The sequence below is a fragment of the Halobacteriovorax sp. JY17 genome, from assembly GCF_002753895.1.
Lineage (GTDB): Bacteria > Bdellovibrionota > Bacteriovoracia > Bacteriovoracales > Bacteriovoracaceae > Halobacteriovorax.
In genome coordinates this window covers 173015-288357 of sequence record NZ_NJER01000001.1, presented here as the reverse complement: position 1 = coordinate 288357, position 115343 = coordinate 173015, and the positions used below count along the sequence as shown (strand labels likewise).

General features: G+C 36.2%; 105 protein-coding genes (2 of these 105 running past the window's edge). 50 read left to right on the top strand and 55 right to left on the bottom strand.

Annotated elements, in window-relative coordinates; all coding sequences use genetic code 11:
- Window positions 1-595, bottom strand: partial view of an ABC transporter ATP-binding protein gene (locus tag CES88_RS01330; protein WP_290729906.1) — the 5' portion only. 113 nt of this gene lie to the left of the window's left edge; 595 of the gene's 708 nt are visible here — the first part of the coding sequence; it begins with the start codon at window positions 593-595; its stop codon lies off the left edge, out of view.
- Window positions 596-988: an acyl-CoA thioesterase gene (locus CES88_RS01325; RefSeq protein ID WP_290729903.1), complete on the bottom strand. Its 393-nt coding sequence runs from the start codon at window positions 986-988 to the stop codon at window positions 596-598.
- Window positions 989-1028: 40 nt separating this feature from the next.
- On the opposite strand from CES88_RS01325, the gene CES88_RS01320 reads away from it, so the two are divergent.
- The 3 genes from CES88_RS01320 to CES88_RS01310 are packed head-to-tail and all read left to right on the top strand — an operon-like array spanning window position 1029 to window position 5874.
- Window positions 1029-4205 carry a DEAD/DEAH box helicase gene (locus CES88_RS01320; RefSeq protein ID WP_290729901.1) on the top strand — a complete coding sequence of 1059 codons (3177 nt, stop codon included), beginning with the start codon at window positions 1029-1031 and terminating at the stop codon, window positions 4203-4205.
- A 35-nt stretch (window positions 4206-4240) separates the two neighbouring features.
- Window positions 4241-5017 carry a MotA/TolQ/ExbB proton channel family protein gene (locus CES88_RS01315; protein ID WP_290729899.1) on the top strand — a complete coding sequence of 259 codons (777 nt, stop codon included), beginning with the start codon at window positions 4241-4243 and terminating at the stop codon, window positions 5015-5017.
- On the top strand, window positions 5017-5874 hold the full coding sequence (locus CES88_RS01310; RefSeq protein ID WP_290729897.1) for a vWA domain-containing protein: 858 nt from the start codon (window positions 5017-5019) through the stop codon (window positions 5872-5874). The genes CES88_RS01315 and CES88_RS01310 overlap by 1 nt, the downstream gene beginning before the upstream one ends.
- Here the strand turns inward: CES88_RS01310 and CES88_RS01305 are convergent.
- The 6 genes from CES88_RS01305 to CES88_RS01280 are packed head-to-tail and all read right to left on the bottom strand — an operon-like array spanning window position 5871 to window position 13366.
- Window positions 5871-8375 (bottom strand): FtsX-like permease family protein, encoded by a 2505-nt coding sequence (locus CES88_RS01305; protein WP_290729895.1) that lies wholly within the window; start codon window positions 8373-8375, stop codon window positions 5871-5873. The two genes, CES88_RS01310 and CES88_RS01305, sit on opposite strands and share 4 nt — an antisense overlap.
- Window positions 8365-9045 (bottom strand): ABC transporter ATP-binding protein, encoded by a 681-nt coding sequence (locus CES88_RS01300; protein WP_290729893.1) that lies wholly within the window; start codon window positions 9043-9045, stop codon window positions 8365-8367. The genes CES88_RS01305 and CES88_RS01300 overlap by 11 nt, the downstream gene beginning before the upstream one ends.
- Complete coding sequence (locus tag CES88_RS01295) at window positions 9045-9641, bottom strand: arylesterase (RefSeq protein ID WP_290729891.1); 597 nt, start codon at window positions 9639-9641, stop codon at window positions 9045-9047. The genes CES88_RS01300 and CES88_RS01295 overlap by 1 nt, the downstream gene beginning before the upstream one ends.
- Window positions 9634-11553, bottom strand: a complete 1920-nt coding sequence (locus CES88_RS01290; protein WP_290729889.1) for a DUF3488 and transglutaminase-like domain-containing protein — start codon at window positions 11551-11553, stop codon at window positions 9634-9636. The genes CES88_RS01295 and CES88_RS01290 overlap by 8 nt, the downstream gene beginning before the upstream one ends.
- Window positions 11546-12436, bottom strand: coding sequence for a DUF58 domain-containing protein (locus CES88_RS01285; RefSeq protein WP_290729887.1), 891 nt, complete (start codon window positions 12434-12436; stop codon window positions 11546-11548). Before CES88_RS01285 ends, CES88_RS01290 begins: the two co-directional genes overlap by 8 nt.
- Window positions 12437-13366: a MoxR family ATPase gene (locus CES88_RS01280; protein WP_290729886.1), complete on the bottom strand. Its 930-nt coding sequence runs from the start codon at window positions 13364-13366 to the stop codon at window positions 12437-12439.
- Between the two features lie 234 nt (window positions 13367-13600).
- On the opposite strand from CES88_RS01280, the gene CES88_RS01275 reads away from it, so the two are divergent.
- Both CES88_RS01275 and CES88_RS01270 read left to right on the top strand, forming a co-directional pair.
- Window positions 13601-14659: a transglycosylase SLT domain-containing protein gene (locus CES88_RS01275; protein WP_290729884.1), complete on the top strand. Its 1059-nt coding sequence runs from the start codon at window positions 13601-13603 to the stop codon at window positions 14657-14659.
- A 3-nt stretch (window positions 14660-14662) separates the two neighbouring features.
- Window positions 14663-15400, top strand: a complete 738-nt coding sequence (locus CES88_RS01270; protein ID WP_290729882.1) for a PilZ domain-containing protein — start codon at window positions 14663-14665, stop codon at window positions 15398-15400.
- Here CES88_RS01270 and CES88_RS01265 read toward each other — a convergent pair.
- A complete protein-coding gene (locus CES88_RS01265; RefSeq protein WP_290729880.1) occupies window positions 15384-17672 on the bottom strand; it encodes an MMPL family transporter in 2289 nt (762 codons plus the stop codon). The genes CES88_RS01270 and CES88_RS01265 overlap by 17 nt on opposite strands.
- Before the next feature lie 104 nt (window positions 17673-17776).
- Between CES88_RS01265 and CES88_RS01260 the strand changes: the two genes are divergently transcribed.
- Both CES88_RS01260 and CES88_RS01255 read left to right on the top strand, forming a co-directional pair.
- Window positions 17777-19102: an MATE family efflux transporter gene (locus CES88_RS01260; RefSeq protein WP_290729878.1), complete on the top strand. Its 1326-nt coding sequence runs from the start codon at window positions 17777-17779 to the stop codon at window positions 19100-19102.
- Window positions 19103-19198: 96 nt separating this feature from the next.
- Entirely contained in the window at window positions 19199-20242 is a 1044-nt protein-coding gene (locus CES88_RS01255) for an endonuclease (RefSeq protein ID WP_290729875.1), read from the top strand.
- A 36-nt stretch (window positions 20243-20278) separates the two neighbouring features.
- On the opposite strand, the gene CES88_RS01250 is transcribed toward CES88_RS01255, so the two are convergent.
- From CES88_RS01250 to CES88_RS01240, 3 genes are all read right to left on the bottom strand, one after another.
- Entirely contained in the window at window positions 20279-21070 is a 792-nt protein-coding gene (locus CES88_RS01250; RefSeq protein WP_290729873.1) for a thioredoxin domain-containing protein, read from the bottom strand.
- Between the two features lie 73 nt (window positions 21071-21143).
- Complete coding sequence (locus CES88_RS01245; RefSeq protein WP_290729871.1) at window positions 21144-21818, bottom strand: response regulator transcription factor; 675 nt, start codon at window positions 21816-21818, stop codon at window positions 21144-21146.
- The gene (locus CES88_RS01240; RefSeq protein ID WP_290729869.1) at window positions 21811-23415 is read right to left on the bottom strand and encodes a HAMP domain-containing sensor histidine kinase; all 1605 of its coding nucleotides are present in this window, start codon (window positions 23413-23415) and stop codon (window positions 21811-21813) included. Before CES88_RS01240 ends, CES88_RS01245 begins: the two co-directional genes overlap by 8 nt.
- Before the next feature lie 221 nt (window positions 23416-23636).
- Here CES88_RS01240 and CES88_RS01235 point away from each other — a divergent pair, with 221 nt between their 5' ends.
- Both CES88_RS01235 and CES88_RS01230 read left to right on the top strand, forming a co-directional pair.
- Window positions 23637-24407: a 3'-5' exonuclease gene (locus tag CES88_RS01235; RefSeq protein WP_290729867.1), complete on the top strand. Its 771-nt coding sequence runs from the start codon at window positions 23637-23639 to the stop codon at window positions 24405-24407.
- 2 nt (window positions 24408-24409) lie between these two features.
- Window positions 24410-24871, top strand: a complete 462-nt coding sequence (locus CES88_RS01230) for a DUF309 domain-containing protein (RefSeq protein ID WP_290729865.1) — start codon at window positions 24410-24412, stop codon at window positions 24869-24871.
- On the opposite strand, the gene CES88_RS01225 is transcribed toward CES88_RS01230, so the two are convergent.
- Complete coding sequence (locus CES88_RS01225) at window positions 24859-25290, bottom strand: group II truncated hemoglobin (RefSeq protein WP_290729863.1); 432 nt, start codon at window positions 25288-25290, stop codon at window positions 24859-24861. The two genes, CES88_RS01230 and CES88_RS01225, sit on opposite strands and share 13 nt — an antisense overlap.
- 46 nt (window positions 25291-25336) lie before the next feature.
- On the opposite strand from CES88_RS01225, the gene CES88_RS01220 reads away from it, so the two are divergent.
- Entirely contained in the window at window positions 25337-26470 is a 1134-nt protein-coding gene (locus tag CES88_RS01220; RefSeq protein ID WP_290729861.1) for a hypothetical protein, read from the top strand.
- A 55-nt stretch (window positions 26471-26525) separates the two neighbouring features.
- Here the strand turns inward: CES88_RS01220 and CES88_RS01215 are convergent, their stop codons facing one another.
- A complete protein-coding gene (locus CES88_RS01215) occupies window positions 26526-27806 on the bottom strand; it encodes a S8 family peptidase (RefSeq protein WP_290729859.1) in 1281 nt (426 codons plus the stop codon).
- A gap of 117 nt (window positions 27807-27923) precedes the next feature.
- On the opposite strand from CES88_RS01215, the gene CES88_RS01210 reads away from it, so the two are divergent.
- From CES88_RS01210 to CES88_RS01200, 3 genes are all read left to right on the top strand, one after another.
- Window positions 27924-28619: a VC0807 family protein gene (locus tag CES88_RS01210; RefSeq protein ID WP_290729857.1), complete on the top strand. Its 696-nt coding sequence runs from the start codon at window positions 27924-27926 to the stop codon at window positions 28617-28619.
- A 7-nt stretch (window positions 28620-28626) separates the two neighbouring features.
- A complete protein-coding gene (locus CES88_RS01205) occupies window positions 28627-29664 on the top strand; it encodes an aldo/keto reductase (RefSeq protein ID WP_290729855.1) in 1038 nt (345 codons plus the stop codon).
- A gap of 145 nt (window positions 29665-29809) precedes the next feature.
- A complete protein-coding gene (locus CES88_RS01200; protein ID WP_290729854.1) occupies window positions 29810-30424 on the top strand; it encodes a hypothetical protein in 615 nt (204 codons plus the stop codon).
- 42 nt (window positions 30425-30466) lie between these two features.
- Here the strand turns inward: CES88_RS01200 and CES88_RS01195 are convergent, their stop codons facing one another.
- Entirely contained in the window at window positions 30467-31480 is a 1014-nt protein-coding gene (locus CES88_RS01195) for a beta-ketoacyl-ACP synthase III (RefSeq protein ID WP_290729852.1), read from the bottom strand.
- Window positions 31481-31640: 160 nt separating this feature from the next.
- On the opposite strand from CES88_RS01195, the gene CES88_RS01190 reads away from it, so the two are divergent.
- Window positions 31641-32489, top strand: a complete 849-nt coding sequence (locus tag CES88_RS01190; RefSeq protein WP_290729850.1) for an endonuclease — start codon at window positions 31641-31643, stop codon at window positions 32487-32489.
- Window positions 32479-32955 carry a hypothetical protein gene (locus CES88_RS01185; RefSeq protein WP_290729848.1) on the top strand — a complete coding sequence of 159 codons (477 nt, stop codon included), beginning with the start codon at window positions 32479-32481 and terminating at the stop codon, window positions 32953-32955. Before CES88_RS01190 ends, CES88_RS01185 begins: the two co-directional genes overlap by 11 nt.
- 6 nt (window positions 32956-32961) lie before the next feature.
- Here CES88_RS01185 and CES88_RS01180 read toward each other — a convergent pair whose 3' ends face one another.
- Window positions 32962-33120, bottom strand: coding sequence for a hypothetical protein (locus tag CES88_RS01180; protein WP_290729846.1), 159 nt, complete (start codon window positions 33118-33120; stop codon window positions 32962-32964).
- A 258-nt stretch (window positions 33121-33378) separates the two neighbouring features.
- Between CES88_RS01180 and CES88_RS01175 the strand changes: the two genes are divergently transcribed.
- Window positions 33379-33939: a tRNA-uridine aminocarboxypropyltransferase gene (locus CES88_RS01175; protein WP_290729844.1), complete on the top strand. Its 561-nt coding sequence runs from the start codon at window positions 33379-33381 to the stop codon at window positions 33937-33939.
- Here CES88_RS01175 and CES88_RS01170 read toward each other — a convergent pair.
- Window positions 33932-34279 carry a hypothetical protein gene (locus CES88_RS01170; protein WP_290729842.1) on the bottom strand — a complete coding sequence of 116 codons (348 nt, stop codon included), beginning with the start codon at window positions 34277-34279 and terminating at the stop codon, window positions 33932-33934. The genes CES88_RS01175 and CES88_RS01170 overlap by 8 nt on opposite strands.
- A 135-nt stretch (window positions 34280-34414) precedes the next feature.
- Here CES88_RS01170 and CES88_RS01165 point away from each other — a divergent pair, with 135 nt between their 5' ends.
- On the top strand, window positions 34415-35110 hold the full coding sequence (locus CES88_RS01165) for an arginyltransferase (protein WP_290729841.1): 696 nt from the start codon (window positions 34415-34417) through the stop codon (window positions 35108-35110).
- A 2-nt stretch (window positions 35111-35112) separates the two neighbouring features.
- On the opposite strand, the gene CES88_RS01160 is transcribed toward CES88_RS01165, so the two are convergent.
- The 7 genes from CES88_RS01160 to trmFO all read right to left on the bottom strand — a co-directional run bounded on the left by CES88_RS01160 (window position 35113) and on the right by trmFO (window position 42058).
- Complete coding sequence (locus CES88_RS01160; RefSeq protein ID WP_290729839.1) at window positions 35113-36036, bottom strand: MerR family transcriptional regulator; 924 nt, start codon at window positions 36034-36036, stop codon at window positions 35113-35115.
- 61 nt (window positions 36037-36097) lie between these two features.
- Complete coding sequence (locus CES88_RS01155; protein ID WP_290729836.1) at window positions 36098-36691, bottom strand: alpha-ketoglutarate-dependent dioxygenase AlkB; 594 nt, start codon at window positions 36689-36691, stop codon at window positions 36098-36100.
- Window position 36692: 1 nt separating this feature from the next.
- Entirely contained in the window at window positions 36693-37688 is a 996-nt protein-coding gene (locus CES88_RS01150) for an amino acid ABC transporter substrate-binding protein (protein ID WP_290729833.1), read from the bottom strand.
- A 12-nt stretch (window positions 37689-37700) separates the two neighbouring features.
- Window positions 37701-38792 carry a hypothetical protein gene (locus tag CES88_RS01145; protein WP_290729830.1) on the bottom strand — a complete coding sequence of 364 codons (1092 nt, stop codon included), beginning with the start codon at window positions 38790-38792 and terminating at the stop codon, window positions 37701-37703.
- Between the two features lie 7 nt (window positions 38793-38799).
- The gene (locus CES88_RS01140) at window positions 38800-39771 is read right to left on the bottom strand and encodes an NAD-dependent epimerase/dehydratase family protein (protein WP_290729827.1); all 972 of its coding nucleotides are present in this window, start codon (window positions 39769-39771) and stop codon (window positions 38800-38802) included.
- Window positions 39772-39790: 19 nt separating this feature from the next.
- On the bottom strand, window positions 39791-40690 hold the full coding sequence (locus CES88_RS01135) for an EamA family transporter (protein WP_290729824.1): 900 nt from the start codon (window positions 40688-40690) through the stop codon (window positions 39791-39793).
- Complete coding sequence (trmFO, locus tag CES88_RS01130; RefSeq protein WP_290729821.1) at window positions 40691-42058, bottom strand: methylenetetrahydrofolate--tRNA-(uracil(54)-C(5))-methyltransferase (FADH(2)-oxidizing) TrmFO; 1368 nt, start codon at window positions 42056-42058, stop codon at window positions 40691-40693.
- A gap of 72 nt (window positions 42059-42130) precedes the next feature.
- Here trmFO and CES88_RS01125 point away from each other — a divergent pair, with 72 nt between their 5' ends.
- Window positions 42131-43867 (top strand): NAD+ synthase, encoded by a 1737-nt coding sequence (locus CES88_RS01125; RefSeq protein ID WP_290729818.1) that lies wholly within the window; start codon window positions 42131-42133, stop codon window positions 43865-43867.
- Window positions 43868-43882: 15 nt separating this feature from the next.
- Window positions 43883-44401, top strand: a complete 519-nt coding sequence (locus CES88_RS01120) for a hypothetical protein (RefSeq protein ID WP_290729815.1) — start codon at window positions 43883-43885, stop codon at window positions 44399-44401.
- 52 nt (window positions 44402-44453) lie between these two features.
- On the opposite strand, the gene CES88_RS01115 is transcribed toward CES88_RS01120, so the two are convergent.
- Together CES88_RS01115 and CES88_RS01110 are read right to left on the bottom strand one after the other, a co-directional pair.
- Window positions 44454-44825, bottom strand: coding sequence for a response regulator (locus CES88_RS01115; protein WP_290729812.1), 372 nt, complete (start codon window positions 44823-44825; stop codon window positions 44454-44456).
- A gap of 3 nt (window positions 44826-44828) precedes the next feature.
- On the bottom strand, window positions 44829-46295 hold the full coding sequence (locus CES88_RS01110; RefSeq protein ID WP_290729809.1) for a response regulator: 1467 nt from the start codon (window positions 46293-46295) through the stop codon (window positions 44829-44831).
- A gap of 184 nt (window positions 46296-46479) precedes the next feature.
- Between CES88_RS01110 and CES88_RS01105 the strand changes: the two genes are divergently transcribed.
- The 3 genes from CES88_RS01105 to CES88_RS01095 are packed head-to-tail and all read left to right on the top strand — an operon-like array spanning window position 46480 to window position 48172.
- On the top strand, window positions 46480-46788 hold the full coding sequence (locus tag CES88_RS01105; protein WP_290729806.1) for an Hpt domain-containing protein: 309 nt from the start codon (window positions 46480-46482) through the stop codon (window positions 46786-46788).
- The gene (locus tag CES88_RS01100) at window positions 46789-47469 is read left to right on the top strand and encodes a response regulator (RefSeq protein ID WP_290729802.1); all 681 of its coding nucleotides are present in this window, start codon (window positions 46789-46791) and stop codon (window positions 47467-47469) included.
- A 1-nt stretch (window position 47470) separates the two neighbouring features.
- The gene (locus CES88_RS01095; protein ID WP_290729799.1) at window positions 47471-48172 is read left to right on the top strand and encodes a response regulator; all 702 of its coding nucleotides are present in this window, start codon (window positions 47471-47473) and stop codon (window positions 48170-48172) included.
- Here CES88_RS01095 and CES88_RS01090 read toward each other — a convergent pair.
- Complete coding sequence (locus tag CES88_RS01090) at window positions 48169-48540, bottom strand: response regulator (protein WP_290729796.1); 372 nt, start codon at window positions 48538-48540, stop codon at window positions 48169-48171. The two genes, CES88_RS01095 and CES88_RS01090, sit on opposite strands and share 4 nt — an antisense overlap.
- A gap of 13 nt (window positions 48541-48553) precedes the next feature.
- Window positions 48554-49690, bottom strand: a complete 1137-nt coding sequence (locus tag CES88_RS01085; RefSeq protein ID WP_290729794.1) for an ankyrin repeat domain-containing protein — start codon at window positions 49688-49690, stop codon at window positions 48554-48556.
- Between the two features lie 157 nt (window positions 49691-49847).
- Between CES88_RS01085 and CES88_RS01080 the strand changes: the two genes are divergently transcribed.
- The gene (locus CES88_RS01080; RefSeq protein WP_290729792.1) at window positions 49848-52019 is read left to right on the top strand and encodes an amino acid permease; all 2172 of its coding nucleotides are present in this window, start codon (window positions 49848-49850) and stop codon (window positions 52017-52019) included.
- Window positions 52020-52021: 2 nt separating this feature from the next.
- Here the strand turns inward: CES88_RS01080 and CES88_RS01075 are convergent, their stop codons facing one another.
- Genes CES88_RS01075 through CES88_RS01065 form a run of 3 tightly spaced genes read right to left on the bottom strand, consistent with a single transcriptional unit; the run spans window position 52022 to window position 56637 of the window.
- Window positions 52022-53101 (bottom strand): hypothetical protein, encoded by a 1080-nt coding sequence (locus tag CES88_RS01075; RefSeq protein ID WP_290729789.1) that lies wholly within the window; start codon window positions 53099-53101, stop codon window positions 52022-52024.
- Entirely contained in the window at window positions 53102-54118 is a 1017-nt protein-coding gene (locus tag CES88_RS01070; RefSeq protein ID WP_290729786.1) for a GGDEF domain-containing protein, read from the bottom strand.
- Window positions 54115-56637, bottom strand: a complete 2523-nt coding sequence (locus CES88_RS01065; protein ID WP_290729784.1) for a hypothetical protein — start codon at window positions 56635-56637, stop codon at window positions 54115-54117. The genes CES88_RS01070 and CES88_RS01065 overlap by 4 nt, the downstream gene beginning before the upstream one ends.
- 177 nt (window positions 56638-56814) lie before the next feature.
- Between CES88_RS01065 and CES88_RS01060 the strand changes: the two genes are divergently transcribed.
- From CES88_RS01060 to CES88_RS01050, 3 genes are read left to right on the top strand one after another with little or no spacing between them, the layout of a single operon-like run.
- Window positions 56815-57855, top strand: coding sequence for a L,D-transpeptidase family protein (locus tag CES88_RS01060; RefSeq protein WP_290729780.1), 1041 nt, complete (start codon window positions 56815-56817; stop codon window positions 57853-57855).
- Between the two features lie 2 nt (window positions 57856-57857).
- Entirely contained in the window at window positions 57858-58583 is a 726-nt protein-coding gene (locus CES88_RS01055) for a hypothetical protein (protein ID WP_290729777.1), read from the top strand.
- 2 nt (window positions 58584-58585) lie between these two features.
- On the top strand, window positions 58586-58936 hold the full coding sequence (locus CES88_RS01050; protein ID WP_290729774.1) for a polymer-forming cytoskeletal protein: 351 nt from the start codon (window positions 58586-58588) through the stop codon (window positions 58934-58936).
- A gap of 29 nt (window positions 58937-58965) precedes the next feature.
- Here the strand turns inward: CES88_RS01050 and CES88_RS01045 are convergent, their stop codons facing one another.
- A complete protein-coding gene (locus CES88_RS01045) occupies window positions 58966-60345 on the bottom strand; it encodes a pitrilysin family protein (RefSeq protein ID WP_290729771.1) in 1380 nt (459 codons plus the stop codon).
- Window positions 60345-61727 carry a pitrilysin family protein gene (locus CES88_RS01040; protein ID WP_290729768.1) on the bottom strand — a complete coding sequence of 461 codons (1383 nt, stop codon included), beginning with the start codon at window positions 61725-61727 and terminating at the stop codon, window positions 60345-60347. The genes CES88_RS01045 and CES88_RS01040 overlap by 1 nt, the downstream gene beginning before the upstream one ends.
- Before the next feature lie 94 nt (window positions 61728-61821).
- Between CES88_RS01040 and CES88_RS01035 the strand changes: the two genes are divergently transcribed.
- Complete coding sequence (locus tag CES88_RS01035; protein WP_290729765.1) at window positions 61822-62637, top strand: MBL fold metallo-hydrolase; 816 nt, start codon at window positions 61822-61824, stop codon at window positions 62635-62637.
- A 94-nt stretch (window positions 62638-62731) separates the two neighbouring features.
- On the top strand, window positions 62732-63838 hold the full coding sequence (ald, locus tag CES88_RS01030) for an alanine dehydrogenase (protein ID WP_290729762.1): 1107 nt from the start codon (window positions 62732-62734) through the stop codon (window positions 63836-63838).
- Between the two features lie 27 nt (window positions 63839-63865).
- Here the strand turns inward: ald and CES88_RS01025 are convergent, their stop codons facing one another.
- Window positions 63866-64258: a hypothetical protein gene (locus tag CES88_RS01025; protein ID WP_290729759.1), complete on the bottom strand. Its 393-nt coding sequence runs from the start codon at window positions 64256-64258 to the stop codon at window positions 63866-63868.
- Window positions 64240-66810, bottom strand: a complete 2571-nt coding sequence (locus tag CES88_RS01020; protein WP_290729756.1) for a transglycosylase SLT domain-containing protein — start codon at window positions 66808-66810, stop codon at window positions 64240-64242. Before CES88_RS01020 ends, CES88_RS01025 begins: the two co-directional genes overlap by 19 nt.
- A 123-nt stretch (window positions 66811-66933) precedes the next feature.
- On the opposite strand from CES88_RS01020, the gene CES88_RS01015 reads away from it, so the two are divergent.
- Window positions 66934-68736 (top strand): phospholipase D-like domain-containing protein, encoded by a 1803-nt coding sequence (locus CES88_RS01015; protein WP_290729754.1) that lies wholly within the window; start codon window positions 66934-66936, stop codon window positions 68734-68736.
- Entirely contained in the window at window positions 68736-69785 is a 1050-nt protein-coding gene (locus tag CES88_RS01010) for a hypothetical protein (RefSeq protein ID WP_290729750.1), read from the top strand. Before CES88_RS01015 ends, CES88_RS01010 begins: the two co-directional genes overlap by 1 nt.
- On the opposite strand, the gene CES88_RS01005 is transcribed toward CES88_RS01010, so the two are convergent.
- Complete coding sequence (locus CES88_RS01005) at window positions 69772-70686, bottom strand: serine protease (protein ID WP_290729747.1); 915 nt, start codon at window positions 70684-70686, stop codon at window positions 69772-69774. The two genes, CES88_RS01010 and CES88_RS01005, sit on opposite strands and share 14 nt — an antisense overlap.
- 177 nt (window positions 70687-70863) lie before the next feature.
- On the opposite strand from CES88_RS01005, the gene CES88_RS01000 reads away from it, so the two are divergent.
- The gene (locus tag CES88_RS01000; RefSeq protein WP_290729744.1) at window positions 70864-71334 is read left to right on the top strand and encodes a flagellar basal body-associated FliL family protein; all 471 of its coding nucleotides are present in this window, start codon (window positions 70864-70866) and stop codon (window positions 71332-71334) included.
- A gap of 40 nt (window positions 71335-71374) precedes the next feature.
- On the opposite strand, the gene CES88_RS00995 is transcribed toward CES88_RS01000, so the two are convergent.
- The 7 genes from CES88_RS00995 to CES88_RS00965 all read right to left on the bottom strand — a co-directional run bounded on the left by CES88_RS00995 (window position 71375) and on the right by CES88_RS00965 (window position 76455).
- A complete protein-coding gene (locus CES88_RS00995; protein WP_290729742.1) occupies window positions 71375-71557 on the bottom strand; it encodes a hypothetical protein in 183 nt (60 codons plus the stop codon).
- 72 nt (window positions 71558-71629) lie between these two features.
- On the bottom strand, window positions 71630-72361 hold the full coding sequence (locus CES88_RS00990; protein ID WP_290729738.1) for a rhomboid family intramembrane serine protease: 732 nt from the start codon (window positions 72359-72361) through the stop codon (window positions 71630-71632).
- 2 nt (window positions 72362-72363) lie between these two features.
- A complete protein-coding gene (gene mce, locus CES88_RS00985) occupies window positions 72364-72780 on the bottom strand; it encodes a methylmalonyl-CoA epimerase (RefSeq protein ID WP_290729735.1) in 417 nt (138 codons plus the stop codon).
- A 1-nt stretch (window position 72781) separates the two neighbouring features.
- Window positions 72782-73102, bottom strand: coding sequence for a hypothetical protein (locus tag CES88_RS00980; RefSeq protein ID WP_290729732.1), 321 nt, complete (start codon window positions 73100-73102; stop codon window positions 72782-72784).
- 32 nt (window positions 73103-73134) lie between these two features.
- Complete coding sequence (locus CES88_RS00975) at window positions 73135-75042, bottom strand: hypothetical protein (protein WP_290729727.1); 1908 nt, start codon at window positions 75040-75042, stop codon at window positions 73135-73137.
- A gap of 247 nt (window positions 75043-75289) precedes the next feature.
- Window positions 75290-75913: a hypothetical protein gene (locus tag CES88_RS00970; protein ID WP_290729724.1), complete on the bottom strand. Its 624-nt coding sequence runs from the start codon at window positions 75911-75913 to the stop codon at window positions 75290-75292.
- The gene (locus tag CES88_RS00965) at window positions 75907-76455 is read right to left on the bottom strand and encodes an asparaginase domain-containing protein (RefSeq protein ID WP_290729721.1); all 549 of its coding nucleotides are present in this window, start codon (window positions 76453-76455) and stop codon (window positions 75907-75909) included. The genes CES88_RS00970 and CES88_RS00965 overlap by 7 nt, the downstream gene beginning before the upstream one ends.
- Before the next feature lie 178 nt (window positions 76456-76633).
- Here CES88_RS00965 and htpG point away from each other — a divergent pair, with 178 nt between their 5' ends.
- Window positions 76634-78571 (top strand): molecular chaperone HtpG, encoded by a 1938-nt coding sequence (htpG, locus tag CES88_RS00960; protein ID WP_290729718.1) that lies wholly within the window; start codon window positions 76634-76636, stop codon window positions 78569-78571.
- Between the two features lie 69 nt (window positions 78572-78640).
- On the opposite strand, the gene CES88_RS00955 is transcribed toward htpG, so the two are convergent.
- Window positions 78641-78979 (bottom strand): hypothetical protein, encoded by a 339-nt coding sequence (locus tag CES88_RS00955; protein WP_290729716.1) that lies wholly within the window; start codon window positions 78977-78979, stop codon window positions 78641-78643.
- Window positions 78980-79298: 319 nt separating this feature from the next.
- Between CES88_RS00955 and CES88_RS00950 the strand changes: the two genes are divergently transcribed.
- A complete protein-coding gene (locus tag CES88_RS00950; RefSeq protein ID WP_290729713.1) occupies window positions 79299-80174 on the top strand; it encodes a hypothetical protein in 876 nt (291 codons plus the stop codon).
- A gap of 79 nt (window positions 80175-80253) precedes the next feature.
- Here CES88_RS00950 and CES88_RS00945 read toward each other — a convergent pair whose 3' ends face one another.
- From CES88_RS00945 to CES88_RS00935, 3 genes are all read right to left on the bottom strand, one after another.
- A complete protein-coding gene (locus CES88_RS00945; protein WP_290729710.1) occupies window positions 80254-80760 on the bottom strand; it encodes a TraR/DksA family transcriptional regulator in 507 nt (168 codons plus the stop codon).
- A gap of 247 nt (window positions 80761-81007) precedes the next feature.
- Window positions 81008-82780: a CRTAC1 family protein gene (locus CES88_RS00940; protein ID WP_290729707.1), complete on the bottom strand. Its 1773-nt coding sequence runs from the start codon at window positions 82778-82780 to the stop codon at window positions 81008-81010.
- 2 nt (window positions 82781-82782) lie between these two features.
- Window positions 82783-84579 carry an acyl-CoA dehydrogenase family protein gene (locus CES88_RS00935; RefSeq protein WP_290729703.1) on the bottom strand — a complete coding sequence of 599 codons (1797 nt, stop codon included), beginning with the start codon at window positions 84577-84579 and terminating at the stop codon, window positions 82783-82785.
- A 217-nt stretch (window positions 84580-84796) separates the two neighbouring features.
- Between CES88_RS00935 and CES88_RS00930 the strand changes: the two genes are divergently transcribed.
- From CES88_RS00930 to CES88_RS00870, 13 genes are all read left to right on the top strand, one after another.
- A complete protein-coding gene (locus tag CES88_RS00930) occupies window positions 84797-86413 on the top strand; it encodes a hypothetical protein (protein ID WP_290729701.1) in 1617 nt (538 codons plus the stop codon).
- Between the two features lie 20 nt (window positions 86414-86433).
- Entirely contained in the window at window positions 86434-88776 is a 2343-nt protein-coding gene (gene gspD, locus CES88_RS00925; RefSeq protein ID WP_290729697.1) for a type II secretion system secretin GspD, read from the top strand.
- A 9-nt stretch (window positions 88777-88785) separates the two neighbouring features.
- Window positions 88786-90522, top strand: a complete 1737-nt coding sequence (locus CES88_RS00920) for an ATPase, T2SS/T4P/T4SS family (RefSeq protein WP_290729694.1) — start codon at window positions 88786-88788, stop codon at window positions 90520-90522.
- Window positions 90523-90533: 11 nt separating this feature from the next.
- Window positions 90534-91748: a type II secretion system inner membrane protein GspF gene (gene gspF, locus CES88_RS00915; protein WP_290729691.1), complete on the top strand. Its 1215-nt coding sequence runs from the start codon at window positions 90534-90536 to the stop codon at window positions 91746-91748.
- A 22-nt stretch (window positions 91749-91770) separates the two neighbouring features.
- Complete coding sequence (gspG, locus tag CES88_RS00910) at window positions 91771-92223, top strand: type II secretion system major pseudopilin GspG (protein WP_290729689.1); 453 nt, start codon at window positions 91771-91773, stop codon at window positions 92221-92223.
- Window positions 92224-92232: 9 nt separating this feature from the next.
- Entirely contained in the window at window positions 92233-92907 is a 675-nt protein-coding gene (locus CES88_RS00905; RefSeq protein WP_290729686.1) for a type II secretion system protein, read from the top strand.
- Window positions 92892-93398: a prepilin-type N-terminal cleavage/methylation domain-containing protein gene (locus CES88_RS00900; RefSeq protein ID WP_290729683.1), complete on the top strand. Its 507-nt coding sequence runs from the start codon at window positions 92892-92894 to the stop codon at window positions 93396-93398. Before CES88_RS00905 ends, CES88_RS00900 begins: the two co-directional genes overlap by 16 nt.
- Window positions 93395-94309, top strand: coding sequence for a prepilin-type N-terminal cleavage/methylation domain-containing protein (locus CES88_RS00895; protein WP_290729680.1), 915 nt, complete (start codon window positions 93395-93397; stop codon window positions 94307-94309). Before CES88_RS00900 ends, CES88_RS00895 begins: the two co-directional genes overlap by 4 nt.
- Complete coding sequence (locus CES88_RS00890) at window positions 94306-95670, top strand: type II secretion system protein GspK (RefSeq protein ID WP_290729677.1); 1365 nt, start codon at window positions 94306-94308, stop codon at window positions 95668-95670. Before CES88_RS00895 ends, CES88_RS00890 begins: the two co-directional genes overlap by 4 nt.
- Before the next feature lie 87 nt (window positions 95671-95757).
- Window positions 95758-97332 (top strand): pilus assembly protein PilM, encoded by a 1575-nt coding sequence (pilM, locus tag CES88_RS00885; RefSeq protein ID WP_290729674.1) that lies wholly within the window; start codon window positions 95758-95760, stop codon window positions 97330-97332.
- Window positions 97333-97950, top strand: coding sequence for a hypothetical protein (locus CES88_RS00880; RefSeq protein ID WP_290729670.1), 618 nt, complete (start codon window positions 97333-97335; stop codon window positions 97948-97950).
- Window positions 97950-98882: a hypothetical protein gene (locus tag CES88_RS00875; protein WP_290729668.1), complete on the top strand. Its 933-nt coding sequence runs from the start codon at window positions 97950-97952 to the stop codon at window positions 98880-98882. The genes CES88_RS00880 and CES88_RS00875 overlap by 1 nt, the downstream gene beginning before the upstream one ends.
- A gap of 54 nt (window positions 98883-98936) precedes the next feature.
- Window positions 98937-99887: a polyprenyl synthetase family protein gene (locus CES88_RS00870; RefSeq protein ID WP_290729665.1), complete on the top strand. Its 951-nt coding sequence runs from the start codon at window positions 98937-98939 to the stop codon at window positions 99885-99887.
- Here CES88_RS00870 and CES88_RS00865 read toward each other — a convergent pair.
- The 4 genes from CES88_RS00865 to CES88_RS00850 all read right to left on the bottom strand — a co-directional run bounded on the left by CES88_RS00865 (window position 99846) and on the right by CES88_RS00850 (window position 104536).
- Window positions 99846-100280, bottom strand: coding sequence for a MerR family transcriptional regulator (locus tag CES88_RS00865; RefSeq protein WP_290729662.1), 435 nt, complete (start codon window positions 100278-100280; stop codon window positions 99846-99848). The genes CES88_RS00870 and CES88_RS00865 overlap by 42 nt on opposite strands.
- Before the next feature lie 44 nt (window positions 100281-100324).
- The gene (locus tag CES88_RS00860; RefSeq protein ID WP_365992288.1) at window positions 100325-100738 is read right to left on the bottom strand and encodes an integration host factor subunit alpha; all 414 of its coding nucleotides are present in this window, start codon (window positions 100736-100738) and stop codon (window positions 100325-100327) included.
- Between the two features lie 232 nt (window positions 100739-100970).
- Entirely contained in the window at window positions 100971-102419 is a 1449-nt protein-coding gene (locus CES88_RS00855) for a DNA gyrase subunit A (protein WP_290729659.1), read from the bottom strand.
- Window positions 102420-102433: 14 nt separating this feature from the next.
- Window positions 102434-104536: a toprim domain-containing protein gene (locus tag CES88_RS00850; protein ID WP_290729656.1), complete on the bottom strand. Its 2103-nt coding sequence runs from the start codon at window positions 104534-104536 to the stop codon at window positions 102434-102436.
- Between the two features lie 84 nt (window positions 104537-104620).
- Between CES88_RS00850 and CES88_RS00845 the strand changes: the two genes are divergently transcribed.
- Window positions 104621-105253, top strand: coding sequence for a hypothetical protein (locus tag CES88_RS00845; protein WP_290729653.1), 633 nt, complete (start codon window positions 104621-104623; stop codon window positions 105251-105253).
- Window positions 105254-105341: 88 nt separating this feature from the next.
- Window positions 105342-105779, top strand: coding sequence for a GNAT family N-acetyltransferase (locus CES88_RS00840; protein WP_290729651.1), 438 nt, complete (start codon window positions 105342-105344; stop codon window positions 105777-105779).
- Here the strand turns inward: CES88_RS00840 and CES88_RS00835 are convergent.
- A complete protein-coding gene (locus tag CES88_RS00835; protein ID WP_290729648.1) occupies window positions 105776-106201 on the bottom strand; it encodes a hypothetical protein in 426 nt (141 codons plus the stop codon). The two genes, CES88_RS00840 and CES88_RS00835, sit on opposite strands and share 4 nt — an antisense overlap.
- Before the next feature lie 30 nt (window positions 106202-106231).
- On the opposite strand from CES88_RS00835, the gene argS reads away from it, so the two are divergent.
- Entirely contained in the window at window positions 106232-107989 is a 1758-nt protein-coding gene (gene argS / locus CES88_RS00830) for an arginine--tRNA ligase (RefSeq protein WP_290729646.1), read from the top strand.
- Between the two features lie 8 nt (window positions 107990-107997).
- Here argS and CES88_RS00825 read toward each other — a convergent pair whose 3' ends face one another.
- Window positions 107998-113526, bottom strand: a complete 5529-nt coding sequence (locus CES88_RS00825) for a hypothetical protein (RefSeq protein WP_290729643.1) — start codon at window positions 113524-113526, stop codon at window positions 107998-108000.
- Window positions 113527-113633: 107 nt separating this feature from the next.
- Window positions 113634-114521 carry a rhomboid family intramembrane serine protease gene (locus tag CES88_RS00820; RefSeq protein ID WP_290729639.1) on the bottom strand — a complete coding sequence of 296 codons (888 nt, stop codon included), beginning with the start codon at window positions 114519-114521 and terminating at the stop codon, window positions 113634-113636.
- Window positions 114522-114717: 196 nt separating this feature from the next.
- Here CES88_RS00820 and CES88_RS00815 point away from each other — a divergent pair, with 196 nt between their 5' ends.
- Window positions 114718-114966, top strand: coding sequence for a hypothetical protein (locus CES88_RS00815; protein WP_290729636.1), 249 nt, complete (start codon window positions 114718-114720; stop codon window positions 114964-114966).
- On the opposite strand, the gene CES88_RS00810 is transcribed toward CES88_RS00815, so the two are convergent.
- Window positions 114963-115343 carry the final stretch of a sterol desaturase family protein gene (locus CES88_RS00810; protein WP_290729633.1) on the bottom strand. It continues 399 nt past the right edge of the window, so the window shows 381 of its 780 coding nt (coding positions 400-780); its start codon lies beyond the right edge, outside the window; it ends in the stop codon at window positions 114963-114965. The two genes, CES88_RS00815 and CES88_RS00810, sit on opposite strands and share 4 nt — an antisense overlap.

Here is a 115343-nt window from a genome sequence, read left to right as displayed (position 1 = left end):
CACAGATTTTTTCCATTTCTGAGAGGATATGAGAGTTGATGAAAACAGTTTTTTCATCATCCTTTGCAAGTCCAGCAATAATATCCTTAAGCTCTTTTATTGCCATTGGATCAAGCCCTGAAAAAGGTTCATCCAGAATAATTAATTGATTGTCTGCAACTAATAGAGTCGCAATCCCAGTTCTTTGCATCTGCCCTTTAGAGATTTCATCTAATTTCTTCATTGCAAGGTCGTTTATTCCTACTTTATCTAAAGCAGAGAGAGTACGCTCTCGTAAATCACTTCCACTAAAGCCGTTCATTTTTCCAAAGAATTCCACGCAACCATAGACAGTGTAGTAGTGATGAAAAGAAAATTTCTCAGGTAAGTAGCCCACTCCTTCACGACTTTTAGGATCACTTACTTCCCTATCTGCTAAGAGAATTTTTCCCTCAGATAAATTCACAAGTCCTAAGAGAGCTTTTACAAAAGTCGTCTTCCCTGCTCCATTTGGTCCAAGCAAAGCAAAGACCTCGCCTCTTTTTACATTTAAGCTCACATTCTTAAGAGCAATATGACTTCCATATTTCTTTGAAATATTTTCTGCAATAATCATTTATGAATTCCTTAATTTATCAATTGCCGTCGGCTTTCCACGTTCATCAATTCTCACGTAAGTAAATTGTCCTTCAGTAACCTTCGTTCGTATATCTTGGAATCTCTTTACAACGAAAACTTCAATTTTAATTGTAAGCGAAGTATTTCCCTGTTTAATAAGTTCCGAGTAGCAACAAACTATATCCCCAACATGAACTGGAGAATGGAAAACCATAGAATCGACGGCCACTGTGACGACTCTTCCGCCGCAATGCTTCATAGCAAAGATACTTCCTGCAATATCCATTTGGGACATTAGCCAACCACCAAAGATATCTCCATTTGGATTTGTATCTGCCGGCATTGCTAGTGTTCTTAATGATAATTCGCCCATCGCTGTATTATTTGACATAAATTCCTCGTCGTAAAAGTTAGGACAGTTTCTAGTTAATATGGTATCAAATCTTGTGAGTTTTTCTAATAAATGTGCCTATTACTTCAACAATAATCAAAAAAAAATTGGTGAATCACTCCTGTCTAGCAAATTAGTACGTATTTCTCACTCACAGGCCAATGAAATCAAGGCCTATACTCTCGGGGAGAAGATTCATAATATCTCCCTTGAATGGATACAGTTTAAGTCCTATCAGGCCACCAAGGCCAGTTGTGATTGCAATGAATTTCAAATAACCGAGGCTTGCCCTCATCTATGGGCAACTATTCTCGCAGCAAATAGTGAGCTCTTCCCAGAGCTTGGACAAAGCCTTCAAAAAGTCGAGTTTATTAGCTCTTTTACTGATACTAATATTGATCCTTTTAAAAGACACGGCTCTGATATTCTCCACAAATTAGATGAAGCCTTTGAGAAACAGAGACTAGACTTTGAGACAAAGTATTCACTGGAAGAAGAAAAGGAAAAGTCATTAGGCTTTAAGATTTTTGAAAAATATCCAATGCAAGAGGGTTTCCTTAGAATTGAATTCACAGTTGATGGAAGAATTGTTCAAGTAACAGATAAGCTCATTGATACGCTTACAAGTTCCGATAGAGGGCTTGTTGAAATTTTCAGACGTATGACCACAATTCACTCTAAGACATATTGGCAGAGAAAAAATATTCGTGGAAAGAATTCATTCTTTGAAATTCCTATAGAAAGTATAGACTACCTACTTCCTCTTGTGAGCAAGTCTTCTCTAGTTGATTCAGGTGACAGAAAGCTTAACTTTAATATTAAAGAAAGCTTAGTTGCTCACAGTAAACTCGATGATTCAACTGATTGGAATTTTGTTCCTTTCTTTAACCTAAACGGAGAAGTTCTAGAAATAGGAGAAGTAACAATCATCTCTGGAATTGACCTCGCTATTTTCAAAGGCTCAATTTTAAAAGTCAACTATAGAGGTTTAAAACCATTATTTACTGAATTTTTAGAGGGCAAAACCAGCTTCAAAAAAGAAGAGCTCCAAAAGAAAGATCTAAAGAGTTTTATTTCAAAGCACCCGACTCTCGCTAATCTTGAGATACCTAAGAGTATAAAAATTGACCGAGAGGAAGTAGACCCAATAATAAGAATGAACCTTGATATATCCTCAGGTCCTCTAGGTCCTATTATATGGGCACAGATCATTTGTACCTTTGAAGAGAATTGGCACTCACCACTAAGCCCTCTCCCTTTAAATCAGGTAGATCAAAGAATACTAAGAGTAAAGAATACCCTAAAAGAAGAAGAGCTTCTTGTGAGCATTGCAGAAATTTTAAATCTCAATCTTGCCAATAAAGACTTTAGTAGAAAAATTGAAATATCTGCTGATAACTTCAATGATAAGATTGAAAAACTCATAAACTTAAAAATCGAAGTCTATGCTAAGAATAAGAGAGTTTCCGTTCCAAAGAGTATGGGAATAACTTTAAAAACTGAAGATGATTGGTTTGAAGTTAAATCAAACTTAGAGTTCGATGAAGAAAGTTTTCATACACCAAAAATACTTGCCATGGCAAAAGATTCACAAGCACTTATTCCTCTAAAAAATGGAACATTAGGACTTGCTCCCCTTGATTGGCTAAGAAAACATTTAAGACTCGAACATATGAGCTATATAGCAGATGAGAAATTAATGATCGCAAAGGATCATGTTCTCTATATGGATTTATTATTTGAAGAGAAGCTTCTTAAAACTGATACTCCAAGCTATAGTATTCTCTTAGAAAAACTCAAGCACGCAAAAGAAGCTCCCCTCTTAAATATTCCTAAAACATTTACTGGAACTTTGAGAGATTATCAAAGAGAAGGTGTTCAGTGGCTAAATTTCATTGACTCTCTCTCACTCGGAGGCTGCCTTGCTGATGAAATGGGGCTTGGTAAAACAATTCAAATACTTTGTCATCTTGAAATACTAAGAATACAAGGAAGGACAAAGCATCTCATTATTGTTCCAAAATCTCTAATTCACAATTGGAGAAAAGAAGCTGCAAAATTTTGCCCCGAAATAAAAACTGTGATTTACGAGGGACAAAGAGACTCAAGAGTTAAACTTCTCGAAGAAGACTTCGATATAATGTTCTGTACTTATGGAATCACAAGGAATGACTACGAAATCTTAAAAGATACAAGGTTTGATACAATTATTCTAGATGAGGCTCAACACATAAAGAATGAGAGCTCTCTAACTTCTAAGAGCGTTCTCTTACTTAATTCTAGAAGTCGATTCATTGTAACGGGAACACCTATTGAGAATAGTTTAAGTGAACTCTTCACTCTCTTTAGGTTCTTATCCCCTAAAGTCTTTAACCAGCAAAAAATTTCTAAAGAAAATCTAACAGACGGAAATGAGAGCGTTGTTGAAAATATTTTAAAAGGTCTAAGACCGCTAATACTTAGAAGATTAAAATCTGATGTTCTAAGAGATCTTCCTGAGAAGTATGAGTCAATTCTTCCTGTCGTTCTCTCTGAAGATCAGAATAAAATCTACAATGAATTAAAAGAACATTATCGAACCAAATTGATGGATAAAGTTCAAAAGGTTGGCATTAAAAAAAGTAAAGTTCATATTTTAGAGGCGCTACTAAGACTTAGACAAGCAGCTTGCCATCCAGGACTCATCAATCCTATTTACAAGGACAGCGAAAGTTCTAAACTTGAGATTTTAATTGAAAAGCTCAAAGTTATTGCAAAGTCTGGAGAAAAAGCCCTCGTCTTTAGTCAATTCACAAAGTTTCTAAAAATTGTTCAAGAAAGACTTCAATTAGAAGGAATCGAATTCTCCTACTTAGATGGTCAGACCAATAATAGAGAAGAAGTTATAGATGAATTCAAAGAAAATCCTAAGAAGACGGCCTTTCTCATCTCACTTAAAGCGGGAGGATACGGACTTAACCTAACAGAGGCCAAATACTGTTTTCTTCTAGACCCTTGGTGGAATCCAGCAGTTGAAGGCCAAGCAATCGACAGAATTCACAGAATTGGTCAAAAAAGCGAAGTCTACGCCATAAAACTTCTCAGCGAGAATACAGTTGAAGAAAAAATCGTCGAAATGCAAAAGAGAAAGAAGAAGCTCATAGATAATCTCTTCTTCTCAAATTCAACAGTACTAAAGGATATAGATTCAAGTGATCTTGTCTTTCTCTTTTCCTAATTTCCCCCTTTTTCAAAATGCTATTCTAGATTAAAATGGAAAAGTATCTAATACTTAAGGATTTTATGAAAATTAATGAAAAGCTTATTGATTTAACGAAAGCTGCGACAATATCAATTCTCTTTACTTTCTGTATGGCCATCGGATTTCACTTCACTAGTGATAGTATCGTTCACAGATTCTTTATTCTTCTAGGAGGAGACTTTCTAGGCGGAGGCTATATTCAATGCTTCACCTATATTGCATTCTTTTGGGCCTTCTTTGAAATACGAGATCTATTAAAGAAAATTGTAAAAGAGAATAAGGCCTTTAAAGTTAAATTACTTCCAACGGAAGAAAAGCATTTAATTCTTCCGGCCGAAGTTAGTGATATTCATTTAAAAGTAACTTCACTAGATAAGAGAAAAGAGTTACTACTTTTTAAAATGATCACGAAGGCCTGTCTTAAATTTAGAGCAACAAAGTCAATTCCAGAAATGATCGAAATAATTAGTATTCAAACAGACATCAATAAAGAGCTATCAGAGTCTGATCAATCAAATATTAGATACCTTACTTGGGTTATCCCATCGATTGGTTTTGTAGGAACTGTTCTTGGAATTTCACAGGCCCTAATGATAGCGAATAGTGGTGATATGAACCTCATTACTGCAACATTAGGAGTCGCCTTCGACACAACACTTGTGAGCCTTCTCCTAAGTATTATCATCATGTGGTATTACCATAGCTTACAAAAGGAACTTGACCTACTACACGCAAAAATCAAAGACCACGTAATAGAAAATTTAATCAATAGAATTGAGATTGAATAATGGGTTCTAAGAGAGAAATTAATGCATTCAATATTTCTTTTCTAGATCTTCTCTCTGGTGCTCTGGGTGCCGTGATTATTCTCTTCGTTGCTGTCCCCAAAGCAAAACAAGAGAAAAAACTTCCAAAGCCCCCATCACAAGAAAGAGAACTTCTGGCAAAGAATCAATCCTTGAAGGCTAAAATTAAATCTCTCGAAATAAAGCTCGCCAATATTGACAAGAAAACACCTCCTGAATTAGTTGTAGAGCCTCCTAAAGAAATTGTTAAAGCTGAAGTCGTCCAAGAGGTAAAAGAGGGAATACTAGATGTTGATGTTGGATTCAAATTTAAAGGTAAGAAAATAGTTTTTCTAGTTGATGTATCTGGTTCAATGAAAACCCTCGATAAAATGGGACAAGTAAAGGCCGGACTAAAAATGCTTATTACTTCTATGCCTAGAGAATTTGAAATTGATGTCATTCAATTTCCAGGAAAGAATAAAGCAAATTACTACTCTCTTTGGAGCTATACTCAAAAGCTTGGAGAAAATCAAAAGAAAGAGGTCTATAGATTTCTTAATCAATTAAGGCCTAACGGGGCAACTCCAACTAGAAGTGTCCTAAATTACGCGATGACAAGATACTCTGATGTGACAGATATAGTTCTTCTCTCCGACGGAGCCCCTACGGGTTCAAATTCAAGTAAGTATGAAGATATTGACGACATCTTACAAGAGGTCCGAAAGAATAATTACAAGAAGATTCAAATTAATACAATCGGTGTAGGTGCCGCCTTCTCAATGAATTCTAGCACCAAGGCTTCAGTCTTTCTAAGAGAGCTTGCCAAAGAATCAGGCGGATTCTTTTATGGCTTCTAATTAATTTCACCGAAGACATCTGCCGCGTTCTTACCAAGCATATTCTTTGTCGTAAAGTAAGTGATAAATATACTTATTAGAGTCACCACGACAATAGGCAGAATAAGAAGCTTAAAATCGAAGACAAAACTAGATTGAAAGGCCACTTTAGAAATGATTCCACCTAAGAGTAAGCTCAAGATTCCTCCAAAGGCAGAAGAGAAGACTGCGATTAAAGAGGTCTCAGTGAGAACTATCCTAATAATACTAGAATCACTCAGCCCCAAAATTTTCAATAGGTTTAAGTCCCTTAATCTTAAAATTAACTGATGCCCAATAAGAGAATAGAGAACAAAAATACCAACAAAGAAAACAAGCAGAGTCATAGAACCTAAGATGAGTACCATACTCTCCATAATATTTGTAACTCTCTCAATTGCTCTCGTAATATCTACTACTGATACGTTTGGAAATTTAGAAAAGAGTTGTTGTTGAATATCTTCAATTCTCTCTTTCTTTGAACTAAGCGCCGAAACGAAAGTTTTTGGAGCATCATCTAGAACACCCTTTTGAAATTGAATGAAGAAATTCGGTCTAAAGCTTGTCCACTTAACTTCACGTAGGCCTACAATCTTCGTAGGAAGAGGGATTCCAAAAATTTCAAATTCTAGAGTATCCCCAACCTGAACTCCTAGCCTTGATGCGTACCGATGCTCAAGAGTTACTTCAGCGAACTTATCTTTATCTGGAGAATAAGTTCCCTCCGTAAGCCTTCCTTCAATTAATTTCTCTGAAATATCAAGACCATCACGGTAGCTTAAATTCACCCCTCGATTTCTCATCCTAACGGCGCGCTCTTGCTCTCTTGTCATTGAATCTTCAACAGAAGACTCAATAGATTCGCCCTTAATTTTAGAGATTCTTGATCTGATCATTGGCGCCATCACTTGGATGTCACTATCTTTTTGAGCTTTAAAGAAAGAACTTAGTCCTTCTACTTGCTCAGGCTGAATATCAAAGAGAAAGAGAGATGGTCCATCCCCTTTAAGCGGTCCTTCTAATTCAGAGAGAAGAACATTTCGAAGAGTTGGAATGAGTGTAATCATAGTCGTTGAAATCATAAGACTTGAAAAAATAAATAGTGTCGATGCTCTATATCTTGTAAGAAAACCCCACGCTAATTTAGACGTCAATTTTCCTCTGGAAGAGAGAAAGCTTAACTTCTTTAAAGCATAACTTCCTCCAACAAAGAGTATTCCAAGGGAGAGAAAGAGAAAGGAAGCAAAGATAGAACCTATTATTATCGAATGACTAATCACTATTGAAATAATATAGAAGAAAATAATCCAAGGGATATAAATTAAATGAGAAGAAACCTTACTTTCTCCCTCATCGTCGTGAGAAAAGAGAAAGTTGTAATCAATATTTAAGTACGGGTGAATAAGAGCAATCCCAATAAACATTGGACTTAAAAGACCAATAATCAGAGGTAGAACAAGAGAAGAAAAAGTGTAAGAAAGCTGTAGGTTATAACCAAGCTGTTCATTAAATAGCTTAATGATCATAGGAAGGACGATTGGTCCAAAAGAAACTGCAACAAGAGTACTTATAAGACTTAGAACCAGGAGCTGCCCAATAAGAATAAGAAAGACAGAAGACTTCTTAAGTCCAAGAAATTGAAAAATCGCAATTTCTTTTCTTCTTTTATAGAGAAAACTTCTAAAGAGGTACATCATTGCCATTGTTGCGAGAAATAACCCACTAAGACTAACAAGTCCTAGAAAATCATTTAGGTAGTTAAGAATACGACTGACCTGTTGAGATGACTTCTCAGGAGTCACTACTCTTGCACTACTATCGTTAATAGAGAGACTTAACTCCTTAAGCTGCTCTTTTGTAATTTTCTCTTTAACTTTAAAAGCATAGGAATTAGTAAAGGTACTTCCCTCTTTAATAAGCTTCGCTCTCTCAAGCCCAACAGGAGTAATATAAACTCTGGGAGCAATTCCTCCCATTTGGAAACTTTGCTGACCATCATCAATAACAACTCCTGCGACTTTAAATTTTGCATCTCCAAGAGTGATTTGATCTCCAACCGAGATTTTTAATTGCCGTAGAAGCTCCGGATAAATATAGGCTTCGCTATCGTTTGAAAATTTTAACTTCTGATCGTTTTCAAGAAGGATATGACCATAGAATGGAAACTTATTCTCCATGACTCTTACACTAGCAAGTCGTGAAAACTCTCCCGAGCCCGCCATAGAGAAGAGTCTTATATTCTTTGAGTAATCACTATATTTAATTACTGATGATATCGTCTCTAAATCAATTTCTTGTCTTGAAGAAATTGCAAGATCAGCACCTAGAATTGACTTTGACCTATTCCTTAGCTCCTCTGAAAAAGATGTTTTAAAACTCTGAATTGAAACTAATCCAATCAATCCTATCGCTAAATTTAAAATAAAAATTAGAACAAACTTCGGGGAACTCCTAAGCTCTCTATAAATAAGCTTAAGAATCATTCAAACTTCCGTCTTGTAGAATCCCCTGCTTTAAAATTAGGGATCTCTTACACCTAGCGGCCAATTGAAGCTCGTGTGTAACTAGAATAAGCCCCATATCTTCTTTTTCTACTAAATCAAATAAAAGGTTCATAATACTCGCACCAGTCTCTTCATCCAAACTTCCACTTGGTTCATCTGCCAAGATGAGCTTAGGCCGATTAGACATCGCCCTGGCTATGGCCACTCTCTGTTTTTCACCACCACTTAATTGACTCGGGAAGTGATCTCCCCTATCCGCGAGACCAACCTTACTTAAGAGATCCATTGCTATAGTCTTTGCATCTGGAGAATTAGATATTTCAAGTGGCAACATGACGTTTTCAAGAGCGCTCAAATGTTCAATTAAATGAAATTGTTGAAAAACGACCCCAATAGAGTGAGAGCGAAGTTCAGTCATTTGTTTCTGAGAAAAATGAGTTATATCTTCGTTTAAAAATTTAATGGAGCCCTTATCAACACTTTCAATTCCACTAAGTATAGATAAGAGAGTAGACTTTCCACTTCCAGATTTTCCCACAATGGCGAGAGTATCTCTAATATCTAAAGAAAGCGAGGCCCCTTTAAGAACATTTATAGTATTTGTTCCCTGAATAAAATTCTTATATAAATTATTGCATTCTAAAATCATTATAAAGACCTAAAGTAAGGTAATAAGTTTTCGGCCATCTTCTTATGTCCTAACTCATTTGGGTGGATTCCATCTGACAAATTCAGCGCTTTCTTTGCGGCGACTCCCTCAAGTAGAAATGGTATAAGTGTCACACTATATTCTTTCTTAAGTTCTACAAACATATCTCTAAACTTCTTAGTGTAGTCACGTCCGTAGTTTGGCGGCATATACATACCGGCCAAAATAACTTTCATATCTTTACTCTTTGCCATAGAAATAATCGCTGCGAGGTTCTTTTTAGAAGAAGTTAAATCTATTCCCCTTAGTCCATCATTTGCCCCAAGAGCAAGAATTAGGACTTCTGGTTTTGAACGAAGAAACCACTTAAGACGGGAGGCCCCACTGGCCGTTGTCGAACCCGAAACGCTACCATTTATAACCTCAATCTTCTTCGAGTACTTCTTTTCCAATATATCCCTGAGAAGATAAGGATAGGCCTTCTCCTTAGCAATACCATAACCTTCAGTTAGAGAGTCCCCTATAAAGAGAACCTTAGTATCTGCAAAAATAGAGCATGTAGTAATAAGAAATAAAATAATGATTCGTTTAGCCATAGATTAAAATTTTAAAGGCCAGTGGAAAGAATGACAACTCTTTAAAGATTGACTCATTGCGACTATAGCTTAGACTTTGGTAGATCATAATAAGATTTTCTAAATTCTCTGACCTCTCTTCTATAATTTCAATTAATTGAGACTCAGAGAGTGTAATAAACCTCTTCCACGAAAGAGAGTGATACTTATTAATGCAAGCAAAGATCAACAAACCTTGAATCTTCCTCTTAAAAAAGAAAGCAACTAATAAGAGACAAATTATAATGAAGTAAGGGAGATAGAATACAATAAGAGATTTAGAGTAATTAAACTTTAAAATATTCTTAAATAAGTTCTTTTGCGCCTCTAGGTCATAATTAAAAAAGAGAGTTCCCGTTTTATAGTAAATATTTTGAATAAACTGTCTCCAGTCAGACATAACACCACTTCGGCTTGAAATGAATTCTTCAATATTTCTTCCTCTGCTTTTTAACTTCTCAAATTCAAAGTAGGCATCAGCTCCGTAAAGAATTCGTTCAGGAGAAACAACATTTACAGCGTCAAATCTTGTCCAAACTTCATCTTCTCCTAAATACTCAACCCAAGAGTGAGCATCTTTCTTAGTAATGATATAGAAATCTCCTATATCATTATAAAGGCCCCCTTGATAACCTACGACAACTCTAGAGGGTACTCCAAAAAGCCTAAAGAGCGTGGCACTGGCAGAAGCATAGTGTCCACAAAATCCCACTTGCCTCTTAAATAAAAACTCATCTAAAGGGTTTTCACTCTCATAAAGTCCTGGTGACGTTGAATAAGTAAAACTCTTCCGAAAGAATTCTTTTAAAAACCTAGCGACATCCGTGGGTCTCCCCTTTAATTCTTTATTCACCTCTACAAACTTCAATGTTTCTGAATTCTTTGGAATATTTGTCTGTAGATAAGTGCTTTCAAAACCTTTTAATAACTTTGCCGGTAATTCAGGGCCAAGCCACCCTTTGTATCTGGATTTTTGATTCATTATTGGATTTGAGTAATAGAGATTTCCCTTTAGGTTAATCAGAGAACCAAGAGAGTTTAAAACAACTTTCCTAGTTCTTTCTAAAGTAAACAAATGCCCGCTAGATAAACTGTCATGAGTAACGAGATAATCATATTTCTTGTAAATTGGCTGATGGTTTCTCATCTCCGGAAGTTTCGCTTTAGACCAATTAAAGAGGTCATTCTTGGCAAGGATTTGTCCCCTCCAGTACATATCAAGCCTCTTAATTCTTCTTGAAAAACTCACATGAAAGACAAGTGCAGGGTCTTTTATTATTTCAGCAATATCGCCAGGCTTTAAGTCTTCATTAAATCCTGTTGAAGCTGTATTGGTAGCAAAGAGAAATCCTCCGAAATTATATCTTGGAAATGCAAGAAAGAGGATTATAACGATAGGTGCACCGTAAAGTGTAAATTGAATAATTTTTTTCACACTCTTCTTAAAGAGAAACTTATCAATTGAGATCTGTTGAACAATATATAAATTACAAAAACAAATAATTAGACTCATGAAAATAATAAAAAGATAGTAGAAATCTTCGACGAGTAAACTCAAAGAAAGAATCTGGAGGAATTGAATTAAAATTAAAGAGTAAATATCTCTCTTAGACTTCAACTCGAATATCTTTAGTAAAACTAGTGTAGAAAAAAGAATACTCGCAGGCTCAAAACCTCTCCATGTTCCATACTCTTTATAAATGATAAAAATAGAAATGAGTAGAAATGGAAATCTCAAATATGTAAGAAAACGAAACTTCGTCTGTTTATGAACTAGAATAACTAAGATAATTGAACCAAAGAGACTAATTGCCGAATAAGAGAAATATGGCAGAAAGAATAAGGTTAGAATGATATAAAAGACAAGGGAGATTTTCGTAAATAAATTACTCACGATTTCCTCCTAGTAAACTCAATACTCGCAAACACTTATGTAAATGCAACTGATTACCACCTCTAGAAATCACTTCATCGTCTAAGACAAAGATAGTATCCTTTGATAATTCATAATTTCTAAAAAGCTCTTCAGTAACAAGTCCTAAAACGTCAAGCGATGAACTACTTCTCACCTCTAACGTAACGACAACAGACTCATTGCCAGAAAAATTCTTTGTTAAAAGTCCCTTACCTCTTGCATATGCTTTCCAATCAATATGTTTCCAAGAATCTGTTTCACGAAAACGTCTATGATCTAAGAACTCTTCTTTCGTTTCTAAATTCTGCCTAAAAACAGTATCTGAGTGTTGAATAATATTAGTGTCACTATAGGACTCGTGCCCTGAAATACGTTTAGGATAAACGATTAAATTATTCTTCGCTTCAACATACTTCCATGCTCTAAATAACCCTAAAGGATAAGTCGTATGAATTCTAATTCTTGGAGTTTTAAACACACCGCACCTATCTCTATAAATGATAGATCTTAACCTCGAACTTTCCCTACTAATAACCGAGTATCTAACCTTCTTACTTCCATCAACTCTTGTAAATACTGCCTTTGCACTTATTACTTCTTTTGAAGAAACCTCAAAAGATATCTCACATTCTTTTCCACTCTCAATAAATTCATCTCTAAAATAGAACGTTTTCAACCGAGCTATTGAATAATTTGTATGAAAAGCGCAAACAATAACAATTGCCACAGAAAAGAAAGTTATAAAGTAAGAAAATGGGTGACCAAATGTAACGGCAATAATAAAGGCAAGAAAAATAATTATTCCAAGGATAAAGCCTAGACCTGTAGGAATAATATATGTTCGAGAAGAAGGAGATTTCATCTATCTAATTGCAACACTCTCTAAGACTTCCCTAATTTTATCCTGCGATACAGTTAGTCCGTCTCGCAAGTTTAATCTATGAGAGAGGACATAGGGAGCAACTGTCTTCACATCACTTGGAGTTACATAATCTCTCTTTTCAAAAAATGCACATGCCTTAGATGCCAGTAATAAATCACGCCCGGCCCTTAATGAGAGCTTCACACCACTAGATAAATTCGTGCGTGCATACTCTAAGAGATTTAAAACATAGTTTATAAGCTGATCTTCAATATGAATTTTTTGAATCATTTTATTAATGGATAGATACTCTTCTAAGTTAACAAATGAATGAAGTCCATTTATTTGCTCGCGTATATTTTCCCCAAGAAGAATCTTCTTTTCAAATTCACGATCAGGAAGACCTATAGTCAGACTCATAAAAAATCTATCTAATTGAGATTCAGGTAAAGGATTCGTTCCGATTTGGTCTAATGGATTTTGAGTTGCAACAACGATAAAAGGCTCTTCTAGCTGATACTCTCCACCATCAACTGTAATATACCTTTCCTCCATTGCTTGCAAGAGAGCACTCTGTGTTTTTGGAGACGCCCTATTAAGCTCATCTCCTAGAACCATTCTACTAAATATGGGACCACGATTAAAAACAAAACTAGAAGTCTGCGTATCAAATATTGATGTTCCTAGAATATCTGAAGCCAGTAGATCATTAGTAAATTGAATTCTAGAGAGATTCAATCCAAAAATATGTGAGAGTAAATAGACAAGAGTCGTCTTCCCCACTCCCGGAACATCTTCAATTAAGAGATGACCTTTAGAGAGCATACTGATGAAAGCAATTTTCAATTGTTCTTCTTTTCCTAGAAAAATTGAATTACATGTATCAAATGCATGCTGAACTTTATCATTTAAGTAAGTAGATGTTTTCACGAATTCTCCTGATACTTCTATTCTATAGAAGAAATCCAATTAGGTGTAACTTTTGGCCTATTTTCTAGGCAAAATTCTTTTATTTAGTTTGAGAAATGCCAAATTTTAGGGCCAATTCTATCACATAAGCCTCTAATAATACGAAGATGACGTTTTTGAGAGATTTACTCAGACAAATTGATATAGTGACTGAATAACCTTTCCAACTACTGACCTCCTAAAAAAGGAAGTAATTTGAAATTAATATACCTAATTCTAACATTCATGATTACAAGCTGTGCTGGCCCTTACCATCCTTTTGGTTCTAAGTACTCTATTCCACAATTGAGCCATGATATCTTTTCTGGAGATAAGGAGGAATCCCCTCTAGAAACAGATCAAAGCAGTAATATAACTTTCTCTCCTAAGTACCAAGTTCTTCATGAAAGTAGAAATTTTACAATTGATATAAAGAGAGCTTTAGGAGCTTCTTCTAAAGAGGAAAGTGTTTATTTTTTTTATAACGATAAAGATATTACGCCCCAAGTTGAAAGCATATCACTTATTCAAAAATCCAACGATAGAATTATTTATAAAATAGACAATCTAACTCTTCCTCCAATTGAGTCTCACAATTTCAGTGTGATCTACAAGAGCTCTCCACAGGCCAGTCCCATTGGACGAACTTATCCTTTTCCTAATTGCGATATTCACGACACTCCCATACTCTCAGCAGCCAAGATACGAGCAAGGGTATCAGTGAAAACGGCTTTAAAGAATATTGCAAAGAAAAGTCATTTAAACTCTGCGCTTATGGCAGGTCTTATAGAGCAGGAGTCGAGCTTTAATCCCAAGGCAGTTAGCTGGGCAAAAGCAGTTGGCCTTACACAAATTACACCTGTGGCAGAAAAGCAATTACTTGAGAGTAAAGAATATAACTCCTATCCAAAGTGGGGTCGTCTTCCTGCTTCTGTCTTAAAGAATTATATAGAAACAGGAAAAATTAATAAGACTAATGATTGGAAGTTAAACCCCAGTGATTCTATTCAAGGCGGATTTGACTACCTTGAATATATATCAAATTATTGGAAGAAGCCTCAAAATATTGAAGCACTCCCCGACTCTTTAAAAAGTAATAGTGAAGAAATCACTTCCGTTATTCTTGCTAGTTATAATTCAGGACCAAGCAGAGTAAAGAGAAATCTCTTAAAGAATGGAATGTACTGGCTTGAGGCAAACGAATTAAAAGAAGCAAGAAAGTACGTATATAAAGTAAAGAGCTATTGCCGACAATATGCTATCGACAAGGAATAAGAAATGAGAGAGCGTCCTAGACTTCTAATTATGACTTGTATTGTCCTAGTAGGAATAGTCGTATCGATTCCACTACAAATTCTTTTGCAAAGTGATGTGACTGCAATTAACTATAGTATTCTTTTAAACCAAATTACTATTTTCAATTGGTTTGTTATTCTCGCATGTTTATCTACGATGGTTCTCACTATTAATGGGCATAAGCTCCTAGGCTATTCTATCGTCCCTCTCCTTATGGCCATTCATATTAATAATTACTTTGTTTTTAAGTATGCTCTACACACTCAGTGGTATACACCAGTTGTAGCCTCTCTAATTTGCACGGCCATCGCCATACTCTTTATGTTTAATAAGAGTGTACGTTTTACAATGAAGAACCAAGAGAAGCGATGGTGGCTTATACCAAAGAGATTTCAAAAGACTCTACCTATTTGGGTTGTGCTAGATGATAACCAATGTGTTCTCGCTCATACTTTTGATCTCTCTAAAACTGGAACATTTATTTCAACAGTCAACGGAGCAAATCAAGAGTTAGAAAGAGAATTAGAATTAGGTAAAGAAGTTAAAATACTTATTGGAGATAAGGATGATGTTGAATTTCACTGCCAGGCCTCTGTTGTGAGAAAAGCAAATGCCAAAGGAAATTACCCTTCTGGCATTGGACTACACTTTAAAAGCATCTCATTCATTGAGAAGTTTCACTTGAGTAGAATTTTAAATAATCCTACTCTTGGTCTTTAAAGCAAAAAATTATTGCTGGCAGAAGTAAGAGATCACATACCAGAGCAATACTTAGAACAAGGGCGCAAAGGATTCCAAAATTTATATTAGGAGTAAGGTTTGCGAACATAAAAAGTCCAAAGCAAGAAACGAGAATAACCGTTGTCACAATTAAGGCCAGCCCCGTCGATGTAAAAACCTTTACCATAGAGTCGTAGACATTCATTCCATTTCTTCTAAGAAGATTATAGTGGCTCAAAAAATGTATCGTATCATCAACTGCGATTCCAAGAGTCACGCTAGCTACGATTGCACAGCCAATATCTATGGGCTTACTAAGTAAGGTCAAAGCTCCCGCTCCAAAAATGATAGGCAACACATTTGGAATTAAACTTAGAAGTCCGAGTCTAATATCCTTAAAGATAAAAATCATTATGCCAGTAATAAGCAGTAGCGCCATGGCAATTGAAGTAAAGAATGTGTAGACAACATAGCTATTCATTCTATGAAAGAGAATTGGCTTTCCTGTAGTCTTTACATTGAGTCCTATCTCTTTTGCTTTCTTCTCATAGTCTTCAACTCCTTTTAAAGAGTCCTTTGAAGTCTGCAGTGACCAGAGAATAGATAATCGAAGTTTTTGTTGAGCAAGATCCATTCTATTATTCAAATCCATTCCCACGGGGAGAGACATGGTATACATAAATAATTCTTGAGCAATGAGATCTTTCTTCTCAGGAATCCTAAAGAACTCTTTCTTCCCTTCATTCAATGATTGATTCATCTCTTTAACGATATTAGTTATGCTAACCGTCTTATTTACATATTCCTTCTCTTCTAACCAATCTTGAAACTCCTCTACTTTATAGAGAAATTCAGGGCTTGTTATCCCTCCAGGAACTCCAGAATCGACAATCAGTTCAGGACCTCCCACTCCACCATAGGTGTTTAAAACAAATCTATTCCCTTTAGAAATGGGGTCATCTTTTGAGAAGTATGTATAGGGGTCAGAATTAATTTCATTCATTGCGGCAAGGTAAGTAAATGTCCCAGAAATAAGACAACACCCTACAATTATAAACAGTCTATATTTTCGTACAAAGTTTAGATACGCTCTAACAGCATTTTCAGGAAGAGCTTTCGCATTCAAGCTCTCTTTCGTTTTATTCTTATTAAAAATTAATAAGAAAGGAATAGTAATTAAATAAGTGTAGAGAAAAGCAAGTGCAGTTCCAATTCCCGCAAGAACTCCCAAGTCTGCAACAGGTTTTATATCACTTGAATAAAGAGAGAAGAAACCAATCATCGTAGAAAAAGTCGTCAAGAAAATTGGCCATAAATTCTTTCGAAGAGAGTGAGTACATGAGTGAAAGCGATCCCCTGTTTTAGCAAATTCATCATAGAAGGCGGCCATTAAGTGAACAGAGTCTGCCACCGAAATGGCAATCAGAATTGAAGGAAGAACGAAAGTTAAACTATTAACTGTGTAGCCAAAAACTCCTATTAAACAAGTAGTCGACACCAAAGAGAGGATAATTACGACTGTTGGAATTAAAACACCTATAAAAGTTCTAAAGCAGAAAACGAGGTAGACAATAACAAGAAGCATAAGCAGCGGAGACATCGTAAAAAGGTCATCAAATGAAACTTTTTGAAACCTATCCGATAGCGGGGGCTGCCCCATATAGTGAAACGTAATTCCAGCCTCGTTATCATAATCCTTTGTAACTTCTTTCAAGCCTTGTGTTATTTTCGCATAATCAGGGTGCTGATCAGGATTGTGAGAAATATAGGCATATATAGAGGCGCTCTTTCCATCTTCGCTTACATAGTAACCAGGAATAACTTTATGAGCTAAGGCCTCTTCTCTTTTTTTCGTGAGATATATTGGATCATTTATTTTTTCAGAGTATAGAAATTCCTCAGTAAGAATTTCATCTTCAAATGATCTCGTCCAATAGAAGTTGGTTAAAGAATGAACCCTCATGACCTCGGGGACCTTCCACATTTTCTCAGTAAGGTCACTCAGCATATTCATGAATTTTGGGTTAAATATATCACTCTCTGATTCAATAATTAATGTTGCTGCTTCATCATTTCCAAAAGTCTTCTCAAACGTTTCTAAGGTTTTTATATTTGGATCATGGCTGGCAAACCAAACTTTAGCAGAGAAATCCATTGCCGTATTTGAAAGAAATGGAAGTCCAGATAAGAAGATAATTAAAGCAATGGTTAGACACTTATATTTATGAAGGACAGCGAAGTCGACAAGTCTATTTCTTATTTGATTATTCACTTTTTTACTCTATATTTATAGTTAGTTAAATCAATGAGATTGTTGTTTTACACAATTATCTTCTATTGATTGCATAATAACAACTCTACTGATAAACGATTTTCATGAAAAAGAGCTACTTCGCAACTATAAAAGAGATTTTCATCTTCTCTATTCCCTTAATAGCAGGACAAATTGGTCAAATGCTGTTTGGAATTGGAGATATTGTGGTTGCTGGGCGCTACTCTAATGATGTAGTGGCGGCCCTTGGGGTGGCCAACGGACTCCTTGCTCCTCTACTCATGTTTGGACTTGGAATAACTTTCGCAGTAGGCCCTCTCTCAAGTCAATTTAGAGGAAAGAAAGAAAAAGACAACTCCCTCTTTGCAAATGCACACTACTTAATGCTTGCAATAAGCGTAGTCGTTCTCTGCGCTATCGGAGGACTTATACTTGCCCTCCCAGTATTTAACTTCAACCCAAATATTTCTCCGCTGATTATGGACTATATCTTAATTGCTGGACCAAGTGTTATTCCTGCAATTCTCTTTCAAATCTCTAAGGAATATCTTCAAGCGTGGGACAAAAATATTTTCTCAAACTTTCTCATTCTCTTTTTTAATGTTGTTAATATTCTCATGAACTATATTTTTATCTTTGGTGAATTTGGCTTACCAGAAATGGGAATCAAAGGAGCTGCTCTAGCAACACTGATTTCAAGAACACTAATGTTTGTGGCATTATTCTTCTACGCCAAATCAAAGTTTGAAATAGATTGGAGTTTTAATAAAATTCTCTTTAAAAGAATTTATAAATTTGGAATTCCTATTGGACTTGGAACACTAAGTGAAGTTCTCATGTTCTCGGCGGTAACAGTTCTCATTGGGAAGATGTCTATTATTGCTTCAGCTTCTCACAATATTGTCATAAACCTCGCAAGCTGTACCTTCATGATTCCACTTGCCATCTCCAGTGCTGCATCGGTAAAAGTCGGCAAAGAATACGGGGCTGGAAATCAACAAGGAATCCTTCGCTACTCACTTTCATCAATTATTATGGTTGCAATCATTATGATTGGAACATGTATTATGTACTTATCCCTTCCAAATATTCTCGTAAGATTTGCCACTGATGATCCAGAACTTATAAGCTATAGCGCTGGACTTCTTCTCTACGTTGGACTTTTTCAAATACCAGATGGAATCCAGGTGACCCTTTGGGGAATATTAAGAGGACTAGAGGAAACTAAGCATCCGATGATACTCTCACTTATTTTTAACTGGTGTGTAGGAATTCCAATAGGCTACTGGCTAGCCACAGCTAAAGGAATGGAAGCTGCTGGACTCTGGGCCGGACTTGCCATTGGTCTAACCATAATGTCAGTAGGGTTAAGCTGCGTATTCTTCTTTAAGTTTCGACTAGTTAAGTCGTCTCTTGTTCCTATCGCCTAACTCGACTCTAACAGAATCTTGTTAGGTAACACTTACATGCTCCCTAGACTCTTTATATGAAGTGTTTTACTTTTTCAAAAAACTCTAGGGGAAGAAATGAAACAATCACTCATACTCATTTTAGCGCTCACTCTATTAGGTTCGTGCGCAGATAAACATACCTTTGACTCTCCAAATTCTGGAAACTCAGGAACTTTTAACCAAACAGGAAATCAAAATCTGAAGGAAGTCATCTTAATCACTGCTCATGATAATCCATCTGATTACTATAATGATAATATTCACGCGAAGTACTTATCCAAACTTTCAAACCCATCTTCAATTACGGCTAAAGACCTACAAAATCTAAAGTCAGAATTAAATAAGGTTCTAAAGTGGGAACACACAAGAGTTCAGGGAAAAAGAGATACTACTGACAGATGTCCAAATAATGCTCCAGAATCAGAGAGCTGCTACTCACATGACTTTGATACTTATAGAGACTATCAAAGAGCGAGAACATATCTCTACGGAAAAATTCATCTCTTTAAAAATGATGCTGGAGAATACGCTCTTGATACTCTTTACTGCCAAAAAGTTTTTACAACAAATGATCTGGCGAATCCACAGTACTCGATTGGCGTGATGAAGAGACCTGACTACAATACAATCAACGCTGAACATATTTGGCCAAGAAGTAAATTTGAAGAAGTGAAAGACTCTGACTTCTACAATTTAAAGCTTTCTGATCTTCATAACCTCTCACCTTCTTTTGTTAAGACAAATCAAGAGAGATGGAATTATCCATTTGGAAATGTAACACCAGATGCAACCATTACAAATGATTTCTCGCAGTACTGCGACACATCTGACGCTCTTGTTTTTACAAAGAATAACAAGAACTACATAGAGGCCCCTGATGAGGTAAAAGGTGATATTGCTAGAGCAATGTTCTACATGTCTGCTAGATACTTCAATTATAAGAAGCCTGAAGTTATGAATATTGATACTGAGCAAGAGAATGTTCTAAGAGAGTGGCACAAGCTAGACCCAGTAAGTGATGAAGAGAGAAAGAGAAATGATGAAGTCTTCTCTGTTCAACACAATAGAAATCCATTCGTGGATTACCCTGAACTTGTTGACCTAGTTAGCGACTTCTAATTAAATGCTATGTCCGAGTACTTCTGTATTCGGACACTATATCTTCAAGCTTCCTTTTTTTATCAACTTTGAAATTATTGAATCAAAATGCTCAACAGGATAGGCTCCTCGAATTGGAACTCCATTGAGGAGAAAACCAGGAGTCCCCTCCATTCCAAATCGAGAAGCCTCAGCAAGATCCTCTGCAATTCTAAGCTTAACAGCTTCAGAATCTAGATCTCTACTTAACCTTGTCATATCTGCCCCAAGTTTCTTGCTTAAGGACTTTAAGAACTTTTCCCCGCTCTTTAACTTACTTTGATTTGTGAATAAGGAATCATGAAAACGAACGGCCATATCCTCACTTTGAAGTCTTATCGCTTCGTAGTACTTAGATGCGGCTAATGCATTTTGATGAAAACTTAGAGGAAGATGTTTATAAATAAATTGAATTTTCCCATCGTACTTCTTTAACAATGCTTTAACAGTAGTAAACCCTCTAGAGCAATATGGACACTCAAAATCACTGTATTCAACAATCGTAATCGGAGCTCCTTTCGTTCCTCGAATAAGTTCATCTTTTCGAATAGTAGGTCTAAATGGATTATCGAGGGCCTTTTTTAGCTGAATTTCTTCATCTAATTTTCTTTGCTCTACAATTTTCTGCTGCCCTTGCTTGACGGCATTTTGAAAAGCTATAACAAATTGATCTGGATTTTTTTCAATGATACGAGTGAGTATTTCAGGCTTATCCACAAGAGTTTTCTCAAGTCTTGCTTCGAATCTCTCTTGTGTTGTACACGAGGCAAAGAGAAGGAGTGGAGTTAAAAGTATTAATTGTTTTTTCATAGTTTTCCCCTGTGGCTTAGATTTATTAAACCACAGGAAATTTTTGTTATGTCAAATTGATGTAAATTCTCAGTTAATTGTCATTAAACCTAAAGCGGTATCCAATACCTCTAACAGTTTCAATAAGCTCATCGCTTAACTTCTGTCTAATTTGAAGAACGTGAGTATCAACTGTTCGAGTTGATGGGTAATTCTCATAACCCCAAACTTTATTTAAAATTTCCTCTCTAGAGAAGGCCCTATTTGGACTCTCAGCAAGCAGAGAGAGAAAATCAAATTCCATTTTTGTAAATTCTATAACTTCGTCGTGCCAACGAATCTCACGTTCATTTTGATTAATAACAAGCTCTCCTCGTGTCATTATGCCATCATTTGAGTCGTGATCTTTCTTGTGATGATCTCTTAATTGCACACGAATTCTAGCTATCAACTCTCTTGGCTCAAATGGCTTTGTCATATAATCATTTGCACCAGCTTCAAGGCCAATAACTTTATCGATTAAATCAGTTCTAGCAGTTAGCATAATCACAGGCTTACTTACTTCTGCTTCTCTTAGCTCTTTTAAGAAATCTACTCCCTGACCATCTGGTAGCATCCAATCGAGAATAATAATTTCTTCGTCGCCCTTAAGCTCTCTCGCCATTGTAAGAGATTGGGCCCACACAACTTCGTGTCCCTCTCCTGTTAAATAACTCTGAAGAGAAGACCCTAAACTATCATCATCTTCAACTAGTAAAACTTTACTCATGATTCACCTTTTCCTTTTGAGGACGTCTCTTCTTTAAGACAACACGGAAAGTTGTAGGATTTGAAAAGAAGCTAATCTCTCCCCCCATTTCTTTAACAACTTGTTTTACAATATTTAATCCAAGCCCAGTCCCTGAACTCTTATTTCCTTTAGCAAATTCTTCTGACATTTCGTCGAAGGAATGAAACTGACATTCTCCGTTATCAATGACACAAACTTCTACAGCATCTTTAATATATTCAACTCTAACTTCAACTGGAGCCTTTCCATGAAAGAAAGCATTACCAATTAAATTCTTTAAGACAATTTGTGTCCAATAAGAATCTAAATTAAAACTCTTATCTTCCACCGGCAAATTTAAAACCATATCATCGCCGTGTTCATCAATGAAAGGAAGGGCTATTTCATAGAGAAACTCATTCATTGATCCAACTTCTTCGCAGTTTAAATGAATTAGCTTCTTCCCTTTATTTGCCTTTAAGTAGTGTCTAGATGTTTCAGTTAGTCTCTGGAGTCGATAAACTTCATTAGACATCCGAAGAAATGTTTCTTGAACTTCATCTTCCATAGAGTCATATTTCTTATTCAGCTTCTCCATAAGGAGTAGCATACTAGTAATTGGCGTTCTAAATTCATGTCCAAGCACTCTTAGAGCAAGCCGTCTCTTCTCATCCTCATGCTTTTGATTTTGCAACCTAATAATTAAGAGTCTTACAACAATCACACAAATGAGAACTAAACCAAATAAGAAAATAATCGTTCCCTTATTGGCAATAGTGAGAATATGACCGACTCTGTACTCCCAACAAAGCTGCCCATCCTGATAAAAACAACTTCTTCCAAACCTATGATTATGAAGAAAGTAAGGTGAGTCTTTTAGAAAACTTTCAAGATCGTCTCTTGAATAAAACCTATACTCTAAAATAGAAAAGAAAGAGGGGTAAGTGATTCTTGCGAGGAGGAAATCTTCAGTCAGAATTGTTCCTCTCCCTCTTGAAACTTTTCGAAGGGAATCTGTATCAAGTTTTGCTAGCATCGCAAACTTTCCACCAAGATCACCTATTGATTTAGTGATCAGCGAAAGTTCTGTAACATGAAAGTATGGAAGATTGCTTAGAACCCAATCTCGATTATTCTTATGATTCTTATTTAAGAGATAGGCCAGATAAGCATAACTCTTTCCACTCGGATGCATATAAGGGGCTTCTCTAAAGAAGCTGTCATTGATATTAGTTATTTTTCCGCAGCGGTACTCTTCCCAAACCCAAACTTTCTCAAAATTCATACGGCTTAGAAGAGACTTCAGGCCTGTAAAACACCCACGACTTGAAAAATACTGAACACTCTTATCTGAGCCAGGCTCAGGCAGAGTATAAATAGGATCGATAAGTTGAAATTGCTCTGGGGAATAATAGAGAGAATTAAAGTTAATGATTGATTTTGGTGCAACTGACTTTTGAAAATTTAATTTCAATCTAGTGATATTTTCTTCGTCTTCAGGTGTTGAAGTATAAGTCCCTTTTAAAAGTAGAGACACATAGCCTGTAGCAAAGGCCATGGAGATTGCTGTAAATATAAGGACTAAGTATAATTTCATTCTCTGTCTTAAATTATCTTATTAAGTATTTTCTTATGTCGGCTAAAGGTCAATTTTTAGTCATTATACTAGGATAAATAATCCATAATTTCAAAGTCTTATCTTGCTAAATAGCAATAATTAAACGAATAAGCCCCATCTCTTGTAAAAGACAATTGTAAAGAGGTGATACGGCCGATATAACTTCAACTCATTGTTATCATTATATATAAAGGACAGAAATGCTAATTCTTGGAATTGATTTAGAAGGAATGAATGAGAACCTCGTAGAAAATGGGGTCAATCTAGCAAAAGATAGAGTGACTGAAATCGGCGCAGTTCTTTGGGACACTGAATTCAATCAGCCAATTAAGATCTATTCTGAACTAATTCATGAAGAAGACAGGCTTCCAATTTCCGATGAAATCGAAGAACTCACAGGCATTAATGATATTATGTTAATCAAGTACGGACTCAAGGGTGAAGAAATAAAGATGGGCCTTGAAAGACTTTCCATCATTATGAAGAAAGCAGATTTCATCATGGCCCACAACGGTCCAAATTATGACATCCCAATGCTAAGAGCACTCTTTGAAAGATTTAAAGTTCCTTTTCCTGAAATGAAGTGGATTGACTCTAAAACTGATATTGAATTTCCAAAGAGAATTATTGCGAACTCTCTCTCAGCCCTAGAGCATGCTCATGGGTTTATAAATCCTTTTCCACATAGAGCGGTCACAGATGTTCTCTCTATGCTAAAGATTGCATCCCACTATGACTTTGAAAGAATCGCAGCACTTGCAAGCTCTCCGAAAGTAAGAATCATAGCGGACCTCCAAGCTCCTAATTGGAAGAATCAAAAAGATGTTGATGACTTTAATAAAGTGAAGAGTAAAGTTTCAAGAGCTAGATTCTCTTGGAACCCATCAAATAAAACTTGGTCTAAATTTGTCCATAGACTTCTTATCGAAGAAGGAAAACTTGGATACGAATTTGATTGGTTTGTTGAATAATAATGAATCGCTATATACCAGAGCGTAGCTTCCCTAGCTACGCTTTCACTCCTGGTTTAAATACACACCCAAATAAAAAAGGTGGTCACTTCTTCGGCCAACCTGAAATAGTTTCAACTCATCTAAAAAAAGAAAATCAAGACTACCTCTACTCTATTGATTTAATGAATCATCAATATTACTGGGAAGCCCATGTATACCTAGAAGCGATCTGGAATGCTCATAATAGAGTTGGTATTGAAGCAGATTTCTGCAAAGCTTTAATAAAAATGAGCGCAGGAGCTTTAAAGTATAGACTTGGTTCCAACGAAGCTTTTCTAGGACATCTAGATAGAGCGATTGAACTCTTCACACCTTTACTTGAAAAAGATCTCTTTCTTGGAATCACTCCGAAAGAGCTCATTGAAGTTTGTTATCTGTGGAAAGAAGAAAAATTTGTAGAGATAAAACTCTACCTATCTTGATTTCTCATATGTTCAGCAAAGCTTGTAAAGCTATTCCATAAGTAGCCATCAAAATCTTTATTAAGCTTTAAATCATCCATCGATTTTCTCATACACAAGAGCCACTCCTCTCTCTCCGTAGAAGAAATAGCAAATGGTAAATGCCTAGCTCTCATTCTCGGATGACCATACTTTTCAATATAGAGAGATGGACCACCGAACCAACCAGAGAGAAACATTTTGAGTTTCTGCTTAGAACCTTCCAAGCTCTTGCCGTGAAGATCTCTACAATTCTTTGCTTCGGGTAGATGATCCATGTAGTAGTAGAATTTCTCTACCAATTTATCAATCCCTTTCTCTTCCCCAATGAGTAGATAAGCAGTTATATCTTCTTCCTTGAGCTTCTTTGGAAATATATTTTGAAAAATCTTCTTAAACATGTGCCTCTTCTATCACATTGAGTAAATATTAGCTATAATTTGCCCTATGATCCTTTTGATAATAATTACTTTCTTACATATTCTCTTCTCTATTCTACTCTTTATCCAGTGGATCATTGGTGAAAAGAAGAAATCTATTGAGCTAGATTATAGCTCAACTATTCCAAAAACAACTTCCTACCACTTTGAAAAATTTGAATACACTGAAACTCAAAACTTAGAAATAAAGGCCCACATAGAAAGACTAAGAGTTAATCATATTTACTTTATCCATGGAACCTTTGTTGGAGATGATCCCTTTGATATACTCTCCTTCATAGAAAGGGCCTTTCCAAGTCTTTCGGGCACTATTATAGAGAGAGTTAAACTTCAAATTAAAAGTGGTCAAAACTTAATAGTAAGAGAACTTGGAAATTTTCATCCAAATTTAATTCTTCGATTAAAAGAGATTTGCCCAGATGGCGTAGAGTTTTCAAACTTCACTTGGTCTTCTTCTAATCATCATATCGCAAGACTTCGAGGCGCCATTCAGCTTATGAATTCTATAGCTCTTCAAACAAGAGAAGGAGAGAGAGTTCTTCTCTATGGGCACTCACACGCAGGTCAACTCTTTACACTAATGAGTCAACTCTGTTCAAAAAGCCCTCTAGGTCTACAATTAAAGTCTCTCCTTTATAAGAGCGAAATTCAGCCTAAGGAAATGGAAGAATTAATTATGGCCTGCAAGAAGAGAAGGTTTGATTTTGTAACCTTAGGAACCCCTGTAAGATATCCGTGGAATACAAGTAGTTTCCCAAAGGCAAAGCTTCTCCACTTTATAAATCATAGAGGAACGATTCCAATTGGTGGAGGACTCACAAGCTCAATCACAACTAGAAGTGGTGACTATATTCAACAGTGGGCAGTCGCTGGTAGTGATTCAAAGAGTCCTGTTAGAGATGATCAAATTCTAAATGAAGAACTCGATTTAATCTTAGGAACAGGAAGTGATGTAAAGCTTCTGCAAAGAAATATTAAATTTAAAAAGAGACTACATGATCATGGGGAACATTTCTTAGTAGATTTTAAAGACAATTCAAAGATTCCAAATTCTTTCCTTACAATCTTTGGTCATGGGGTTTATACAAAGAAGAACCCGATGTTCTGGATAATTAATCATTCGCTAGAGAAGTTAAAATAAAAAAAGGGAGCAATCGCTCCCCTTTTCTTGTGTAAATATGTGGATGTAATTTCTACTAATTTCTTTCGTTCATTAGCATTCTATAAGCATCAACTCTTCCAGAAGCTGCATAATTTGAAAGGGAGCTATTTAAAACTGTTGATTCCATTAGTCTCTCTTTTGCTTCTTTAATTGTAATCCCTGGCTCATTCGCAAGTAAAAGCCCTAGAACACCAGATACAAATGGAGTTGCCATTGAAGTCCCTGACATTTTCTTATAAGAACCATTCTTTACAGTTGAAAGAATATTCGATCCTGGAGCAAATACGTGAACACTTGTCTTACCGTAGTTTGAAAAGCTCGATCTATTTCCCTTTCCATCCATCGCTCCAACAGTAACAATACCATCAACAGCGTAAGATGCTGGGTAACTTGGTTTTGCATCATTATCTGCTCTTGAATTTCCAGCAGCTGCAACAAACATAGTTCCTGCATCATAAGCAGCTTGAATAGCCTCTTTTAATGCTTCTGACTTAGCTCCACCACCCCAAGAGTTTGAAGTAATATGTGCACCCATCTTAGTTGCGTACTCAATTGACTTGATCGCACCAATAGTTTCTCCTGAACCACTATCACTTAAGAATTTAATTCCCATAAGCTTAACATTGGCCATAACACCTTTTACACCAATTGAGTTATGTGAAGCTCCAATAACACCAGCACAATGAGTACCGTGGCTATGCCCATCTACAGGATCAGCATCATTATTTGCAAAGTCATACCCATAAATATCATCGACGTATCCGTTCCCATCATCATCAACACCTTCAATACCATTTAACTCAGCATCGTTAGTCCAAAGATTTTCTTTTAAGTCTGGGTGACGATAATCAATTCCAGTATCAATAACTGCTACGATAATATCTTTACTACCCTTAGTAATTTCCCATGCCTTTTCAGCATTAACATCTTCACCTGCTTTTCCAGGAGAAAACCAACCACCAGAATTCTTACCTGTGTTAATAAGTCCCCACTGCTGAGAATACTTAGGATCTGCGGCAACTTCAGAATTATCAACTGGGTCAACTTTAATAATCCAATTTGGCTCAACGTATTCAATCTCTGGGTTATTAGCTAGCTCAGAAATAGCTTTATTTGAAAGGTTAACATTTGTTAGCTTGGCGAAATCACCAAATGAAAGGCTTAATTTTTCAAAATTTCCAATTGATTTAAAAGATTTTTGCTCTAAAAGATTAGAACCTTTCTTAAACTTTACAATATATCCATTGAAGTCTTGAGAAGCGGCGGCAGTGCCAAATGTCAGTGCAAGAGCGCACGATAAAATAACTTTTTTCATAACATCATCCTTGATAGTTAAATAAATTTCCGTATTTATACTTTTCCAGACACAAAATCATCTGACAAGGTAAAAAAAAGTCTGTAAGATTTTGTTATCTTTAAAATAAGGAATAAGATGAACGCTGAAACTGCGCCAAAGAAGAAACAGGAAAACTCCTTTTTAAACATTGCTCTAAATGTGATTATTCCCTCAGTAATCCTTACTAAATTTAGTTCAGATCAACATTTAGGACAAGTTTATAGCTTGATACTCGCACTGAGTTTCCCTATTGGTTATGGGGCTTACGACTACTTTAAGCAAAGAAAAATTAACTTCTTCTCCGCCCTAGGACTTTTCTCAGTTATCATGACTGGCGGCATTGGACTCTTCAATCTAAATAGAGATTGGATGGTTGCAAAAGAGACAGGAATTCCACTTCTAATGGGAATAGCCGTGATAATTAGTCAGTTTACGACCAAACCACTTGTGAAAACTTTCTTAGGTCAGATGATTGATATCGATCTCATTGATAAGTCTTTCAAAGATCATGGCCATGTTGGTCTCTTTGAAAAGAATTTAAAAGTTGCTTCACTTTGTCTCGGTGGGACATTCTTTATTTCGGCCCTTTTAAATTATATACTCGCTATTAAGATCTTAGTTGGTGAGCCGGGAACAGTAGAATTCAACGAGAGCCTAGGAAAGATGACTGCTCTTAGTTTCCCAGTCATATCAGTACCAATGGTTATTATGGTGGGTCTCATTATTGGCTACTTAGTAATGACTATTAAAAAGAATACTGATTTAGAGATTGAATCTATCTTAAGACAGTAAGGAATTTATGAAATTTAAAAAACTTGGAAATACAGATATTGATGTCAGCTTAATTTGTATGGGAACTATGACTTATGGTGAACAAAATACAGAAACAGAAGCTTTTGAAATGCTCGACTATGCCTTCGATCAAGGAATTAACTTCTACGATACGGCTGAAATGTACCCAATTCCTCCAAAGCCAAGAACAGTTCATAGGACAGAAGAAATTCTAGGGAATTGGGATTTATTTAAAAAGAATAGAGACAAGATTATCATGGCCTCAAAAGTTGTTGGCCCTGGTGAATTTATGAAGCATATTAGAGGTGGTCCAAGATTAAAAAAAGAGCATATTATCAAGGCACTCGATGCTTCTCTAGAAAGACTTGGAACAGACTATATCGACCTCTACCAACTTCACTGGCCAGATAGAAATACAAATTACTTTGGAAAGAAAGATTATATTCATGATGCTAATGAAGAGATGGTTCCTTTAGAAGAAATTCTTGAAGCCCTTACTACTTTAAAAAAAGATGGAAAGATTAGAGAGATAGGTGTCTCAAATGAGACCTCTTGGGGAGTGATGAAGTATCTCTCGCTTAGTGAACAAGAAGGCCTTGCAAGAATGCAGAGTATTCAAAATCCTTATAACCTCTTAAATAGAACTTATGAAATCAATCTAGCTGAAGTTAGCCATAGAGAAAATATTGGCTTACTTGCCTACTCTCCACTAGGTTTTGGAATGCTTACTGGAAAGTATCTAGATGGTAATTCTCCAGAGGAGGCCAGAATAACGAAATGGCCTCATTACAATAGATACTCTAGTGATGAGTCTCTAGCGGCCACTAAAATGTACGCACAAATTGCAAAAGACTTTGGAATTAGCCCTACGACTTTGGCCCTTTCCTTTGTAAACTCTAGACCGTTTCTAACAAGTAATATCATTGGAGCAACTAATATGAATCAGCTCCGTGAGAATATAAGTAGTGTTAATCATCAATTAGGCTGGGAAGAACTTGATCGAATCAATCAAGTACATCGAAAATTCTCAAACCCCGCTCCCTAAAGGAGATACAATTGCCTAGTCAGTTTTTAATCTATTAAAAATTGATATTTATCCGACAAGGAAGAGAGATTTTATTTATTTTTTAGATAAATATTAGAAAATGAATTAAAATAAGTTTATTGTATGCGTAACAAGGATAGTACACATGTCAATGATTGAAAGATTTTTTAAAGATTCAAAAGCATCTCCTGAATCTGAACCAGTTTCACTAGCAAATTACTTTCACGACTTAGAAGGCAGTCCCGACTTCCCTTTCACTCTAGCACTGAAGGCCTATGATAATTTAAAAGCATCGGCAAGTAGTCAGGAAGAGCTCTTCTACTTTCTAATGGAAGATTGTATCTTCACTTCGCTCTACGCAACCTTCTATGAAGAGTTATTGATAGCTGTTAAAGAGAATAATGATGTTGCTATTCCTTTAATCGACCGTTTTGCTGATGACTCAGATGAGCGAGAGAGAATGATTGCTGAGCAAACACAACATCACTTAAGTTTCATAGAGAATAAAGGACTTTGTCCAGGTTGCCCTTGCTGTGAAAATCATCAAGATGTAGCTGAACTCATCCAATTTTGGCAAAGAGGAGATATCGACTTCTTTACTAATCTCTATATTGGAATGCAGACAATTCAATTTTCAATGGAGCATTTAATTTATGATGTGATCCCATCAACTAATAATGTAATTGATCTTTTAAACCACAAAAGTATTCTAGCATTTAGACAATATATCTTTGATTACGCAGAAGAAAAAAGTTTATAAGAAATCTAGAACCTCTTCACAAGGGAGAGGTTCTCTAATCCCTTAGTATCTCCAAAGAGCAGAACCCCAAGTAAAACCACTTCCAAAAGCAGCACTAGCAACCAGCATTCCCTCTTTTAGCTTTCCTTCTTTAATTGCGTCATGCATTCCCAGAGGAATTGTAGCGGCAGTAGTATTTCCATACTTTTGAATTGTATTGTAAATTTTCTCCTCAGGAATTTGTAACACTTCAGCAACCTTAGAATTAATTCTTAAATTTGCTTGATGAAAGAGAAAGAGATCAATATCGTTCACAGTCACTCCCATTTCCTTGCAAGATTGAGTCAGAGTTTCGGCCATACGCTTTACCGCGTGAACGAAGACTGTTTTCCCATTCATTTCAGGGAAGTGAAGACCTTCATCAATTAAACCATGGCTCATCCTATCAGGACCCACAGCAGTACCTGGAGCAGGAACCCAAAGCTCTTTTGCGTATGATCCATCTGCGTGAAGATTAGTAATCATCACGTGAGCGTCTTTATTTTTATCTTTTACTTCCGTTCTTGAAACAACAACAGCTCCGGCACCATCTCCAAAGAGTACAGAGACAGCTCTACCTTTAGGAGTCTTATCTAGTCCTTTTGAATGAACTTCTGCACCAACCACTAGAATATTCTTATGACTACCTGACTGCACAAATTTATCCGCAAGACTTAGTCCGTAGAGAAAACCAGTACACTGCTGTCTAACATCAAAAACACAAATATTGGGAATACCTAATTTTGCTTGTAAGAAACAGCCTGTTCCAGGGAAGTCGTGATCAGGACTAAGCGTTGCAAAGACAATCATATCAATATCAGATGCCTTAAGTCCCGCATCAGCAATAGCGATATTAGAAGCTTCAAGAGCTAGGTCTGAAGTCGATGTACTCTCATCCACCCAGTGTCTTTGCTCGATTCCAGTTCTTTGAATAATCCACTCATCTGAAGTATCCATCATCTTTTCTAAATCATGGTTAGTATAGATTTTTGGTGGAACAAAAGATCCAACGCCCGTAATTCTACTATTAAATGCCATAGCCATTCCTTATTTTATTTAAAAACAGAGTAACTTAATAATAACAGGACAATCGATTCGTGCAAATAGAAAGAAATGTAAGAAAATAAATAGGATAATTTCTTGGCCATAGGAAAAAGCTTTGTTAGACTTTAGAAAAGAATCATTCCAAGGATGGATAATGAATTTTAAAAGCTTATTAATTTGCTCAACCTTTCTTTTTAATCTTACCTCTTTTGCTGCGCTAAAAGACTACGATTACTACCCAAGCTCTCTCATTGAAAAAATTGAGAGCGAGAAGTTGAACTCTGATCAAATCAAAGATGAGCTCTTTAAGGTCCTAAGCTACTTTCACGTAAAAACAAATAATAAAGATCTCATTACAGAGAAGTGCCAAAAGAATCAAAAGTGCTACTCGCAAAAGAGAACCGTTAGTTACAAAGAGGCAAGAATTGAACTTTTTGGAAATCTTCACTTAAGAAAAGATAGCCGTGGTCAATACTTTGTAAAAGATCTCTACTGTGAAAATAATTATGGAAGAGCACAAGGGATTGGACCAGGAAAAATTCCATCGGCTTCTTTTATGAATTGTGAGCATACCTGGCCACAGAGTAAGTTCAACCCTAACCTAAGTAAGTCTCTCCAAAAAACCGATCTTCATCACCTCTACCCAGTAAATAATAGGGCCAATAGCTCTAGAAGTAATCATCCGTTTGCAGAAGTTAATGGAAGAGTAGTGAATAATGATTGTACGGCTTCAATGAGAGGCACTGCAATTGGAACAGGTGTAACGTCCTTTGAACCCCCAGTAAATCACAAAGGAAATGTAGCAAGAGCTATGTTCTATTTTTCCGTCAGATTTAAAATGCCAATTGATTCAATCCAAGAGAAATATCTTAGAATTTGGAATGAAGAAGACCCTGTTGACGAAGAAGAAAGAATGAGAAACCAAGCTATTTTTGAATTTCAAAAGAACAGAAATCCTTTTATAGATGAACCTGACTTAATAAATGCTATCTATGACTTTTAATAAAACCATACTCCTACTTATCACCCTCAGTCTGGTTTCGTGCTCTTCAGGAGTTACAGAACTGGCTCCTAAGAGATACTCTAGCGAAACGAATAAGAGCTTTGAAGAAATCGAAAGAGAAAATGCTCTCGAGCGCTATAGACAGCTTAGACTTGAAAATTGGGAAGATACGAAGAAGGGAAATACTCGAATAAGAAATATTAAACCTAGCAAGTATTATAGACCTGCAAAGCCAGCAAGAGTGGCCAGACCCAAACCATCAATTATACCTACGAATCCAGAGGAGCAACGTATTGAAGTTGATCAAAACCTCAAGTTCTTTTGCATGGAAAAGAGAAAAGATCCAAAATTTAATGGCACTGAAACTTGTGAGTCTTATACAGAAAATATTCTTAGTGAGTGTGAGAACTCTTACCAATGGAACGATAAGAAACTCACTAATTGCGTAAAATCTAAATTAAAATAATCTCCTCTATTTACACAGAGGAGCTTTCTTATCTTCCGTTAAAGCTGCATCAGCAATGAGAGCAATATCAGCTTCATTTTCTTCTTCTTTCACATGCCATTGTGGTTTCTTTAGTAATGAGTCACTTTCGATTTCTTCCAGTCTCATTCTTTCTTTTAAGCTCATAATCACTCCTTGTTAGAACTACTTTCTTTGTGAGTTCTCAAATTACAAAAACTTTAACTCAATCAAAGATATTTAGAATACCAGTAGTATCTCTTAAAGTCAATGTAAGAACTATTAACATATCTTATACATTGAAACTTATCTAACTGATTTTACATAGTTAGTGCTCCTCAACTTCCATTGTAAGATTTAATCAGATTCTAGACAATTAGACAAAATCGCTCTATTCATAATGGCTAACGAAAGTGAGTATTTAAGATGACTAGGGCCTATTGTAATAGATGTAAGAGAGCGCTTAGGGGGTGTATATGTAAATACGCTGTCCCTATAGTGAATAAGAATTTCATTACAATTCTGCGCCACCCATCTGAAATAAAGAATATCAAGGGTACCGCGGCCCTACTTGCCCTCTCTCTTTCTAATATTAAATTATTAGACGGTGAAATCTTCTCAAGCTCTGAAGTTTTAAAAACTGAAATGGATAATTACCTACTCTTTCCAAGCGAAACATCTCTAAAAGTAAGTGAGTCTCCAAAGAGTGAATCAAGAGCGAAGAATTTTATTTTCATTGATGGCACATGGAAGAAGGCCTATAAGATTTTACAATTGAATTCATTCTTAAAAGAAATTAATCACTTAAGTATCGAACTCAATGAAGAATCTCTCTATTCACAAATAAGAAAACAAAAATCTGGTGGTCTTAGTACTCTAGAGTCGGTCACTTATACTCTTAAAGAATTTGAAAAAGAAATTACATTAGAAGAACTTGAAGCTTCGTTTAAGAAGTTTATTGAAAACCTTAAGTCTTTATCTACCTAAGATTAATTCCTTGAATTTTATCAGTAATACTAGCGCTCTTTCTTGAACCTGGACAATTCGTTTCTTCGTAAAGAAGATTACTTCTATTAATGAAGTAATTCCCCTTCTTCTCTCCTTGATAGAGCCAATACTGACTATACCAAATTGAAACCTTTAATGTTTTATCAGTTAGACCATCAATTCTATAAATACGTCCATCCTGGCTAACGTAACTTGCATAATTAGAGTGACTCTCCTTAAAACATTGCCCTACTTCATAAGTATCTACTGGCGATTTTCTTACACAAGAAATAAAGAGAGACAAGATAAAGAAGTAAGATATAATAGAAAATGAATTCATAGATCCTCAAAGATAATTATCGCCCTACACTAACGGCTTTTTCACTCTTAAATTTTAGAAGATTATTAGGGAAAATAAGTTATTCTATTAATGTCCACAGCTTATCTATTTCAGACAAAATGAGTATAATTAAGTATGTATTTATTAAAAGAACCTGCCCTCTCTCCTCCTTCACTTTGTCCCTACATTGATGGGGAGGAGTTTACTCAAGAATACTTTTTCGCTAATAATTTAGAAAAAGAAGAATTAGATATAATTTTAGAAAATGGTTGGAGAAAATTTGGTCTTTATTTCTTTAGGCCCAAGTGCGCAAATTGTTCCAAGTGCCTCCCTCTTCGTGTTCTCACAGACAACTTTGCTTTTAGTAAAAGACAGAGAAAAATATTAAAGAAGAATTCTGATTTAGAAATTTTAAAAGAACCTCTTAGTTTTAAAGAAGAGTATTATCAAATTTATCTCCAACACTCGGAGAGATTTCAAAAGTCAAAAGATACAATTGAAAGTAGAGAGGACTTCATTGATGGGTTCTTTTCTAGGTCGTGTTCAAGTTTTATTCTAACCTACTCTTTAGAAAATAAAGTCATCGCTTGGGGAATTCTTGATGAGGGAGAGACTAGTATTAGTAGTGTCTACTTTGCTTTTAATCCCGAATATTCAAATAGAAGTCTTGGAAATTTTGGTGCACTTAAAGAAATTGAATATGCTAAATCCAATAGCTTCACTTATTACTATTTAGGTTACTATATAGCGAGTAACCCTTCTATGGCCTACAAGGCATCGTATAGGCCTCATCAGCTTTATAATTGGGCCTTAAAAAAATGGCAGAACTAAGCCTAAACTTGCCCCAATTCTTTTAGACATGTGTCTAAATGAAAGAGATCAGTAATGGATCTAAACTTTTCTTCACTAGCTAACGAAGTCTTACTTATATGCTCCGCCCCACTTACCCAGAGTTCTCTAGATTTTCCAATTTTCTTAAAGAGGTCTTCTATATATTTCTTTGAAGAGTCGCTCTTAATTGATAGAAGAACAATATTTGCTTCTAGAGAATTAGTCGCCTCAACTAATGGGGCCAAAGGAAGGTTAACTCCAAGATAGAAGAATTTTACTCCGTAGTGAGAACATAATAAAGAAAAGAGAATAATATCAAATTCATCTAACTCCCCACTAGGAGCGGCTATTGAAATTGAACTTGGATTCTTATTCTTGTTTTCATAGCTCTCATAAATAATATCTCCCACATGAAACTTCACCATAGCAAGAAGAGCGTGCTCTTGTGCCACAGAAAGTTTCTTCAATTCGACTCTGTGACGTAATTCAGAAAGTAGTGGTGATAAAATCTTAAGGGCGAGATCTCGTGAGTTTAGAGAACCTTTCAAATATCCTATCTCTTTTGAAAGAACTTCTATTTGATAATTTTGAATCGCCTCAAGTAACTTCTTTAAAGAGTTATTCACCTCAACAGACGAGCTAACTTTATACTTCACAGGCTTAATATTTTGCTTAACTCTACCAAGTTTTCCAAGCATATCTTTTAATTCAACAATATTCTTATTTGCTATCGAACCAATACTATTTCCAAGAGAACATAATTCACTTAGAACTTGCAGCTTTTCAATGTCCTCATCACTATACAAACGTCTTCCTGTACTACTTCTCGCAGGGACAACTGCTAAATATCTCTTCTCCCAAGCTCTAAGAGTGTGAGTTCCAATTCCAGATAAATTTGAGGCTATTTTTATATTATACTTACTCATTTCCTATTTCTCCAAAATAATATCTAAGTAATGTATAAGACTTGTCTACCGTAATCAAGAATTATTGGTGAACAAAACGAAATGTTAAACTAATCCTTTCTTCTTTTGATAACTTAGTCTTACTTATTTGATGCTCCCAGAGCTCTTGCGTCGGAGGAAGCATAAGTAATAGACTACGATCTTCAAGTTTTATTTGAATGGTTTCTTTAGTTAACTTATTTCTAAGAAGAAATACTCTCTCCTCACCAAAACTGCCGCAAGCAATAACTGGCGCCTCCCCAAGAGACTCTTCATCATCACTATGCCAAGACACATAATCCGAACCACCTCGGTAGAGATTTCCAAGCATTCCGTTGAATGAATAAGAAAAGTTATCTTGAATGAGTTCTCGTATCTTAAGTAAGAGTGGATTCCAATGATTATGAGGAATATGAATCCCAGAATACTCATAAGTAATTCCAGGATCACCATACCAGCAATGCAGTCTTGGAATAGGATGAATTTTTCCAAATATTTTTATCTTGTCACTATGCCAGTGAAGTTCTTTTCTTAAATCAGAAAAGTAATTTTCAGAAAAGAAATTTGGGTAGTAGAGAACTTCCCCATTATTAAAAGAAATTTCTTCTCTACCAAAATTTAAAGAGAACTGGGTCATATTACTTCATAGGAGGAGAATAGAGAAGGCCGCCTTTAGACCAAAGCTCGTTCAATCCTCTCTTAATTTTTAAGGTGCTATTCTCACCTAAGTTTCGATGAAAAATCTCATGGTAATTTCCAACCTTAGAAATCACTTCCCCTGTCCAACCACTAGAGACTCCAAGGGCTTTTTCAAAGTTAAAAGACTTACCAAAAAACCTTACAACTCTAGGGTCACGACTTTTCTTCATCAATTCTATATTTGTTGAATTGATCCCTAACTCTTCGGCCCAAATTAGAGAGTAAATAGTCCATGTGACTAAATTCTTCCAGAGCTTATCTCCTGCAATGATAGCTGGAGCAAGAGGCTCCTTTTCAATTCTCTCTTTGAGTAATCGATAGGAATTTGGGGAATGAAATTTCTGACTCTCAGAAGTGAGAGTCGTTATATCTGAAGTTACAGCGACACATCTCTTCTTTTGAAACGCCAAGAAGAGTTGGTCGTTATTGTCAAAGCGAACTTCTCTAAGACGAAGATTGTGTAATTTAAAGTAATCAATAATATTCTCTTGGCTTGTCGTATTATTCTTTACGCATATCTTCTTATTGTCTAAGTCTGCTAACTTAGATACTCCGCCCTTCTTTTCAACTAAGACTCCTTGAACATCAAAGTAAATGACTGGAGCAAATTCAATATTATTTGTAATCTCTCTTGAAAATGTTCTAGAAGTGTTGCGACTTAATAGATCGATCTTCCCTTCTTCAAGATGAGAGAACCTATTCTTTAATGAAGTTGGGAGGTATTTAACTTTTGAAGCATCATTAAAAAGAGAAACAGCGACCGCTTTACAAATATCAACGTCAAAACCACTCCACTCTCCCTTAGCATTAGGAGTGGAGAAACCAGTAAGTCCCTCACTTACTCCACAGTTTAGAAATCCTCTCTCTTTAATTGACTCTATTGTGTTTGCTCGAGTAGTTAAAGAGATTAAGAAAAAGAGTATTAAAGTTTTCATGCTGAACCTTTTCTATTGGCAGCAATCACTACCATTATGAATATGTGTATTTCCCATTAAATGATCTACTCTTCGCTTCACTTCAGATTTAAATTTTATATCGTGAAACCCTGTAGCAATATTATAGAGCTTCTTACGCTCATAAGTATGAAAGAGGTTATTCATATCTTTAACTGAGTTGATTAAGCTCTCTGCACTACCATCAGTCCATAGAATTCCATAATCTCCGAGGTAACTCTTATAGTGTTCACTCTCTTTCAAGATCGCAGGTCTCCCACTAGATAATCCTTTTAGAGCTTCTTCTGGAAAGGCATTTTCACTTACGTCAATTATGGCCCTAGCATTCCCAAGAACAGGAGCAATTTCTCCAGAGCACTTAACACCTAAGAAACGAGGATCTCCCGATCCATACTTCATATTATCTAAGTGTGAATCTTCTCCGAAGAAAATAAATTTAAAATCATATTGAATTAAAAACTCAGCTAGCTTCTCCGCACATTCTTCATTCATGCCCTGTGCGTTTATAGCAAAGTAATTAAATTCCTTTCCCTCTTTTGGAGTCAAAGGATAATCCGCAATATTAAAAGGAGGAGCAATAACACGAACAGGCCCCTCGTAGAAACTTTCTACAAAGTCTTTCACACTATTATTTGGAACCCAGATCTCATCGCTCATACAAAGTGCCGCTTTAGACCACTTTGCTATATACGATTTAAAGAGTTTCTCTCTAAGAACTTTCTTCTTTCTATTTAGATAATAGTGATCATAGAAGTAAGTTATAAGCTTTGTGTTTTCACACTTTCTAATTCCTTGAGACATACCATTTGAAATATTGATGATGAGATCTACTGAACAAGGAATAAAGAGGTTACTTGCTGCATTTGGAATAAGATATGAATTTCGAGCGAGATGTTCTCGGTCTTTAATTTTATGAGAGAGATAGGTTGAGCGAATCTTTCTAAGCTCAACTGTTCCAAGCATTGCTTTTTCTTTATGCACGAGTGTGTAGATTTCAGAGTCTTCGTAGACGAGTCCAAGAGTTTCTACAATTTCAGTATAATGATCTCTAACTAGTAAATCGTCACAACTAAGGGCTATCTTCAAATCACACCTATAATGTTTTGAAGAATTCTGTCGTTCTTCTAATTCCCTCTTCAAAGCTAATTTTTGGACTATAGTCACTTACGCTTTGAAGTTTTGTTAAATCTGGACGTCTTCTCTTAGGATCATCTTTTGGAAGATCTAAGAAAACAATTTTAGACTTACTTCCAAGGGCCTCTATTATAAATTTTGCAGTCTCTAAGATAGTGTACTCATCAGGATTTCCACAATTAAATGGTGTAGGATCATCTGAGAACATAACATTATGAATGGCATCGACTAGGTCAGTAACAAAGCAAAATGATCTTGTCTGGCTACCATCACCGTAGACAGTAATATCTTCGTTCTTCATGGCCTGATTGATAAAATTTGGAATTACCCTTCCATCATTTGCTCTCATTCTTGGTCCATACGTATTAAAGATACGTATGATACGAGTATCTAGCCCGTACTTTCTGTGAAAGCTCATAGTCATTGCCTCAGCGAATCTCTTAGATTCATCATAGCAACCTCTAGGTCCAAGGGTGTTAACGTGACCTACATAGTCTTCAGTTTGTGGGTGAATTTCTGGATCACCGTAAACTTCACTTGTAGAGGCCTCTAGAAATCTAGCTTTCTTCTCAAGGGAAAGTTCTAGCAGAGCTAGTGTTCCTTCACTATTGACTCTCATGATTTCCATTGGAATTAATCCAAAGTCAATTGGAGACGCGGGAGAAGCTAGTGAGAAGACGTAATCAATATCTATTCCCGAGAAGTCAGGAAGAGATTCATAAATATTACATTCATGAAATGTGAAGTTTTCATATTTCTCTAAGATTTCAATATTTGATTTACTACCCGTAATGAAATTATCAAGCCCTATCACTTTGGCATCAAGGTTTAGGTAGAACTCGCAAAGAGTTGATGGAACAAATCCCGCAGCGCCTGCAACAAGAATTGTTTTTCCTTTAAGAGTTGTTGGTAGTTGTACCTTTGTACTCATTCTATATCTCCGAATTTATTCAATAATGGCGTAACTGTATCACAGTTGACCCGATAAGTAATAATACCCCACCTAGAATCTGTTGAAAAGTGAGTGCCTGATTTAAGAAAATCCAATTAACTATCACTGCACAAAATGGGAAGAACATCTCTGCCAGCGCTCCCACTCTTGCGGAAACAAGTTTTAGACCTTTATAGTAGAAATACATTCCAAGAAGTCCTGAAATCACGACCATTGCAAGGATCTTACCCCAAGTAAGAGGATTTGAATCCATATGAATCTCTCCTGTAAGGAGAATGGGAATTAGACAAATAAGTCCCATGAAGAATCTTCCGGCCATAATTTCTTGCTCTTTGAATCCACAGCTCGAGAGCTTCTTTCCAAATACAGTCGAGCAGCCCCAACTAAAAACCGCTAAGAATGTCAGTCCGTAACCAATGAGAAATTTTTGATCGAGAAGACTTCTATCAAAATTAACTTCTTTTAAACCCCAAGCAATATCGTTGTATGAAATAAGTCCTCCACCAATGAGGCAAACAATTGCCCAGAGAATAAAATCCTTTCTCATCTTCTCTTTAAGAACAATAGAGGCCAAAGTAATGGCAATAATTGGTTGAAATTTTTGCAAGAGAATAACGAGTGAAGGATTAATTAGTGAGAACGCTCTCGTAAATGCAAGAGTTCCAATAGCTGAGCCTAGACCACCAATAATAAGAAAATAGAACACATAGGCAACACGCGCTTGCCAAAATACTTTTATCTTTTTTACAAAGAGAGGAATGAAGAAAAGAGTGAGAATAAGATGTTCTGTGAAAACAATTCTACTGGCTGAGACTCCCTCTCCCAAGAGAGGGTAACGAATCAGCGTGTCTATCGCCCATAGCGTACAAGCAATTAATATATAGAAAATACCCTGCATCTACTTATTCTCATCCATAAATTGATCAAAAGACTCTCTAGCGCGAGCGGAAGCTTTTGCTTTCTTTATTTTCTTTCTAAGCTTTCTATTCTTTCTCTCTTCTTTATTAAGAGCGACTGTTGGAAGAAGTCCAAAGTTAATATTTGAAGGACTTGGCTTATGAACAGTCATAATATAATTAACGAGGGCCCCAATCCCTGTATCAACAGGCCATGCAACGGCTGGCTTACCTTCAAGCTTTCTTAGAACTTGCCAGGCAACATAGAGACCCATCGAAGCGCTTTCTGTATAGCCTTCAACTCCAGTAATTTGTCCAGCAAAGTGAATTGACTCGTACTTCTTTGAACTTAAGTCAAAATTTAAAAGCTTCTTTGAATTTAGGAAACTATTTCTATGAACAGAACCTAAGTGAATGAAACTCGCTTCAGCGAAACCTGGAATTTTTCTAAAAACACGAATCTGTTCTTTATAAGTAAGCCTCGTCTGAAAACCAACAAGATTGAAAGCACTTCCAAGTAAGTTCTCTTTTCTAAGTTGAACACATGCGTATGGGAGTGTTCCATCTTCTTTTTCAAGACCAATTGGTTTCATACAAGAAAATCTCGCTGTATCTACACCACGCTCGGCCATAATATCTACAGGTAAGCAGCTCTCAAAGAATTTATAATCTTCAAACTTCTGGGCCGGCACTTTCTCGGCCTCAACAAGTTCTGCAATAAAGTCTTCATACTCTTCTTTAGTCATAGGAGCGTTCAAATAATCTGCAGACTCCCCCTCTTCTTCGCTAAGTTCTTTATGACGATCTTTATAATAGAGTTTTGAATAATCTAGTGAATCCGCATCAACGACTGGTGCAATTGCATCGTAGAAGTAGAAATCATCTTCCGTTAAGTCACTTGTTAACCACTTTTCAAGTTTCTCTGTTGTAAGAGGCCCAGTGGCAACAATTGTATAAGAACATTCAAGCTTCTCTTGAAGTTCAAGCGGATTCTCGGCCTCTACTTCAATGACTTCAATATTTTCGTGAGACTTGAGTCCCTCAGTTATTGCTTTTGAAAAATCTTCTCTATTCACAGCTAGAGCGTCACCAGCTGGAACCGCATATTCCATTCCCTTAGACAATATATAAGAACCCATTGCATTCATTTCATACTTTAAAAGTCCGTGACCTGAATCAGGGTTCATGCTCTTAAGAGAATTAGTACATACCAGTTCTGCAAAAGTCTTCATTTTTTGCGCAGGGTTAAGGGCCAATGTCTTACACTCAGCAAGGACAACTTTCACACCGTTATTAGCCAGAAAAGTCGCCGCATCTGTTCCCGCCAGACCTGCACCAATTACCAGAACTTTCTTACCTTCAAATTTCATTTTCCACTCTGCTGTTTTTTCGTCTAAAATAGGATAAATACAAAGCGAGAATTTACCTTTTAGGACACGTACATGCAAATAAACATCCACCAAACACACCACACAATTGGTGATTTTGATGCCATTTTTACATATCTAAAAAATATTACTGAGAATAATAAGAATTCCTCTGAACTTCACGTCTTTCCTGAGCTCTTCCTAACTGGCTATCCACTTCAAGACCTCTGTCTACAAAGGTCATTTATTGAGAGATATGAAGATCTACTCAAGAAAGTAAACGCACTGCAGGACAGCTCTTCACCAACTCTTCTCATCGGAGGGCTAGACTATGAAATGGATGAAGATGGAATTCCCTTTAAAATAAAGAATGTCATTTTTGAGTTTGGCCCAAAAGGGCTTAGGCCAATTTATACAAAGAAGCTTCTTCCTAATTACGATATTTTTGATGAACAGAAGTATTTCAGCGCTGGTTCTGAGAATTGTATTTATCAATTTGAAGACAAATCGTTTGGACTCTTAATCTGTGAAGATATGTGGATGAGCAGTATGCACTCTACCGATCCAGTGAAAGAATTATTTGAAGAAGTTGAAAATTCAAAAATCAAACTTGATGGAGTTATCAACCTCTCGGCCTCTCCATTCTACTTAGGAAAGGATAAGACTAGACTCATACGCTCTTCGGAAATCTCTAAACTCTTTGGCTGCCCTTTTATCTACACAAACCGCGTAGGTGGGGAAGATGAAATCTTATTTGATGGATCAAGTTTCGTAGTAAATGGAGCGAAGGTCACTCATAGAGCTAAGTTCTATCAGCAAGATATCTTGAACTATATTCTTGAGGACTTTGATGGAGAAAGAGACTTAGAAAAGGCCCTTAATGACAAAGTCAACTCTTGGGAATCTCTCTTTAAGGCCAATATTATAAGGAATGACAATGGAGACTACAGGCTTCCAGAATTATCAGATGAAGACTGTGAAGAAGTTCTCCAATCTATTCGCTTTGGAATTCAAGAATACGCTAAGAAGTCCGGGTTTAATAAATTTGATGTGGCCCTTTCTGGTGGAATAGACTCCGCTCTCGTCCTTGCCATCATGAAACTCTCCCTTCTTGAAGATCAAAACCTCGAAGCTATTTTTATGCCAGGCTTCTTCTCCGCAACAATGAGCTACGACCTTTCATTTGAAATGTGTAAGAAGATTGGAGTGAAGCTCTCAACTTTCCCAATTAAATTTGCCCATAGCTCACTTAGAAACCAATATAACGACGTCTTCAAAGATCCAATGGAAGGCCTTTGTGATGAGAATATTCAAAGTCGCCTTCGTGGAGCAATTCTCTACGCAAGATCAAATCAGAGAAACTCCATGGTGCTCAACACCTCTAATAAGTCTGAGCTGAGTGTTGGGTACTCCACTCTTTACGGAGATAGCGTAGGAGCAATTAGCCCACTCGGAGACTTATATAAAACCGAAGTCTTTGCATTATCTAAGTATATTAATAAGAAATATGGCAATATTATCCCAGAAGGAATTATTTCCAGACCTCCATCTGCTGAGCTGCGAGAAGATCAGGAAGACTCTCACTCACTTCCGGAATATGATGTGCTAGATACAATTCTAGAGGGGCTACTTTCCTACCGCTTAGGAACGAAAGATCTCATCGAAATGGGATTAGATTCCGAAGAAGTAAGTAAAGTTTTCAACCTTTATTCTCGAAGTGAATATAAGAGAAAACAATTCTGTCCAATTATAAAAATAAAAGCTAAAAGCTTTGGAACAGGATACCGAATTCCAATTTGTAAAAAGAATTAACCTTAGGAGTAACAAATGGATTTTAAAGTTCAAGATTTTATGAAGCAATTAAAGAATATCGGAAAGGATATTGAAGAAATTGTAAAAAACAACGAGCTAAAAGACGTACAAAAACAAGTTAAGAGTTTTGTAAAGAAAGCTGAAAAAGACGTAAAGAACCTTGTCGAAAAAGATGTAAACTTACTTCTTTCTAAGTTTGAAAAAGAAAAGAAGAGAATTGAAAAAGTCGTCGATAAAACTGTTCAATCAGAAGTTAAAAAGGCGAAATCTTTCGTAGACGAACAAATGAAAGAGCTTACCAAACTTCAAAAGCAAGTTGAAAAGTTTGTGTCTTCAAAAACTGGAGCTACGACAACAAAGAAGAAGAAAGCACCTGCTAAGAAGAAAGCTGCTGCAAAGAAGAAAACTGCTAAGAAGACGACTTCAGTAAAGAAGAAGGCCGTAGCGAAGAAAACAACAAAGAAAGCTGCACCTAAGAAGAAGCCTGTTGCAAAGAAGACTCAGTCTAGTAAAGCACCCGCTAAGAAAAAGTAATTTAAATTTAGTTTAGATATAAGAAGGAGAGGTTTATTACCTCTCCTTTTTTTTAGCCCGCGGCCTTAATCGAATAATCTTCGATATACTTTAAGAAATCATCTCGGAGGATAGGCTTTTCAAGATAATCATTGAAAGTGGATTTATTAATCTTTTCAACCTCATCTTTAGAGGTGTGTGCCGTCAATGCACATATAAAGAGTTCCTTACCATTATTTGAATCTCTAACCTCGCCTAGCACTTCAAAGCCGTCTTTCTGAGGCATTTGAATATCGAGAAAGAAGAGATCAAAGTTTTCTTTACTTATATAATCTAGCGCGACACTAGAGTCCGACACCATGACGAATTCATCGGAGGACTTTTTCGCATAGAGTTTTAGTAAATTTAAATTATCCACACTATCATCTAAGAGTAAAATGCGCATAATCTACCTTCCCTTATTAAATGTTAAAGTAAATGTCGTTCCCTTATTTTCCTGACTTTCTACTTCTACTTTTCCACCATGTTTTTCAACTATATCTTTCACAATACTTAATCCTAGTCCTGTACTTTTTTGTCCTTCTAATCCTATTCTTCCAACTCCCGACATCCTGGAGAAGAGTTTCTCTAAATGCTCAGGAGCAATACCTATTCCGGAATCTGAGATACTACACTTTATGGAGTCCCCTTCTTCCCATATTCTGGTCTCAACTTTACCACCAATTGGAGTAAACTTATGAGCATTAGAGTAAATATTTGAAAAGACCCGGCGGAGCATGGCCTCATTGCCAAGAATGATTGGCTTCTTCACATCAAGTGTGAGTTTATATTCAAGATCTTTCTTTGAGATCCCTTTTATCTGCTTTAGTATATATTCTATGATTCTTACAATCTCTATTTCTACTGACTCAACTTCACCGCTTAAATGAACCTCACTACAAGTGAGTAAGTCATTCACTAAAGTGAGTAAGTCTCTCGAGGCATTATTTATAATCTCAACCATTTCAGTCCCATCTTCACTTAGAGCAACATCAGACTTTAAGACGTCTGAGTATCCAATAATAGAATTAAGAGGGGTCTTTAAATCGTGTGAACAGACTGCAAGGAATTGATCTTTTAGATTACTTAGGTTCTTCAATTCTTCTATGTAAATATTTTGTGACTTTGTATTCTGAGAGCTTTCTAGCTGCAGCTTCATCTTTGAATAGAGTTCTTCTTTTAGAAATGGCTTAGAAATATAATCATTTCCTCCACTTCTATAAAACTCTAAGATCTCTTCCTTTTCAAGTGTTGAAGAGGTGAAAATAATGGGCAATTCTTTTAGCCCTAATTCATTTCTAATTTTTTGAGTGAGTTCAGCACCATTCATCTTGGGCATGAGATAATCAACAAGTAGCAAATCAGCAGTATCTTTCTTTAAAAACTCAAAACACTTCTCTCCTGAATCAAACCATTTTACAGAGGATCCCATATTTTCAACATAGGAAGAGACAATGCGCGCAGAGGTCTTGTCATCTTCGACGACTACTACTCTTGCCCCCTTCCAAAGAAGATCTGGCTCTAAGAGATTTCTAGAAATTTTAATAATTTTTGCAATATTAGTTCTCTCAACAAAATCACTTCCACCATTTGAAATAGATTCTACTCGCTGAGAAATACTATCACTCTCACCAAGAAAGAGAATTGGCGTTGCCGATAAATTGTAATCAATCACTCTAGAGCTTCGAATAAACCTTGCAATGTTGAAACCTTCTTCACAAGTAGGAAGAAGAAACAAACTCGGACACTTTGTCTCGACAAAGTTTTCCACACCCTTACGATCAGCGCAAGTATAGACACTATAGCCTTTACTGGAAAAGGTCTCCTGGATACGCTCCGTTGAAAAATTTCTGTGGTTTATTATTAGTATATTCATTGCACCCTATTCTATCGGTAAACCTAGATTAAACTAAATTAATTTTACCACATAAGAGGCTGAAAATACTTACTAGTTAAGGAATCTTTAGGAAAAATTGTTATTCGAAACACTAAGTCATGGCAAAATAGAGTGGTGCTTATCTAAATTCAGATAATTAGAATTTAAGACGTAGGAGGTGCTCGTGGAGCCATTTACAGTAGAGATAGATGATGACCTAGAAGATATAGTTCCAGGCTTTCTCGAAAATAGAAAGAATGATGTTTTAGAACTACAGAACTTCTATGAGAAACGTGAGTTCAAAGAGATTGAGCGAATTGGACATAAAGTCAGTGGTAGCTCAGGAGGCTATGGCTTCCATCAATTGGGAAAGATAGCCAAGGAAATTGAGCTTAGCGCCGGAGAAGAGAATGAGGAAAAGGTAAGAAAACTTATTACTGATTTTATAGATTACGTCGATAACGTAGAGGTAAAGTTTATAAAGGTGGATTAATTGAAAGAGACCAAGAAGTATATTCTCATAGTCGATGATGATCTAGATATTCTAGTTTTCTGTGAGAAAATTCTTTCAAATATTGGAGCCGTCGTTCTTAAGGCCACTAATACCGAAGATGCTCTCTCTAAAGTATTAGAGTATGCACCACATATGGTTTTTCTAGATATTAATCTAGAAAATGAAGCGGGCTTTGCCTTATTAGATGCTTTAAAAGAAAGAGAAATACTTAAGCACTTAAAGGTTTATATGATCTCTAGTGAAAAATCAAAAGAGTCTATTCTTCTTTCAAAGAAATATGGTGTTCAGGGATACTTAATAAAACCACTGAGTAATAATACCTTAATAAATACAGTACGAAAGTATTCTAAAGAAAAGGCCCTCCCAGAACTTACAGCGATGGATGAATACAAAGAGGCAAAAGTATTTGTTCCAGGAGAAATAATTAAATTTAATGAAATCTCCTTTGTCATAAGATCTAAAGTAAAATTTATGACTAAGGAGAAAATTGAAATTGAAAGTAATTTCTTCAATGAAATGAATGTAAAAAAAGGACATATAAAAATCTATCAGAAATCGAGAGATATTAATCCTGGAATTTATGATACCGTCATGCAGATGATTGGTCTCCCAGAGTCAATACTTCAATTAATAAGAAAGCGCCAAAAGAGAAGGGTTTAATTTGGATAAAAAGAAGATTCTCACCATTGATGACGATAAAGATATAAATGTCTTTCTAAAAGATATTTTATCGGCAGAGGAATACTTTGTGAGAACAGCTCTGACTGCTTCCGAGTTCTTTGAAGAATTTAATAAATTCACGCCCGATCTCTGTATCGTAGACTTAAATCTAGAAACATCAAAGGGCGCTGGCTATGAGATTCTACGAGCAATTAGAAAGAAGTTTGGAAATCAAATAAAAATCGTTATTGTCTCCAGAAGATTTGCAGAAGTGGACATCCAAAAAGGTCTCGACCTAGGAGCAGACGATTACATCACAAAACCTCTCGATAAAACGACAGTACAATGTAAAATAAATGCTGTTCTAGGTGATATGTATAAAGAATCGTCTTCTCTTCCCTATTTCGCAGTTCCTTCAACATCTAGAGATTCATATATTGAACTAGACCTCAATCTTGTCTCACTAGACGAAGAAGGTGTTACTTTTAAATCATTTAATTTCATTTCTAAAGGAAATAAAATTAAAATGACGGGAAAACTCTTCCAAAGTATTTCATCAGAGAAATTCGTCTATGGAACAATAGAGTCCTCAGTGAGAGAAGAAGATTCTATTAGTTATCTTATTACTGTTAAATTTGATTTTGATGACTTAGAACTTATGGCAAATGTTAGACGTGTTCTTCTTGGAATAGATAAGATCTAAGTAGTATGAGTCATCTTCTTAATGACTGATTGAAATGTTTCTTTATCAAAGGGTTTATTCATAAAGTAAGTATTTCTTTGATCTGCTTCATAGAACTCTTTTACATATTGATTATTAGCAGAAATATAGATAATTGGAATTTCAATTTTTAAGATCACTCGAAGCATATCTCCTAACTTAAATCCATTAATATGCTTTAGATTCACATCAATAATTAAAATATCTGCTTTATTTTCAGAAACATATTCCATGGCCTCAAATTCATTCTCAAATGAATGACCATGTCCTAAGTTACAATTCTCTATATACTTATTAAGTAGAGCAACCATTTCCGAAGAGTCATCAATGACGATAAATTTAAGTTCCATTAGCAATTCCTAGTTATGCACTTTCTGGGAGTAAGTAGTGCTCAAGCTTATACTTCTTGAGATAGTAGTTAACATTAAAACCATTACTATCTCTTATAAGTAGAGGTATTCCCTTTGAAAGCAGATACTTAAATAATACTTCATTCCTTTTAAACACTGCAATCATTAAATAAGTTTTCCCGTTAACTCTTCGATTTAACGGAGCTCCTGCCTCGATTAGAGTTTTTGCCATTTCTAAATTGCCTCTAAAAATGGCAAAATATAAAGGCTCTCTGCCATCATTATCTTTCACTGTGAGTTTAGCACCTTTACTTAGAAGGTATTCTACGATTTCAAGCTGATCTTTTATAACTGCAAAGTGAAGGGCCGTGTAACCTCCTCGGCACATATTATCAATCTTCTCTCCATCACGAAGAGCTTCTTTGATTTCTTCTAAATCTTCCAAGAAGACAGCAATCATTAGTCTTGTATATCCCTCATCGGTTCTCGCTAGAGGTCCTTGTGACTTTAACTCTTCTAATTCGTTTAAGTGTTTTATTTTTAAAATTTCTCTATTATTTATATGAGAATTCTCGCCAGAAATAATCGTTATATGCTCATCACTACTTTCTGAGTTTTCTCCAGAAACAATATTAACCGCCTCAGTAAGATCTTCCTTCGTCCCTCTAACTAATTCACTTCCACTATCTTCTTCTAGAAATCCATCTATATGAAAGGACTCCTCACCTATATCCTCACCTTGGCCTTTTACCAGGTGAATTTCTTCATTTGGATTAAACTTTGTCGCTCCATATTCAAAACCTTTATAACTCGATAAGAGATTTACAATTTCTTTCTTCGTAAAAGGTTTTGCCAAGCAGTCCAGAATATTAATATTCTTCTCTACAATTCTTTGGCAAAAGACATCAGTAATATGAGAACTCATGAGAAAAACGGGTCTATCTCCACTATTTTTCAGTATCCGATAACTTGTTTCATTATCTCCAATAATTATATCTAGAAAAATAAAAGCGATATCGTCGTGTTCTAAATGAATAAGAGCTTCTTCAACATTTGTTGCAAAGTGAAGCTTAAGATTTAAATCTTTAAAGTGAATCTTAAAGAGAGCATGAATGTCTAAATCATCATCAACAATGAGAATATGTTTCATAACTCTATTTTCGGCATTTTTATTTATTTAGTAAGTGATTCTTTGAAAATTCAGTTTTTCTAAAGATTCACTCACAACTTCTCCGCGACGCGCAAAATGATTTTCTGACTTATAAACTCTTTTATGTCAGAATATTAGACTAAATCAGAGAGGTATTGTGAAAGCACTTGAAAGAAAGTTAGGACTAGTTTCAGTCGTCGCGATAAGTATTAGCGCGATGCTTGGAAGTGGAATATTTGTTTTACCCAGCTTGGCCATCGCTCAGACGGGTCCATCAGTTTGGCTTGCTTACTTACTTGCTTCACTTTGCGTACTTCCAGCCTCCATGTCTAAATCTGAACTAGCCACGGCCATGCCTACTTCCGGAGGAACCTATGTCTACCTCGAGAGAACATTTGGTCCACTCGCTGGAACAGTTGCTGGTCTAGGTCTATGGCTTTCTCTACTTTTAAAAGCGGCTTTTGCTCTTGTGGGTTTTGGAGCTTACTTAACTATTCTCGCAGATGTTCCTCTAATTCCGACAGCGATTATTTCACTTCTCTTTATCACTATTTTAAATATATTCGGAGTTGGAAAAGTCAGTAGTGCATTAATGGTTGTAGTTGCTATCGCTATCACATCTTTAATTGCGCTAAGTGGTGTGAGTATTCCTATTTTCAATATGAATATGATGACTCCATTTATGACTGGTGGAGCTTCTGGACTCATGTCATCGACCGCCCTCGTCTTTGTCTCCTATGCAGGAGTCACTAAGGTTGCTGCCATTGCGGAGGAAATCAAATCACCAGAGAAAAACCTTCCAAGAGGAATATTACTCTCCCTAGCTCTTGTAACAGTCATTTACTGTGTTACAACATTTACGCTTGTTGGGAGTGTGCCAGCCTCTGAACTTATAGGAAATTATAAGCCTCTTTACACTATGGCACTCACCGTTGGTGGCAATGGTTTTGCTATCTTTATCTCAGTAATAGGTATTCTCACGATGATCTCAATGGCCAATGCTGGAATACTCGCTTCTTCCAGATTTCCTTTTGCGATGGGAAGAGACAGACTACTTCCAGGAGCCATTGGACAGCTTCACAAAAAATACCTAACTCCTGTTTGGAGTATACTTCTATCTGCAATTATTGTGGCCATGGCGATTCTCTTTATGGATGTCACAAAAATTGCCAAACTCGCCTCTGGCTTTATGCTACTCATTTATGTTTTTGAAAATATAGCAGTCATTGTTCTTAGAGAAACAAGAGTTCAATGGTACAAGCCACAATTTAAAAGCCCAATGTATCCATTCCTTCAAATTCTAGGGATTCTTAGTGGTGTAGGACTTCTCTTTGGAATGGGCTTCATCATCGTTACCGCAGTTCTAGTCATTTCTATTCCTGGAGTAGTCCTCTTTCTCGCTTATTCAAGAAAGAGAACAACTAGACGTGGAGTTGTAGGAATTCGAGGAAAGAGAACAGACCTTGTTGAAGATAGTTCAAGTCTAACTAACTTCTATGAAAGTATAGATCTTACAAAAGATGCAAAGGTTGTTGTCTCCCTTTTTGGCAATGAAAGAAGTCCTGAAACTCTCATTGAAATGGCCGCCGCCATGAGTGAAGGAGAGAACCTCGAAGTTGCTCACTTTACAGAAGTTCCAGAGCAAACTGAGCTAAAAGACCTTAATACAGAGACAGTTTATCTAAGGTCACTTAGAAGAAGAATTATCGCCATGTCTGTGGAGCAGAATATCCCTATTACTTTTGACCCTATTGCTAGCCACGACATTTCTAGAAGTGTTTTTGAAATTAGTCAAAGGCTTCATTGCCAATGGCTCTTCAAAGAATGGGGAGGAAAGAAACGTGGAAACTTTACGGTACACAATCCTGTAGGTTGGCTTCGAAATCACTTGCAATGTAATCTTGCAATCTTTAGAGATACAGGTGTTCGCTACATTCGAAAGGTTTTAGTGATTGTTAATAATAATTGTGATTACGAATTAGTCGTTGATACAGCTGATCACTTTGCGGCAATGAATAAAGCGGCACTACACCTAGTGAAAGTATTTCCAAAAGATACTTCCCCTCAAGAACTAAAATCTGCAGAAGAAAGATTATCCCTTCTAAGCCAGAGTACTAAAGTGCAATCAAAATCGAGTATTATAACTTCTAATGAAGCGGTTGAAGATATTATCCAACTAACAGCAGAGTACGATCTCTTTGTTTTTGGAGCTTCCAATCACTCTTGGCTAAAAGACCTCTTCGGAACAGATGATGATAGGCTTATTGCAGGAGCGTCTTGTTCAGTAATCTCAGTCCAGAGTTCACAAATCATTCACGAGGGTAAGTAGAATCAATTTGTGGAGATTTCAGAGGTAAATGGTCTCCACTTCCCTTGCCAAATACACAGAGACCCTTCTCGCAAAGTTGAAGTTTCTTTGTGTATATCTAACATACAATAAGAAAGACATGTTGAATCTTGGTGGAGTCCTGCATCTATTGAAGGAATTGGATTCCATGTTCCTGTGTTAAAGTAATACTTTCCTTCCGGAAACCTTCTCCACTCCTGTAAATGGGTGTGCCCCATGACAACTGTATGCAAAGTAATATTTCTCTTTAAAATACTCTTCGCCTTCTTTTCATAGCGTGGATAGATAGTTATTTGTTTTAAGATTTTAAGAGAGGTTTTGAAGTTTCTATTGTCTTTAATATAAGTATCAAAGTTACTTTCAATTAAGTATTTAATAACAATAACAGACATTTTTAAGAAAAAACCTAGATCATGAAACAAGCACCACTTGATATAGGCCCCCATCGGTCTAACTTTATCTAGGTAAGGTCTATCTTTCTTTAACTGAGGCAGTACCGAAATACAAAATAAACTTCCCCAAGGTAAATTAATGATTCTCTTCCCATTAGGACCCGTTGAGTAATATCTATCCTGGGGAACTGAGTTTATTGCTTCAAAGCGGTGTCCATGCTCAATATGAACTCCATGATCTTCAAGTACATGGCAGAAGTGGACATTACCATCGACACGCATATTTAAACGCATTTGAGGTAGTTCAAAATCCATTGAAGCATCGTGGTTACCAATCACATAACTTACTTTCTTGTTAGGAGTTGAAAGAAATAATTTCAGAGCATCAAAGAATATTGGATGTCCCTTAATAATTTTTTTTAAAGCTAGGTCCGCTCTTTTTTCATCAATAATATGCGTGAAGACCCCTTCAAAATCAATTTGAATAAGATTTAAAATATCTCCATTAAGTACTAGATGAACTTCTTTTGAATAGAATTGATCAGATGAATAGAATTCACAAAATTCATAGAATCTCTGATCTTCAAAGAAATCTTCTAAGATATTTAGTTGACCATTTTTTAGAAATTTGCCCTTACCAAGATGTAGATCGCTTAAAGATAAAATTAACATTTACTCTTCCTCAGTAAACATTTCTCCAGCACAACAAACCTTGCCTCTTCCGGATTGTTTTGCTTTGTACATCATTTTATCTGCGAAACTAATGATCTCCACTCTAGTCTTTGCATCCTCAGGATAAGTAGCAACACCAACGGAGACTGAAAGTTTAAAGGTATGAGCGCCATTCATTCCCTTCTCTTCTGTGACATAGAATTCTTCTTTAGAGATACCATTTAAAATTCTTATTCCTACTTCTTTTGCATTCTTAGCATCACACGTTGGAACGATGATGACGAATTCATCACCTCCATAGCGATAAGAAAGATCACTTTCTCTCACCACTTTGTTTAAAACTCCTGCGATATCAGAAAGAAGCTGAGTTCCAACAAGGTGCCCATGTCCATCGTTCACACTCTTAAAGTGGTCAATATCTATAAAAATCACAGAGAAAACTTCTCCTGTCTCATTATATTTATCAATACTATCATCTATGTCTTTTAAGAATTTTCTTTGGTTATATAGTCCTGTTACATCATCTACATGTACAAGAGACTTAAGTTTGTCTGCTTCACTAAATTTCTTAAACTTATTAGAAGAGTTAATGAGGTAAGTAACGAGATAGTCTAAGACTTTATCAGGTATCTCATCTTTCGACTTAAACCCTGCAAAGAACTCTTGCTCATAAGACTCTCCACAAGAAATGATATAGAAGTTCTTCTCTGATACTTTCGAGATATTCTTCCAGGTCCCTTGAATGCCTTCTTCGCTTCGTATAGTTTCTTTAAAGAGTCTTAACTCTGATTCAGTTAACGCGTCTACAAGCTTCTTAGGTCTCCATATCTGACGACATGATCTTTCATTTGGATTCTTTTTAAAAACACTAAAGACATTTAAAGAGGATGAATTAAATTCATCGATCCAAAAGCTATTTAATAATTCATAGACTTGTTTTATTGAATCAAGCTGATCACATTCAAAGATGAAATCTAGCAAATTCTTATAATATTTACTTAAATTTTCTTCGCTCAATTCTTATCCAAGTCAGTTGTATTGTCGGTTTCTAAAACTTCGAGGTCATCTTCAATCAGCTGTATAGACCCTCTTAAGGTCTTCATAATCTTGGCCAATCGTTCCTCTAGTTTTGATTTGTCTTCTCTATGTTTTTGCTCTCTAATTGAAGAATTCTCCATATTAAACTCTAATGAATCAATCTTTCTCTTTAATTCAAGAATTTTCATATCTCTTGTCTGGACTTGAGAGTCTGAATCCATAACGACTAGTTCGAGCTTACTTTCTAGCTCTTTCTCTCTTTGCTTAACTTGATTAAAGTCAATTCTCACTTTCTGATTCAAGCGGTCAAATTCCTTGTAAAGACTCTTATACTTCATTTCATAAACATCTTTCTTTTCATGACTTAGATTCATTTGATATTTCATCTCACTTACTTCATCGTGACTTCTCTTTTTAACAATCTCAAGTTCAATTTTAACTTCGTCTAATTCGGCCTTTAATCCCAAATTATCCTGAGAGAGCAATTGCTTCTCACTAGTTAAAGAATTAATACTATTCATTAGAGACTCTCTCTCCTCTCTCAATTGTCTAATCGTCCCTTGAAGTCGAAGCATTTCATCTTCGTCGTAACTTCTTGCTATATTTTCTACTTTTGGAGTATTCGTCTCTGCGTAGGAAACTTCTTCAACTTCATTTTTTAACATGTCCGCAACGACAGTTTCTCCAGTATTATCAGGACTTAAATTTGATTCAATCTCATTTGTTCCAGTTTCATCACTAAATGAGAGCTCTTCTGCCTCATCAAAACTATCATCGCTTAAGTCTTCTCCACTTTGTGCCATGAAATCACTAGTAGTGAGAGTTGAAGTACTCGCAACAATTGTTGGATTGGTATCATCGCCTAGGCTATCATCTATGTCACCAAAATCATCATCTTCAATTAAAGCACTCGTAGAGAAACCAGAAGTTTTATAATCAAACTCCTGCATCTCCTCTTCTTCATCGTCTATCACATCGTTAGCAATATTTGATAAATCAAACTCACCTGTTGAATTCTCATCAGAAGTAGAAGGGGCAACAATGGAGCTTATTGTTGATTCAATATCACTTGAGGTATCAGACCCCATTCCTGTTTCATAGGACGGATCGGTAGCTTCAACATCACTAAAATCTACGCCAGAATCTTCTTCATTTGCGCTGAAGTCTAAATCATCATTGCTTGATACTTCTATATTTTCAGATTCTGTTTCATAGGACTCATTAAGATTAAGTCCTTCATCTTCGTCGTCGTCAAATGAGAGTCCATCTTCTTCATCTATATTAGAGCTACGAGAAGAGTCTTCCCCCTCTCCTATTAAGAGATCGTCACTAGAGTCTTCATCGTCGAAACTAAGACCTGTATCTTCTTCTACCGAATTATCTGCTGCACTAAAATCTTCTTCATTTACGCTGAGATCAAGACCACCACTTGTCTCTTCAGAGAAATCAAGATCGTCAGAGTTTTCTCCCTCAGTAATATCGGTAGCCGTTTCCTCATCACTACCAAGATTAAATTCAAGACCACCTTCTATCTCATCTTCCTCTTGCGAAAAACTTAAATCGTCACTTTGATCTTCAGCTAAATTGACAGAGTCATCACTTGGACTTTCACTATCAGGAATATTAAACTCAAGTCCTACATCTTCTTCTTTATCATCCGACATTTTAACCTCTACCAAAGGATCTTTGGCACTCTCTGCCACTTCACTATGTTCTTCTCTCGCGGCATCGTCTTGTGTAGAGTCTTCCGACCCAAGATCAAAACTTATTCCATCATCATTTATTGTCTCTACTTCCTCAGAATCAAATCCCTGAGGAGTAATATTAAATTCTTCTTTTACACTCTCTAGATCAGAATGATTAACTCTTTCAAAAACAGCATCAAACTTTCTTTGAATTTCATCATTCACTACATTATCAAAATTTGTTCCATTAGACTTATGTGAATCAATAACATCGCGAACTTCTGAGGCCACCTGTAATGTACTTGCTTTAAAATCAATTTCTTCTTCGTCTTCTTCTGAATCCTCTTCCTCAACTTCTATATTATCAAGTTGCTCTAAGAGGTCTTTCTTTACTCCAACAAAAGTTAGATCAACATTAGAAGAGCCACTATCAACACTCTCCCCACTATCATTAGCAGAGCTCAGAGCAATTTCAAAATCATTAATAACACCATTTAAAACCTCTACAGCAAGAGGCTTAGCAAGATACGCATCACATGCATCTTCTGAATTTTGAAATTCTAAAATTTCTTTTAAACTCATCTTTTTACTAATTAAAACGGTATTGATTGTTTCAATACTCGCTAACTCATTACTTAGAGAAGAGCATTCTAATTCATCACAATCAAAATCTAGAAAAATAACACTTTGCTTTTCATCAGATAAATGGGTCTCTAGCTCATCGAGGCTAGCACATAGGAAAGAGTCATCGACCTCTATGGACGAGAAGAACTTTTCTACTGACTTATCTGTGGAATAAAAAATTATTTTCATGCCTAGTGTTAAATCCTTTCAATTAACATTGTTTTCATAATTATAATAACTTATCGGAGAAAAAATCTCCAACTAAAGGAAATCGTGTCCCTGTTTTGTTGTAAAATAGGGTAAAATTAGATTAAAATAGTATAACTTACTAAAAATAAGAAAAACCAACGGCTTACTAGGTGATTTATGATTAAAATAAACTTGAGTGCTATTCTCTTACTTTTCGGTTTTACAAGTTTTGCGGAGAATTCATACTATCCTGCTCAACTTTTAATGCTCGATGATGACTTTGCTCATCATGTAATTATTGCAGAGAAATCAACGCACTCTCTTTATTTATTTAAAAGTCAAAATGGAAAACCTACACTCGTCAATAAATACCCTATGGCCACTGGAAAGAAGGCCGGAGACAAACTCTTTCAAGGTGACCATAGAACACCTGAAGGAGTTTACTCGTTCACTGACTTTCTAACTCACCAAGACCTACTAGATAGACATGGAAAACAAGGTCAAATTTATGGGGTCGGTGCATTTGTTATGAACTACCCAAACCCTATTGATAAGAGAAATGGAAAAACAGGTGGAGGAATTTGGCTTCACTCCACAAATGATGAAACAAGAATTGATAAGGGCCTAGACTCAAGAGGTTGCGTTGTTGCAACAAACTCAAATCTTATTGAGCTATCTAAGTTTATTGAATTAAATAGAACTCCGATGATAGTTGTTCAAAATTTAAATTACTTAGAAAAGGCTGCATGGCTCAATCAAAGAACTTCACTTAATGATGCTCTCGAGCAATGGTTAACTGGATGGCAAACAGAAGATAAGAAACTCTACTTCAATAGCTATCACCCTACAGAATTCTTTGATAAATTCAGAGGTGGTTATAAAGACTTCAAAACCTATAAGACGGCAGTCTTTAATAATCCAGGAAAGCCTGATATTCAAATTGAACATGTCTCTATTTTTAAAGCGAAAGATTATGCTGTTATAAGCTTTAAACAAATTTATAACTCAAATACAATTAGTGATATTGGTCGTAAATCACTCTACCTTAAGCAAGATGAATTCTATAACTGGAAGATTGTAAATGAAACTTGGACAAAGAGCGGTATAAAGAAAGAAGATGAAGAGAAAGTTGCTTTCCAACCTTCTATGAGATTCTTTAAGAATAATGACCCTGCAACAATTCTTGGAGCAGACTTTGTAAAAAGAGAAAGTAATTAATTATGTCCAATAAACCTGCAAAAATGTCCTTTCTAATCTATGACGATAAGAAAGGACCAGTCTTTTTAAATACAAATAGATTTGCCCTCAAATTCACTCTCTACGTCCTTCCTATTATTACGATTATTTCAATTCTTGTAATTATTGGAGGAAGCGTCTACTTCAAGCAAATTAGAGAAATGGCAAGAAGAAAGGAACCGGCAGTTATTCGAGATTTAAAACTTGCAAATAGTGATCTCCATGAACAAGTTGAGCAACTTCTCATTCTTAATAAAGATTTTGAAAAGAAGTTATCAAGCGGTCCAACAGAAGGAGTGAAATTTACTTCTCTAGCAATGTTTAAACCTGTTGCTGGTCAAGAAGACTTGAGTACAACACCAGCACTTACTGTTGATGATACAGAGTTTGATAGAAAGGAAAATAGCCTCAGTATTAAGTTCAATATTATCAATCAAACTAAGAATAGCGTAAAGCTCTCGGGCTATATTCACATTCTGATGAGCTCAACAAGTAAGATACTTCTCTACCCTATAAAAGAAATCGCTTCTGAAGATATGCTTATTTCTTATAATCAAGGTGAGTCTTTTGCTTTTTCAAGATTGCGCCATGTTACAGCAAATTTTGACTTAACAGGTTTTGATGAACATAAAGTTCTCTTTAAAATTCTAATATTCTCTCGAACTGGTGACTTACTTTATAAGAAACTCGTCGCCAAAGACTTGAAGTAATTATGGACAATATAATATCAATTGAAGAGCAGGAATTTACTCTAATAGGAAAGAAGACAAGACTAAATGGCGTTTTTAACTTCAGCGGTCTTACTCACATTGCAGGAGATATTGAGGGTGATATCCACATCCGAGATAAATCACTTCTCACCATTGAAGAAACCTCAACTATTGAAGGCAAGATTCACTGTAAAGACCTTAAAGTCTTTGGAAAAATCAAAGGTGAAATAATCTCCTCTGGAAAAGTAGAAATCTTTCCTTCTGGAAAATTATCAGGACTTATTAAGTCACAAAACTTAGTGATTCACCCTGGAGCAATGGTAAATATTGATGGTCATACAACAGGAAGCTAGTCACAGATGAGTGTGACTAGCTAAGATATTTAAAAGAATGTCTTATAGTCTACAACTTTAACTTTCCCAAATTCTTTCAATTCTTTTGCCAAACTCTTTGGTCCAACAATTACAATCGTTTGATTTTCCCAACTAAAGAGAGAGCTTAGATTTTTTCTTACGTCCTCTTCTTTAAATGCTCTTACAACATTAGGAAAGTGATATAGGGATTCATAACTCTTATGAATATCATCAAGATGCATTAACTGCTGTAAATAAGCTGAACTCCTCTCAAAACGAAATGGGAAGCTTCCAGCGAGGGCCCCTTTCGCCTTATTAAGTTCTGCTTCATCAATACCATTATTTTTAATATCATTTAAAACATTTCTCACAACTTCTAAGAGTTCTTTAACTGTTTTAACTTTGGTAAAAGTAGAAATTACAGAACGTCCATACTGCCTCTGTCCACCAGCAAAAGCACTTGCAGTATAAGAGAGACCTCTCTTCACTCTAATCTCTCTCATGAGTTTCGAAGTAAATCCACCTCCTAAAAACTCAGAACTTAGAGAGTTCAATTCTTGATTTTCAAATTCACCTTCATTTAAAAACCTCCCTAACCTCACCTGTGCTTGGTTGGCCTTAGGCACAGTGACTAAGTAGATCTCAGGAGATTTACTTGGCTTCTTAGGCTCATAAGAGAGAACTCTCTCATAATTTTCAACAGCACCCTTCCAACCACAATCTTTTTCGATAATACTCTCAAGCCCAAGAATAGACTCTGGACCTGTAATATAAACTTTCTTTTTAACTTTTGTATTAAAATAAGAAAGCTTTCTTTTTAAGTCGTTTGTATGAATGCCATTGAGATCTTTTATTTTCCCTCCAACAGGATAACTATAAGGAGTTCCCGCAAGAGATAACTCTCTAAATGAGTTTGAAGCTACTAGAGAGTGATTATTTACAACACTTCTAGCTGCATTTCTAAGAGCTCTCTTATACTTATCCATTTCCTTACCTGTGAAGCTAGCATCTCTAAAGAGATGACAAATTTTCTTCATAGTTGGGCTCATATCTTTTGCTAAGCCTGAAACTTCAAATACCGTAGACTCATGAGTAACAAAAGCCCCCCAGCTGGCGCCAAAATACTCTAGGTTATCAGAAATATCTTTTTGAGAGTATCTTCTAGTCCCACTGTCAATAAGGTCAAACATCATAGAAGTTTCACCAAGTCTCTTTGGGTGATCAGAGAGTGAACCATCAGCAAAGTGAATCATTGCTTGATAAGTAGGAAACCTATTGTCCTCTAACCAAGTAACTTCTATTCCATTCCAATTCAACTTCTTAATTCTATCTTTTCCAAAACCAAATGAGTAACCAGGTAGTGAAAAGCTACAAATGAGGAGAAGTAATTTTAAAGTTCTTACTTTCATTATTTATTTCCTTTTGGATTCTTGTCCCACACAGAGAGGAAGATATATTCATTCTTATCAAAAATATCGTGGCAAGCTTTCTTCACTTGCTCAGTCGTTACAGATTGATAAATTTCAAGTTCCTTATTGTAGAATGAGTAGTCATTGTAAAAGTTTTCACGAAGCCCAATAAAACTCGCAACGCCACTATTAGACTGAAGTTCTCCATAGTATTGAACAAGATATTGATTCTTTGTTTTTTGAACAGTTCTCTCTGTGATGGCTTCATCACAAGACTTTCTAATATCTCTTAAAATCTGTCCTTTAAATTTGTCTAGGTTTGTTCTCTTCAAGAGCTCCCCAGAGAAGAAGAAAACCCCATTATTTTTTAGAGTATAATTTGCGACTGAAATTCTTGAAAGAAGTGGCTTCTTATTCTTTACATACTTTTGATTAAAGTAAGAACTAGACCCATCACCTAAGATAGAGCTTAAAATATCGAGAACGAAGGACTCTTCCTTTCCAATTCTCATCCCCTTATAGGCAACAGTAAACATTGGAGATGGACTTTGTCCGTAAATTTTAATTTCCTTCTTATACCTTGCTCTATGAGAATATCTCTCGTCTGAATCCATTTTCTTCTTAAACTCTTTCAAGTCCTTTGATGGCTTAATATGCCCGTACTTCTCTTTAACCATGTCGTAGACTTTATCCGCATCAACATCACCGACGATTACGACAATTGCATTATCTGGAGTATAGAATTTATCAAAGAATTTTCTCATCTCATCAATTTTTAAATTCTTTACATCTAACTCGTTTCCAATCACAGAACCACCATAAGGGGTTCCCTTAAATACAGACTGCATCATAGCTAAGAATAATTGCCCCTTAGGACTATTTTCATAACGGTACTTTCTCTCTTCTAAAACAACGGCCCTTTCTTTTTCAAAGGCCTTTGGCTCTAGGAGAACGTACTGAAGTCTATCTGCTTCCATATCAATCATCGTCTCAATTGTGTGACTTGGAAGATTCTCGTAGTAAACAGTTGAGTCAAATGTTGTATAAGCATTGGTCGATCCACCGTTGCTTTCAATGAACGTATCAAATTTATGTGGCCCATACTTCTTCGCTCCTTTAAACATCATATGTTCAAGAAAATGTGTCGCACCAGTAGTTCCCGCAGACTCATACCTTCCACCAACATCAAAGAAAGTGTAATAGGAATAAATTGGTAACTGTGGATTTTCAACGACGAGTAGTCTTAATCCATTGTCCAAAGTGAACTTCTTCACATTAAGCTTTAGATTACTTGAATCACCTAAGCTCCCTGTTTTTTGAACTCCTGAGTGAGAACAACTCATAAGGGCCAGAAGTAGTAAGAGAATAATTGTTTTATACATTGAGATTTCTCCCTATCCATTTTCAAAAGAATTGGTATAGTTAATACAGGAATATAGCTTAAACACTTGAAACTGCTATGACAACTAGAGAACGATGACACAGAAAAAGAATAAGCTCACAATTTTAGGTTCGGGAACAAGCACAGGAATTCCTATGGTTGGTTGCCAATGCCCTGTGTGCTTGTCGCCTCTAAAAGAGAATAAGAGACTGCGCACAAGTGTTTATCTAGAAACGGCCAAAGGTCGCTCTATACTTATCGATACCACTACAGATTTGAGATTTCAGCTCCTCCATAACAAAATAAATAAAATTGATTTCGCCTTTATTACCCACGATCACGCCGACCACACGCACGGAATAGACGATCTTAGACCTCTGACATTCCCCCCAAATGGAAGCTCAATTCCTATCTATACCTATAAAGACTGCGCCGCACAACTAACTGCGAAGTACCCCTACATCTTCAAGGCCCATGAAAGTAGGCCTAATATAGGAGGGGGAATCCCAAGATTAAGCTTAGAGGAAGTCCCAGAGAAGGGTGTTATGTCCATTCAGGGGGAGGAATTTGAATTTCTTATGCTCAACCACGGCTACACCCAAACGCTTGGAATCATTCATGGAAAGATGGCCTATATCATTGACTGCCACGAGCTTTCCTCGGAGCAAATTCAACTCCTAAAAGACAGGAATCTCGACCTACTTATTTTAGATTGTGTGACGAACCATGAGCATAGAACACACTTATGGCAAGAGCGCAGCTTCGACTATATTTCACAGATTGCTCCTAAAGAGTGCGGACTCATTCACATGAATCACGCTTTAGAGCACGAAAAGCTCAAACTAGACGCGCAAAATACCTTCTCTTTTCCGGTCTATCCGACCTTCGATTCCCAAGTCTTATATTATTAACATACCCCTATTTTTTGGTTTCAATAACGTTTCCAAATGATTATATTTTGGAAAAAATATATTTTACCACTCTATTTAATTTAGGAGAGAGTTGATGAAAATTGGTGTTCCAAGAGAAATTAAAAATAATGAAAACAGAGTTGGACTTGTACCTGGTGGAGTAAGACAATTAATTCACGATGGTCACGAAGTTTTCGTCGAAAATAATGCTGGTGTTGGAGTAGGAATCGAAAACGAGGAATACATTAAAGCTGGTGCAAAAATTCTTCCTACATTAGAAGACGTCTTTGCTGAATCAACAATGATTATCAAAGTAAAAGAGCCACAAGCGAGAGAGATTGCTTGTTTAAAGCCTCATCATATTCTTTATACATATTTACACCTTGCTGCTGACCCAGATCAAACAAAAGGTTTAATGGAATCAGGTTCTACTTCAATTGCCTATGAAACAATTCAACCTGATGATGGATCACTTCCACTTCTAACTCCTATGTCTGAAGTTGCAGGAAGAATGGCCACTCAAGTTGGTGCTGCTTATCTTCAAAAAGATCACGGAGGAAAAGGTATTCTTCTAGGTGGTGTTCCTGGAACAAGAAGAGCAAAAGTAACTGTTATAGGTTGTGGTATCGCTGGAACAAATGCAATTAAGATGGCAATGGGAATGGGAGCTGATGTTACAGCAATCGACCTTTCAACTAAGAGACTAGCTGAGCTTGATGACTTATTTGATAATAGAATTACGACATTATTTTCAAATATCGAAAATATTGAAAATAGCGTTATCACATCTGACCTAGTAATTGGTGCGGTTCTAATTCCTGGAGCGAAAGCACCAAAGCTAGTAACGAAAGCAATGATTTCTAAAATGGAAAAAGGATCAGTAGTAGTAGATATCGCTGTTGATCAAGGTGGTTGTATTGAAACTTGTAAGCCAACGACTCACCAAGATCCTACTTTTGAAATTGATGGAGTTGTTCACTACTGTGTAGCGAATATGCCTGGAGCTGTAGCTAGAACATCTACTTTTGCACTTACTAACGTAACACTTAAGTACGCTAGAATGATTGCCTCAATGGGTGTTGAAGAAGCTGCAAGAATGGACTCTGCCTTTAGAAAAGGGATCAATGTTTACAAAGGTGACCTTGTCTATCAACAAGTAGCACTTGACCTTGACCTACCTTACACTGAATTAAAATTATAATGAATATGGGGCCCCTTACGAGGGGCCTTATTTCTTCTTAGAACAAAGAAGTTTTAAGAGTAAGAGCCCTTTCTTTACTCCATCTGGCAGATCCTTTTCGCTCATACTTGTAGAGCGATTACCAAAATTAGACATGATTTCAACCTTAGTATTAAAGCAGCTATCAGCGCTCCTATCTTTTATAAGAGAAATTGAATCTAAGGTCTTTGAAAAGTCTGTCAAAATATAGAAATCTCTATCAGAGAGTTTTGAGTGAGTTTTTATTTTTGTTATTTCACTTTGTAATAATTGAACACTTTCTTTCTGTTCTTTAAACGTCTTATTTTGTGCAATGACTTTAATTTTACCATCAAGAATATGGCCATAGTCCTGTGAGAAAGCATTTAAAGAGAGTAGAAATATTAGTAAGTAGTACCGCATGAATTCTTCTCCCCTTTCTCTATTTGTTTTAGATCGCCATCAACTCCACCGACTCCATTAGACCCAGTAATATATCTTGCAACTTCATTTCTTCTCGCATTACCACCATTATAGCGGTGTTTTATGACGTAGCTCATGTAGTTCTTAAAATCATCATTGGAAAAATTAGAAAAACCTGAGACTTTCTTTTTCTTATTTCCGTCCGGATCATTATTACTATTTAGAACTTCGATTGATCCCATTTTTATTTTCTCAACAAGTCTCTCAAATGGCCCACTCACTCCAGCAACACCACCATTATATGACCATCTTGCAAGAATAATAGAGAAGTCATTAACCTGCTTTGTCGTCATATTAAGACCCTGCTCTCTATTTTCTTTTTCAAGCATATATCTAAAATATTTCTTATTATACATATAGTAAATTGCGGCCATATAGAACCCTTCATCAGGATTCTTAGGCGCGCATAGCCTTATATTTTCTCTATCTCTTAAATAATCATTGGCGCTAGAAGTACTACTCTTTGCCGATGAAGGTAGCTTTACTGGATTATCATAGAGCTGCTTTAATCCACTACACTCCTTCATATTGCCAGTCATCTTATCTTTTAGATCTGACAGGAAATATGCCGTGAGGCGACTCACTTTCTTTGAGCGAGATGGACTGTCTTCATAGTTCTTATAACCTTCTCTCGTCGAGAGTGGTTTTGCGTATTCAAGAATACTAGAATTAGATTGAATCATATCTTTAGCCTGATTCATTTTATTATAAAAGTCTAAGTAGTTCACTGAGACAATCTGTCCAACACCAAGAGCAAAAGTGGGACTAATTGTTTTTGGTTGAAAGTGAGACTCATGATTAATTACAGGAAATAATTCCTTTGCATCAATTCCTAAGCACTTCGTCATATCAACATAGCGATCAGCTAAGTGAGTAGATAACTTCTTAGAGGCACAGGCCTTAGGGGCCTTATTCAATAATTGCCAACCAGCGAACTTTCTCTTTCCACTACTTGTTCTATAAGTGGCCTGCCTAATTCTTCTAGGGATAATATTTCCATTACCATCTTTAGAACAGCTCGGGTTTGAACTTCGATTTGTTCCATGTCTTAGACTAAGAGAAATACATTTTGAAAATTGTCTCTTCTGTGAATCTTCTAAGATTTTATTTGTTTGATTATTACTTAAAGGAATTTCTCTATCCATATAGTCATTCGCCGCAAGAGTTTTCCCTCTATTATTCTTAGTGCTTTTTGCTCTACACACCTGCCACTCTATATCACCAATCTCTGGAGTATTAACATCATCCTCACGGACTTCATCATGACATTCATAATCGGGCTCAACTTCAGAAACCACTTCATTGATTCTTTCATCTTCAACTATTCCAGTGACAGTATCTAGAAGATTAATTGAAAGCTGAGAGTTATCATTTAATTCGTCTAAGTCTTCATAGGGAATGCGATATTCCCATTTTTCATTATTTCTCTTAACAATGTAGTCACCATTAGAATGCTTTCCGACAACTGTTACAGAATCCTTTGCATCAAACTTATATCTCTTCCCCGTTCTTCTTCCATATGCATGAACTGAAGCATCGTCTCCCAGCTTAAACTTCACACCATCTGTTAATGAAACAGTTTCACTTGGAGCTGCGACCTCAGTTAAGAAATCTGGATGTAAATTAGATGGGAAGGTAATAACTTGATTTCCATAAATTTTTGCATTTAAATTTGACTCTTTTGGCAGTTCTAAAATTTCGATAGAACAGGTAACTCCACCGGTCTTCACCCTTACAGTAGAACCTTTTGGAACTCCTAGAGTTTTCTTTTCAGAGTTTGTTACGTTTATATATCGCCCTATTTTAAATGTCTTTCCATCGTCAGGACACCCATTATAATCATTAGAAACCTCTACACCGTCTGATAGTTCATCATCGCCAATATTCTCTTCAACATCTTGATTCATTAGCTTTTGAACGAGAGAGTCTAAACTATCGTACTCATAGCCACTAGTTGGAGGCCTATCAGTTGTTTTAACAAAGACAGCTTCTGTAAGAACGCCATTTTTCTTATAATCAAGGTAAGAATTATTTCCAAGAATTGCTCCGCCTTTCACTCCAGACTGTGATTTAATAATTTCAATTTTCCTCTTCCATCCATCAACATCTAGAATTTTTATTTCATCTCCTGGAGATAAAGTGACTTTTTCACCCGTAGAGAGTTCAACTTCAATTGTCTTTGTGAGGAAGTTATTCTTATAACTACTATTAACAATAGCGAGACTATTATCAGAGAGATGCTCTTTATAGGTTTTCTCACCCATATAGGCCTCTCCCGAAACAACACCATCAGCAATGGAAGAAATAATTTTTATATTTCTCTTCCAACCTGAATTTTCCTTTACCTGGATTAGATCACCCGTTTTCAAGAAGACTTCTCTTCCATCTTGAATGACTTGAACACTATTATCTTTTGTCACAGAAACAAATCCTGGATCGGCCATGGTATGGACGCAAAAGAAGTAGATAAATGCGAGAAAGAATATTTTCATAACTAATTTATCGGCAAATACTTAGAATTACTAAAGCGAAAAGCACAGGTTTATCAAAGCAATAAATAAGAATAAAAACAGCGTGTTAACTAAATATCTTAGGCAATATGACGATAAGTTCCCATGAAGTTTATAACCGTTCTATTCTTTTTATTCACAGCTCTTTTAATCCAAAGTGATTATCAGCGCTTTAAAGGTAATAAGCATAGAGAAGTGGCCTCCATCTTAGGTGAGTCCTGTCACGATCACGCCAATAATATTATCATGAATAAGGTTTGGAGAAGTAGAAGCGTCGATAAGCTCATTGAAGAAAGAGCAGAGCTTAGAGAGTATTATTCTCAATTTAAAAGTTCCATTGATGATTTCAAAAAAATAAAAGATCAAGCAATTAAGGCCGAAGTGAAACTCTTAGTCGATGGAGAAACTTCTCTTGCAGCAAAAATTGGTCTTATTAGAAAAGCAAAAGAAACCTTAGATATTTCCTACTATATTTTTGAAAACGATGAAGTTGGAAATATAATGCTCAACGAAGTAAGAAAAGCTATCAAGCGTGGAGTCAATGTACGCTTCCTAGTAGATTCAACAACGGCCATGAGCTTCAATTTATTTTCAGATCAGTATAAAGCGATTATGTCCCTAAAGAAGCTCTCCCAACATAATAAATCCTTTGGAAATGCAGAAGTCGTAATCTTTAATAACTTCTTCAATCCAAGGAAGTCAGTTGAAAGATTTATTAACCGTGTGAAAAATCTCTTTCGTCCAGACGGATATAAGATTCCCATTAGCCAATCAACTGTCAATCGAAGACTACATGATAAAATTATTCTCATCGATGCAGAGAACCCTAAGTCTTCTATGGCCATAATTGGTGGAAGAAATATTGCAAATCACTATCATACTCTAGAGTCTTTCAAAGGAGAGAGTTTTGAATTTGAAGATATGGATGTTTTAATCAAAGATACAAAAGATATATCTCAGCGCTTAGAAAAAGAATCTCTCAATATGAAGATTCAATCCTATTTTGATAAAATCTATTACCATGCAGGAAATAATCATTTAACCAATGCTCTAGTTAGACTTAGAAGAAGTATTTATCGAAAAGAAATTCAAAGAATGAGTAGAGTTAGTAGAAAAACATTTAATAAAAACCCAGACTTTAAACTTCGAGTTGAAGATATGATCGAGGGAGACTTCTTTGATGAAGGTTTTGATACTGGACTTGTCAAAGTTGTAAATGAAATTCAAAATATTCACTCTCCTTGGGGAAGAGTGAAATATTCGTCCTTAAATGAAATCAATCCAAACTCTCTTTCTAAAGAAGTAAATGAAATGATTAGTTCTGCAGAAAACTCTGTTGATATAGTGACTCCCTATCTCCATTTAACTGACAAAGAAGTGAGAGAGCTACATAAGTGGTTGGCGGAAGATAAATCAAGAACACTTAGAATTGTAACAAGCTCTATCGTTAGTAACGACACTTTAGCATCTCAGGCCTTAATTGATGGGGACCTTCTTCCTAAGTTAATGAAGACTGGCGATTTAGGAATTGATAGTGATCAAATTCAAGTCTTTCTCTATGGAAAGAGTGATGACGTTCTCCTTGGTGGAGACAAAGAATACGGAAAACTTCATGCGAAATTTGTTATTGTCGATCAACATAAGAGCATGGTTATGACATCAAATCTAGACCCAAGGTCTAGATCCCTCAATTCAGAAATTGGAGTTCAAATAACAGGAATTGGCAAAGAGTCAAAGACAGCGAAAGAGTTAACGGATAGAGTCGACTATCTACAAGAATTAAGCCATAGATATAAGTCAGCGGAGTGGGAAGAAATTCAAAGCAACCCTAGTCTTCGTTGGAAGAAGAGTATGACAAGACTCATTCACATGATTGTTTCCGCTTTTAATTTAGAGAGAAATATTTAATGCTCAAATACATTTTACTCATAAATTTAATATTACTCTTCTCCTGTTCACATACACCCGAACGAATTATCTACCAAAATAAGTTAGAGAAACACCCTCTCTCCAAACTCTCAGCTTGGCAGTGGAGCAATAATAGAAATATAGAGACCAAGGTAACTTCACAACTAACTGGGCAAGAAGAAGAGCTCCTTGAGATTTTAAAAGGCGCCCATAGTCTCTATTCTCCACATAATCTAATAAAGTCTGAGATAGCTTCTCAAAATTTTCAACACGTTTTTCGCTACTCTCTCCTCTCTCTTCCAAAAGAGTTGAAAATATTTTTAAATAAACACTTAAAGAGAATTTTCCTTGTTAAAGGTCTGGGAGTCTCCACCTTAACAATTCAATTGCATCAGTCAGAGAAAGTAAATTCAGGACAATTTATAAGCTTCTTAGATATTGATGTCCTAAACCAAAAAATTAATGACTGGTATAAGTGGAGAGAGTCAACGGCTTTTAAGGCCGATTCATCTTACACCTTTAGCCCTTACCTCTCTCATGAAAATACTGTTGTCGATACGTCTCAGATGGCCCTCTCATATCTTGTAGCTATTATTTTAAACTGGAACCCAAACTATTTTCCAACATCAAAAGAGAATTACTTCTTAGCTCCTGAGAAATACCAATTCTTAAATCAATCGTGGAAACTTACGAACGGAATCGTTACACCTAAGAGAGACGATCTTAATGAAGATCTACACTATCTAAGATATTATTCAAAAGGAGAACCTCTCTTTTCAAATAAAGATCAACCAAAATTCTATCAAGAACTAGAGTCTACTAATTTCATTAATCTCTTCTCTTTGATGGGAAGTTCAAAAGACTTCATTGAAAGTTTCGCAAACTATATCTACGTTGAGAAACTAGAACACCCCTTCTCCATTGATTTCTTTAATAATGGCGAGCTTACTGGAAGTTTTGGTTCCTGTTGGCAACAAGTAAGATGCCAACAGAAGAAGAAAGTCATTGAAAGTATTTTAAAGAAAGAAGTCTATTCTATAAATGACTAGATATTCTCTTATAGACAAATGGCATTCTCATAACATCCTCGCCAACTTGGAATCCTCCAATATAGCTGCAGTTATTTCCTTGCTCATCACACGTATTTACTCTTCGGCAGTAATTATCTTCATCTTTTACTGCATCAGTTTTCCCACGAACAAGAATCCCTTCCACTAAACCTGTCTTCTCATTAAAAACAGCTGAGCCAGAATTCCCCTGAAACGTATCTAGGGCCGCAGTAAAGAAGTACTTCTCATTATTGTGTAGAACTCTTCCTCCCATCGCCACTTTTGTTGGAAGCCCCCATGGAGTACCAATAACAACAAGCTTTTCACTATTAGAGACTTCTTGAGCTTTATTAAAAGCAAGTGGAGTTCTTTTAAGTTTTCGGCTCAACTTTATGGCCGCAAAATCAACAGTTCTATTCATTGCAACTTCTAGCACATCTTCACACAGAACTACGTCTTCCTTATTGAATTCAATATTCTTCGTATTCTCAAAACTCTTTGCTTGATAACCAAAGACCCATGCGTACTTTCCAGAAGAACAAATATCTTTCATTTCACCACTAGCACAGTGACCAGCAGTTAATAACACATCACCTCTTACAAGAAACCCAGAACAGGTTGAGATATTAATTTGCTCTTTAAAGCGGACATCACTACAAAGTCCTAGCTTTTCCCCCATGGATGTTTCTCCAGTTGGAGAAACTTTATAGGTGTTAGATTCTTTATCAAAAATTAGATTATCTAGAGAAATAAGCGCAGCCGTAGACTTCGCCTTGTCTTGCCAGAGCTTTGAAGCAGAGAAGACCTCTACACGGCCATCTCTTCCGTAGAATACTTTTTCGTTTGCCCATGAACTAGAAATAGATAGAGCGAGAACCACAACACTTAACAACTTCAACATTTTTCACCTCTTGAGCCGGAATATGTATCGCATCAAACGCAATGTTTCAAAAAGTCATTTCTTTCAATAACTTACAAATCACATTTTCAAGCACTTACCTATTTACAGTGGAAGAGTTTTCAAGGCTTTATAGATTTCTCAGTAACTGATAGAATTAAGGAGCTAAGGAGTACAAACATGACGGGAAATAAGCTCGTAGATAATATTATACTCATTCTCTCTTTTCTTGCGACTGCCGCCTGTGTCGGCGTATTTGTTTATACAGAGGTAGTTTACCAAAAGCCTCTTCCCGATGGGCAGGCCGAGCTTGGAAAATTAATTTCAGACAATAAGAAAATGGCCTTTCCAGCACCTTTTAAATTAGACCCACTTATTATTAATTTAAACTCTCGAAAGACTAGACTTAGATTTCTTAGTGTAGAGGCCCAACTCGTTCCCTTTAATCACGACTCAGATGATCGTTTTGAAACCCATAGGTCAATGATCAATGATGCCATTATAAATATTGCAGGTCATATGACAGCAGAAGAACTTAATAGTATTTCAGGGAAAATTCTCTTGGAAGAGAGGATTAAAAAATCTGTAAATTCAATTGTTAGAGGACAACTCGTCAAGGGTGTACTCTTCACTAAATTTGTTATTCAATAATTTGTAAAAAAAAGGCCTTCAGATCGAAGGCCAAGATTATTTATTCTACAGTAACAGAATTACGTCCGTCTGCTTCTTCAGTAGTCGTTAAATTAGCACCGTCGTCTGGTAGACTCGTAAGAAACTTCTCAACTTCTGCAGCCGTCAGCTTACCTTCAGCAACTAGCTTATCTCTTAATCTCTTATCTAACATTTTATCTTCTAAGGCCTTACTTAGTCTCATTTTTACCTCTAAAATTAGTTATTGATGCGAATTAAAGAGCAATCTAACACTTTTTAACTCAATTCGTAAAGATTATTGCCAGTATTTTGGTGGCTTTTCATCATCATCTTTGACGATTCTAAGGTTCGCTTTACTCTTTGACCTCATTTCCCTCGATTTTTCATGCTTAGCAGCGAATTTCTTCCATTTTGGGGAAGAAATCAAGTGCATCCAGCCATAGCCAAATGCCATCGCTCCTAAGTGCCCCCAAGCGAGAACTTTTCCCGGAGTAAAGAAACCATTAAAGAGAAGCATTCCAACCAAAATCATGCAGAAGTATCTTGCTCTCATTGGAAAAATAAGCATGAAAGTAAAGATTCTATCTGGATAGAGAACAGCATAAGCAAGACAAAGTGCTGAACCTGCTCCGTGCATACCATAAAGTGGATAACCAAAGAGCCCAGAGTCCGACAAGAAGACTGTTGCCACTAATAAGTAGACAAGTCCTGCCCCAATTGTCGAAGTAATGAGAAAAGAAATGTAACGAACAGCTCCCCACTGAGATTCAAGCTCACTTCCAATAAACCATAGTAAAAGCCCATTAAAAAGTATATCGAAAATCCCACTTCCAATTAATGGGTAAGTTAGAATTTCATAAAGATGACCCGAGAAAAACATCGCAGGCGAAAGTCCAAGATAAGTGACTAGCCCTATCCCACCAGAAGCTTTCATTATACTTGAAAGTAAGAAGAGTACTCCCATAGTAACTAGAATATATTTATTAACTTTTGATAAAGTTGGAATTTGAATTTGTGATTGATTCATACCTATGCCTTTTTTTCAGAAACCTCAATTAGGACACCGCCAGTAGACTTTGGATGAATAAAGTTCACTAGACAATTATTAGCACCATCAATTGGAGATTCATTAAGTAGCGTGTAGCCCTTCTCTTTTAACTCATTACATTTTGCCCTAACATCGCTAACTTTGAAACAGAGGTGATGTATTCCCTCTCCTTTTTTTTCTAAAAATTTGTGAATCGGGCCACTTTCTCCAAAAGGACAAAGCAATTCTAAATGGGCGTTAGTATCCATTTGTGCGAATGCAGTAGTAACACCTTGAGATTCTACAACTTCTCTTTCATCCGAGAATTTTAGTCCCATATCTTCCCAAATCTTTTGGGACTTATCTAAATCTTTTACAGCAATGGCCACATGATCTAGTACACAATCTTTTCCTATCATTTTACTCACCCTCTTGTTCGTAGAGATCTTTTAATATCAAATCCATCATAATTTTTATTCTAAGTTGGTTGTCTGTGTATTGATCAAACGTCTTCCAAAACTTTGGACCAACTTTTTGATCTAAGACTTTTTGCTCACTCGCTCTAATCAATTTTAAAATTGAAGATAATTGAGTCGCTGAGTAGTCTTGTAAGTCTTTCTTTCTCACTTTTACCAAGTACTCTGGAGACTTTAAGTACTCAAGCTTCTTTAGCTCTTTTGGACTAAAGAGTGGTGTTGTCGCTAAACTTATAGCGGTCAATGTCACAATGGTACTTATCATTGTGACATTCTATAGGATATTACACAGATTTTCTAATTGAATGTTGGAGGATTAATCGCCTCAGAACAGTCCGGATTACTCGGATCAAATGCTGGGACAGGCGGAATCTCAGGAGGAGTACATGTTCCATTAGTACAATCTCCAAAAGTTGGAACATTGTAGCATCTAAGAGCACAAGTTGGTTGACCAACGTTATTGGCCCCCGTTTTAACGATGAAACAATTTGGAACGTTTTCTTGTCTACACCACTCTTTTGCCACACAAGACTGACCAGGCGACTTCGAACAAAAAACTTGTTCATCTTCAGTATTTAAATGGACCGCACAACTACCAGTTGTTTGATTACAACAAATACTTGAACACTCATAGTCTGTTTGACAACTTTCTCCAACGCCTTTATTTCCAACAACAGGAACATCTTCAAGACACTGACTTACAAGTTCTTTAGACCAGCATCTATTATTAAAACAACACTCACTTCCACCACAAGTCTGACTTGATGAACACGACTTCATAGAAGTATAAAGAACTTCCTGACCTCTATAGTCTGTAAGACTTGGTCTAATTAGTTGAAGAACAATATTATTTGATTGAGTGATTATTGTCTCTTGCCCTGTCGCATCTTTTGTAAAGAGTTCTACTCTAGCAGTAACATTACAAGAACCAATTCCCTCTTGTGTATTTGAATCATAATTCGTTGCTCTCATACTACAACCAAAGAGATAATCAGACTCTCCACTTGCTGTTAGAAAAGTTGTATCAAAAGAAGTTCCCACAAACGGAGTCGCACTTCCAATATATTCAACACCAGATTGAAGCTCCATCTTCCCAGCTCTTGGAAAGAGAAAAGATTCGTATCCATTGACACCAAATGATTTCTTATAAATTCCTGTTGGCGCAGTTGCGGCACTTGTATCAGAGTAAATTGCAGCTCCCGAAATTTGCCAACTACTTCTATCAATGTCTCTATAAGGACCATAGTAAGTATAGCAATCTTCCCCTGGATCATCGCCACACACACCACCGTTTGTATCGACTTTAACTCCATAACCAAAGCCACCTGTAAAAGTGACTCCTAAGACTTTTTCATTAATTGCTTTATCAATTGTATCCGGAAGACATCTCTTAATTGAATTTGAAAATGGCTCTGCCTCATAGTCATTACTAGCAAGAGCGACGTGTGGCTCAGTTGGAGCAAACGGAAGAGACGCCGTATCAGTATCATAGTAGAGACCGATATCTTCAACTCTAGCGTAAGTATACTTACAAACTTCACCAGCAGTGTCACAAGAACTATTTCCAACTCCACTTTCAAAAGTCTTATCATCTTTTGCGTGTAACCCTCTACAATAAAGACCTGGATCTCTTGGATCACTAACAACATCGGCAAGACCATTTGCACGACCTTCATCGGCATACTCGTTGTAATCAAATAAATTATAAGAGAGACGCATATTTTCAAATGGATGATTGGCCATATCAAGAATCACAACTTCCACGTCAGTTTGTGGAGTAATTCCTGGAGCACGACCAATTGTCGCAGCAACCGTTACTGGCTCATACTCTTTCCCAAAAACAAATCTCGCGTAAACAAGTCTGTCAGAGAGAGAAGAAATATTTAATCCCGAGAGATAAAGTAAACCTGTAAAGTTCTTTGGAAGTGTTAATTTCTTTTTATAAGTTCCATCAAATGGATCTACTAAGTGCATGAGTTCAACCTGTGAACCTATGGATACACCACCATCTTCACCGATAGTATCGCCACTTCCAGGAGTTGCTCCAGAGTTTCCACCGGTATCTCCACCAGTTCCACCATTTAAGTCTGTAGTGCTATTATTTGAGAAACGAGTTTTACGACCAGATCCACCCTCTCCTACACATGATGTAAAAAGGAGTGCACTTAATGTGATCAATGTTAGTAATCTCTTTGTCTCTGCCATGAAACTGCCCTTAAATTTCAACTCAAATCTTGAGTTCTCACTGACTTATCGACTTCAAGTACTTATCACTTAAATCTTTCTCTTATTTTAAGGTCTTATGGACTCTGAGGGGCAAAGTTTTACCTCTAAGAGTGAATTAGAGGTATTTTCGGGGGGTTATATAGATAAGGCATAAATAGTTTTCATTAATTAGGAATAATTAATCGACTAATTCTGTAGGCGAAATAGAATTTTTCACCACTCGTCCCTATTCTTGAAATTTTCTATACAAGAAGACTGTCGCAATAAATAAGTAGATATTTACAATAACCACTAAAATATTTGAGGCGAGCAGTAGACTATAACGTAAAGATTCGCTCATCACCTCTGCCTGTAGAAGGCCCATAAACCAAAAGTCAAAGGCCATAAGAAGTAGAGCAATTACTGATAACCCAAAAATACTCCAAGGAGATTTCTTTGCTAAGAGCCTACTCTGCTTGAAGTAATCTGAATGTACTTTTCCTTCGAGGGCCATTACAGGAGCAAAGAAGAAGATCGTGAGAATATATAAACCAGGCAATACTAGAAGTACCGTTCCTACAAAGAAGAATATTGAATAGAGAATATTCACTCTTAGATAGGTGAAGAAATTTAAAGTGCTAAATTTTGTTATTTCTAGAATGGAATTTAGAAAGAGAGCATAGAATAAACTAGAACCTAGGATATCAACAATTCCTAGAATAACTTGGGCCCCTTGCGCAGTTGACGATATTTGCTCTCTAATAAGATCCATAAGGACAGTAAAGAAGAGAAAGAAGAAAACTGTGACAAGATTGTCTAGAATTGTTTTCTTTAAGTTAAGCGCAGAATACTTTAGAGAATCAACTAACATTTAAAGGCCTCAAATGTTTTCTTATCCCTATTCTTTCGAACGCCAGGAACAGCGAAAACTCTATTGTGAAAAGAAATATAAATTCCAGGTTTTAAAAGTTTAGAAGCAAGTAGGGCCTCTGTCACATTTTGTCTGGCATCACTATCATCAAAACCCATCGGCTTCATCGCTCCCGTAAAAACAATTGGACTAGAGACATTTTTAATTTCTTGAAAGCAGTACTCTGCAGTTTTGGCCATTGTATCCGTTCCGTGAAGAACAATAATTGGCCACCCTTTCTCTAGCTGAACACGAAGAGACTTTGCAACCATAGCGCGATCAAAGTCAGTCATATTTAATGAATCTTTTGAAAGGATCGAGTGCACATGAAGCTTTGTATAAGGCATGCGTAATTTTTGCAGAATGATATGTTTAATAATGCTGTCTTTATTTTCAAGAGACCCGTCATACTCGTCGTAGGACTTTTCAATTGTGCCACCGGTCGTAAGAACAATTACATCTTGCGCAATATTTAGAACATCATTTTCAAAGTCTGCAGTCATAGAAACTCTCTAACATTTCAGATACTTAAAGCACCATTTCACTAATAATTTAATTATCCCTATATATCCCTCAAAAAGTACACCTTTGTAAAGAAAGTGCCCTTGACGCTGGAGAATTTACAACCATATTTAAGGGGTAAATAAATATCAATTTTTATAACTCATACAAGGAGCAGACATGACTGAGAGAAAAGGAAATATCTCCGTTAACACATCCGACATCTTCCCAATTATTAAGAAGTGGCTTTATTCAGAGCACGATATTTTCATTCGTGAACTTGTGGCCAATGGAACAGATGCCATCACAAAGAGACATACTCTTTCAAGAAATTTGAATACTGAAATCCCTGAAGGAAGTATTAATATCTCTGTTAATAAAGATAATAAGCTCATCACTATTTCTGATAACGGAATTGGTATGACTGAAAGTGATATTGAAAAATATATCGCTCAACTTGCATTTTCTGGCGCAGAAGAATTTGTTAAGAAATTAAAAGATGAAGGCGCTGAAGACGGACAAGATATCATTGGTAAATTTGGACTTGGATTCTATTCTGCGTTCATGGTTGCTGACAAAGTTGAAATCGAATCTCTTGCAATGACAGAAGGTGCGACAGCTACGAAGTGGACTTGTGAAGGAGACACTGAATATACATTCTCTGAATCTACTAAAGACACAATTGGAACGACAATCTATCTTCACATTAATGAGGAAAGTGCTGAATTTCTAAATGAGTGGAAACTTACTCAGACTCTAAGAAATCACTGTGATTACATGCCATACGCCATTGGTGTTCTAGATGAAATGAAACCACCACAAAAACCACTTAAAGAAGATGGTACTGTTGATGATGCCGCCCCAGCGATTGCTGTGACTCCGACAATCATCAATGAAACAAAGCCAATTTGGAAGAGAGATCCAAAAGAGCTTACAGACGAAGACTACAAAGAATTCTATAGAAAGCAATTCCCTATGGACGGTGATCCATTATTTTGGATTCACTTAAAAGTAGATCATCCATTCACTCTTGAAGGTGTTCTCTTCTTTCCAAAATTTAATCCAGCGAAGCCTCAGAATGAGCACAATATTAGACTTTACTGTAAGCAAGTATTTGTTTCTGATAACGTAAAGAATGTTATCCCAGACTTCTTATCACTTCTAAAAGGAAGTATTGATTCTGTAGATATTCCTCTAAACGTTTCAAGATCTTCCCTACAAGGTGATCCAAATGTTCAGAAGATTTCTAACTACGTTGTTAAGAAAGTTGCTGAAGCACTTAAAGTTCTTTTCAAAAAAGATAGACCTAAATTTGAAACAATTTGGGAAGATATTCACCTCTTCATTAAGTATGGTTGTGTAAGCGATCCTAAATTTGATGAGTTAATGAGAGAGAGAGTTGTCTACAAGGCCTCTAATGGAAAGTATCTTACTCTTGGAGAATATATTGAAGCCACTCCAGAGAAGTACAAAGAAAAAATGAAAGGGAAAGTCATCTACTTCGAAAAAGACAAGTCAGATGCTTCACTTAAGAATCAACTTCTAGCAGAAGAAATTCTTGCGATTGAGTGTGACGATCACATTGACCCACACTTCTTCCAACATACAGAAACAAAGAAAATTGGAGATGAAACTCTACAATTTGTTTCAGTAGATTCTGAAATTGGAAATCTTCTTGAAAGTGAAAATACAACTGAAGAAGATATCAAGATTAAAGATCTCTTTAGCAATATTCTCTCACCTAAGAAAGAAGGAGAAGAAGCTTCTCCTCTTGGAAATGATGTAGAGATTTCAAAACTATCTGGTTCGACGACTCCTGCTTACTTCAAAGTTGATGAGCAGATGAAGCGTTTTGCTAAGATGGCCCAAAGTATGGGTCAACAAGGTGGAATGTTTCCAACGAAGAAGACTCTTGTAGTAAATCCATCGAGTCCACTTATTCAGAATGCTTTAAAGATTCATGAAAAAGGCGGAAATGAAGCACTTGTTGAAAAGCTCTGTCATCATGTTGAAGATCTAGCACTAATTTCTAGTGAAGGTCTAAAGGCCGATGAGAAAGAACTCTTCATCACAAGAACTCAGGACTTAATGCAAGAACTCACAACTCTTGCTCTCTAAATTCTAAATGAAAAAGGCCCAAGTGTATTAACTTGGGCCTTTCTTTATTTTTCTAATATTTTATTATTCTTACTTACAATCACCATCTACTTTTAAATTAAAGTCTTTAGTCTTTGGACTAGTACACTCTCCTGTATCAGGATTATAATACTTGGCCGTAAAAGATAGATTCTTATCCGTGAGTTTGAAATTAGAAAAGTCACAGTACTTTTCATTAAATATTTCTGTCTTCTTACCACTGCAGTTTTGAGTAACTGTTAACCTTCTCCCCTTACTTACGGGCTCACCTACATAGTCTTTTATAATTGAAAGGTTCTTATTTGTGACAGAAATATCTATATTCATCTCTTCACCAGCTGATATATTTACAGAAAAAATAAATAGAGTTATTAAAAATATATTCCTCATAAATCCTCACAAGAATTGAATTCCAATAAATGAGCCTAACTTAGACCCAATCCTATAATAACACCTTTATAGATACATAAGAGGAATTTTTAAAAAGTGCCCACTTTTTGTTTCACTCAACAAGGTGAAAAGTATAAGACCACAGGAAAATTAAAATACTGCTAAGCTCCTAAACTTATTAAATGATTTTACTAAAAGGAGTCACTAACTGATCTAAAAATTCCTGATAATAAAAGTTTTCTTTTAGAAAAAGAGCCCCTACTCCTACAATGGAATAAATAGCTTAATAAAATATTCAAATATTACGATAAGGGATTTAATGAGAAAGGTAGGGATTTTAGTTATTTTAATGATTGCGGGTTGTAAGGACTATACAAATAGCCCATATAAACCTTTTCCGAAAGACTACGAACCTAGAACTCCTCATGAAAAGCTGACAAATTCTATTTACACTGGAGATAGCATCACTGGTGATGGCTTCTCTCAAGACTTAAATACCTTCATGGAAGGACCAACATCTAGCTTCTTTCTATCTGATAGCAATAGCCCAAGTTCAACCTGTGGGCTTACCCACTATGAAGATAGTGAAGTCGATAGTTCCACAGAACAAATGAATGGCTTTCCTCTAAGTATTTCCGATAAAACTTCAGGATCAATAAAAGGTGAACCGCAAGTAATCTGGGACGAATGTAAAGGAATCAGATCTAATTACGATGACGGCGAGCAGAGTGCGACTTGTAAGAAGAGAAAAGTTTCAAAAGAATATATAAATTTCTTTGATGATAATTTTGCTAAGTGTGTTCAAGTTGCAGCGAAAGGTTTTAAAGCTGGCGGAGAAGGAGATGTTGAAAAAATACAATTCTCTCACGCAGGTATTGCTGGAGACCCTAGACACTCTAATAGAAGTTATCACTCAGTAAATAGAGCAATGGATATTAGAACGATTTCATTTACCCAAGATGGTAAAACTATAAATTTAAAAGTTTCAGACCAAAAGAAATCCCCTTCTAAAGAGTTCTTTGAACAATTTAGAAAGTGCTGGGGGGAGCAAATTGTAGCTTATAAAGATAATTGTCCAGGAAGCAGTAACAAAGGCTCCATTGGACATGAAGATAAAGATCATCAACATCACCTTCACCTATCACTGCCTTACTGCCCTAGAACTAAGAACGGCAGCACTTACTACTATAAATAAGAAATAAAAAGTCCCAAGTAAACTTGGGACCTTCTAGAGAAAATAGGGGGAGATATTTTATCTTTACTTTATTCTGCTATTACCTAGCAAAAGTCTGTGTGTTGAAATTTTCATTATTAGAATTTGAGTGAAACTTCACTACATTATCATCACCTGGATTGATATTTACCAAACTAGGATTAATACTTCCGTTTAAGATTTGTTTTCCAAGAGTGTGACTCTTTTTCTCATAGAGAACGTGTTCCTCACCTCTTTCTTGTTCTTCCTTACAGCAGATACAAAGGTCTGCAGTAGGTCTAGCAAGTAATCTTGTTTCAGAGATCTCATCTCCACATTCATTACATTCACCGAATGTGCCATCTTCTATTCTTGCTAGAGCGGCATCGACTTTCTTGAGATAGAATCTCTGTCTTCCTTGCAGCTTTAGTATGAGCTGCTCATCTCGCTCACGAGTTGTTTGATCTATCTCATCACCTGACTTAGCTGACAGGTTTTGATCTTGGTCTCTTCCTAAGCTTTCAAGAGCGCTGTTTCTCTTGATTTCGTTAAAGAGTGCTTTAAAGTTTTCTAGAGTTTTACTTTCCATAATATGCTCCTATTTTCCTTAAATTTTCCGTCCTGGGTGTTACTCTAAGAGGTCATCCTGATCTCTTTTACTGAAATCCTCCATCCTAGTGGTTTCCAGTTACTCCCTATTATCCAATAAGCGTGCCAAGATTTATGGACTAAACCTGCTCTTTGCGAAGTGTCATAAAGTCTTTTCTGGTCAATTTGATACTGAAATTAGAGCAAAATAGCTCCAACGAGATATATTTAGATGAAATTTCAAAGGGTTACTTGCGACAGCTTCCCTTCCCTTGAATTATACGCCCATCTTCACAGAGTGTGATCTCCAAGTGATCCCCAAAAATTATTGAAGCAATATCATATTCGACTCTAAGTGGGATCTGCCTCTTCTCTAAAATAGGCCATGTAACCGTAACAGTTTTAAGTCCATTCTTTAGGTCGAGTCCAAAGTGCATTCCGTACTCACTCTGCGATGGTTGAGGGCCACTAATATATTCGGCCCAGCGTTTCTGTGTGAAATGTTCTGTTTGAAGCTCAACTAAAGCGCCCCAACCGTGAATATTTGACTTAATTCCATCGAGGTATATACGAATAGACTTTCTTCCCTCTCTTGGAATGATATTCTTATAAACATAGATTCTTCTTGGAAGATCTGCTTTTCTCACGTTACTCTGTCCCGTAATAAAATCCATTCTTCCATCTCTATCAATATCTAAAGTAACGATCCCTGCAGGATTTAAAATATCTATCTTTCCATCCTTGGCCACATCACTAAAGCCATGATCAGGCTCTTGAACAAAGTAAATCAAGCGGGTGTACGGAGGATAACCTGTATTTTCAACTAAGATATCAATAAGACCATCATTATTAAAATCAGAGAAAACAGACCTCTTGTCACTATGCGACCAAACTCTTCTTCCATTATCCTGAACATATTCAGAACGAAGAAACTTAGGAGGAAAGTCTCTCTTGCTTCCAGTTAAAAAAGATGAGCGGTCTCTATTTTCAGAATCAAAGGAGTGAGAAACCTCTCCAATGAGAATATCCATGACTCCATCATTATTATAATCCGTACAAAGACTATAGAGAGAGTTTCCCCCTCCCCTTGGGTCTAGGCTCCCAAAAGAGTCATGATCATAACCTGATTCATCAGCAAAGTTTTTAAAAGTCCTATCCTTATGTTTTGAATCGTAGAGATTCATCCACATCTTATTTGGATGTCCTCCAGAAGAGCTTGTAAGGATATCAGGAAAACCATTTTGATCTAAGTCGCATGTACTCGATGAAAATGAAGGCATTGCATTTACATAGGCATTATTCGCTTTTGAAAATCTTGATTCATCTTCGAGTAAGTAACTTACCTCTTGATAGTCAAAGTTCTTCTTTCCCATGTAAAGACGGTCTGGTGAAGACTTAGGAGTTGTCTTTGAATAATCTAACCAATTTGCTTCAAAGAGATCAATGTATCCATCTAAATTAAAATCTAAGAGAGAGACTGATGACGTAGGCCTAGCTGTTCTCTTCTTCGTTGAGGTCATCTGCTCATAGACTACACGGCCTTCAACTCTCTTACCTCTGAAAACTTTAAGAGGTTCTTTAGCTAGAGCAGATTTTTGATTTAAAGTTCCTGCGAGAATATCAAGAATACCATCCTTATCAACATCAAAGAAAGTCAGGTAGCTTGCACGAACAACTTTTCCAAATGGATTATAACTAAGTTCTTGGTACTTCTTTGTTTCAGGAACGTAGCTAAAGAATTTAGGTCTTGAGTAAAAGAGAGGGAGCGTAACTATATCAGTGTAGCCATCGGCATCAAAGTCTACTGCGTAGACATGGGTAGCGACTTCACCTTCGAGTCCAACTTCTTTAGTTATATCTTGAAAATATGTTCCAGTTCCCTCGAGAGAAGGACCTGGTGGAATTTCTACAACTTTTCTCTTCGTCGGCTCTTTCTTCTTCTTAAAGAGCTTTGGTATCTCTTTTAAAGTCGAACAACCTGAAAAGAGAAGAGTTGCTGATATAACTAAAGCTTTCATCATACTTAATAATCTATTATATCTAATCCGTAACCATCATAGTTACAAACTGCTGCTGATACTTCTGCCGTTAACTTATCATAGTTATTAGTCATCTCTTTGAGATTCGCTACAAAGTTTTGTCTCGACTCTTTAATGACAATTTTCGTTAAACCTAGAACATAGTCTTTCTTATCTTGTGGTACTTCTGGCTTTTCAAGAATTGAAGTTGTTCTAGAAATTACACAAAGAATAACATAGAGCTCTACCGCCATATTAGAAAGTCTTCCCTGAGGATATTCATTTCCAATAATTTTCTTCCCGTGCTTAATGAGAGTATTTTCAACTTGAATTGCAAAAGAGGCCATCATTGAAGAGAAGTAATTTGCATACTCTTCTAATTCAGGGTGTGCTTTTGTAAGCGCTCTTGAAGCAATCATTTTTGAAATACGCTTCTTAGCAAAGTCCGATAGTACACCTAGAGACTTAATTGGATCTTTAAGAGCAGAAGAAACGTCTGAAACTTTCCCTAAATCTTTTAAAGAGTCCGATGGTCCTTTCATTCCAGATAGAGCGAGGAAACATCTAAGAATTTCATTTGTTCCTTCAAAGATTAGATTAATTCTTGAATCTCTCATGATTCTCTCATAAGGGTATTCTTTCATATAACCATTACCCGCGGCGATCTGGAGACCTGTATCTACTACAGTCCAAAGAGACTCTGATCCATAGATTTTACAAATTGCTGTCTCAAGGAAGTAATCATTCATTCCCTTAATCATATTTCCAGTTGTCATATAGACAATACTTTCTGTGGCGTAGCAACGTGCGGCCATAAAAGCTAGCTTCTCTTGAATTAATCCAAAGTCACTTATAGGAGCACCGAATTGCTTTCTTCCCTTCGCATGCTCTGTAGAAAGTTTAAGAATTGTTTTCATTCCCCCTACACAACCAGCACCTAGAGAAAGACGCCCAGAGTTTAAGACATTCATTGCGATCTTAAATCCCTTACCTAGCTCTCCTAGAATATTTTCTGCAGGAACTTGAACTTTATCAAGATAAACAGCTCTTGTTTCAGAAGCTCTAATTCCCATTTTATTTTCTTTTTCACCAAAGCTTACGCCTTCCATACTTTTTTCAACGATGAAACAAGAAATTTTCTCTACCGTCTCACCATCTTTTTCGTGATCAGTCTTACAAAATACTGTATAGAACTCAGCAGTCCCTGCGTTAGTGATCCAAAGCTTCTGACCTGTGATCGTATAAGAACCATCAGCATTTTTTACTGCTTTTGTTTTAATCGAATAAGCATCTGATCCAGAACCAGGTTCAGTTAAACAAAATGAAGCTAACTTCTCACCTGAGGCAAGTGAAGGAAGCCATTTCTCTTTTTGTTCAGGTGTTCCTTCATTTAAAAGAGCACGGTATCCAATAGATTGGTGAGCTCCTAGCATAGTTGCCGTAGATCCATCCATTGAAGCAACTTCTGCGAAAATTCTAGAGTATAAAGAGTAATCTAATTGCATCCCACCGTATTCTTCTGGTACTGCAAGTCCGCAAAGACCTAACTCGGCCAATCCCTGAATAACTTCATCAGGTATTTTCGCATCATCATCAAACTTCTCACCATCTATAGCGGCCTCTCCATACTTTGAAACAGCAGAGCACATCTCTTTTGCCATTTCAACCTGTTCACTACTAAAGTGTGGAAAAGGAAAAATTACATCTTCATTAATCTCGCCAAAAAATAAGCTGCCAACGACAGAATCGAATTCTTGTCCTTCTTGGTCAACATTGTACTTAGCGTCCTTACTTTCGCTCATTCGAAAATCCTTTTTGATTCGTGTTAAAAAATTAGTAAAATTTTACATCTTTATACGTAGTTGTGACAACCAAGAAATATACCTGACAACTAAGCTCAACATATAGGCAAAAAAAACCTTAAGAAGTTACTTGAAGCATATAGTCTAACACCTTAAAATAATAGATAATGCTAATTATACGTATTTTTTAATACTTTACAGAAAAGCTGGATCTTTAATGACTAAAAAGAAAAATGGAATTTTCTCAAAGATCAAAAATAAGTTTTCTAAGAAGTCTGATGAAGACGAACTTGAAAATGAATTTGAAGATGAACTTGAAGATGAGTTTGAAGAATCAACTGATGAATTCTCAGTTGATCCCGAAGCGCTTGAGGGCCAAGCAATAGAGGAAGAAGAGGAAGACGTAAACGACGTGGACGACGCCGACGAAGATGAAGACTCATCGATGCCCCCTCTTATAGAAGAAGATCATAGTGAAGAAGTTTCTTTTAGTGAAGAACAAGAAGAAGATGATATTGAAGAGCTTCTAAATAGTAGAAGTGACGATCAAACCGATGACGAAGAAGACTTCGAAGAGGAAGAAGAGTTCTCTGCACAAGAATTTTCTATCTCGGATGAAGAAAAAGAAGAACTCGAAGACCTCTCTACTCCCCTAGAAGAGTTTCATCCAATAAGAGAAGAGCAAGAAGAAGACTTCGAAGACGACTACGATGAAGACTTCTATGAAGAACCTAAGCCTAGTGTATCTCAGAGGTTTTCAAGCTTTCTTGCAAGTATTAAAGATAAAGTTCCATCAAGAAGTTCACTCTCTATAAATAGAGAATTAGATAACGATGATCAGGGAATCAGTCAATTAAGTGAAAAGTTTAATCTCTCAAATCTTTCGTGGACTGCTTTTGTAGATAAGGTTTTTTCTCCGGATTCGAGGCACGATATTCACAGAGGTTTCCTTGCCTTTATGATTTTAGGAACTGCCTACTTCGGCGGAAAACTTGTGGCCACAGGAATCTCATCAAAACTAGAAAATAGTATTAAGAAAAATAGAGTTACAGCTCTACCTTTCTCTCCAAAGAAGAGAGTTGTTCTTTCAAAAATAGAAAGGTCTAACCTCTTTAATACGAAAGATCCAAATACCTCAGGTGAAGTCATTGTCGAAAAACCTAAGCTCGATGATAACTTGGTTTGTAGAACTTCAGATAGAAAAACTCAACTTGGAATTAAACTTGTAAACACTGTTGTCCTGCAAGACTCAGTCAAGTCAATCGCTTCTGTTCAAGTAAGAGGGAAAGATCAAATTCTAGACCTTAGAGAGGGAGAGAAAATTAATAACGACGCCGAGGTAGGGAAAATCGACCGCCTTCGTGTTGTTTTTAAGAATCTAAAAACTGGTGATTGCGAGTACGTTGAAAACCAAAGTAAAGAACCAAGAGAAAAGAATCCAATTCGCGTGGTTAGCCCATCAGTAGGAAAAGGTCTTTTAAATAAGTATAAAGATGATCGAATAAAGAATGTTGGGAATACTTTTAAAATCCAAAAGAAAGTTAGAGATGAAATGCTTGGAAATATTAGTGAAGTCCTAACGCAAGCACGTGCAATTCAAATTAAAAATCCAGATGGAACTCTCGCCTTTAAAATGACTGAGATCGTTCCTGGTTCTATTTATAGTAAATTGAATATCCAAGAGGGAGACACAATTACGGCAATTAATGGAAAGAAGTTTGGAAGTTTAAATGAGATTATGAATTTATTTGGAAAGATTAAAGAAATAGATCGTTTTGAACTTTCAGTGAAAAGAGATGGATCGACACAGAACTTAGAATATAACTTTGAATAAAACTCCAGGGATCGGAATTTATGAAGAACAAAAAATTAGTAATTAGCTCATCACTCGTAGCACTCATGGCACCTCTTCTCATTGGTACTACGGCTGCGCAGTTTAATGATTCAAAGTACAAGGCTAAGACGAAGTATAATACTTCAGAAAAATCAGCTGCAAGCTTAATTAAAAGCAATAGCAAGAGTGATGACTTCTTTGGAAGAAGCTCTGATAATACAGCGATTGATGCGAGTAAGGATAAGAAGTATGTAAACTTAAATCCAGAAACAGCATTTGGGCCAGAAGTTATAACAAGCTTTGACTTCCCTAATACATCTCTTACAGACCTTACAAAGCATATGCAAAAACTTACTGGAATTAATTTAATTCTCGATAAAGACTTAAAAGGTAAAGTTTCAATTATGGCACCAACTGCTATCACTGTTGGAGATGCTTGGAGAGCTTACCTCACCGCTTTAAATTTAAATGGATATACTCTTGTTAAGAGTGGTTCATTCTATAAGATCGTAAATGCTAGAGATATTAGATATACGCCAACAAAAATTTATACTGGAAACTTTACTCCTAATACAGATAACTACGTGATGAGAATTCTTCCTTTAAAGAATATCAATTCAACAGAAGTTACAAGATCATTTAGACCATTCATGTCTAGATATGGTCGTATCATTGATATTAAACAAACAAATACAATTATTGTTCAAGATACTGGTTCAAATATTAATAGACTTACACGTCTAATTAAATTCATCGATGTTCCAGGTCACGAGGAGTCTCTACAGATTATTCCTGTTAAAAATTCATCAGCGCAAGAGATCGCCAAACTTCTTGATAAAATTTTCAAAGGAACTAAGTCTTCAAAAGTTAGATCAACTACAACGACAAGCTTAATTTCTGAAATTAAGCTTATTGCGGAGCCTAGAACAAATTCAATTATCGCTATGACTAATGCTGATGGAGCAAAGCAGTTAAACGCCCTTATTCAAAAGCTAGATGTTAAGCTTGTGAACTCAAGTTCTGGTCAAATTCATGTCTACTACTTAAATCATGGAACAAGTGAAACTCTAGCAAAGACTCTCTCTTCACTAGTAACTTCAGCTCAGCCAGCAACGACGACTCGTTCAAGATTTTCGAAAACAGCTTCTGCAGATGACTCTAGCTCACTATTTAATGCTGAAGTTAAAATTACTGCAGATAAAGAAAATAACGCAATTGTTGTAACAGCTTCCCCTACTGACTACTTAACAATTAAAGAAGTTATTAAGAAGTTAGATAGACCAAGAGATCAAGTCTTCGTAGAAGGGATGATTATGGAAACTTCTGTAACTAAAGATAAAGGTTTTGGAATTAATCTAATTGGTGCTTACGGTTCTGGTGCAACTGATAAAGCTGGATTCATTGGTAATGGATCAGATCTCTTTAATGTAATGTCTAATAATATTACAGCGCTTGGAGGTCTCTTTGTTGGTGGTGGAACAGGTAGCTCTGTCACTCAGACAATTGGTGGCCAAGAAGTTAAAATTAAATCTGTATCGGGATTAATTACTGCGATTGCAGCAAATGCTGGAACAAATGTACTTGCAACTCCACAGATTATGGCACTTGATAATGAAGAAGCTGTATTTGAAGTTGGTGAAAGTATCCCTACTCCAGAGAGAACAAATTCTGCCAACGGATCATCTTCAGTTTCAATTAAGCAGCAGAAAGTTGCTCTAACACTAAAGATAACTCCTCAAGTGAATAAAGTGACTAGATTTATTAAACTTAAAATTGATCAAAAAATTGATGACTTCTCAAGTAGATCACTTCCTTCAGGTGTTCAGAGTGACGGTGTTGCTACAACGACAAGAAGTGCTTTAACTACTGTAGTTGTTAGAGATAGAGATACTATCGCCATGGGTGGTCTCATGAGAGATAAGGAAACTGATGTAACTTCAAAAGTTCCTCTTCTTGGAGATATTCCTGTTCTTGGTTGGTTATTTAAGAATACAAGAAAGAGTGTTGAAAAACTTAACCTACTCTTCTTTTTCACTCCTAAGATTATTGATGTCTATAAAACAGCAAATGCGAAGAACGTTCAAGATCAACTAAATAGAAGAAGTACTCACTTAAAGAATGCTCTTGGAGAAAAGGACCCATTTGCGACAACAGCAAAAGGTCTTTACGAAAAAGCTAAGAAGCAAGAGCAAGGACCTCTCTACGATCAGGAAGAAGCTGATGAGTATAAGAGAGAGAATGAAGGATCTGGAATTGGAAATGAAAAAGAGAAAATGGAAGATCCACTTCTTGGAGCGAATGAGCCTAATTACAATGTAATTGTTCAAAAAATTAAATCAAAAGCTTCGGCAACAAAGAAATAAGGGGTTGTTTTGAAAATTTCAGAACACATGCTAGAAAAAGTTGAAGGACAAAAGGAGATGATCGGTCAGCTCCTCCTTCAATATACTTCTCTAACGGAAGAACAATTAAGTGAAGCTCTAAATATTCAAGAAGAGTCAGGAATGCTCATCGGAGAAATTCTTTTAAAGAAGAATTATATTCATCCTCATGACATTATCAAAGTGATTTGCCACCAAGTAAATATCCCTTTTATCACTGATATAAATGTCGATGAAATTGATCCTAATATCACCTTAAATATTCCAATAAATTATGCAAAGTCTCATGAAATTCTTCCAATACTAGAAACTGATCATACAGTCTCTGTTGTTTTAACCGACCCATTTAACTTTGATGCGATTAATGATCTTAGAGAGCTCTTTAAAAAAGAAATCAAGCTCATTGTCGCTCATCCAATGAAAGTTTCAGAAGCAATCAATAGAGTCTACGAAAAAGCGAATAGAAATATTGTTGATTCATTAGAAGATGAATTCGAAGAGGCGCTAGATCTTGATGGACCAATTGATATCTTAGATGCTGGTGCCGATGAAGCTCCTGTAATCCGCTTTGTGAACTCTATAATTTTTAGAGCAGTAAAAGAAGGCGCTTCCGATATTCATATTGAGCCTTATGAAAAAGAAACGGTTTACCGCTTTAGAATTAACCGAGTAATGAAAGAAATTCTAAGACAACCTATTAAAACCCACTCCGCAGTGAGTTCGCGTATTAAAGTTATGTCTAAGCTCGATATTGCAGAAAAGAGACTTCCTCAAGATGGTCGTATCCCAATTAAGATGGCCGGAAAAGATATCGATATTCGTCTATCAACAGTTCCAATCCAAAGTGGAGAAAGAATTGTTATGAGGATTCTAGAAAAGAATAATACTATTTTAAAACTAGAGAACTTAGGTTTTCACGGAAAGGTATTAAAAGATCTTCAAGAGCTAGGCTCAAGAAAGCACGGTGTTGTCTACGTTTCAGGTCCTACTGGTCACGGAAAAACAACCACTCTCTTTGCCATGCTAGATGAAATTAACACTCCAGATAAAATGATTATTACTGTTGAAGATCCTGTTGAATACGAAGTTCCAGGGATTTCACAAATTCAAGTGAATAGTAAAATTGATCTCTCCTTCGCTATTGCGCTTAGATCAATTCTTAGACAGAACCCCGATGTCATTATGGTTGGGGAAACGAGAGATAAGGAAACAGCAGAGATGGCGATTCAAGCTTCTCTTACTGGTCACTTTGTTCTCTCAACTATTCACACTAATGATTCTTTCTCCGCACCTGGGCGACTCATTGATATGGGTGTTCAACCATTTCTTATCGCCTCTTCTCTCGCTGGCGTTTTAGCACAGAGACTAATCAGAAAATTATGTAATCATTGTAAAGTCCCCCACAATATCACTCCATTTGATATGGAGATGATGAGAGTTACCTCTGTTCCAAATGATGCGACCATCTTTACTCATAAAGGATGTCCAAAATGTAATTATGACGGCTTTAGTGGAATGACAGTTGTGTCTGAACTACTTGTTATCGACGATATTATTCGCCCACTAGTTCTTAAGAAGGCCGATTCAGGCTCAATCAAGAAAGCTGCTGTAAAGAGTGGAATGGTTACACTTAGAGGTGACGCACTATCAAAGGTATTTTCAGGAATAACCTCGGTAGATGAAATGGTTAGAGCGATTAACGATGAAGACCACCAAGAAGACGAATAAGGTTTTAAATAATGGCAATATATAGCTACAAAGGTCTTGATAAGACTGGAAAAGAAATTAAGAAGACAATTGACTCCGACAGCTTAAACTCTGCGAAGGCAAAAGTTAGATCAATGGGAATAATGCTCATTGAAATTTCTGAACAAAAGGCACAGAATAAATCTTCTGGTGGAAGTAGCTTTAACTTTGGTCCAACTGTTTCGATTCAAGAGTTATCTTTAATGACTAGACAGCTCGCCACTCTTATAAAAGCAAAAATTCAAATTGTTGAAGCTTTTAACGCTCTCGTTGATCAAACAGATAATCAGAAATTTAAGTCCATACTCGCTGAAATAAAGCAGAAAATTAACGAAGGTTCCTCCCTCGCCAATGCCTTAGCGGACTACCCAAAAGTCTTTGATAACGTCTATGTAAATATGGTCGACGCAGGAGAAACATCGGGAACATTACAAGTTGTTCTACTTAGACTTGCTGACTTTACAGAAGCACAAGTTAAATTAAAGAATAAGATAAAAGGTGCAATGACCTACCCTCTTATAATGGCCTTTGTTGGCGCAGGGATGATGGGGATTATCTTTATTTTTGTTATTCCTAAAATTACTCGAATATTTGAAACAATGAAAAAAGACTTACCACTACAGACAGAAATTTGTATTTGGATATCTCAATTTCTAAAGAGTTACTGGTGGGCAGTTATTATAGGAACTATTTTTGCTTACACATCTTTTAAAAAATATATCGCGACAAAGAATGGAAAATCAAAGTGGGATAGTCTTTTGCTCAAGCTTCCTATCGTTGGAGAACTAGTCACAATGATCAATGTCAGTAGATTTTGTTCAACACTAGCAACTCTACTAAATTCAGGTGTTCCTATTATTGCTTCACTTAAAATTGTAAAAAACCTCATTGCCAATGTTCATATGCAAGGGGCGGTAGAAGAAGCGAAGATAAGTGTCTCTGAAGGTGCATCTCTTGCCGGACCACTCGCAAGATCTGGACTATTCCCTACTATGGTAACTCATATGATGACACTAGGGGAAAAATCGGGTGAATTAGAAGATATGCTAAAGATCATTTCCGAAAATTACGAAGACCAAGTAGAATCAAAACTTAATGGACTAACTTCCGTCTTAGAGCCTATAATGTTGGTTGGGATGGGTATCGCCGTAGCATTTATCATCTTTTCAGTGGTAGTGCCAATGATGCAATTAAATTCGCTCCATTAATAAAAACTCATAAGGAGATATAATGAAAAAAAGAAACATGTTTCGTTTTCTTAGACAATCAGCTGGTTTCTCACTAATTGAAATCTTAATCGCTCTAACACTACTAGGAATTGCGGGGACTTTTGTTGCTGGACAAATCTTTTCTCAACTAACTGAGGGACAGATTAAGGCCGCGAGTATCCAAATGAAGAGTTTCAAATCAATTCTTCAAGATTATAGAAGAAAATGTGGACTCTACCCTCTTACTGATCAAGGACTAGATGCCCTTATTAATAAGCCTTCAGGTGGAAAAGAGTGTAAGAGCTATCCTGCAGAAGGATTTATGGATGCAGAAGAAATTCCAAGAGATCCATGGGATGAGGAATACTTCTACGAATCTGATGGTAGAGACTTTAATATTTGGAGTTTAGGTCCAGATAGAGTTGAAGGCGGAGAAGGTACAGACGCTGACATCTACTTAAATAAAAAGAAGTAAATAAAATAGATGAAAACTATTGTCACAGGTAATAATAGAGGCTTCACTCTCATTGAGATGTTGGTTGCCCTATTGCTTGTGACAATTGTCCTAACTGTCGTTTCCGGTACTAGTTTTTCAACTCGAAGAAATTTAGATGAAGCTCTCAATGATATTGAAAGAGCTGTTCGCTTCTCCGTAGATGAAGCGGCCCTTAGAAATTCCATGATCAGAGTAAGGTTTAAATTTGATGAAGACCCACAAACTTGGTCTGTTGAATTTGGACCTAACGGTAACTTTGTTCTTCCCCCTCTTAATAAAGACGTTTCTAAGAGCCGATCTGAAGAAGATAGCGAAAAGAAGAGCAAGGATACACTCAATAAGAAATTTTCAAAAGTTAGAGAATTTCAAGAGAGCGATAGAGAATTCCCATTTGGTGTAAAAGTTGTAGGAATTGCAACAACCCTAACCCAGGCAATGCTCCTCGATGGAGATAATTCACTCTATATTTATCCCACTGGCGAAAAAGATTCTGCTATAATAATAGTGGCATCAGATGATGAACTCGCTTCACTAAAAATATCTCCTTTCACCATGGATATCGAAAGGGAATATTACACTGTTGACCTCTCAAATGATGTAGATATTACTGAAGCTCAAATAGCGTTGGCCGAGAGAATTTATCAAGAATGGCAAAAGAACTAAGAAAAATATTCACCAATAAAGGATTTACTCTTGTTGAAGTGATGATCTCTCTAGCAATATTTGCTGTCTTTGCGTCTGCTTATCTTACTGCCCAAGGATTTAATATTACCGACAGTAGAGTGATGCGAGAAGAGCTTGATCTCAAACGATTTGCTGAAATGAAAGTGAATGAATTAATTGTCACTCCCCCAGAATTAAAAGACTCCCTTACTCTAACTAAAGAAGCTGGAAAATTTGAAGAAGATGAAAATTTTACTTTTTCAATTGAGTATAAGAAGTTCTTAGTTCCTGATTTAAATAAAATAACGGGTGCCGATGCTGAGGCGCAAGACCCTAACGAAGCAAAGATCTTTGAAAATATAAAAAAGAATTTAGAAAAAATAATCTGGCAAGTTGAAGTTACAGTAAAGAATGAAACAAGTGAGAGAACTTACTCTGTTAGTACTTGGCTCTATAATCAACAGGCCCAAGTAATGTTTGAGCAAATGTGAAAAGTAACTTAAATAGAGAATCTATTTTAAAAAACGATACAGGCTTCACTCTCATTGAAGTCCTTGTTGCTATTACAATACTCTCAATGCTCATGGCCACAATGTATACGATTGTAAATGATAGTACAGAATCAAAAGACCAAATAATTGCAGAAGATAGAGATGCTCTCCAATTAGTCACAGCTCTTGATCGTATGGAACAAGACTTTGCTCAGTTCTACTCTCCACTCTACTTTAGTGCAAAGTACTCACCTAAGAACGCTGATCAAAATCAACAATTTGGAGATATAGAAAAGAATGATTCCCAAAAGCAAATTGACCCATTAGCAAGCTATGAAGCTTCTGAGAGATATCCTGCGATTAGTACTTCCGGAAATATTGTTCCAAAAATTGAAAATGAATCTAAGACGGAACTCTCCTTTCTAACAACAGCAAATAGAAGAATTTTAGAGGACTCCAAGCAGTCTAGATATGCTTGGGTAAAGTACGCTCTAAGAAGTTCGACTAAAGATGACTATGAAAAAAAAGAAGGCGCTGACTACGAATTAACGAGGGCCATTGAAACTGAGAATATTTATAAGAAAGATTTTAACTGGGAAAATGTTAAAGAATACCCTCTCCTAAGGGGTATTAAGTCTTTTCAATTTCTCTTTTGGAATTCCAAGACTGAAAAATTCGTCGATAAGTTGGACTTACTCTCAACTGATAAAGAAACTCCAAGATTAGTTAAAATTCTCATGGTTTGGATTAATAGCGATAATAATGAAGTAAAGATCGAAAGAACTTTTAGACCTCTATCACCTTTCTTTGACACTGAAAAAGATGAAAAAGAAAAAGAGAATGCCCTAAAAGGTAATCAAAAACCTGGCACTCCTGGAGCTCCCGTTGATAACGAAGAGGAGGAGCTATGAGCAGAAAAGTTCTAAACAACGATTCTGGAATGGCGATTATGATGGTAATGTCTGTCATTGCAATCATGGCCTTCCTACTGGCCGACTTCACTTTTGAATCTAAGGTTAATAAAATCAAAGTTTACAACCAACAAGATAAACTTCAAGCAAGGCTCAATGCTGAAGCTGGATTAAACTTTGCTCTCGCCAAATTAAAGCTCTATCAAGAAGGTAGAAATTTAATAGAAAAGAATAAGCAGTTAAAAGAGCTTATACAACCCTCCGTTATAGAGTCTGTTGTTACAATGGAGTTCATCTACCCCATCCCTCTTCCCGCCAAATCTGATGTTCAACAAAGATCTGCACTAGAAGAGTTTGAAAAGAATAATCTTATAAAAGGAAGAATGGGAGTTACTATAAACTCCGTCTCAGGTTTTTTAAATCCAAATAACTTACGAATTTCAAAACCAAAGCCCGAAGGTCAAGAAGATCGATTTGACGATCAAGAAAATACGGATGAGAAAGAGGTCAAGCCAGAAGTTTTCATCGAGCAAAAACTAGTTGAGACATTGAAGCAGGCCCTTGATTCAGAAAAAGAGTCTAATCCTGACTACGATATTATTTACGGAAACGTTGACCCTGAACTTCTTATTAAAGAGCTTAAATTCTATGTAAACGATCTAAAGAACTTTAATGATTCAGAGAGAGCAGAAATTGAGGCCAATTATCTAGCAGCGGACATCACTCCCAAACATGCCCCACTAACTTCAATAGACGAACTCTACTTACTTCTAGGTTGGAGTGATAAAATTATTGAACTTATAAAAGACAAACTCACTGTTCACGAAGTCAGCATTATTGCTGTAAACGAGTTAACCACTGATCAATTAAAAATACTCTTCCCAGATATAACCGACTTTCAACTGGAGCAATTCTTCAAACATAGAGATGGAGATGAAGAACTTCAAATTGAAGCGCAAGAATTTAAATCAGAAAAAGAATTTAAAGACTTAGTCGTCGGGAAATTGGCAATAGTTGATGATTCTACTTATGAAAAGAGAAAGAAAGAACTTGAACAGGCCGGTCTGAAGATTGCGGTCGCCGGAAAACTTTATAAAGTAGTTTCAAAAGGCTTCTTTGGTAGAGCAGAATACAGTATTACAGCTTTTGTAGACCTTCCAATTAAGCCTACACCTGAAGTAAAGAAAGATCCAAAGAAAGAAGCGCAGAAGAAGAAAGCTGAGGACGAGGAGTTTAGTGAAGAAGACCCTGACAATCCTGCAATAGATCAAAGAGAAGATCCGAAAGAAGATGATAAGAAGAAAGAAGAAGTTCCTCTAGAGCTACTCTCTCCACGTGTTATTGAAATAAGGTTACAATAACCGACTCTTTTAATTCATTCAGAAAATGAAAGTATTTTCCTACAATTTTTAGACACATTTTTATAATGATTCTGGTAATATATATGTATGAATATACTCGCAATTGATTTAGGTAGTTACTCGGTAAAATTCTATGAATGCCGACTCGAAAGAAAACAACTCAAATACTTGGGCCACCGAGAAGTTGTTCTCTCAAAAATTCGCTCACAGTTCTCACCAGAAACAACGACTAATGAAATTCACAATGAAATCATTAGAAGTTATTTAAGACAGAGCCAATTTGAAGGTAAAATTATTTATCAAATCCAAGATAATTTCACGAGTTCAAGATATTTAGAGCTACCGGTAAATAATAGAAAGAAAGCTGAACAAATGATTCCTTTTCAGCTTGAAGAAAATATTCCCTATTCATTAAAAGATATTCACTACACCTCTACTCTAATAAAGAATGGAGAGAATTTCTCAGCTCTCGTAAGTATTACTCAGCTAGATTACTTTGATAATTACTATAGCTATCTAGAAGAAACGGGAACACTTCCGGCCATCTTAACGACAGAGATGGGAGTAATTCAAAGTTTTATAGATCAAAAGCCTTATTCAGGCTCTTTCTGCGTTGTTGATATTGGACATGAAACAACTAAGGCCTACTTCATACATAATAAAGAAGTGATCTCTTCTCACCTAACTCACTTAGGTGGTAAAGCGCTTGATGATATTATCTCTGGAACTTATCAAATCCCAGTCGATGAAGCCGTCATATATAAGCATGAAAATTGCTACTTCTTAACAGAAGAGCAACTTGATGATGTAACAGAAGAGCAACGAGAGTTTGCGAAACTTATGCATCAAGCGATTATGCCTCTTGTGCTAGACTTAAAGCGCTGGGAGCTTGGATATAGAGTAAAATTTGGAAATCCAATCGATCATATCTATATCACTGGTGGTAGTTCTAATATCAACAATATTGAAAACTTTCTAACCTCTGAACTCAATCTTAAAGTGAAAAAGTTTAGCCCTCCAAAGATGGAAGGAATAAAAGAACAAGAAAAGCCTCAATACCTCCTCTCCTATATGATGGCAGCTGCGCAGAGGTCTTCCACCACTATGCCTAACTTTTTAACTGGCAAGTATACGAGTGGATTCTCTGATACGATCTCTCTTCACTCTGTTTCATTTATTCTATCGAGAGCTGTAATGATACTTGTTGTTCTCTCGGCATTTATGATGATTGATAGAGTCTTCTTCTTAAACTCTCAAAATAGTGACTTAGATAGTAGAATATCCAAAGTTTTGAAAGTTGATAGTTTAGAAATTGCAAGACGTGATCAAAGAAAATACAAGCGAGAGCCTGAAAGTATTCTAAAAATCATGCAAAAAAAGAACCGCATGGTAAAGCAAGAAGTTAAGACGATTATGTCCGCAACAGAAGTTAATGCAACAAATGCTCTTATTCAATTAAGTGAATATATTTCAAGAAATGAATTAGTGAATATGGAATTTTACGAAAATAAGAATGGTAGTGTTCGAGTAATCTTCAGCTCAAAAGAGCCAAAAGAACTTGAAGTCTTACAATCGCACTTAAAGCTTGGGCCATTTGAAAAGCTTGAAGTAAATTACAAAGAAAACGCAACTAATATGACTATAAGTTTTTTGGATAATTAAATGAAGAAAATTATAACAAAACATATTGATGACTTTATTTTTAAACAACTAGATGTTTTCAAAGAAAGTGAAGTAAAGTCAAAAATCAATGATGCTCTAAACACTCTCACAGAGCAGCAACACAAGATTTTCAGTCAAGTTGGATCATTTCTTCTCATTCTAATTCCATTTGTTGTTCTCACTATTGTTATGATTTCAAACTCAATGCTAAAGTCTGAAATTTCGATAAAAAAAGAAATTCTCTCAGAGATTAACTACTTTAATGCTAAGAAATCTGAAGTAGAGAGCGTTGGCAGACAAATTATTTCTCCTCATTCGATCAAGAATACAGGGGATTTAGATAAGAGACTTCAGAGAATTACTTCACAAAAAGGAATAGACTCAAGTTCAGTAAAAGTCGTTAGCTTTGAAGTTCTTGAGAAGTCTGGCGCCATTGAAAAGTCTGAAGCGACTATCAATATTTCTAAATTAACTTCAAAGAACTTAGCCGATCTCTTACAAAGGCTACTAGACTCTGAGAAATTAAAAATTTATGAAATGAGTTTAAAACGAGACGACAAACTAAGTCTTATAGACGGAAGTATTAAGTTTACTCATTATGCAAAGGTTACGAAGTAATGGTTAAACTTAAAGTTCACCCTAATGAATTACCTGAAGAGATATACTTTCAAAAAAAGTCTTTCTATTTCAAAGTCACAATCGCAGCAATGTTTCTCATGACTATCGCCTTCATGATGAATTTCCCTATTGGAAAAATCATTAAGGCCCAAGCAGAAGCCGCTATTACCTCTAATCCGGCCTGTCCAATAACTTATGACGAAATGAAGTTTGAATGGTTTATGCCAAAAGTTATTCTAACGAAACCAATCGTAAATGGAAGATGTTACAATAACCCATCTTCTTCATTAAAACTTTCAGACCTAGCTATTAGTTTTCAATCTCCAAGCTTTTGGCCACTTGGAATAAAACTGCATACAAAAATTAAACACAAATTATCTGTTATAAATATTTATCCAACTATTGGTTTAGGTGGGCAGGTAATCAAAGTAGAAAAGTCCTCAATATCTCATAAAACTCTAAGAGAGTTTCTGGGTGCTAAATCTCTAAGCTTTACTGGAGACATCGAACTAGAGTCTCTAATTAAAATTGATGGTGGAAAAATTGCTGAATCTGATTTCTTAATAACTTCTACTAATCTTTCTATACCTGCTCAAAATATCGGAGGCTTCGACCTTCCAAACCTTCCGATTGGCTCTGTTCAATTAAAGGGAAGTATAAATGCGAAAGAATTACTAGAGATTCAAGACTTTCAACTTGGAGCTCCTACCTCACCTGTTCTTGCAGAGGCCTCAGGTACGATTAAGCTCAATTCTCACAATATCCCTAACTCTTCACTAGACCTCAATGGTGAGATTAAATTCACACCAGAGTTTCTAGAGAGTTTTGCCATTATCAACATGATGCTAAGTGGCAGAGAATCTACAAGCAAGGGCTTTTTCAAGTTCAAGGTTGGCGGAAAATTCTCTGCTCCAATACCAAGTTTCAATTAAGCAACTTTTCAAAAACATTATATTTTGCTAATTTAACCCTTCAAAGGAAGGGTTATGAATATTGAACAAATCGTTAGAAATATTGAAAGTCATTTGGAATTAGTTATTCCAAAACACCCTTTTGCAGAAGTTTATCGCTACGGTGTCCTCCCTCCAGGAAAAGCATTCAGACCGCAGTTAGTGGCAGCACTCTACGCTGACTTTTCAAATGATAGAGAAGATTTAAGTTTTCTAGATAATCCAAAGAATTCAATTAACTACTTAGCTTCGGCGGTTGAGCTTCATCACGCCTACACTCTCCTACACGACGACCTCCCCTCAATGGATAACGACGATGAAAGAAGAGGAAAGGCCAGCACTCATATTAAATTTAACGAATGGAAGGCGCTACTAGCAGGTGATGGCCTACAGACAGCTTCATTTGCCCTTCTCTCAAAGTTTGAGGGAGAAGCCCTACCCGTAATGCTAAAATTCTTTAGCTGGGCCCTAGGACCTAAAGGACTTATCCAAGGACAATATCTTGATTTAAGTGAAGAGATGACAAAAGGAATTGATGAATTGATTCTCACTCATCAATATAAGACGGCTAGACTCATTCAGACATCTATCCTTCTAGGATTTTGGGCCAATGAAAATAAACTTTCAAGAAGTGAATCTTACCGAATCTCAAAAGAACTCTTTCGACTAGGCCACTGCGTAGGAATTGTTTTTCAACTCTTAGATGATCTTACTGAACTTGTCGACGAGGTACTCACAGAGCATGAACTGGCTGTTAATCCATGGCTCACTGAAAATTCAAATAAATGCCTTCTTGAAATTATAAGTGATTTAGAAAAAATTGATTCGATAATTGAAAAAGAGCAATTGATTCAGACCAAGAGAGTTCTATCAAATTATTTTCAGAAGATTGAAAACCTTCTCACAGAAGGAGAAGGTAATATTACGAAACACTCTAAGGTAGATTTAGTGCCAATTATTTCTTTGCTTAATAGAATCAACAGATGAAATAAGCGAACTTAATTTTGCCTTGGCCATTACAAGCTTTTGAATATCTGAATCAGATAAGTTTCTTGTGAATCTCTCTCTTGAAACTTTCTCAACTGAATGGTCTTCAGTTTCAATAAGAACTTCAGTCTCAGTTGAAATTAACTTAAGGTCTAACTCAGCTCTTGCCTGTTCGATACTCATCTTGTCTTCAAAGAGAAGCTTTTTGATAAAGGCTATTGCCTCTATGTCTTTGTGTTCAAAAAGCTTCTGACCTGATGATGATAACACTGGAGAGATATGATCAAACTCACTTTCCCAAAATCTTAGAACATACGGCTTAACGCCTGTTAAAGAGCACACTTCATTTAATTTAAAGTGTGACTTATTTGGAATCTCGATCTGGTTGCTCATAGTATCCCCTTAAGGAACTCTAAGCTCCGTTAGTGAGCTAGAGTCTAATCAAAATCAAGGTCATCGCCATCGATGTCCTCAGTATTATTCATAAACGAACTAAGCGCTCTAGAAGATCCTTCCTTTGCAGGAAGAGATGTATCTTCTTTCCCTTTGTCATCCAGTCTGTGTGAAAATCTTGCTGTAACGTCTTCTTTTAAAACCTGTGAAGGTTTAAAAGTAAGAACACGTCTTGCAGAGATCTCCATGGCACTTCCTGTCTGAGGGTTACGACCTACTCTCGTTGCCTTGTCTCTAATTGAAAAATTTCCGAATCCAGAAATCTTAACTTTTTCGCCTCTCGCTAGAGTGTCTTTAATGACCTTGAAAACAAGATCAACTAGGTCCGCAGCTTCCTTCTTGGAAAATCCCGCTTCTTTGTAAACACGCTCAACAATGTCGGCTTTAGTAAGACTCATACTTCCTCCGTGAATTAAAGTCTAATACTCAAAATCCATATATATTAATAGGTTAACAAAGAACTGAAATGATTACTATAAAAATATTAACTAGATACGCATTTTTTATTTTATTTAGTGGTAGAGCTATTCTGGACAAAATAGATGGGGCATTTTTTGCCATTTCAGGGTCTTATACTACCTTTATTTGACCAAAAAAAAGGAGCACAAGGCTCCTTTTTTCATTTTAAATTTATTTTCTTTTTACAGCTTTCTTCTTCGTTACTTTCTTAGCAGATTTCTTCTCTATTTTCTTTCTAAGTTCAAGACGTTCTCTGTCTTTTGCTTTTAACCAAGCTGTTAGTTGATCACCCACCTCCGTAAGTTCTTCAATTAACTTCTTCTTGATCAATTTATCCGACTTAGCAATCTTTGAATAATCCGCTAGAAGTTTTGTATCTTCTTTAATCATAAGCGCGCGCTTAGCGACTTCCTCTTTCGTCATTCTGTAAATTGGCATATCAGCAAGGTAGTCGTTATAAACATATTTCTTAGATCCAAGGTAGTCTACGAATGTCTTTCTATTCTTCGACTTTGTAGCAACTTCGTACTCTTTCTTCTTAATGAATTTTATGATTTCATTATTCTGTTGAATTTTATCTCTTAAACCTTCACAGCGAAGTTCATATCTTCTCTTAACAACAGCAAGTCTTTGGCCAGAGAAGATTTCAATAATTTCTTCTGGCTTATCAAAAATTCTAACCCCTCTCTCAGAGATAAGAGTATAGTTTGGAACTTGAGTTGAAGCTGTGCCCATTTCTTTTTCAACTTCTTTCAAAGTCTTTTCGGCACCTCTTTTAAACATCAATTCAATTTTAACGTCGTTATCAACAGAAGAGTCCACAAAGTCTTTTATGAAGTCTGCATCCATAAACTTTGTAAGATACTTGTAAATTTTTTGAGCATCATAACCACGAGGAAGTTCCGTGATATAGATTGTCCCATCAATTTCTTCAAAGCCCATATTGAAAATAAGTCTTCCTCTTTGATCTCTTTCAATTGGAAGAGTGTAGCCATTATTAAATGGCTTTAACTTCTTCGCCTTTCCAGATTCAAGAAAACTAATCATTGAACTTATAATTTCTTTATGTCCAAAACTTGGAATGACTGACGAGAAACCTGTTCCAATCCCTTCTGCACCATTAAGTAGCATAAGAGGAAGTTTTGGTAAGAGGTTAAGAGGCTCCATAACTTTTTCATCGTAGTTAGGAATCATCTCAACTTGGTCCATATCATCGAATAAGAGTATTTGAGAAATTCTTCCAAGCTTACATTCAATATACCTTGAAGCTGCCGGAGAAGTTTCCATTCTCTCTCCGAAGTAACCCTTCTTATCGATTAATGGATAATTATTAGAAAATGTATAATCCTGCGCCATATTTACAATGGCAGACTCAACAGAAGCTGGTCCGTGAGGGTGAAGCGTAAGAACTAAGCCTGTTGCCGATGAAACTTTCATCAAACCCTTTGATTGATTCTTCCAAAGAGTGAAGAGAATTCTTCTCTGGCCAGGCTTTAATCCATCTTTTAAATATGGAATTGCTCGGTCCATTAACGTATAGATCTGATAAGTTCTATATTCCTCTCTTACAATGTCCTCAAGAGGAATACTGGCCATTGAATGTAGATATGTTTCTTCCATATTCTATATTTTCCTTATTTCTTCTTCTTACCAGAAGAAGTAGTCGTTTTCTTTTTTGCTTTCTTAGCAGTAGCCTTCTTCGCAGCTTTCGCTTTCTTCTTAGCCGGAGCTTTTTTAGTAGAGCCCGAAGAAGAAACAGAAACACTCTCACCTTTTGAGGCAGATGCTCCGTCCATTAGAAGCTCTTTTCTAAGTGATGTATCTTTGCCAAAGCAAACATTTAACATTTCTTTTGCCTTAGAAACAGAGTCTGCAGAGATTACCGTAAAAGAATCCCTAGAAAGAACATGCTTCCATGCCTCTGGAGACATTTCCCCTAATCCCTTATTTCTTTGAATCTCTTTAATTTTAAGCTTTGTGACCTCTCTAAAGTCCTCTAACTCATCAGGAGTTTCGATGTACTTTGTCCCCTTATCAGTAATAACCTCAAAGAGTGGAGCTTTTGCAATACAAATAACTTCCTGATCAAATAGCTCTGGCCAAAACTGGAAGAAGAAATTTGTAAGAAGAGTATTAATATGCCCACCATCAACATCAGAGTCGGCAAGAAAAACAATTTTTGAATATCTTAGATTTGAAATTTCAGCTTCAACTCCTATGACTAAACCAATTGACGCCATAATATCTGAAAATTCCTGATTATTTAAAATATCAGAAATCGCCGCTTGAGCAACGTTCATTGGCTTACCTTTTAGGGCAATTCCACCTTGATATAATTTATCTCTAGCTGAACGAAGTCCACCAATGGCAGAATCCCCTTCGCAGATAAATAGTGTACAAAGATCACGTTTCTTTCTTTCGTTAGCATCAAGTAATTTTTCAACTCTTTGCTTTTTCTGCTTACGAGCAATCTTAGAAGCGTCTTTGAGTTCTTGATATCTATTTCTAGATTTTGCTCTCTCCATCACTGCTTCTAAATAGTCTTTATTCTTTCTAAGAAATTTATCAAAGTTCTTACTCATTAAGTCTTCAATACCTTTTTCTAAATGAGTATCACGAACAAGCTTTCTCTTTGTTTGTGACTCAAATCTAGGATTTGGCATTGTTACACCAATAGTAAAAGTTATCCCTGATAAAATATCATTATCAACTAAAGTTAACTTTTCTTTCTTAGCATTTCTGGCAAGCTTTTCTTTTATGGCATTCACATAGAGACGTCTTACTCTATCGTGATGAAAGCCCCCATCAAAAGTAGGAGTTGAATTAACAAAAGAGATAAATCTCTCTCTTTCTTCTGAGCGAGGTTCGATATTTAAAGCAACAGATAAATCGATTTTACCTTTTACTTTCTTGCCCTTTGTATTTTTAGACTCATAAATATAGGCCGTAGAACCAAACTCTTGAGCAGTAGCAGGATCTATCCTTTGTGCTAGCTCTAGAAGTCCCTTCTTATAAATGTATTTTTCTTTATTAAAGTAGAATGTTAGACCTGGGTTATTATAAGCTAAATCAATAACTCTCTTTCTTAAAAGTTCTTCATCTATAATTGCATTCTTATAAACTTCTTTTGAAAGAGTTAGCTCAATCTTAACGCCAGAATGCCCTTTAAAAGGCTTTGGCTTTGACTTCTTAACTTTTAGAGCACCGTCGATAAAAGTATAGGTCTGCTCTTTCTTAGAATTATAGTGCCTGACACGAACCTTAAACTCATCACTTGTTAAACAAGTTGCAGCGGCTCCAAGCCCGTTCTGCCCAAGAGTTCTATGTAAGAATCCTTTCTCATCCGTCTCTTCATCTTTGAATTTAGAACCTGTTCTAAACTCGCTATAAACCTGAGGAACTTTCTCTACTGGAAAGCCGATACCGTTATCCTCAACCATAACATTCTTACCGTCAGCTGATAACTCACAGTGAATCTCTGTGACATGGCCTCTATAGTATTCATCAATACAATTATCTAATATTTCTTCAATGGCCTTACTTTTAGCCTGATGAAAATCAACTGTTTTAAAATTAAGCTTACCGTCATCGTAAGTGTAAGTTTCTAATTCTTCTACATCGTTTGACCCAAAAACTAAGGTAATTCTGTTTCTACAGTGCCACCTCTGGTCTTTACTCTCGATTGCAGCTTCCTTGGCCTTACCTTTTCTTTTTACAGCTTCAATGCTCTTACTCATGCGTCATTTTCCCTATCATTTAGGTTTTCGTCTTTTTAGTATATTATTGAGAGTAATAGGCCATATTATTCAAGAAAAGGTACGATGCGTTACATAAAACAATATATTTTCACTATATTAGCCCTTATTCAACTCACTCATGGCAAGCCTATCCTCCCATCGAATGCCCCAATTGATGCCTCAAGTATCGAAAAAGCTGTAGGAGAATCGGTATGGAAAAAAATATTAAGCGGCGATATATACACCAAGTCACAAGTCGAAGATTTTGAAATTTTTAAACAAAAAAAACAGAAGCTAGATTTTTATATTGCAGGGCTACATAAGAAGAACTGCCGTTTTGCCCTTAAAAAACTCTCACACTACGAGTCATTTAAAGATCATATTGGCTATATTAAACGCAGCAATTATGACGATAAATCAGAAAGAGTAGATTTTCTGCTCTCATCGAGTCTTCTTCCATACAATATGACTTTGAATTTCAAGATTCCAAGAATTAGAAAAGTTGGGAGCTATCCCTTTCTATTTGATAAAGGTTTTCTTAGGAATTTAAAGGGAACTATTACAGCAGTAAAATACAAGAATCGTTGCTTATTCTATACAACTGCCCACTGGGAAGGCGCTCATTCGGGAATTCCCAACACAATCTTCTCCTTTTTTTCTAAGGCAATGTCACAGCTTGCGATGGAAAACCTTTTTAGAATTTCAAGCACTTACTAGCCAGAAAGATTATTTTCGTGACAATGCTTCCTATAGTACCTATAAAGACTCACACTCTAAAAAACCCATAAAACACACTAAAATAACTATGAAAGTACTAAGAATAAATGCATCAGATACGTATCAAATCAGAAACCTTGTTCTAAGACCAGGTAGACCTGTCGAAGATTGCCACTTCGATCACGATGAAGATGAACAAACTTTTCACTTAGGAGCGTTCATTGACTCACAACTTGTGAGTGTTGCTTCTTTTTACTTTGAAAGAAATGAAATCCTAGAAGACCAGTACCAATACCGCTTAAGAGGTATGGCCACTCTGCCAGAGCATAGAGGACAAGGGCTCAGCTCTTCCCTACTAAGAACGGCTTTTCCAATAATTAAGCAAAACTTCTGCCAGCTGCTTTGGTGTAATGCTAGATCGGAAGCTCAAGGTTTTTACCAAAATGTTGGTTTTGAAAAAATCGGAGAGGAGTTTGAAGTTCCAACAATTGGTCCACACTTTCTCATGTTTAAAACAATTTCTTAGAAGACTTTATTTACGCAGAACGCCTTATTAGTTCTTCTATAGATAAAACCCATATAAGCGTCCGTACAATCTTTTAAAGTCTTATACTGCTTAAGTGGCGCGCATGAGAAGAAAACATTTTTGTTTTCTTTTTCAATCTCTCTCTTTTCTTCACAGTTAAAAAAACTAGGTAGATTTACACAGGCAAAGTGGCGATCCTCACAGTCATAAATGAGAAACCTTCCAAGGTAGTACTTCTCGCTAATTCTAGGCTCAAGCCTGCGCCTTAGAACCGCATCCTTCTCTGCTTTATTTAACATCTCTTGCGCTTTCTCAGCCGTTTGAGAAAACACAGAATGTGAGAAGAGAAGTAATAATAAAAAGCCTACTACATTACGCATTATAACCTTTGCATTTCTAAAGATTTCAATTAAGTATATCATAAGTACTACAATTTTTTACCAGAGCTATTTATGACAATTTTACACAATAATATCTTAGAAAACCTCGCAGAAGCTATCGATTTATCAATTAAATCAAATTTCGAAGAAGTGGCACTTTCTAAAGAGCAGATTTACAACCTTATTTCTATTGCGCCAAATATGAAGATGGGACACTTTGCTTTCCCATGCTTCCCTCTAGCGAAGGCCGCCAAATCAGCTCCAAATATTATTTCGGAAAAATTAGCTCAGTCAATTGAAACCAAAGGTATTATTGCTGCAGCAAAAGGCGTTGGACCTTACTTAAACTTTACCATTAATCCTAATACTTTTGCAGGATCACTTACGGATGAGATCATCTCTGGAAAATTCTTTGAAAAAGAGCTCGTCAGTGATCGCCCAAAAACAATGATCGAATATTCTCAACCAAATACTCATAAAGAACTCCACGTTGGGCATATGAGAAACCTGTGTCTTGGAAATGCTCTCGTAAGAATCAAGCGTTACGCTGACCAAGAAGTTGTGGCCGTAACATACCCAGGTGATAGTGGAACTCACGTTGCCAAGTGCCTCTGGTTTTTAAAGTATCACAATCAAGAAGCGATACCTGAAACAAATAAAGGTCCATGGCTTGGTAAGATTTATACTAAAGCAAACCTCATGTTAGAAGACCAACTTGGTACAGAAAAAGAGGCCAAGAACCGTGAGCAGCTAACGGCAATTTTAAAAGAACTTGAAAGCGAGAAAGGCGAATACTTCGATCTTTGGAAGGAGACACGTCAGTGGTCACTGGACATGATGGAAGAAGCTTATAAGTGGGCCGATGTGAAGTTTGACCGCTGGTTCTTTGAATCAGAAGTAGACTCTCCTTCTCTAGAACTTGCTAATAAACTCTACCAAGAAGGAAAACTAGTTAAAGACGACGGCGCAATTGGAATGAACCTAGAAGAAGATAAATTAGGTTTTTGTATTCTTATTAAATCAGACGGAACAGGTCTCTATGCAACTAAAGATGTGGCCCTTGCTGTAAAGAAGTTTGAAGAATTTGGTGTTGAAAATAATATTTACATCGTCGATACCAGACAAGCTTTTCACTTTAACCAAGTCTTTAAAGTTCTAGAGAAAATTGGCTTTGAACAAGCAAAGAATTGTCACCACCTACAGTATAACTTTGTAGAACTTCCTGATGGAGCAATGAGCTCTAGAAAGGGAAATATCATTCCACTTAATGACCTAGTTAATCAAATGGAAGCACATATCTCTAAAGAGTACTTAGAGAGATATAGTGACGAATGGACAAAAGAAGAAATTAAAAGCACAGCTTCAATCATTGCAAAGGGTGCCATTAATTATGGAATGACTCGTTTTGATAATAATAGAAAGATTGTCTTTGATATGAAGGAATGGCTAAAGCTAGATGGTGAAACAGGTCCTTACCTTCAATACGTCTTTGCCCGAATCAATTCTCTATGTGAAAAGCTTGGGTACTCAAGTGAATTAAGCGCTGATTTTTCAAAGCTAGAGAAAGATAGTGAAATTGCTCTGATGATTAAGTTATCTGCTTTTAATGATATTGTTGTTCTATGCCACGAAAAGAATTCGGCAACAGCTCTTTGTTCATACTTATTTGAATTAGGAAAATTATTTAATAGCTTCTACGCGGAATGCCCAATAGCTAAAGCAGATAGTGAGGAGCTCAAGAATGCGAGACTCCTTCTTTCAAAGGCCGTAAGTCTTGTTATGAAACAAGGTCTTTCACTACTTGGAATTGATGCTCCAAATAGAATGTAAGTAAATAATTATAGCTCCATAATGTCTTCAATCATTGTGGAGAATTTTTCCTGCCGCTCTTGCATAATATCAATTTTACTATCTCTAAATATTCCCTTCTCAGTCCGTGTTCCCAAGTCATTTTTAAGTAGCATTGGAAGTAGAATCTTATCACCAAAGTACCCCAGGGCCTTATTCACAGGCTGTTGCGCGGTGTCTGTACCACTTTCTCTTCTTGTGCGTAAATTACTCCAAAGGAAATCCTTTGTATCGTAACCAAGCATTGAAGCAATTCCCGATGAAGCAAAGTTCTTCGGTCTCTTCTCTTCTAATTTCTTTTGAACAATTGCTCCCGCCAATGTTTCGACAAAGCCTCCCACTCTCGTATCTTTGGCCAACAGATGCTTAACATCAGTAACGATTGATTCAGGAATATCTTTACTCCCCTTACCTGCAAGCATAGGCGCAATAAATTGCTCCTTTATTTCTGCTATAGCTTTCTTCCCTTCACTTGTCTTAAAGATTGGGCCAAGAATATTCTTCGATCCTAACTTTTCAATTGTTGCAGCATCTACACCTTCTTTACTTAGAGGCTCCTTTGCTTCTTTTTTTACAAAGTTTGCAATCTCCGCCTCAATAACGATATCTATTAAATCGGACTTCATGAGAATACTCTTTAAGTCATCAAGAGAGAGTTCTCCCTTAACTTTAAGTTCCGCCCGGATCTGGTTTAATAATTTATCTAGTGCAGCTTTAGAGCCCTTTTCATCATAGTCGTGAAGTTTCTTTAGATACTCTCCAATCATAGGCATATACTGATCTAGATAAGTAGAGAGAGTCTCTAGCTCTAGTTCTTCACTTACTGTAGAGTTAGATTCAGTTTCTTTACTTTCCATTTTTAGCCAAAGGCCATTTTGAAGAGTGTCTTTTGCAAATTGCTCAACTTTAGCTATTGCGTTGATTGTATAGAGCTCTTCACCTCTAGATAGAGATAACTTTTCACTTAGTTTTCCTGATTGTCTAAGAGAGCTTAAAACTTCAGGAACTGCTCTGCTCAGTCCACAGACCTGCACGACCTCAATGGCCCAGTCAATTTTCTTCTGAGAATCTTCACTTGGAGAATTATTAAAATACTCCATCCAAAAATCTTCTCTCTTATCTATTTTTGCATATAAACTCTTTCTACTTGCTTCACTTGATTTAAGATCAGCACTATTTTTTACGAGATCGCGCTTCTTATCTTCAATACAAACTCTAAAATCTGATAAATCACTTTCCGCAATATTCTTTAAGAAGTCTGTCGTTTCACTTCCCTTTACAACCAGCTCACTGACTAAATCAAAAATAGACTCAACCAAACAACCATTAACGGCATCAGTATATTCTTTAGCCAGATTTCCTTTAACTTCTGTACATCTTTTAAAAACGCTTAATTCAGTATTTAAAAATCTATCTTGAACACTCTTATTTTTACTTAGTAAATTTAGAAATGGACGGACTTTATCTGCAAAGACAAGTGAAGTTGCTTTAAAGCGAGCTGCATTGATACATTCTTCAGTATTAGCATCGGGCTTTCCCTTCAGTGATTCTAAACAATTTTGTAATTCATCATTTGCAATATCTGCCACAGCATTGGCCTCAGTAGATTTAGCTAAATAATCTGGAGAGGACTTATTGATATTTCCAATATAGAGATCGTTAATAGATTTTCTTAGAACTTTCTCTCCTATAACACTTGTCGCTTCAAGAGTGAACTTCGATTGGAGAGCTTCGAGATTATCGTCTTTATAAGACTGATTAATTCCTTCTCTAAGATCTTCATTTATAAACTTCTTATAGACTACTTCTCTTTCACTATCTGTGAACGCTTCAGAATAAGGACCTGTAAAGAGAAGTTCTTTTAATTGATCATCAAATACATCATAAGTAACAGAAGACTTCACTTTTAAAACACAGCTATCTAGATGGGTCTTTAACTCTACTGAAGGCGCTCTCTCTTCGAGGCACTTCTCCATATAATTTCGTCCATTCTTTGCAAGCTTTTCAACATCTTCATTAGTTTTTAGAAGACCCTTTTCTTGAAGCTTCTTTCCCTCTGCGCGACTTGCATGCTCAGTTAAGTCTACAGCAGCAATCTCAGTCATATGATTAACAATGAAGTCTAAGTCTTCCTTACTCTTTGCTTCTAAAAGACGAGGTCTAAAATTATACTTCCCTTCAAATAGCTTCTCTCTTAATTCTTTAGAGATCTTCTCACTATTTTCACCTGGAACCATATCGTGAACATACTTATCTATTGTTGAATCAGCAACGAGGTAAGTCGCCTCCCCCTGAATTTTCTTAAACTCAATCACCACTTCATCAAGATTTAGATCCTTTTTCTCTAGGGCCTTTGAAACATTCTGTCTCATTTTATCTACAATATCCCCACGAGTCTTATCAATAATTTCTTTATCCACACCACTATCTTCAAGCATTCCGGTAACAATAGGAGCTAAGATATCAGAACTTGCAGAGTCACTCATAACAAGCTCGACTGTACACGCCGACTGAATTTTATCTAGAGAACTAGAGACTTCCGTTACAGAATCATAACTTGCAAGCTTCTTTTTAAAGCAACTCTGAATCATCTTAGCGTAGTAATCTTTCTTTTGATCACTTAAAGAAACATTTCGATAAAGTGGATCACTTGCAAAAACATTTGCTAGCTCACTTTGTCCGAGGTGATATGAGGCCCAAACTACACTCTCTTTTAAACACTCTGCGGACTCTTTTTCAAATCCATTGGTTCGACCTTCCGATTCTATTAATTCATTTCGTGCAGCACTCTTTAAATCTTCAAAACACTTAATATGCGGAGCCTTATCCCTTATCATAAGGTCAGCCCAAAGATCGTTTCCTAACTTATCTTTAAGTGTCTTTGTTATAACGAGATTAGTAGCTGTAAGAGTCACAAGGTCTGCACATAGTCCGGCCCTTACAGTAGAGAATTCACCTTTTGCAGCCAATCTCTCGGCCATCCCCTTTTGAATTTCAATACAATTATCATAACCACTAACTAGTGTCGTATTTCTTATTTGGTCTTTCTCACTCCCCTTAATATCCATTGCATCAAGCTCATGGTTTACAAGAATTTGAGAAACACTCCTTCCTACGACTTGTTCGATACGAGAAGAGCAACTAAGTAGGTCATTCTTAAATTCGTCAGTCCCAAGAGAATTTAACTTTCTTTGATTATAATTATCTTTGAATAAGCGTGGGGCAATATAACCTTTCTTCTCATAGCACTCTCTTAAGTCTTTCCTAGCTCTATCTAGAGTTTCACTGCTAACATTAAGGGTTATATTCTTTCCGTTTTTCTTGTAGACATTCTCCATATCTTCTAAGGATACGGACACGACTCTCTCTAAACCTTTATCTACACTTGTCAAAAGAGCTTTAAAAACACAACCTTTAACGTAGGCCATATCTAGAGTCGCATCATAATTTTCTTTAATACACTTTGTATACTCGCTTACAGATGTCGCCGACAAAGCTTCCTGATCATTTACTTTCAATTGGAACTTTAAGACTTCCTCTCCTATTTTTATAGGAGCTTCTTTCATATAAACTTCCATACAATCAGCAGCAGCTTTTTCATTAGACTTCTCAGATGCTTTCTCAAGACACCTATTAAGAGAGAGCATTGAAGCGTTAGTTATATCTGAGTAGAATTTATCACTCTCCCCAGGAAGAAGTTCTTTAACCATTTTAGGAACGATATTAGAAACAAAATTCTTATATGAGTGCTCATATGTCTTCGCTGTCAGCTTGCCCACATCGGCATTAAGCTCTGGAATATCTCTCTCGACATCGTTTACAATATCTAAAACGACCTGATTTATTTCACCTTTGTTTAAATAGACTTTCCCATCTTTGTTAATTGATCCTATTTGACCATTCACCGCACTTTGAATTTCATCTGCGAGTTTCTCTCTCTTAGAATCTAAGCTAAAAAAGTTCTTAAAGAAGAAAGATTTAACTTCTTGCCCACTCCCTCTAGAAATGTTCTGAGGGTAAGCATCATCTCTAGAACTAGAAAGTTGTATTTTCTTATCTGCCTGAGTAATTCTTCCCTCAGAAAGAGAAATCTTATAAATATTCTTATCATAAATATCTTTGCCCTCTCCACTTCCACGAACGTAGACAGCAACGCTATTTCTTCCATCGGCAGACTTTTCAGAATCAAAGAAGAATTGATCTATCTCTTCTTTGTTAATTGGGTCAGTTGCAACTATTTTAAAATAGGCCTTTCCATTTTCAGTAACTCTCTTAACTTTAAGTCCATCTCTCGTGGCCTTTTCTTCATCAAGAAAATCAACACCTATTACTTCTCCGCTGTTATTCACCTTCAATTTAACATTATGAGATTCATTTAATGCAGATATAGCAAAGACCATCCCTCCATCTTGAAGAATAATCGGCTTACTAGAGATAGCGTTCTCTAAGTAACTGCCCCATAACTTATCATTTACTTTTAAAATATTGGCGATATTACTATCGAGATCAGGAAGTAGACTTTGCAAACTCTCTAGACTCTCACAACTTTGAATATAGTAATCATCAAAACTCTCATCAAATTCATTCTTACTATAGAGCCCTTCTCTTTCAAGTTTATGCTTTAAATCTTCTAAATTCTTGTCATCGGAAACAGGAAAGAACTCATCATCTTTAAGAACACCATTCTTAGATGTTTTTAAGTAGAAAGACCCGTCATTGAAATCAAAGTAGAGATCAACTCTCTCTCCATTTTTTATAACAGACTTAACTAAGCTCATATTTGAAATCTTTGTACTTAGAGCATTCTTCTTCTTATTTAATTCATTGATTAATTCATTTCTCTGATTTTGACTGAAGTCATAAGTTCTCACAATTGAGTTCATAGAGGAAAGGGCCCTATCAACCTTCATTGGAGTACTAATATCTAATTCTTTAGAACTCTTAGATGATAGTGAGTTTACGAGATCTTTTGGAAATGAACTGACCTTAGGAAGGCTCAACTTAGAATTTCTACCCTTTGCAAGAAGAAGCTTACCACTCTTATCAGAGAGAATAGCAAAGCTCTTCTGAGAACCACTACCACCACCACCACCACCAGGAATAACTTTATTACTTCCACCTTCAAAAATGGCTAAATTTACTTTTTGAATTAACTCATTACCTGCTGCTCTAGGAATTCTCATGGCCTTCTCAAGCTCAACTTGAATATCAGGACTAGACTGATGAAGACTTATATTAATTTTTTCTTGGGCAATATCAGGCCTAAGCTTTGAAAGAGGATGATAGAAGCTAGCAAAAGATTTTACTTCTTTTGGAAATTCGTAATCTCTCGCTTTTAATTCACTCTTAGAGAATTGATACTTTTGAATAACGAGATCACCTGTGACTTCATTTAGGTAAACTCCTGTTGCTATATTATTCGAGCTATCTTGAGTCTCATACACAAGTCTATGGGCCAGCGCTGACTGAGCACTTAGCACACTAAGAAAAATAAGAAGAATTAGATTCTTTACTTTCAACTTAAGAAAACTCTCTTTGCTACCTTTATTAGTAGCTCTACCTCAAATACTTTTCGGTAAGCCGAGTGTTTTACTTTAGTTTGTTCTAAAGAACTAAACCTCTGTAATTACTTTATTCTAATGATCTCTACTACCCATGTAATTAATGGAAGAGCAAACGCTAAGAGAGAGAAAAGCCCAATATCTCTTATTGAAGTACTTTCTTTTGAATCTCTGGCTCCATAGAAGATCCCAAGAAGCATTCCCAGAGTTAGACCAACGGCGTGGGCCATATTTGCAATAGCAAAGACAAAGACGCCAACTAAACAGAGAAAGAACCAACCAATCATTAACATAACATCACTCTTTGGAAGTGAGAATTCTGCTTCTTTATTTATACGCTTATACATCCACAAGTAACCTAAGAGTCCGTAGACCACTCCACTCATTCCTCCAAAGTTTGGACCAGAAATAAGAAACTGAGAAAAGTTAGAAAGTGTTCCAATAATAACTATAAATACGAGAAGAAAATTTGAAGACTTCTCTCTTTCAATAATTTTTCCAAGATCTTTCATCCACATCAAATTAAAGAGAATATGCATGAAGCCAAAGTGAAGAAAAATTGGAGTGACGAGTCTCCACACTTGTCCATTTCTTATTTCTGCTAATTCAAAGTTTGCATTCTCAGAAATCTTCATTACTGAATAAAGCTCCGGCATAATCTTAAAAGCATCCAGGGCGTAGACAATAACACAGAAGAGAATTACAACTTTAGTTGTAAGCCCCATTGGAATGGCCTGTATCTCTGTCCACTCCTTAGAAGGCTTGAACTGCTTTGGTAACCCTAACATCACTCTGTATATATCAGTTGCTTGTTCTACATCTTCTTCTTTTAATACACTTAGAACATACTCATCACTAAGCCGGCTCACTTCAATAAATATTCCATGCTTCTTTATTTCTGTAGCAATTTTATCGGCCATATTCTTGTCAGCGAGACTTGCAAAGGGGATCATTTATTACCTATCTTATTAACTGATTTAAACTATTTAAAAATTATTAGTGAAAATTTTCTATAATGATCTATAATACCAAAGAAAATTGGAAATCTTCAACTCTGATAGTTAAACTTCCACTCTTTTTTCCGATAAGTACAGTAAGTACGCAATCTGTTTAATATATATAGATTTTGCACGAAGCACAGGAGACTAAATGTCACAAATTAAATCACAAATACTTTCAAGAATTGAAAAACATACTCACTCTAAATCAATTCAATTAGATTTCGATTACCTAATGGAACTTCAAAGAGAGCAGGCGCCAACTCTTAGAAGTGATTTAGTCGAAGTTTGTGTAATAGAAAGTTTTGTAAAACTCTATGAAGATAAAACTCTAGACTACCTACTCTACGAGTACATGGATCAGCAATCGACAAGAAGAACTGAAAGAACTGCTGCTTAATCTAGCTTCCTGAAGGGAATTTCAAGCATTCCCTTTAAACTATTTTCTTCTTCTCCCTCTAACCCACACTTATAATTTGAAAAATCTATCCCCAGTCCACTTTGACTTGTTTTAAATATGTAATCCCAAAATGATAAATTAAAACCAAAATTAGAATTGTGAAATTCTTTTTCTGGATGATGATGAATGACATGGAAATTTGGAGTGACTAGAAAAAACTTTAAATACTTCTCCACAAAAATGGGAAGCTGAATATTTGCATGATTAAATATGGCCATCGAACTCAGGATAAATTCAAAAACGAGAACGACATCTCCCCTTACACCTAATACTAGGATGGCCAATGATTTCACAAAGAGTGAAAGAAGAATTTCAAT

Excerpts from the sequence above, each read along its gene's own strand:
- gspF (WP_290729691.1), top strand. The coding sequence starts at position 90,534 with ATGGCAATATATAGCTACAAAGGTCTTGATAAGACTGGAAAAGAAATT.
- mce (WP_290729735.1), bottom strand. The coding sequence starts at position 72,780 with ATGATAGGAAAAGATTGTGTACTAGATCATGTGGCCATTGCTGTAAAA.
- CES88_RS00940 (WP_290729707.1), bottom strand. The coding sequence starts at position 82,780 with ATGATGAAAGCTTTAGTTATATCAGCAACTCTTCTCTTTTCAGGTTGT.
- CES88_RS01195 (WP_290729852.1), bottom strand. The coding sequence starts at position 31,480 with ATGGCATTTAATAGTAGAATTACGGGCGTTGGATCTTTTGTTCCACCA.
- CES88_RS01165 (WP_290729841.1), top strand. The coding sequence starts at position 34,415 with ATGTATTTATTAAAAGAACCTGCCCTCTCTCCTCCTTCACTTTGTCCC.
- CES88_RS01155 (WP_290729836.1), bottom strand. The coding sequence starts at position 36,691 with ATGACCCAGTTCTCTTTAAATTTTGGTAGAGAAGAAATTTCTTTTAAT.
- CES88_RS00860 (WP_365992288.1), bottom strand. The coding sequence starts at position 100,738 with ATGAGTCTTACTAAAGCCGACATTGTTGAGCGTGTTTACAAAGAAGCG.
- CES88_RS01055 (WP_290729777.1), top strand. The coding sequence starts at position 57,858 with ATGTCCAATAAACCTGCAAAAATGTCCTTTCTAATCTATGACGATAAG.
- CES88_RS00900 (WP_290729683.1), top strand. The coding sequence starts at position 92,892 with ATGGCAAAAGAACTAAGAAAAATATTCACCAATAAAGGATTTACTCTT.
- CES88_RS00820 (WP_290729639.1), bottom strand. The coding sequence starts at position 114,521 with ATGATCCCCTTTGCAAGTCTCGCTGACAAGAATATGGCCGATAAAATT.
- CES88_RS01325 (WP_290729903.1), bottom strand. The coding sequence starts at position 988 with ATGTCAAATAATACAGCGATGGGCGAATTATCATTAAGAACACTAGCA.
- CES88_RS00890 (WP_290729677.1), top strand. The coding sequence starts at position 94,306 with ATGAGCAGAAAAGTTCTAAACAACGATTCTGGAATGGCGATTATGATG.
- CES88_RS01320 (WP_290729901.1), top strand. The coding sequence starts at position 1,029 with ATGGTATCAAATCTTGTGAGTTTTTCTAATAAATGTGCCTATTACTTC.
- CES88_RS00970 (WP_290729724.1), bottom strand. The coding sequence starts at position 75,913 with ATGTTAGTTGATTCTCTAAAGTATTCTGCGCTTAACTTAAAGAAAACA.
- CES88_RS01110 (WP_290729809.1), bottom strand. The coding sequence starts at position 46,295 with ATGAATATACTAATAATAAACCACAGAAATTTTTCAACGGAGCGTATC.
- argS (WP_290729646.1), top strand. The coding sequence starts at position 106,232 with ATGACAATTTTACACAATAATATCTTAGAAAACCTCGCAGAAGCTATC.
- CES88_RS00855 (WP_290729659.1), bottom strand. The coding sequence starts at position 102,419 with ATGGAAGAAACATATCTACATTCAATGGCCAGTATTCCTCTTGAGGAC.
- CES88_RS01295 (WP_290729891.1), bottom strand. The coding sequence starts at position 9,641 with ATGGCTAAACGAATCATTATTTTATTTCTTATTACTACATGCTCTATT.
- CES88_RS01050 (WP_290729774.1), top strand. The coding sequence starts at position 58,586 with ATGGACAATATAATATCAATTGAAGAGCAGGAATTTACTCTAATAGGA.
- CES88_RS01200 (WP_290729854.1), top strand. The coding sequence starts at position 29,810 with ATGTCAATGATTGAAAGATTTTTTAAAGATTCAAAAGCATCTCCTGAA.
- CES88_RS01300 (WP_290729893.1), bottom strand. The coding sequence starts at position 9,045 with ATGATTTTAGAATGCAATAATTTATATAAGAATTTTATTCAGGGAACA.
- CES88_RS01010 (WP_290729750.1), top strand. The coding sequence starts at position 68,736 with ATGCTCAAATACATTTTACTCATAAATTTAATATTACTCTTCTCCTGT.
- CES88_RS01220 (WP_290729861.1), top strand. The coding sequence starts at position 25,337 with ATGATCCTTTTGATAATAATTACTTTCTTACATATTCTCTTCTCTATT.
- CES88_RS01115 (WP_290729812.1), bottom strand. The coding sequence starts at position 44,825 with ATGCGCATTTTACTCTTAGATGATAGTGTGGATAATTTAAATTTACTA.
- CES88_RS01270 (WP_290729882.1), top strand. The coding sequence starts at position 14,663 with ATGAGAGAGCGTCCTAGACTTCTAATTATGACTTGTATTGTCCTAGTA.
- CES88_RS01035 (WP_290729765.1), top strand. The coding sequence starts at position 61,822 with ATGACACAGAAAAAGAATAAGCTCACAATTTTAGGTTCGGGAACAAGC.
- CES88_RS01240 (WP_290729869.1), bottom strand. The coding sequence starts at position 23,415 with ATGAAATTATACTTAGTCCTTATATTTACAGCAATCTCCATGGCCTTT.
- trmFO (WP_290729821.1), bottom strand. The coding sequence starts at position 42,058 with ATGAAATTTGAAGGTAAGAAAGTTCTGGTAATTGGTGCAGGTCTGGCG.
- CES88_RS01175 (WP_290729844.1), top strand. The coding sequence starts at position 33,379 with ATGACTAGGGCCTATTGTAATAGATGTAAGAGAGCGCTTAGGGGGTGT.
- CES88_RS00955 (WP_290729716.1), bottom strand. The coding sequence starts at position 78,979 with ATGAGGAATATATTTTTAATAACTCTATTTATTTTTTCTGTAAATATA.
- CES88_RS01170 (WP_290729842.1), bottom strand. The coding sequence starts at position 34,279 with ATGAATTCATTTTCTATTATATCTTACTTCTTTATCTTGTCTCTCTTT.
- CES88_RS01060 (WP_290729780.1), top strand. The coding sequence starts at position 56,815 with ATGATTAAAATAAACTTGAGTGCTATTCTCTTACTTTTCGGTTTTACA.
- CES88_RS01250 (WP_290729873.1), bottom strand. The coding sequence starts at position 21,070 with ATGAAAAAACAATTAATACTTTTAACTCCACTCCTTCTCTTTGCCTCG.
- CES88_RS01255 (WP_290729875.1), top strand. The coding sequence starts at position 19,199 with ATGAAACAATCACTCATACTCATTTTAGCGCTCACTCTATTAGGTTCG.
- gspG (WP_290729689.1), top strand. The coding sequence starts at position 91,771 with ATGAAAAAAAGAAACATGTTTCGTTTTCTTAGACAATCAGCTGGTTTC.
- CES88_RS00870 (WP_290729665.1), top strand. The coding sequence starts at position 98,937 with ATGAATATTGAACAAATCGTTAGAAATATTGAAAGTCATTTGGAATTA.
- CES88_RS00945 (WP_290729710.1), bottom strand. The coding sequence starts at position 80,760 with ATGGAAAGTAAAACTCTAGAAAACTTTAAAGCACTCTTTAACGAAATC.
- CES88_RS01025 (WP_290729759.1), bottom strand. The coding sequence starts at position 64,258 with ATGCGGTACTACTTACTAATATTTCTACTCTCTTTAAATGCTTTCTCA.
- CES88_RS01215 (WP_290729859.1), bottom strand. The coding sequence starts at position 27,806 with ATGAAAAAAGTTATTTTATCGTGCGCTCTTGCACTGACATTTGGCACT.
- CES88_RS01090 (WP_290729796.1), bottom strand. The coding sequence starts at position 48,540 with ATGGAACTTAAATTTATCGTCATTGATGACTCTTCGGAAATGGTTGCT.
- CES88_RS00865 (WP_290729662.1), bottom strand. The coding sequence starts at position 100,280 with ATGAGCAACCAGATCGAGATTCCAAATAAGTCACACTTTAAATTAAAT.
- CES88_RS01150 (WP_290729833.1), bottom strand. The coding sequence starts at position 37,688 with ATGAAAACTTTAATACTCTTTTTCTTAATCTCTTTAACTACTCGAGCA.
- CES88_RS01285 (WP_290729887.1), bottom strand. The coding sequence starts at position 12,436 with ATGAAATCTCCTTCTTCTCGAACATATATTATTCCTACAGGTCTAGGC.
- CES88_RS00815 (WP_290729636.1), top strand. The coding sequence starts at position 114,718 with ATGTCACAAATTAAATCACAAATACTTTCAAGAATTGAAAAACATACT.
- CES88_RS00975 (WP_290729727.1), bottom strand. The coding sequence starts at position 75,042 with ATGGCAGAGACAAAGAGATTACTAACATTGATCACATTAAGTGCACTC.
- CES88_RS00990 (WP_290729738.1), bottom strand. The coding sequence starts at position 72,361 with ATGAATCAATCACAAATTCAAATTCCAACTTTATCAAAAGTTAATAAA.
- CES88_RS01125 (WP_290729818.1), top strand. The coding sequence starts at position 42,131 with ATGCAAATAAACATCCACCAAACACACCACACAATTGGTGATTTTGAT.
- CES88_RS00965 (WP_290729721.1), bottom strand. The coding sequence starts at position 76,455 with ATGACTGCAGACTTTGAAAATGATGTTCTAAATATTGCGCAAGATGTA.
- CES88_RS01245 (WP_290729871.1), bottom strand. The coding sequence starts at position 21,818 with ATGAGTAAAGTTTTACTAGTTGAAGATGATGATAGTTTAGGGTCTTCT.
- CES88_RS01120 (WP_290729815.1), top strand. The coding sequence starts at position 43,883 with ATGGATTTTAAAGTTCAAGATTTTATGAAGCAATTAAAGAATATCGGA.
- CES88_RS01135 (WP_290729824.1), bottom strand. The coding sequence starts at position 40,690 with ATGCAGGGTATTTTCTATATATTAATTGCTTGTACGCTATGGGCGATA.
- CES88_RS01075 (WP_290729789.1), bottom strand. The coding sequence starts at position 53,101 with ATGTTAATTTTATCTTTAAGCGATCTACATCTTGGTAAGGGCAAATTT.
- CES88_RS01005 (WP_290729747.1), bottom strand. The coding sequence starts at position 70,686 with ATGTTGAAGTTGTTAAGTGTTGTGGTTCTCGCTCTATCTATTTCTAGT.
- CES88_RS00980 (WP_290729732.1), bottom strand. The coding sequence starts at position 73,102 with ATGATAAGTACCATTGTGACATTGACCGCTATAAGTTTAGCGACAACA.
- CES88_RS01315 (WP_290729899.1), top strand. The coding sequence starts at position 4,241 with ATGGAAAAGTATCTAATACTTAAGGATTTTATGAAAATTAATGAAAAG.
- gspD (WP_290729697.1), top strand. The coding sequence starts at position 86,434 with ATGAAGAACAAAAAATTAGTAATTAGCTCATCACTCGTAGCACTCATG.
- CES88_RS01185 (WP_290729848.1), top strand. The coding sequence starts at position 32,479 with ATGACTTTTAATAAAACCATACTCCTACTTATCACCCTCAGTCTGGTT.
- CES88_RS01160 (WP_290729839.1), bottom strand. The coding sequence starts at position 36,036 with ATGAGTAAGTATAATATAAAAATAGCCTCAAATTTATCTGGAATTGGA.
- CES88_RS01210 (WP_290729857.1), top strand. The coding sequence starts at position 27,924 with ATGAACGCTGAAACTGCGCCAAAGAAGAAACAGGAAAACTCCTTTTTA.
- CES88_RS01260 (WP_290729878.1), top strand. The coding sequence starts at position 17,777 with ATGAAAAAGAGCTACTTCGCAACTATAAAAGAGATTTTCATCTTCTCT.
- CES88_RS00880 (WP_290729670.1), top strand. The coding sequence starts at position 97,333 with ATGAAGAAAATTATAACAAAACATATTGATGACTTTATTTTTAAACAA.
- CES88_RS00950 (WP_290729713.1), top strand. The coding sequence starts at position 79,299 with ATGAGAAAGGTAGGGATTTTAGTTATTTTAATGATTGCGGGTTGTAAG.
- CES88_RS01065 (WP_290729784.1), bottom strand. The coding sequence starts at position 56,637 with ATGAAAATAATTTTTTATTCCACAGATAAGTCAGTAGAAAAGTTCTTC.
- CES88_RS01310 (WP_290729897.1), top strand. The coding sequence starts at position 5,017 with ATGGGTTCTAAGAGAGAAATTAATGCATTCAATATTTCTTTTCTAGAT.
- CES88_RS01085 (WP_290729794.1), bottom strand. The coding sequence starts at position 49,690 with ATGAAACATATTCTCATTGTTGATGATGATTTAGACATTCATGCTCTC.
- CES88_RS00930 (WP_290729701.1), top strand. The coding sequence starts at position 84,797 with ATGACTAAAAAGAAAAATGGAATTTTCTCAAAGATCAAAAATAAGTTT.
- CES88_RS00905 (WP_290729686.1), top strand. The coding sequence starts at position 92,233 with ATGAAAACTATTGTCACAGGTAATAATAGAGGCTTCACTCTCATTGAG.
- pilM (WP_290729674.1), top strand. The coding sequence starts at position 95,758 with ATGAATATACTCGCAATTGATTTAGGTAGTTACTCGGTAAAATTCTAT.
- CES88_RS01140 (WP_290729827.1), bottom strand. The coding sequence starts at position 39,771 with ATGAGTACAAAGGTACAACTACCAACAACTCTTAAAGGAAAAACAATT.
- CES88_RS01020 (WP_290729756.1), bottom strand. The coding sequence starts at position 66,810 with ATGAAAATATTCTTTCTCGCATTTATCTACTTCTTTTGCGTCCATACC.
- CES88_RS00850 (WP_290729656.1), bottom strand. The coding sequence starts at position 104,536 with ATGAGTAAGAGCATTGAAGCTGTAAAAAGAAAAGGTAAGGCCAAGGAA.
- CES88_RS00995 (WP_290729742.1), bottom strand. The coding sequence starts at position 71,557 with ATGAGACTAAGTAAGGCCTTAGAAGATAAAATGTTAGATAAGAGATTA.
- CES88_RS01045 (WP_290729771.1), bottom strand. The coding sequence starts at position 60,345 with ATGAAAGTAAGAACTTTAAAATTACTTCTCCTCATTTGTAGCTTTTCA.
- CES88_RS01235 (WP_290729867.1), top strand. The coding sequence starts at position 23,637 with ATGCTAATTCTTGGAATTGATTTAGAAGGAATGAATGAGAACCTCGTA.
- CES88_RS01015 (WP_290729754.1), top strand. The coding sequence starts at position 66,934 with ATGAAGTTTATAACCGTTCTATTCTTTTTATTCACAGCTCTTTTAATC.
- CES88_RS01305 (WP_290729895.1), bottom strand. The coding sequence starts at position 8,375 with ATGATTCTTAAGCTTATTTATAGAGAGCTTAGGAGTTCCCCGAAGTTT.
- CES88_RS00935 (WP_290729703.1), bottom strand. The coding sequence starts at position 84,579 with ATGAGCGAAAGTAAGGACGCTAAGTACAATGTTGACCAAGAAGGACAA.
- CES88_RS01040 (WP_290729768.1), bottom strand. The coding sequence starts at position 61,727 with ATGTATAAAACAATTATTCTCTTACTACTTCTGGCCCTTATGAGTTGT.
- ald (WP_290729762.1), top strand. The coding sequence starts at position 62,732 with ATGAAAATTGGTGTTCCAAGAGAAATTAAAAATAATGAAAACAGAGTT.
- CES88_RS01230 (WP_290729865.1), top strand. The coding sequence starts at position 24,410 with ATGAATCGCTATATACCAGAGCGTAGCTTCCCTAGCTACGCTTTCACT.
- CES88_RS01225 (WP_290729863.1), bottom strand. The coding sequence starts at position 25,290 with ATGTTTAAGAAGATTTTTCAAAATATATTTCCAAAGAAGCTCAAGGAA.
- CES88_RS01190 (WP_290729850.1), top strand. The coding sequence starts at position 31,641 with ATGAATTTTAAAAGCTTATTAATTTGCTCAACCTTTCTTTTTAATCTT.
- CES88_RS01000 (WP_290729744.1), top strand. The coding sequence starts at position 70,864 with ATGACGGGAAATAAGCTCGTAGATAATATTATACTCATTCTCTCTTTT.
- htpG (WP_290729718.1), top strand. The coding sequence starts at position 76,634 with ATGACTGAGAGAAAAGGAAATATCTCCGTTAACACATCCGACATCTTC.
- CES88_RS00845 (WP_290729653.1), top strand. The coding sequence starts at position 104,621 with ATGCGTTACATAAAACAATATATTTTCACTATATTAGCCCTTATTCAA.
- CES88_RS00840 (WP_290729651.1), top strand. The coding sequence starts at position 105,342 with ATGAAAGTACTAAGAATAAATGCATCAGATACGTATCAAATCAGAAAC.
- CES88_RS01205 (WP_290729855.1), top strand. The coding sequence starts at position 28,627 with ATGAAATTTAAAAAACTTGGAAATACAGATATTGATGTCAGCTTAATT.
- CES88_RS01180 (WP_290729846.1), bottom strand. The coding sequence starts at position 33,120 with ATGAGCTTAAAAGAAAGAATGAGACTGGAAGAAATCGAAAGTGACTCA.
- CES88_RS00835 (WP_290729648.1), bottom strand. The coding sequence starts at position 106,201 with ATGATATACTTAATTGAAATCTTTAGAAATGCAAAGGTTATAATGCGT.
- CES88_RS00875 (WP_290729668.1), top strand. The coding sequence starts at position 97,950 with ATGGTTAAACTTAAAGTTCACCCTAATGAATTACCTGAAGAGATATAC.